The following is a 113,590-nucleotide window of genomic DNA, read 5'->3' on the forward strand; positions in this document are numbered from 1 at the left end:
GCGTTGACTTTTGGCACGCTGTTGAGTTCTCAAGGAACGGACGCTTCCTTTGTACTCACCCTCTCGGGCTTTCCTCCGGGCTTCCCTTCGGTGTCCCCGACTCTATCAGTGTTTTTCCGTCTCCCTGACCACTGTCCTACAGGCATGTAGAAAGTGATCCCGAGATAGGATCTGACGAGCTGGATTATTGCCGGGTGAGGACACTCGATCGCGTCCCTCATCCCCAAGCAGGGGTACCACCCTACACAGGGTCGCGGACCACGTGCAAATCGACTAGAGTGCGTGGTCTAGACCTCTCGTCTAGACCGCGATCAGGATCTGTCCCCCGGAACCGGTATGTCCCATGACATACCCTGCTGAACAGCGCGCCGGAGACAGACAGTGACGGCGCCCGTACAGATCTCCACCCCGGGAGGCTTCCCATGACCACCGTGACGTCCCCTCTTGCAGGACGGGCCATCGGACTGGCATCCGTACCCGACCCGGTCTTCTCCGGGGCCATGGTCGGCCCGGGTACCGCGATCGACCCGGTACGTGAGCCTTCCGAGGCCGTCTCCCCCGTCGACGGCGTCATCGTGTCCCTGCACCCGCACGCGTTCGTCGTCGTCGACGAGAACGGGCACGGTGTGCTCACCCACCTCGGTATCGACACCGTCCAGCTCAACGGCGAGGGCTTCGAGCTGCTCGTGAACAAGGGGGACACCGTCACGCGCGGGCAGAGCATCGTGCGCTGGGACCCGGCTGCCGTGGAGGCGTCCGGCAAGTCCCCCGTGTGCCCGGTCGTGGCGCTCGAGGCCACGGCGGACGCTCTCTCCGAGCTGCGTACGGACGGCGATGTGAAGGCCGGCGACCCTCTCTTCCTCTGGAAGTGAAGCGGCGCCGTCCGTGACGGCCACCAGGACAACCAACACGGCGGCTGGACCCGCCGCACTATCGGAGACGGGTGAGATGGAGACAACGCTGCGAGGCGTCGGTGTCAGCCACGGTGTGGCGATCGGCGAGGTCCGGCACATGGGTACGGCAGTGCTCGAGCCGCCGGCCAAGCAGGTCCCGGCGGAGGAGGCGGAGCGTGAACAGGGGCGCGCCCGCAAGGCCGTGGAGGCCGTGGCGGCCGATCTGACGGCCCGCGGCAATCTCGCCGGCGGCGAGGCCCAGGCGGTGCTCGAGGCCCAGGCCATGATGGCCCAGGACCCCGAGCTGATGGCCGACGTGGACCGGCGCATCGCCGTCGGCAGCACCGCCGAGCGTGCGGTGTACGACGCGTTCGCCGCGTACCGCGAGCTGCTGGCGAACGCCGGTGAGTACCTCGCGGGCCGGGTGGCCGACCTCGACGACGTGCGCAACCGCATCGTCGCGCGGCTGCTCGGGGTGCCGATGCCGGGCGTGCCGGACAGCGACGAGCCGTATGTTCTGGTGGCCCGTGACCTCGCGCCCGCGGACACGGCGCTGCTCGACCCGACGCTGGTCCTCGGTTTCGTGACCGAGGAAGGCGGGCCCACCAGTCACAGCGCGATCCTGGCCCGCGCCCTGGGCGTTCCGGCCGTGGTCGCCCTGCCGGGGGCCGGTGAACTCGCCGAGGGCACGCTGATAGCCGTGGACGGCAGCTCCGGCGAAATCTTCGTGAACCCGGGCGAGCAGAAGAAGTCGCAGCTGGAGGCGGCTGCCGCCGAGCGCAGGGCGGCGCTGGCGGCGTCGTCCGGACCCGGTGTGACCGCCGACGGTCACAAGGTGCCGCTGCTCGCCAACATCGGCGGACCGGCGGATGTGCCGGCCGCCGTCGAGGCGGGTGCCGAGGGCGTCGGTCTCTTCCGTACCGAGTTCCTGTTCCTGGACGACGACAAGAAGGCTCCTTCCGAGGAGAAGCAGGTCACGGCCTACCGACAGGTTCTCGAGGCGTTCCCCGAGGGCCGTGTCGTCGTACGCGTGCTGGACGCGGGTGCGGACAAGCCGCTGGGCTTCCTCACCCCGGCGGACGAGCCGAACCCCGCGCTGGGTGTGCGGGGTCTGCGGACGCTGCTGGACCACCCCGGTGTGCTGCGCACCCAGCTGACGGCGCTGGCGAGGGCCGCCGAGGGGCTGCCCGTCCACCTCGAGGTCATGGCCCCCATGGTGGCGGACCGGGCCGATGCCAGGGCCTTCGCGGACGCGTGCCGGGACGCGGGGCTGCGGGCCAAGTTCGGCGCCATGGTCGAGATCCCGTCGGCCGCCCTTCGGGCGCGCTCGGTCCTGCAGGAGGTGGAGTTCCTGTCACTGGGCACGAATGACCTCGCGCAGTACACGTTCGCCGCGGACCGGCAGGTGGGTGCCGTCTCCCGCCTGCAGGACCCGTGGCAGCCCGCGCTGCTCGACCTGGTGGCGCTGTCCGCCGAGGCGGCGAAGGCCGAGGGCAAGAGCTGCGGTGTCTGCGGTGAGGCCGCGTCCGACCCGCTGCTCGCGTGTGTGCTGACCGGTCTGGGTGTCACCTCCCTTTCCATGGGCGCGGCATCGATTCCGTATGTACGGGCCGCGCTGGCCAAGTTCACGCTGGCGCAGTGCGAGCGGGCCGCGGCGGCGGCCCGGGCGACGGACAGTGCCGCGGAGGCCCGTGACGCCGCTCAGGCGGTGCTGTCGGGCGAGTAGCCGGACCGGCCGGCCGGCGACCGGTTTCTCCGAGGGGTGCTCCACCTGTGGTGGGGCGCCCCTTTCACGCGCCCGCTCAGTGGTGGTGGCCCGGGCCCCGGCCCTCCTCCCCGAGGTCGGGCGGCGCGCAGTAGTCGACGTCGGACTCCGGTGGGATGAGGTCCCCGGTTTCGGCGTCGGTGCAGTAGGCGTCGAAGACCTCTCCCGCGGTGAGGGGTTCGAGTCCGAAGGCACGCAGTCGCCAGCCGTGGACCCGGTCGGGGGCGCCGGGCTCGCTGATCCGCATGACCAGTCCGCCGGGACTCGCGGTGGCGAGGCCGAGGGCCAGGACGGTGGTGAACTCGAGGGTCTCGGTCTCGTCCGGTTCCGTGCGGCCGGCGGTGTCGTCGGCGTGCAGGACGGCGACGAGCGTCTCGGACGGCCCGGAGACGCTGCACACGAGGTGCCGGTGGCCGGACGGTGCCGTACCGAGGATGCGGGCCAGGAGGTGCGAGGCACGGGCGAAGGCGGCGCGGCCCAGGTCCTCGCCGCACGAGGCGCAGGCACCGAGGCGGGCGAGGAGTGCGGTCGCGTACTCCCGGGTCGCCTGGCGGACGGCCTCGTCGACCAGGGTGGGCAGGAGGTCGGCCAGCGGCTGGCCCTCGTAGTGGACGGCCGGGCCGGTGGACGCGAGTTCGGCGGTGAACCTCGCGCGGCTGGTGTGGCTGTCGGGGTCGATGCCGGTCTTCGCACAGAACGCGGCGTAGTCCTCGGGGTCGAAGAGCGCCACCGTGGTGTGGCTGCCCTGCAGGGCGCGCATCCTGAGGACGGCTTCCACGTGTTTGAGGTAGGTGGTGTGGTCGTCGAAGGCGAAGCTGTCGTAGCGCCGCATGGTGCGGAAGTCGTGTTCGTCGGTCAGCAGGCCGATGGTGCCGGCGATCTCGCGGCGCAGGACGCGTCGCAGGGTCCGGTGGTCGGTGTACGCCATGTCTCCCCCTGTGCACGGTCGGTCAATGCTCACTCACAGTAACCGGCGGCACTGACAACGGGCGGAGGAGACGGTGGCGGCTCCGGAAGGGGACCGGAAGCGGGCTCAGGCGCGCTTGCGGGCGAGGTCCTCGTAGAAGGCGAGCAGGTCGAGGTCGTCGATGGATCCCGGGTTGACCGCCTTCTCCAGGGGGGTGCCCTGGAGGAGCCGCTTGACCGGGACCTCGATGCGCTTGCCGGTGAGGGTGTGCGGGACTCCGGGGACCTCGATGACCTCGTCGGGTACGTGGCGGGGCGACAGGTGCTCGCGAATGGTCCCCTTGATGCGGCCCAACAGCTCTTCGTCGAGGGTGGCTCCGGCTGCCAGGTGGACGAACAGGGGCATCCAGTAGCCGCCGTCGGGCTGTTCGACGCCGATGACGAGGGACTCCCTGATCTCGGGGAGGCGTTCCACGGCTTCGTAGATGTCGGCCGATCCCATGCGGACGCCCTGGCGGTTGAGTGTGGAGTCGGAGCGGCCGTGGATGACGACGGAGCCCCGGGAGGTGATGGTGATCCAGTCGCCGTGCCGCCAGACGCCGGGGTAGGTGTCGAAGTAGCTGTCGTGGTAGCGGGTGCCGTCGGGGTCGTTCCAGAAGCGGATCGGCATGGAGGGCATCGGGTTGGTGACCACGAGTTCGCCCACCTCGTCGGTCAGGGGCCTGCCGCTGGGGTCCCAGGCCTGCAGGTCGGTGCCCAGACCGGGCGCCTGGAGTTCGCCGACGTGGACCGGGAGGGTCGGTACGGCTCCGGCGAAGCAGGAGCAGACGTCCGTGCCGCCGCTGACGGAGGCGATCCACAGGTCGGCGCCGCTGCCGGCGAACTCGTCGTGCAGCCAGCGGAAGCCGTCGGGGGGCAGGGGGGAGCCGGTGGTGGCGACGCATTTGACGGCGGAGAGGTCGAAGTCGCGTGAGGGGTGCACGCCGGCCTTGCGGCAGGCCATGACGTAGGCGGCGGAGGTGCCGTAGAGGGTGGCGCCGGTGCGTTCGGCGATCCGCCACTGGGCGCCGGTGTCCGGGTAGCCGGGGCTGCCGTCGTACAGGACGATCGTCGTTCCGGTCAGGAGGCCGGAGACGAGGAAGTTCCACATCATCCAGCCGGTCGAGGTGTACCAGAAGAAGCGGTCCTCGGGGCCCAGGTCGCAGTGGAGTCCGAGCTGCTTGAGGTGTTCGACGAGGATGCCGCCCTGGGACTGGACGATCGCCTTGGGCAATCCGGTGGTGCCGGAGGAGTAGAGCACCCACAGGGGGTGGTCGAAGGGCACCTGTTCGAAGACCGGTTCGGTGTCCGCGCAGGTGAGGGCGGACCAGTCCAGTGCGCCGTCGGGGGCGTCGGTCCCCAGCAGGGGGATGTGCACGACGGCGCGCAGGGTGGGCAGTTCGCGGCGCAGTTCGGCGACGACGTCGCGGCGGTCGTGTTCCCTGCCGCCGTAGCGGTACCCGTCGACGGTGAACAGGACGACGGGCTCGACCTGCTGGAAGCGGTCGAGGACGCTGCGGGCCCCGAAGTCGGGTGCGCAGGACGTCCACACCCCGCCCACGGCCGCGGTGGCGAGGAGGGCGACGACGGCCTGCGGGATGTTCGGGAGGTAGCCGCTGACCCGGTCTCCGGGGCGTACGCCGAGGGAGCGCAGCTCGGCCGCGAGGGAGCCGACCTGACGGCGCAGCCCGGCCCAGGTGACGGGGCTCGGGTCATGGGTTTCGTCGACGTGCAGGAGAGCCGGTGCGTCCGGGCGGGACGCCGCCGCGCGCAGGGCGTGCTCGGCGTAGTTGAGGGTCGCGCCCGGGAACCAGGGGGCGCCGGGCATCGAGCGGTCGCCCAGCACGCGCGTGGGGGGCGTCGAGAAGCGGACGTCGAACCATTCCGTGACCGCTTGCCAGAAGGTTTCCAGCTCGTCCACGGACCAGCGGTGGAGTGCCGCGTAGCCGCCCTCCGCGGGGGCGCCGTGGTGTTCGGCGGCCCATGCCTGGAACTCGGTGATCCGGGCCCGGGCGATCTGCTCCGGATCCGGCTGCCAGAGCGGCTGGGGGTTCACGGTCGACATGGGGCGGCTCCCGGACTGTGCGCGTCGTGTGCGTCCTCCGCGCACGGGCTGGGGTGTGCGCGTGACGCGGCTGACAGGGACGATGCCATGTGACCGACTTCCGCACCAGGGCACCCCGCACACAGTCCGTGTCGTGAAGATGTGGTCCGATCATGGGTGAACGGCAGTTGAACGACACACGTGTGGGGCCCTGCGAGTGACAGGGTGAGCGTCATGGACGGTCGTGACCTGGTGCGTTCGGTGAAATCGGTCGGTGCGGTGAGAGCGGCTCGGGGGTTGCGTACCGTACGGGCGGCGTGGCGCAGGCGGCGGGCCGACGCCACCGGGCTGCCGCCGCGGGGGCCGGAGCGGGCGCGGGTGCCCGGGACGGTGCGGGAGGTGACGCCGGGGCTCGGCGGCGGGCTGATCCGGTTCGGCCGCTCGGAGCTGCGGATCTTCGTCGCGGTGAACGGGGCCGTCTTCTGGGGCTGGGACGGGGCGGCTCCGGAGCCGTCCTACGCGCTGGCCGGCCGCTGCCCCGATCCGGATCCGCGGGCCGCGCTGGAGCCCGACAAGGACGGCGGCTGGCGGGTGGTGGCCGAGCGTGTGACGGTCGTGGTCTCACGGCACGGTGCGGTGGAGGTGCTCACCCCCGGGGGTGTGACGCTGCGGCGCGATCTGCCGCCGCGCTGGTGGGAGCCGGCCGGCGGTGGCGCCGCGCGCTGGATGCTGCGGTCCGAGGTGCCGGCGGACGCCCGCTTCTTCGGACTCGGGGGGCGCGCGTCGGGTCCCCGGCTGAGGGACGGCACGTACCGGTTGTGGAACACCGACCCCGGTCGCGCCTGCGGGCCCGGCGACGATCCGCTGCACATCACGATGCCGGTACAGATGGTGGTGGCCGACGCGGGGACCCACCTGGCGTTCCACGACGGGTCGTGGGACGGCACCGTGACACTGCGGGAGGGCGAGGAGGGCGCCGGTTCCGGGCACGACCGGGCCGGGACGAGTGAGCTGCGGATGGACGGCGGCCCCCTGCGTTGCTGGGTGATGGTGGGCACTCCCGCGCGCGTGCTGCTCGCCTGGGCGTCGCTCACCGGTGCGCCGGCGCTGCCGCCCGCGTGGGCCCTCGGCCACCATCACGTGCCGGAGGGCACCGGCGGCGAGGAGGAGGTGCGCAGGGCCGTCGCGGGCCACCGCGAGCACGGGCTGCCGCTGGACGCCGTGCACCTGGACTCCGGCCACCTGGACGCCCACCAGGTGTTCACCGTCGACCAGGAGCGGTTCCCCAAGCTGCCGGCCCTGGCGGACGACCTGGGGCGCGAGGGGATCAGGCTGGTGTCGGTCGTCGGTCCGGCGGTCGGCGCGGCGCCCGGCACCGCCCTGTACGACGAGGGGGTGAGGCGGGACGCGTTCGTGCGGAACTCCTCCGGGGAGGTCGTGCGGGGGGTCGCCGGGCCCGGGGAGGCGGTGTTCCCCGACTTCACGCACGCGCGGGTGCGTGAGTGGTGGGGCGGGTTGTACGCGGAGCGGCTGTCCCAGGGGTTCGCCGGGTTCTGGCACACCCTGAACGAGCCGACGTCGTTCACGGCTTTCGGGGAGTCGACGCTGCCGCGGTCGGCCCGGCACGCTCTGGACGGGCGGGGCGGTGACCATCGCGAGGCGCACAACGTGTACGGGCTGTGCATGGCGGGGGCCGCGTACGAGGGGCTGCGCGAGCAGGCGCCCCGGGAGCGGCCGTTCGTGCTGTCGCGCTCGGGGTGGGCCGGTATGCAGCGGTACGGCGGGGCGTGGCCGGGCGCCGCGGTGACGGGGTGGGCCGGGTTGCGGGCGTCGCTGGCGCTGGTGCTGGGCCTCGGGTTGTGCGGGGTTCCCTACGCGGGTCCGGACGTCTGCGGCCCCGGCGGGGATTCGTCGCCCGAGCTGTATCTGCGCCGGCTCCAGCTGGGGGCGTATCTGCCGCTGTTGCGTACGGTCGCCGGTCCGCGTGCGGGACGGGACGGGCCGTGGGGACCGGGGGCGGAGGTGGTGGAGCACGCGCGCGCGGCGCTGGCCGAACGCGACCGCCTGCTGCCGTACTTCATGACGCTGGCGCACCTCGCCCGGCGTACCGGAGCACCGTATGTGCGTCCGCTGTGGTGGTCGGCGCCCGAGGAGCGCGCGTTACGCGACTGCGAGGACGCCTTCCTGCTCGGTGACTGTCTGCTGGTGGCACCGGTGCTCGGGCCGGGTGCGGACCGGAGGGCCGTCCGGCTGCCGCGCGGGCGGTGGTACGACACGGCGACGGAACGGGCGTACGAGGGCCCGGCTCAGGTACTGGTGGACGCGCCCCTCGGGCGGATACCGGTGTTCGCCCGCGCGGGCGCCGTTCTTGCGGTGCGGGGCGAGGACGGCGGTCCCGGCCTCGAGGTGTGGGCGCCCGCCCGGGGGCGGACCGGGGGCGGGCTGGTCGTGCCGGACGCCGGGGACGGCTGGGAGGAGCCGGAGACCGAGCGTTACACGGTCCGGTGGTCGGGCCCGCGGATCGTCGTCGAGCGGGAGTGCGGGGACGGCGTCGGCGAGCCGTCCTGCCCGGTGCGCGTCCGCGGGCTGGGCGCCGGCGGGGGTCAGATGTAGCGGCCCTCGAAGAAGGCCCGTACGGCGAGGGTGTGCAGGGGGAACGCGAGGTCCTCGGCGCGGCGCAACAGGTGCCGGCCCGCGGTCTCGTCGGTGGGGACGGAGGGCGGCAGGTCCTCCGCGGGGCGTTCCGGAAGGAGTCCGAACAGCAGCAGGTGCCCGTCGGGTGAGCTCATGGCGTCGGCGAGCCGTACGTCGCGGCTCGCCGCGTCGATGCCGGTCTCCTCCTTGAGTTCACGGACGACGGCCTGGCGCCAGTCCTCCCGGTCGTCGATGTAGCCGCCGGGCAGCGCCGTGCCCCCGCGTGCGGGCTCGACGGTCCGGGTGATGACGACCAGGGCGGTGCCCTGGGTGTCGTACACGGGCTGGAGGGCCACCGCGACCGGCAGCGGGTTGCGGTAGGCCACGGTGCCGCAGGCCGGGCAGGTGCGGGGCCGGCCGGAGACGTCCTCCCCGAAGGGCGCGCCGCAGCTCGAACAGTGTGAGTTCGGCGCGGAGTTGGGAACCAACGCATGAGTTTCGGACACGCGCGCGACTGTATCCGATCGTACGGGGGGCGTCTCCGGTAGGTCGTTCAGCGGTGGCCGGTGAGCGACGCGCGGGACACCGGGAAGTCGAAGTAGGTGTCCGGGTGGGGTTCGGGCTTGAAGGTGTAGTGCCACCATTCCTCGGCCAGGTTCACGTACCCGAGGTCCTCGAGGGTGGTCCTGAGCAGCAGCCGGTGGGCGCGTTGTGTGCCCTGGATCCGGGGGTCGAGGGTGTGGCTGAGGGGGTCGAAGCAGTCGTAGCCGGTTCCCATGTCGACGGAGTTGTCGGGGAACCGCTCGTCCTCGGGCGCGAAGCAGGGGGTGAGGGGCTGGCCGGGGCGGTACGGCCGGGTGGGCCTCGCGGGGAGTTCCACGAGGGTGAGGTCCACGGTCGAGCCACGGCTGTGGCCGGATCTCCCGGCGATGTAACCGTCGGCGAACAACCGGGTCTTGTCGACGTTCGGGTAGAACTCGGCCTTCATCTTCTGGTCGTCGGGGTCCTCGGCCCAGCGCACGAAGTGGTCCACCGCGCGCTGCGGCCGGTAGCAGTCGTACACCTTCAGCGAGTAGCCCCGGCGCAGCAGTTCGCGCTGCGCCGTGTGGAGGGCCCGGGCGGCGGGGCGGGTGAGGATGCACAGCGGCTGCCGGTAGCCGTCGATGCGTTCGCCGACGAAGTTGTGCGGGGTGAAGTAGCGGATCTCCTGGATGATCGTCGGGTCCACGCTGTCCAGCGCCACGAAGTCCTCGGGCGCCTTGGGCTCCGGCTCGGCCTGGGCGGGGGCGGACGCGGTGGCCGCGGTGAGCAGGGCCGCGACGGCGGTCACCAGAGCGCGTACCACGGTGGGGAGTCGTGTCATGTCTCCTGCGTCTATCAGGAGGGAGCTGCCCCGGGGAAGCCCCCGACCGCCGCGAGGGCGGCGGTCGGGGGCGTCGGGGCCGAGGGACGGCGCGCGGCCGCGTCGGCGGCCGGGGCCGACGCCACGGCCGGTGCGTGGGGCCGGGCGTTCACGAGGGAGCCGGTCCTCCTCGGCGCCGCGGCCCGTACTCCGGCCGGCGGCGGCACGGGCCGTGGGCCCGGCGCCTCAGGTGGTGACCGCGCGGCGTCGCTGTGCGGCCTCGGCCATGGCGTGCTGGACGACGCCGATGAGGACCTCCTTGACCGACTCCCGGTCCCGCGCGTCGCACATCAGCAGCGGTACGTGGTCGTCGAGGTCGAGGGCCCGGCGGACGTCCTCGGCCGGGTAACGCGCGGCTCCCTCGAAGCGGTTGACGCCGACGAGAAACGGTATGGAGCGCCGTTCGAAGTAGTCGATGGCCGCGAAGGAGTCCTCCAGCCGCCGGGTGTCGGCCAGGACGACCGCTCCGAGAGCGCCCTCGGACAGCTCGTCCCACATGAACCAGAACCGCTCCTGGCCGGGCGTGCCGAAGAGGTACAGCACCAGGTCCTCGCGGAGTGTGATGCGGCCGAAGTCCATGGCCACCGTGGTGGTGTTCTTCGCCTCCACGCCCCTGGTGTCGTCGACCGGACGCCCGGCCTCGGTGAGGAGTTCCTCGGTGCGCAGCGGCCTGATCTCGCTGACCGCGCCGACGAGCGTGGTCTTGCCCACGCCGAAGCCACCGGCCACCAGGATCTTGAACGTGACGGGCTCGACCGGGGGCTTGCCGCGCTCAGAGCGCCCGAAGATCATTGATCTCGTCTCCTGCTTGATGGGAATCGGGCGGCGGGCCATATCCCCCGCCGCCGGGGTTTCGATGACGAACACCTCGCCGGGGCCCACGTCCGCGCGGCCGCTTGCGCCGAGTGCCGTGACCGTTCCGACGGGCGATGCGCAGGGCGTCCCGAAAGCCGCGGGTGACGACCAGCGGGGTGCGCTCGCCCTTGCGCTCGAGGAGGGCGTCGGTGGCGACCGTGGTGCCCATGCGCACGGCGTCGACGGGTTCGTCCGGTCCGGCCGGCGGCCGGCGGGTTCCCGCGGCCGCCGCGCCGGTGCCGGCGTTGTCCCGGCTCGCGCCGGGCCGGGAGCGGTCCGGAACCGGACGGCCGGACAGCGCCTCGTGGGTGAGCAGCCGGCCGTCCGGGCGGCGGGCGACGATGTCGGTGAAGGTGCCGTCCCGGTCGACCCGGAACTGCCGGCCCCTCACGTCGGCACCCCGCTTCCGCACCGGGTCACAGCGCCCGGAGACCGTTGATCACGTCACGCAGCACACCCTCGTCCGGCAGTTCGGCCGGGGGCACGGGCCGGTTCACATGGACGAATTCACCGTCCACGAGGTCTCCGACGAGTACCCGGACGACTCCGATCGGCAGGTCGAGTCCGGCGGCGAGTTCGGCGACCGTCTGCGGGGTGTCACGGCACAGGCCGACGATGTCCACGTGCTCCGGGGAGAGTGTGGGATCCGACTCGGGATCGTCCGCGTGCGGCTCCGTGACGACCACCGCGATCACATCGAGGCGGTGCTGGACCGCACTGGTGGTGCGGCCCCGCGTCATGGCGTACGGGCGGACGACCGGTCCGGCCTCGTCGTCGAACCAGTGGCTTCTGCCCTGACCGTCAGCGCTCATGTCATCCCACTACCCGCCCGCGGGCAGATCGGTGCGCGGAGCGGCGCCCAGATGCACACCGACCCGCTTGACGAGCAGTGTCATCTCGTAGGCGACCTGCCCGACGTCGGAGTCGGCGTCCGCCAGGACGGCGAGGCAGCTGCCGTCGCCCGCGGCGGTGACGAACAGGAACGCCTCGTCCAGTTCGACGACGGTCTGGCGGACATCGCCGGCCTCGAAGTGCCGGCCCACACCCTTGGCGAGGCTGTGGAAACCGGAGGCGACGGCAGCCAGATGCTCGCTGTCCTCCCGGGTCAGGGCCTTCGAAGCACCCGTGGCCAGGCCGTCGCCGGAGAGCACGATCGCCTTGCGGATGCTGGCGACGCGGTCCACGAGGTCGTCGAGGAGCCAGTTCAGCTCTCCCTGGTCCGTCGTGCTGTGGCCGGTGGCCTTCGGTGCGGTCATCGACCGTCCCCCTTTGTCGTTCGTCGTGGTGCTGTGCCGCTGTCGGCGTCGTCGCCCGCGGCGTTCTCCTCGCGGCCACGCTGCCAGCCGCGCTGGAGCGAGGCCATCCGGCTGCGTACTTCGTCGGCGTCCCGTTCGACGGGCCGGCCCCTGTCCTCGTTCCTGCGTCCGGCATCGCGCTTGAGCTGCGGGGCGAGGCTGGCCTGCCGTACGCGCCGGGGCAGCGGTCCGTCACCGGGCCGGGCGGCACCGGTGTCCGTCCCGTCCGTGGCCGGCGGGGAGTCGTCGGAGCCGCTCCCCGTGATCGCGGGGCGGCGGACGCGCCGGGGAAGTCCGGCGGGCGGCTCGGACCGGTCGTCGTGCACGGGGCGGGCGGGTGCCGTGGCGTCGCTCCGCTCCCGGGCGCCGTTCCCCGGGCGGCCGGGATCCGCGTCGCGTCGGCGGGCGGGCAGGGGCGGGGGTGCCTCCCGGTCCCGGCGTTGGAGTTCGGCGCCGGCGGAGGGCCGGTCCACCCGGGGGGCGGGCAGCGGGGAGAGCGGCTCCGAGCCCGTACGGCCGGTGCCCCGGTGTCGCGCGGATTCTTCCCTGCGGCGGCGGGTCGGCAGCGCCGGTGCCGGCTCCGGCCCGGGATCCGGGGATGCGGTCGTATCGTCCTCGTCGGTCCGCTCCCCGCGCGTGCGCTGGTCGCGCACCGGGCGCCCATGGGAGCTGACGAGCTTGGGGGTCGCCCTGCGGGCCGGCGGCGCCGGGGCGCCCGTGCGGTCGTCGGCGTCCGGGTCCGTACCCCCGCCGGTGTCGGACCGGTGGGGGTCGCGGTCGCGGCCGGACCACTCGTCCTTGTGGCCGGTGCGGGAGCGGCGGTGGCGGAAGAGACCGCCGCGTTCACCGTCCTCGTCGCCCAGTGCTCCGGGGAAGCCGTCGAGGGCGTCCAGGTCGACCGGGGCCTCCAGCTCCACCGGTCCGTCCAGCAGCGAGGCGGGCAGCCGGGGCAGCGGTACGGACCCCTCGGAGAGCGCGGCGCGGCGGCTCTGCTCCGGTTCCCGGTCCTTGGCGCGCCGGGGACGGTCGAGGCGGAAGCCGACGCCGTTGGTGTCCGGAACGTCGTCCGTCAGCAGGGCGTCGGGGAGGAACACGACCGCCGTGGTGCCGCCGTACGGGGAGGGCTGCAGGGAGACCCGGACGTTCTGGCGCTGGGCGAGACGGCTGACGACGAACAGACCGAGGCGGTCGGTGTCGGAGAGTTCGAACTCCGGTGTCTCGGCGAGCCTGAGGTTGGCGTCCAGGAGCGCGTCGGCCGCCATGCCGAGCCCGCGGTCGTGGATCTCCAGGGTGAAGCCGTTGGCCACGCGCTCGCCGACGACCTGGACGGCGGTGTGCGGCGGGGAGAACACCGTGGCGTTCTCCAGCAGTTCGGCCACCAGATGGGTGAGGTCGGCGACGGCCGGTCCGGTGACGGCGACCCTCGGCAGCCGGCGGACCTCGATCCGCTCGTAGTCCTCGACCTCGGCGACGGCCGCGCGTACGACGTCCATGAGCTGGACCGGCTTGCGCCACTGCCGGGAGGGCGCGGCACCGGAGAGGATGACCAGGCCCTCGGCGTGCCGCCGCATGCGGGTGGTCAGGTGGTCCAGGCGGAACAGGTCGGCGAGTTCCTCGGTGTCCTCGGTCCTGCGCTCCATGGTGTCCAGCAGGGTGAGCTGCTTGTGCAGCAGGACCTGGCTGCGGCGGGCGAGATTGACGAACACCTCGGAGACGCCGGAGCGCAGTTCGGCCTGCTTGACGGCGGCCTCCACGGCGGCGCGCTGGAGGGTGTTGAGCGCCTGTCCCACCTCTCCCATCTCGTTCTTGTCGTATTCCAGACGCGGCACCTCGGTCTCCACGTCGACCTGTTCTCCGGCCGAGAGGCGGCGCATCACACTGGGCAGCCGCACACCGGACGCCTCGTGGGCGTCCAGGCGCAGTTGGAGCAGATCGCGGATGAGTCCGCGGCCGACGCGTACGGAGAGGAAGAGGGAGACGAGGAGGGCGATCAGCCCGAGGACGCCGGCGACGACGGCCTGGGCGATGACGCCCATGGCGACGGGCCGGACGCGGTCCTGGTAGCGGTCGGTGGCCTGGTCGTTGAGGGTGGCGAGTTCGGCCAGCACGTTGCCGGCGGCGGTGTCCCAGCTCTTCGCGGTGATCCCGCGGGGCGGCCCGGTGCCGGAGGAGACGGCGGCCTCCTCGCCCACGCGCAGCGGAGCGGAGGCGGCGTTCTTCCAGAAGGTCTCGTAGCGGTCGCGCTCCTCCGCGGGCAGCTGGGGCAGGCCGGCGTCGTACATCAGGGTGCGCTGGGCCACGAGGTCGGAGATGTCCCGCACTTCGGAACGGTTCAGCTCGCCGACGATGAGTGCGGAGCCGAGCAGGGCGTCCTCGCGGGAGAGCAGTTCACGGGCGCGGGCGAGGCCGACGAGTGCGCGGTACTGCTTGTCGAGCTCGACGTCCTCGACCACGTGGAGGTTGGCCAGCAGGACGTAGCACGGGTCGATCAGCCGGTTGTAGAGGTCGAGGGCCTGCGAGCGGTTGACGGTGCCGTCCTCGACGCTGCGGCGCAGGGATTCGATGCCGTCGAAGGAGTCCAGTACCGCGGTCAGGTCGCCGGAGTCACCGTGCATGGCCTCCCGCACATCCACGTTCGCCGCGTTCTCGCGGACGCCCGCGACGGCCTCGTCGGTGGCGGCGCGGCTGCGCCGCAGGGCCGCGAGCCCGTCGGAGGCGCGGGGGTCGGCGAGATGGACGAGGGTCTGCCGGCGCTCCTCCTGCAGGACGCGCACGGTGTCCTCGACGGGGTAGCCGACCTCCTCCATGACCGACGAGACGTCGAACAGATGGCTCGCCTCGCGGCCCGCGAGCACCGTGGTGTAGGCCCAGATCGTGGTCAGGGACACCAGCGGCACGAGAAGCAGCGCCACGATCTTCCGGCGGATGGACTTCCCGCGAAAGCGCATGGCCTCCCCCAGCTCGGCCCCCGGCAGCCGGGGGTACACATGTGCGTCAACAAACGGCGCGAGCCTACTACCGCGCCGGGACGAACCCTAAAGCCGTGCGGAACTTGCAGTTCCATGTCGGCGGTCCGAAACGGGGAGATATCAGGGCATCGCGGGAGATTGCCTCCCGTGATGCCGGGCGTCCCCCGACGGACGGTATCCCGTACGGGCGGTCGGTTGGCCGAAATCCCCTCTCCTCGGGAATCTTCGTGACGTTCCGTTCGTCCTTCTCCGCGGGAGACGGGGCGGAATCGGTCACGGGAGCCGTGTACCGCATCCGGGCGGCGTAGAACAGCGCAAGCCGGGCAGCCACTGGAGAACCGGGTCTTCGGACACGAGCGAGCGGTCTGCTGGCGGTGGGGAGTGACACGTTGATGGGCACGGCGGAGCGGCACGAGGCGTCCGGGGACGGCGCGGCGGCGCGGTCGGATGCCGGGGCGCGGGGGCGCGGCATATCCGCTGCCGGGCTCGGGACGGCGGGTGGACACGGCGCCGCGGCGACCGGTGACGGGGCGGCGCGCGAGAGGCGGGCCGCCGGTCCGCGGCGAGAGGTCACCGCGGATCCCGGCCGGTCCGGCGGTGCCCGCGCGGGCGCCCCCTACCGGCCCCTGTGGGTCGAGGCGCCGGCGCGGCGGCGGCGGCTGCCGGATCCGGTGCGGACGGCGGCCGTACGGGCGGTGCTCGTCATCGCCGTGACGCTGATCCAGGCCATGGTGGCCCTCCTGTGCACGCTGGCCGGGTCCTGGCTGGCGTTCCCCATGGTCATCAGCAGTGTCGTCAGCACCATCCTGGCCACCTGGGCGGCACTGGACGTGTGGGTGACCCGCCAGGTCTGGAAGCAGCGCCACGGGGTGGTGTCCACGCCCAGCAGCACCGCGCGGGCCCTGCGGCGCGAGCGGCGCCGTGCCCGCCGCCGGGAGCGCGCGGCCCAGCGGACACAGGCCCGGATACGCCGCCGGGACGGAGCCGGGCAGCTGTCGCACCCCTGACACCGGCCGGCATCCACCCGGCACTCGCTACGGTGATGTTCCGTGGAGCGCACCGGCTGGACGCGGACCGGCTGCCCGCATGGGGCAGCCGGGCGGCGACCGCGGCGGCCGAGCTGTCCCGCCGCATGGGCTTCGGCCTCTGGGCCGGGGAACGCAAGACGTCCCGTCAGCCACTCGCCGGGGCGGGCCGCTTGAACATGCGGGTCGCGGTGATCTCGCTGTGCGCCTCCTCGGCCGGGGCCTGCTGGGGAAGTCCCGGCCTCAGATGCTCCTCGACACTGATGTACTTCAGGCCGGCCCGCAGGTCGGCGTCGTTGCGCAGCCGGATGACCAGCGGGAACTCCGCGAGTGCCGTCGTGTCGAACAGACCGGTGGTGTACAGCAGCTGCACGCCGAGGGCGTCGGCGACCGCCCGCTGGAGTTCCAGCAGGTAGGTGGCGTTGGCGCGGCCGATGGGGTTGTCCAGGAACAGGGTCCCGGCGTGCCGGTGCCTGTCCCGGCCCCGGTCGTTGGAGCGCAGGGCGGCCATCGTGCAGTACAGGGCGATGGCCGCGGTGAGCAGCTGGCCGCCGGAGAACACGTCGCCCATCTGTCCGACGGGCACGCGCTCGGCGCGCAGCACCGCGTCGGGCTTCAGGATCTCGACGGCCACGCCCTTCGGCTGGAGGGCGGCCCCGACACCGCGCAGCAGCAGGGACATGCCGTCGCGCCGCAGGTCGGAGTTCTTCCTGACGGCCGCCCGGGTGGCCTCGTCGACGACCTCGCCCAGACGCTCGGTGAGGGTGGCCTGGTCGGGTTCCTCGAAGCGGATGCGCAGGAACTCCTGCCCGGACCACTCGCCGAGGCCTTCCGGCAGCCGGGACAGCCGCTGGGCCGAGCGGAGGGTGGCCAGGGCGGACTCGACCAGGCCCCGCAGCCGGTCCACGATCGAGTCGCGGTTGCGCTCCAGTTGCTCCAGCTCGTCGGTGAGCACCCGCAGCCGGGGCGCGAAGGCGTCCGCCCACTTGCGCGCGTGCTCCGGCAGCGCGGAGGCGGGCAGTTCGCGGATCTGCTGGCGCGCGGGGGTGCGGACCTGTTCGTAGCGGGTGGAGTTGGCGTGCCGGACGAGGACGTCGCTCGCCTCGCGCACGGCGGACTCGGCGGCGGACAGGTCGGCGGCGCAGCCGCGCAGCGAGCGGCGGGCCTCCGCGGCGGACTGCCGGGCCTCGTCCAGGCCGCCCGGGTAGGGCTCGGGCTGCTCCTGCTCCTCCTCGGGCGCGTGCTCGCGCAGCAGGTCGCGGAGCATGGCGGCGATCTCGTCGAAGCCGCCGGCCGCGTCCTCGGCGGCGCGGTGCGCGTCGAGCAGTTCGGCGTGGGCCTCCCGGGCCTGGTTCAACGCCTCGCTGCGGGAGGCCAGTTCGGTCGTGGCGGTGCGCAGCAGGGCCTGCGCGTGCTCGGCGTCGCGCGGCACCAGCTCCTCGGGGAGCCCGGTGTGCGCCCGGCCGTCCTCGGGTGCGAGCCGCTCGGTCTCGCCGCGCAGCCGCCCGAGCTGCTCGCTCGCGGTGGACATACGGGTCTCCAGGAGCTGCACCAGTTCCTCGGCGCGGGCGGCGGCGGCCTGCCGGCTGGGCCCGTCGGAGCCGTCGGGCGACTGGAGCAGCTGCTCCGCGCGGGTGCGGACCTTGTTGCTGAGCCGGTCCAGTTCCGCGCGGGCGGCGCTCTCGTCGCTCTCCGCGCGGGCCTGTTCGGCGCGCAGATCGGCGCCGACGCCGACCTTCTCGTACAGCTGGGACGCGGCGCGGTACGCCTCGCGCAGGGCGGGCAGGGACGTCTGCGGCGATCCGGTGCCGTCCTCGGGTACGTCGTCGGGGGCGCCCGCGATCTCGGAGCGCTCGGCGCGCAGCGCACGCGCGGTGCGCCGGGCGTCGTCGGCGGCGCGCTGGGCTCCGCGCCGGTCCTCGTCGGCGGCGCGCGCCCGTTCCAGGCAGACCTGGGCGCGTGCTTCCGCCTCGGTCGCGTCGTCGGCCAGTTCGCGCAGCCTGACCTGCCAGCCGGCCCGTTCGCGCAGCCGGAACGCGAGCCCGGCGAGGGCGTCGGCCGCGCGCCGGGCCTTCTGCGCGGCCTCCTGCCGCTCGTCACGGAGCACGGCGGCCTCGTGGGCGGCCTCCTCGGCCTCCGCCCGTACGGTGCGCGCCTCGGCCAGTTCGGCCTCGGACTCGTCGGCGAACGCCCGCGCCTGGTGCGCCGCCCCGGCCAGCTCCGCGAGCCGGCCGGCCGGACAACCGGCGCGCCAGGAGGCGAGCCGCGCGGACAGCTCCCGGTCCTTGCCGAGCCGGGCGGCGAGCGCGCGGATCTCCTCGTCCCGCGCGGTCGCCCGCGCGCGCAGTGCCCGGCGTTCCTCGTCGGCGGCGTGCTCGTCGTGCATGGCCGGGTTCGGCGGCACGAGGAACACGTCACCGCTGTCCGTGCCGGGTGCCGGGGTGGGGGCGAGCAGGGCGGCGGCCGTGCCGACGGCGACGGTGGACCGGGGCAGCAGGGCGGCCTCGCTCAGCGCCTCGCGGGCACGGAGGTGGGAGTCCGGGTCGGTGATGATGACGCCGTCGACCAGCTCGGGGCGGGCGGCCAGGACCCGCGCGTGGTCGGCGGGGTCGACGGCCTGCGCGAGGTAGCGCCATCCCGGGAGCGCCGGGATGCCGTGCTCGCCGAGGAACTCGACGGTCGCGAGCACGTCCGGGCCGGGCGGCAGCAGGCCGCCGTCACCGAGGGCACCGAGGATGCGGGCGTCGTCGGCCGCGGCGGTCCGCAGGTCGAACAGCTGCCGTTCGGCGGAGGAGACGGCGTCGTCGAGCAGTTCACGGAGGTCGTCGGCGAACCGGTCGAGGTCCTCGGCGGTCAGGGATCCGGCGTCGGGGGATCGGGGGTCCGCCGCGCCGTCGCCGTCGGCCGCCGCCGTGCGCCGACCGTCGGCCACGCGGTCCCCGCCCGTGCGGGGGCCCGGCACACCGGCCCGCGCTCCGCCGGGAGCTCCCGGCAGGCTCAGCAGCTCCGCCAGCCGCTCCTCGGCGGCGAGCGCCTCGGCGGTGCCGCGCTCGCCGTCGTGGGCCCGTGCGGCCGCCGCGGCCGCGTCCGCCGCGCGGGCCGCGGTGAGTTCCGCGCGGCTCTCGGCGGCGGCCGCCTCACGCGCGTGCTCGGTGGCCCGGCGGGACGCCTCGAGGGCGGAGTCCCAGGCGGCGACCGCCGTCTTCTCCGCGTCGCTGGCCGCGAGGGCGGCCCGGGCGGGGTCGGCGTCGGGGGCGCTGTCGTCGAGCCAGCCGGCCCGCACCGCCTCGGCGGTCTCCTGTTCGACCTCGGTGAGCCGCTGCCGCAGATGCCCGATCTCGCTGCGGGCCCGCTGTGCCTCGGTGGCGGCGGCCGTGGAGTCGCGGTAGGCGGTGTCGCTGACCTCCCGGAGGGCGTCGGAGCGCTCCTCCTCCTCGTTGGCGAGGTTCTCGGCGTTCCGCGCGGCCGCGTGCAGGGCGCGTACGAGGTCGACGGCGGCCTCGGCGCGTGCGGCCAGTGCGGGCGCCGCGTCCCGCTCGGCCTCCCGGATCGCGGCGGACACCCGCGCGACCCGGTCGGCGGCGGCGCGGTGGCGCAGCGCGGACTCGGCGGCCTGCCAGGCCGAGTACAGCGTGCGGGCGTCGGCGAGTTCGCGTTTCTGGGCGGCGGCGGACTTCTCCGCGGCGGCGAGCGCCAGGGAGGCGTGCCGGTAGGCGAGTTCGGCGGAGATCAGCGCGCTGTGCTCACGGGCCGACTCGGCATGGGTGACGGCGTACGCGGCGGCGGTGACCCGTTGCGCCAGGTCGGCCGCGCGGACCCGTTCCCGCGTACCGCGCGCGGAGAGCCGGCGGGCCAGGGTGCGGGTGCGGCGCTCGGCGGCGGTGTGGATCTCCCGCGCGCGGGAGCGGGCCTCGGCGGCCTCGACGATCCGGCCCAGCAGGTCGACCGAGCCGGCGGTGAAGTCCCGTTCGGCGATCAGCTCGGCGCGCCGGCCCAGCTTGTTGCCGAAGCCGCCGACCAGGTCGGCGAGTCCGTCGGTGTCCCGGGTGTCGGTGACGGCGCGCAGCAGCAGGTCGGTGAAGTCGGAGTCCTTCTTGACCGCGAAGAGGCCGGCGGCTTCGCCCTCGTCCGCGTTCATCTCCCGCTGGTAGCGGAACAGTTCCGGGTCGAGTCCGAGCTCGCCGAGGTGTTCGGTCCAGCGCTCGTGGGTCTCCTCCCAGTGCACCTCGAGGTGGGGGTAGGTCTTGCCCGCATCGGTGAGGGCGTCCCGGAAGCCCTTCATGGTGCGGCGGCGTCCCCGTGCGCCCGACTGCCCCTCGGCGGGGGGCCGTACGGCCGTGGACTCGGCGACGGGGAGGTTGTCCAGGCCGAGGCCGGGGCCGGGCCGGAAGGAGTACCAGGCCTCGGCGAACTTCCTGGGGTCGTTGGAGACCTGGCGGCCCCGCCACTCGCTGGCCTTGCCGACGACGACGCACTCGCCGGTCTGCACGTGCTGCCACTCGAGCGCCACATGGCCGCAGTCGTCGGCGAGCAGGAACTTGCGCAGCACGCCGGAGCTGGCGCCGCCGAGGGTGTTGCGGTGGCCCGGGAGCATCACGGAGAAGATCAGCTTCAGCAGGACCGACTTGCCGCCGCCGTTCTCCAGGAAGAGCACCCCGGCGGGCGCCGGCCGGCGCGGCGGGCCGACGGGCTCCTCCTGGAAGAACTCCGCCTGCGTGGGGGCGGGGTCGGGCACGGTCCCGCCCACGCCGCGCAGATCGAGCACGGTGTCGGCGTAGCGCGCACCGGCCGGCCCGATGGAGTAGAGGCGGACCCGGGACAGCTCGTACATGGCGGACTCTCGTGAGGCTTCGTGAGGTGGGGGGTCAGGCGGAGTGGAACGGCAGGCCGGCGTCGGCGACCAGCTCCAGGTCGTCGGAGTCCTCGGGCGGCAGCAGGGTGGGCGTGCCGTCGGTGACGGGGACGACGCCCAGCTCCAGCAGTTCGGTCAGGGCGGCGCTGCCCGCCAGGTCGCGCACCTGGAGCTGGTAGCGGGCCGTGGTGCGGTAGGTGCCGCCGTTGTCGTCGCCGGTGCGCTGCAGGAAGCCGGATTCGGTGAGGAAGGTGACGGCCTTGGCGACGATGCCGGTGGTGGAGCCGGCGAGCCGGCGGGCGTCCTTGGTGGCGCCGGTCGCGCTGCGTCTGGCCCAGATCCGCCAGGCGGCCTCCAGGCCGGGCGCGTCGCTGGCCGGGTCGGTGTTCTCGCCCTGCTCGGCGGCCCGCTGCTCGAGACGGTTGCAGGCCTGCCGGACGAAGGCGTCGACGCCGTTGACCGTGACGCGCCCGATGTAGCCGTCGTCGGCGAGGTCCTCGGGCCGGGGGAAGGCCATGGCGGCGACGGCGAGATGGGCGAGTCCGTGCAGGAACCGGTCGCCGCCGTCGGCGGAGGTGCGGCGCGCGTAGTCGCCCATGCGGACCGCGAAGACGGAGTCCTCGGCGGCGGTGACGGCCATGCCGGCGCGCGGGGACACCTCCAGCACGATCAGTCCGAGGCCGCCGGCGACGGCGTCGGCGAGCCGCGCGAACGGCGGGTCCTCGCGGTAGCGGCGCAGCAGGTCCGCGTACTCCTGGTCGCGGGCGGGCTGGAGTTTGGGCTGGAGGCCGAAGGCGACGAGCCGCGCCGCGTCGGCGGCGTCGGCGGGTGTGACGGCGGCGCTCGCCGGTGCGGCCGCGGCCTCCGGCTCACTCCACTCGACGTGCTCGGTCACGGTGGGGGCTCCTTGCTCTGGGAAACGTCGGTGGGGACGGCGCGTTCCGTCATGCCGCCTCCGTCCGGTCCGCGGCCATGCCCGCCGCGTCCAGCAGGGCCGTGCCGACGATGAGGTCGGCCCCGCCGAACTCGGGGTCGTCGAGTTCGGTGCCGTCGTCCACGGCGAACAGCAGCGTCCGCTCGCCCTGGCGGTAGGCGGTGCCGACCGGCGGGCTGGCGGCGTGGATGGCCAGCAGGGCGACCAGATACGGCAGTTCGGGGTCCTGGCGGCGGGCGTCGGCGAGCAGCCCGGAGAGCCGGCGCGGCGCGTCGGCCGGCAGGTTCAGCAGTGCCTTCGCGGCCGCCAGCTGCTCCTCGCTGAAGCGGCTGTCGTCGGGCGTGGCGATCAGGTCGGGCTCCGGCATCTCCGCGCCGAGGTGTTCCCGCTCCACGGGCGGCGTCAGCAGTATCCCGACCAGATCGGCGACCCGGACGGACACCGGGGTGCGCAGTCCGGTGCCGTGGGCGAAGAAGGCGTCGGTGACCCGGGCCGCCCGCTCCACGGGCAGCGGCAGCAGGGGTGCCAGGAGGTGGCCGTAGAGGTCCGTGCCCGAGGTCGACGCGGGGGTGGCGAAGGCCTGCCGGTCCTGTTCGGCCCGGAACAGCGGGCCGGCCTCCAGCAGCCGGGACTGCAACTGTGTGTGGCGCCTGATGCAGTCCTTGACGATGTCCACCAGTTCGGCCGCCCGGCGCTTGTGCTCGGGGTCCTCGGACTCGTCGCGGGCCTTGCGGATGTTGGTGAGGATCGCGTTCTCGTGGCGGTAGCGGTCCGCCACGTGCTCCAGGGCCTCGGCGATCATGTCGGGCACGGCGCTCAGCCAGTCCACCGCGCGTACGTTGCGGCGGGTGGCCTCCAGTGCCCGCCGCAGGGTCTCGGAGTACTGCACGGTCCGGTAGCGGGCCTGTTCCGCGGCGAGCTGGGCGTCGGCGAGCCTGCCCCGGCTGATCAGCACCTCCAGCTTGACCTCGGCGGCGATCTGCGCGCTGGTGACATCGGTGTCCAGGGCGCCGACCAGGACGTTGACCGCTTCGTCCGTGGTGCGCAGGTACACCGTGCCGCCGGGGCCGGGGACCTCCTCGATCAGCTTGAAGTCGTAGTCGCGGCGCACATAGGTGCCGTCCGCGCCGAAGACGCCGTACACCGCGCGGAAGCCGCGGTCGACGCTGCCGACGTTGATCAGGTTCTCCAGTACCCAGCGGGCCACCCGCTCGTGCTCGGCGGCGGAACGGGCCGGGGCCTGGGCGGCGATGCGCGGGACGAGCCGGGTGACGATCTGGTCGTGGTCCGCGCCCGTGTCGAAGTCCATGTTCAGCGTGACCAGGTCGATGGCCGCGAGGGCGATCTCCGCCATGCCGTACACCGAGTACGCACCCGCCAGGTTGGCCTTGCGCGCGTCGAGGTCGTGCAGCGGCGCGGTGCACGCGAGCGCGCGCAGCCGCCGCGCCAGGCCCTCGTCGGCGGCCGGGCCCGGCGCGGACCGCGGCCCCGCGCTGAGCTGGGGCGGAACGCTGTCCGTCGATGCAGGCGAAGTCACGGTGCACAGACTAGGTCCTCGGTCCGACAACCTCCCAAACGAGGCAGATGCGACCCGGCGCCGCGGTCGCCGCAGCGGCACCGCACCGTGCGCCGCGGTGGTTCAGCCGCGCTGCCCGTCCTCCCCGACCCGGCGCCGGTAGACCTCCACCACCCGTTCCAGGGAGACGTCGAGGTAGTCCGCGAGCAGTTCCCCGGCCCGCTCCCGGTCGCCGGCCTGCAGGGCCTGGAGGATCGCGGCATTTCGCGCGATGTACGGTTCGTGCAGTGCTCGGGGCTCGTCCACCACGTGGAAGGCGAGCCGCAGTTCGGCGAAGACGCTGCGCATCAGTTCGTCGGTCCGCTCGCTGGCGGCGAGGGCCACCAGCTCCCGGTGGAAGTGGATGTTGGCCGTACCCACGCCTTTCCAGTCGCCTTCGCGCGCCGCCGCGCGTCCCTGCTCCACCACCGCGGCGAGCGGCCCGACCGCGTAGGGCGGGTCGCCGAGACCGTGCACGACGGCGCACTCGACGAGCCGGCGGGTGCGGTAGATGTCCTCGACGTCCTCGACGGTCAGCACCCGGACGAACACGCCCCGGTTCAGCTCGTGCACGAGCAGGCGCTCATGGGTGAGCAGCCGGAACGCCTCGCGCAGCGTGTTGCGGGAGACGCCCAGCGCGCCGCCGATGCCGTCCTCCGCCAGCCGTGTCCCGGGCGGGAAGAACCCCTCGGCGATCCGGCTCCTGAGGATGTCCGCGACGCGCTCGGCGGTGCTGGTGCGGCCCAACAGGGCACGGTCGTCGGCCAGTCCGCTCAGCTGCTCTGCCATGCCCGGAATTCAATCGCACGCGCGAGGACGGGACAACAGAGGTATTGAAGGATCGTTCAACGATCCCCTACCGTGCTGCACACGGCACGGCTCACCTCCTCCCGCACCCTTCGTCCTCCCTCTGCGAGGTGCCCATGAGCACGACCCCTCCACCGCAGGCCCCGGCCGGCACCCCGCGCCCCGCGCCGTCCGGACACGCGCCCGACGACGGGGCGTTCGGCTGGCTGCGCGCGCTGGGACCGCGCGGCCGGCGCGCCTTCGGCGGCGCGTTCGGCGGCTACGCCCTGGACTCGTACGACTACTTCACGCTGCCGCTGACCATGGTCACGCTGTCCGCCTACTTCGGCCTGAACAGCGGCCAGACCGGCCTGCTCACCACCGTCACCCTGGTGGTCTCCGCGGTCGGCGGCGCGCTCGCCGGCGTGCTGGCGGACCGCATCGGCCGGGTGAGGGCGCTGCTGCTGACGGTGATCACCTACGCGGTGTTCACCGTGGCCTGCGGCTTCGCGCCCGACTACGAGACCCTGCTGGTGTTCCGCGCGCTCCAGGGCCTCGGCTTCGGCGGCGAGTGGGCGGTCGGCGCGATCCTGGTCGCCGAGTACGCGAGCGCCGGGCACCGGGGCCGTACCCTCGGCGCGGTCCAGAGTTCCTGGGCCGTGGGCTGGGCGCTGGCCGTGATCGTGTACACGGCGGTCTTCTCGTGGGTCGACGACGACCTGGCCTGGCGGGTGATGTTCTGGACCGGCGCGCTGCCGGCGCTGCTCGTGGTGTGGGTGCGGCGCAGTGTGCGGGACGCGCCCGAGGCGGCCGCCGCGCGGGAGAAGAGCGCCCGGAAGGGCTCGTTCGCGGTGATCTTCCGGCCGGACCGGGCGGGATCGCCGGGGCTGCTGCGCACCACGCTCTTCGCCGTGCTGCTCTCCACCGGCGTCCAGGGCGGCTACTACACGCTCGCCACCTGGGTCCCGACGTATCTGAAGACGGAGCGCGGCCTGTCGGTCGTCGGCACCGGCGGCTATCTGGCGTTCCTGATCTCGGGTGCCTTCCTCGGCTATCTGACCGGGGGCTATCTCACCGACCGGCTGGGCCGCCGGCGCAACATCTGGCTGTTCGCCCTGCTGTCCGCGGTCTGCATCCTGGCGTACACGAACATCCCGGGCGGCGCCGGCACCCTGGTCCTGGTGCTCGGGTTCCCGCTGGGGTTCTGCATGTCGGCGATCTTCAGCGGCTTCGGCTCCTATCTGAGCGAGCTGTACCCGACAGCGGTGCGCGGCACGGGCCAGGGCTTCACGTACAACACCGGACGTGCCGTGGGTGCCGTCTTCCCCACGACGGTCGGCTTCCTGGCCGACGGCTGGGGCGTGGGCGGGGCGCTGGTCTTCGGCGCGCTCGGCTACGGCCTCGCGGCACTGGCGCTGCTGGGACTGCCCGAGACACGCGGCAAGGAGCTGGAGTGAGGCACGCCGACGGCCGTGCGCCCACCGCCCCGGACGACCGTCCTGTGACCGTCGCCGACGAGCACGCGCGTGCGTGGAGCCCCCGGACGGTCCGGCACGTGGAGCAGGGCCGCGACGTACCCGTGTACGTGACGAGTCGGCAGTGCCGTCCGGCGGGGCGGCCGCGCGGGCCGATGGTGGTGTCGATGCGGCCGGTGCCGCCCGGGCACCTCTCCGCGGCGATCCGGGAGAGCGGCCTGCCGCCGGCGGTGCACGGCGGGCCGGTGCACCGCGGCGGCCCCTCCGCGCCGGACATCGACGGCCGCGGCCGCCCGGACTTCGGTGACGCGGTGGACGTCGGGACGGACGACGTCGCGGTCCTCCGGGCCTGCGGTGTGACCCCGCGGGCCGCGGTCATGGCCTCCCGTCCGCCGTTCGCCGTCACGCACGCACCGGGGCGGATGTTCCCGGGCGGCGCCCGCGGCGAGCAGTTCCGGGTGGCCCGACAGAGGTGTCCGGCACGAGCAGGAGGGACGATGGACCCATGACGCCGATCGATCTGAACGCCGACCTCGGCGAGGGTTTCGGCCGCTGGCGGCTCACCGACGACGAACGGCTGCTGACCGTCGTCACCAGCGCCAACGTGGCCTGCGGCTTCCATGCCGGGGACGCGGTCACCATGCGCCGGGTGTGCGAGCTCGCGGCCGGGCGCGGGGTACGGATCGGCGCCCAGGTCTCCTACCGGGACCTGGCGGGGTTCGGGCGGCGCGCGATGGACGTGCCGCCCGCCGAACTGGCGGCCGAGGTGGCCTACCAGATCGGCGCCCTGGAGGTGTTCGCCCGTGCGGCGGGCGCCCGCGTGGCGTACGTCAAACCGCACGGCGCGCTGTACAACCGTGTCGTGCGCGACGCGGAGCAGGCCGCCGCGGTCGTCGACGGGGTGCTCCTCGCGGACGCCGCGCTGCCGGTGCTCGGCCTGCCCGGCTCGTGCCTGCTGGAACTGGCCCGGAAGGCGGGTCTGCCGGTGGTCACCGAGGCGTTCGCCGACCGGGCGTACACCGACGAGGGGACGCTGGTGCCACGCCGTCAGGAGGGCGCGGTGGTCACCGACCCGGAGTCCGTCGTGACGCGCTCGGTGGACCTGGCGCGCCACGGGCGGGTCGCCGCGCTGTCGGGGCGGCGTATCGGGGTGCGGGCGCGTTCCCTGTGTCTGCACGGCGACACGCCCGGCGCGGTGGATCTGGCGCGACGGGTACGGGACGCCCTGGTGGCGTCCGGCGTCCGGGTGGAGGCCTTCGCATGAGGGCGCTGCCCGTCGGCGAGGACGCCCTGCTCGTCGAGGTCTCCTCGGGCGACGAGGCCCAGGCCCTCCACGCCGAGCTGCTGCGGCGCCGCGCGGAGGGCTCCCTGCCGGTCGGTGAGATCGTCCCCGCGGCGCGCACGGTCCTGCTCGACGGCCTGTCCGATCCCGCCCGGCTGGCCGCCGAACTGACCGCGCGCGAACTGCCGCCCGTGCCCCCGCCCGCGGGGGATACGGTCGAGATCCCGGTGCGCTACGACGGCCCGGACCTCGCCGATGTCGCCGCCCACTGGGGCGTTCCCGTGCGGGAGGTGGCCCGCGTCCACGCGGGCGCCTGGTTCCGGGTCGCGTTCTGCGGCTTCGCGCCCGGGTTCGGCTACCTCACGGGGCTGCCGTCGCGCTACGAGGTGCCCCGCAGACCGACTCCGCGCACGGCCGTCCCGGCCGGCTCGGTGGCCCTCGCGGGGCCGTACACGGGCGTGTACCCGCGCTCCTCGCCGGGCGGCTGGCAGCTGATCGGGACGACCGACCTCGTGCTGTGGGACCACGCGCGCGTGCCGGCGGCGTTGCTCTCCCCCGGCACGCGCGTGCGCTTCGTACCGGTGACATCGACGGGGGCGGCGGCATGACGGACCGCGCGCTCGCCGTCGTACGGGCGGGAGCCCTGACCACCGTGCAGGACCGCGGCCGTCCCGGGCACGCGCACCTCGGCGTGCCGCGCTCGGGGGCTCTGGACGGGCCCGCGGCGGCGCTCGCCAACCGGCTGGCCGGCAACGCGCCGGACGCCGCCGTGCTGGAGACGACCCTCGACGGCTGCTCGGTGCGCCCCCGTTCGACGGTCACCGTGGCCGTCACCGGGGCCCCCTGCCCGGTCACCGTGGACGGCCGCCCGGTCGCCTGGGGCGCGCCGGTGCGCGTGCGCGCCGGGTCCGTTCTGGACGTCGGGGCGGCGGCCCGCGGGGTACGCGCCTATCTGGCCGTCTCCGGCGGGGTTGCCGTCGAACCGGTGCTCGGCAGCCGCTCCACGGACCTGCTCTCCGGCCTCGGCCCGGTCCCCCTCACGGACGGTGCGGTGCTCCCCCTCGGGACGGCGCGCGAGGGCCACGCGCGCGTGGACGTCGCCCCGCAGCCGGCGCCCCCGGACGAACTCGTACTGCGGGTGACCCCCGGCCCGCGCGACGACTGGTTCACCCCCGCCGCGGTACGGACCCTCACGTCCCGCGCGTACCGGGTCTCCCCCGCGAGCAACCGCATCGGGCTGCGCACCACCGGACCGGCCCTGGAGCGGGCCAGGCCGGGGGAGCTCCCCAGCGAGGGCATGGTGCTGGGCGCGGTCCAGGTGCCGCCCGACGGCACCCCGGTGGTCTTCCTCGCCGACCATCCGACCACCGGGGGCTACCCGGTGATCGCGGTGGTGCGCCCCGCCGACCTCCCGGCCGCCGCCCAGGCGAGGCCCGGCACCCCGCTCCGCTTCCTCGCCGTGCGGCGCCGCTGAACCCCGCGCGGGCCGGCGGGCCTCAGGCGGCGCCCGGGCGCTGTTCCCCCGTGGACAGGGCCGCCAGTGCCGCGGAGACGGCGGCGGACGCGCGCAGGTCCAGGCGGACGCTCGTGCCCCGCGCACGGTGCCGCGTCTCGTCGACGGCGAGGGAGAGCAGCTGCGGCAGCAGGTCGGTGCACCGGCGGGCCACCCAGCCGGTGCCGGCGGTGGCCAGCCACCACAGGCTCGCCCGCGCGGTGGGCGCCGGGGACTCGGGCTCCGCCGAGGGGGCGGGGCCGGTCGCGATGCCGCGTGCGGCCAGGAGTTCGTGGAAGCGCAGGGCCAGTTGCCGGTGTCCCGGTTCGCCGGGGTGCAGCCGGTCCGCGCTCCACATCGCGCGGTCGGTGATCCAGTCGCCCTCGCAGGCGTGCAGGTGCACCGCGCCGTACCGCTCGGACAGGGCGTGCACCACGGCGTTCACCGCCCGCTGCCGCCGGGCGAGCGGGCGGGCCAGCACCCCGGGCAGTCCCAGCACGGCGCCGGGGTCGGGCAGGCAGGCGGTGAGCAGCACGGCGCCCCGTGCCGTACAGGCCGCGTACACCCGGTCCAGCCGTGCCGTCACCTCGTGGATGTCGAAGGTGCGGCGCAGGGTGTCGTTGCCGCCGACGACGACGGAGACGAGCCCGGGCCGCAGCTCCAGTGCGGCGGGCAGCTGCCGTTCGAGCACGTCCCGGGTCTGCGCCCCGCTCACGGCGAGGTTGGTGAACCGCACCGGCTCCGCGCCCAGCGACGGCGCGAGCAGGGCGGCCCAGCCCCGCCATCCGCCGCCGGCCCGGTCCCCGACCCCCTCGGTCAGCGAGTCCCCGAGGGCCACGAACCGCGGGGGTCTCACGGGAACCCCCCGGACACGACCGGCCGCACCGGGGCCGTGCCCCGGTCGGCGGGGGCCGCCTCCGCCCGCACCGGGACCGGCGCGTCGTGGGCCGCGAGGAACGCCGCCACCGCCGTGCCCCACCCGAAGCGCTCCGCACGCGCGCGTGCCGCCTCGCGCCGGTCCGTCCGCGCCCGTTCCAGGAGCAGCTCGACGGCCTCCGCGAAGGCCTCCCCCCGGTCCTCCGCGACCGCGCCCGCCGGGCCGATCACCTCCGGAAGCGCCGACGACGCGCTCGCCACCACGGGCGTGCCGCACGCCATCGCCTCCAGTGCGGCGAGTCCGAAGGTCTCGGCGGGCCCGGGTGCCAGGCAGACGTCGGCGGACGCCTGGAGCGCGCCCAGCAGTCCCCGGTCGCGCACGTGGCCCAGGAAGGTCACCGGCAGGTCCCGCCGCCGCGCGCGCTGTTCGAGCCGGGCCCGCAGCGGCCCGTCCCCGGCCACCACCAGCACCGCCCGCCGGCCGCGCCGCCGCAGCGCCTCCAGCGCGTCCAGCGCGGTCCCCGGCCGCTTCTCCAGCGACAGCCGGGAGCACATGACGAGCAGTGTCTCCCCCTCACCCGCGTACCGGGCGCGCAGCCCGGGGTCGCGCAGCGCGGGGTGCCGCTCCACCAGGTCGACGCCCAGCGGGGCCCGTACGACGTTGCGGGCGCCGATGCGGACGAACTCCCGTTCCGCGAACCCGGTGGTGCACACCACGCGCGCGTAGGTGTGGGCGGTGCGGATGTTGAGGGCGTCGGCGGTGCGCCGGGCGGCCGGCTCCGGCAGCCCCCAGGTGCGCAGCACCCCGTCGGCGGTCTCGTGGGAGACCATGACCGCCGGCACCCGGGCCCGCCGGGCCCATCTGCCGGTCCAGCGCAGGGTCGTGCGGTCGGACACCTCGAGGCGGTCGGGGGCCAGTTCGTGCAGCAGGGCGGCGATCCGCCGTCTGTCGGTGAGGACGCGGTAGCCGCCGGTGCCGGGCAGCAGCGGGCCCGGCAGGGTGATCACCCGTCCCTGCTCGGTGTCGTGGTCGCTCTCCCGTTCCCCGGGGACGACCAGCACCGGCCGGTGTCCCGCCGCCAGGTAGCCCTTGCCGAGTTCCCGCAGGGCGGTGCGCAGCCCGCCGGAGGCGGGTGCGACGAAGTTGGCCAGCCGCACGATCCGCAGCGACGCGTTCATGCCGCCACCGCCGTCCTGCGCCCGGCGAGCACATCCGCGTAGTGCCCGATGAGCTGGTCCCCGACGGCCGCCCAGGTGCGCCCCTCGACCATCGCGCGCCCGGCTGTCCCGTACGCGGCCCGCAGCCCGGGGTCGGCGGCCAGGGACCACACCGCGTCGCGTACGGCGGCGGCGTCACGCGGCGGGACGAGGATCCCGGTGCGCCCGTGCGCGACCAGGTCCAGCGGACCGCCCGCCGCGGGCGCGACCACCGGCACGCCGCTCGCCATCGCCTCCTGCACGGTCTGGCAGAAGGTCTCGAACGGTCCGGTGTGCACGAAGACGTCCAGCGAGGCGAAGATCCGGGCGAGTTCGTCGCCGGTGCGGCGGCCGAGGAACACCGCGCCGGGCAGCGCCTGCTCCAGTCCCGGCCTGCTGGGCCCGTCGCCCACGACCACGACCCGCACGCCGGGCAGGGCGCACGCCCCGGCGAGCAGCTCGACCTGCTTCTCCGGGGCGAGCCGGCCGACGTAGCCGATGACGGTCTCGCCGTTCGGGGCGAGGGCGCGGCGCAGTCGCTCGTCGCGGGCGCCGGGCCGGAAGCGGACGGTGTCGACACCGCGCGGCCACAGTCTGACCCTGGGCACGCCGTGCTCCCGCAGGTCGCGCAGGGCGGCGCCGGAGGGGGCCAGGGTGAGGTCGGCGGCCGCGTGCACGGAACGGATGCGCCGCCAGGCCGCCGCCTCGCCCGCGCCCATGTAGGTACGCGCGTATCCGGCGAGGTCGGTCTGGTAGACGGCGACGGCGGGCAGTCCGCTGCGGGCGGCGGCGGCCATCCCGCGCACGCCGAGCACGAAGGGGCTGGCCAGGTGGACGACATCGGCCCGGTGGGCGGCGATCGCGGCGGTGAGGCGCCGGCTGGGGAGGGCGACGCGGACCTGGGGGTAGCCGGGGAGGGGAAGGGAGGGGACGCGGACGACGGGGCACGGTGCTCCGGCGTCGGGCTCGTCGCCCGCGGTGGCGGGGGCGACGACGACGGGGTCGTGGCCGCGTTCGACGAGGTGCCGGGCGGTCTGGAGCGCGCAGTGGGCCACGCCGTTCACGTCGGGGGGAAAGGACTCGGTCACGATGACGACACGCATACCGGTGTTGTCGCCGCACCGGACGTGGTCACGACAACGTGGATCTTTCCGGGCGGGGAACGTGCCGTGAGCGTTGTGTTCCGCGCCCGGGCAGGTCGGACGCCATCCACGCGCGCCCGGCCCGCGGGTCGTCCCCCGTTCACACCGCGCGTGGGCGAGCGGGTCACACGGCGGTCTCCCCGGGACCGATACGGCTGCGTACGGCGGTCTGCACCTCGGCCTCCTCGGCCGGGTCCGCGGCGAGCCGGCGCAGACGCTCCACGACCCGGGTGTCCCCGGTCTCGGCGTGCCGGGCGGCGACCTCCCGGGTGGACTCCTCGCAGTCCCACAGGCACTCGACGGCGAAGCCGGTGGCGAAGGAGGGGTCGGTCGCGGCGAGGGCCCGGGCGGCCCGGCCCCGCAGATGGGAGGAGGCGGTCTCCCGGTAGACGTGGCGCAGCACGGGGGCGGCGCAGGCGATGCCGAGACGTCCGGCGCCGTCGACGAGGGTCCACAGGGTGGGCGCGTCGGGGCCCTCGCCCCGTACCGCCTCCCGGAGCGCCGCGAGGACCAGGTCGCGGTCCTGTGCGCCGCCCCGGCAGGCGAGAACGCGGCCGGCGGCGTCGCCCAGCGGGTCGGGCCGGCGGGCCCAGCCGCGCGCCCGGTCGACGGCGACGGGGCCGCGCATGCGTTCGAAGGCGTCGACGGCGGCCTCCACGACGGCCGCCGAGCCGGTGGCCACGGCGCCCTCGATCAGCGCGAGGGCGTCGGGATCGTTGCCGTCGGCGAGGTACCGCAGGGCGGTGCACCGGGCTCCCTCGGTGCCGTCCTGCGCGGCCCGGACGATCTCGGGCCGGTCCTCGGGTCCCGCCACGGCGGTGAGGCAGCGGGCTGCCGGGACGTGGAGCGCGACGCCGCGTTCGATGCCTTGCTGAGCCCACTCGAACACGGCCTGGACGCTCCAGCCGGGGCGGGGCCCGGTGGGGCTCATCTGCCGCTGCCAGCGGTCGAAACAGCCCGTCTCGTGGGCGGTACGCACGCGGGTGGCGACGGAGGGCCGTGGATCGTCGGCCCACAGGCGCCAGGGCCGGGGCTCGAAGGCGTCGCGGACGGTGGCGGCCAGTTCCGCTTCGCCCTCGGCGTCGGTGGCGAACCGCGCGAGGACCGGGGCGGCGAGGGCGCGCAGGCCCGCGTCGTCGTCCCGCAGGGCGAGCTCGTCCAGGGCCCAGGCCCAGTTGGTGCCCTGGGCGGCGTACCTGCGCAACAGATGCAGGGCGTCCCGCCTGCCGTAGGACGCGAGGTGCCCGAGGACCGCGAGGGCGAGTCCGGTGCGTGACTCCTCGGTGTCCAGGACGTCCTCGGGGGCGAAGAGGTGGGCCTCGACCGCGTCGAGGCCGCCGTGCAGATCGAGGTAGAGGCGGGCGTAGTAGAGGGAGCGGTTCTCCACCTGCCAGTCGTGGCGCGGGTCGCGCAGCACACAGTGGTTCAGCGCCGCGAGCGCCTCGGGGCGCGGGGCGGTGAGCGCGTGCAGCGTGCCGTCGCCGCGGCCCCGCTGGAGCAGGCCGAGCAGCGTACCGCTGGGCGCTATGACCGGATCGAACATGGGAAACAGCCTCACATCAAGCGTCGACGCAACCGGGGACGTGCATTACCTGGCCGCGTGACAACGCGTCGGGGCGCCCGCCGTTTCCTGCTTGCTGTAGACCATCTCTCTGCCTCTCGTCGGTGGCCCGTGCGGACCGATCACGGCCCGCGCGGTGCGGCAACACCTGCCCAGCCTTCGCGTCCGTGCATCACTTCGTCATGATGACCCGGCGGTCACATCTCCCGCGACCGAAATTTCGGCGGCCCTGTACCGCCTCCCCCGTTTTCCGCGTCGTCACCGGTCAGAGCGTGTCGCTCAGTGCTCGCCGAACAGCTCGAGCAGTTCCGTACGCCCGAACATCCTGGCCGTGTCGACGGCCGAGGGGGTGCCGGCGGACGGGTCGGCGCCGCCCCTCAGAAGCGCTTCGATCACCTCGGTCTCGCCCTTGAAGACCGCCCCCGCGAGGGGGGTCTGGCCCCGGTCGTTGACGCGGTCGGCGTCGGCGCCGCGCTCCAGCAGCGCGCGCACCGCATCGGCGTGGCCGTGATAGGCGGCGAGCATCACGAGCGAGTCGCCCCGGTCGTTGGTGAGTTCGGCCGGCACGCCCGCGTCGACGTAGGCCACGAGCTCGTCGGTCCGGCCGCGCCGGGCCAGATCGAAGATCTTGGTCGCCAGCTCCACGACCTCGGGGTCGGGGGCTTCGGTCATCGGCCGTACCGCCTCTCACTACAGCTGCACGTGTCACGTGCGTCGGGGGACAGGGCGTACGTCTGCGAGCGGTGCAGAGCCGTACGGGTGAATCGCCAGCGTACTGGCTCGCGCGGCACATGACCCGATGTGCCCGAGGTAAAGATCACAGCGGATCCGTCCGGGAGTAAAAGCCCAGAAAGCACCCAGTTGCACCTTTTATCGTATAGATACATCCTGTGATCCTGGAAGCACTCATGGTGACTGCCCCCGCGAACCAGGAGAACTCACATGATCGTCTCGATCTCATGCGTGGTGCTGCTCGGCATCGTCGTCTTCATCTTCCTGCGCAAGGACGGGCTGAAGACGTCGCACGCCCTGGTGGCGATGCTGTTCGGCTTCTATCTGGCCAGCACGGCCATCGCGCCCAGCATCAAGGCGGGCGGCGAGAGCCTGGCCGGCCTCCTGGGCGGATTCAGGTTCTGACCCGCCCGACCACGCCCCGCCCGCCCGTACGCACCCCCTGGAGACCGCAGTGGCCCGGCCCCCACTCCCCCGCATCCTGAGCAACGGCAGCGCGCAGCTCGCCCGGAGCCGGGAGCTGGCCAGGACGGCGGCCGACGGCGCCACGGACGTGCTCCACCCGCTGATCACCATCACGCGCGGGCTGCGCCGGCTGGCCTCGGCCGGGCGGCGCAGGTGGGCCGCCACGCCCAAGGACCGGCGCGGCGGGCTGCTCTTCCTGATGGCGTCGGCCGTGCTGGTCGTGGCGCTGGCACCGTACGGCCCGCTGCTCGCCGTCGTCACCCTGATGGCGGCGGCGGCCTGGCAGGGCCGGGACCGCACCCGTTCGGCACCCGGCGAGCCCGACGCGTCGCAGGCCCAGCGCCTGAGGTCGCTGTACGCGGCCCTGGTGCCGTACTTCTCGGCCGCCGGGGACCCCGCCCCCCTCTACGTCCACGGCGGCGACTGGAGGAAGGCCTTCCCCGAGTACGAGTTCGACGGCACGGGCCGTATCGCGCACCTGGTGATCCGCTACCCCGCCCACTTCACCGACGGCGAGCCGGAGTCCCGGACGCGGATCGAGCATCTGCTCGGCGCCAAGTCGGGGCGCGGCCGCGAATACCGGTTCGCCTGGGACGAGGAGGGCAACCAGCTCTCGGTCCGGGTCCTCGCGCCCCTGCCCACCGACATCGCCGCCCAGCCCTTCGTCACCGCCCCCGGCGAGACGGTCCTCGGCTTCACCGATCCCACCCTGGTGCAGCGGACCCTGCCGCTGGCCCACGGCCCCCACGGCGAGGAGCGGCGCGACGTCCCCCCCGTGGTGTGGCGCACCGGCGTCCGCTCCACCGAGCCCCATCTGCTCGCGGTCGGGCAGCCGGGCAGCGGCACCTCGACGCTGCTGCGCTCCATCGCCCTGCAGGCCCTGCACCACGGCGACGTGGTGATCCTCGACGGCGGCGGCACCGGCGAGTACGCCTGTCTGACCGGCCGGGACGGCGTGCTCGCCGTCGAGTGCGGGCCGGCGGGGGCGCTGACCAGCCTGGAGTGGGCCGCGCACGAGACGGAACGACGGCTGATCGCCGCCGGCCGCGCCCACCAGGCGGGTGATCCGCCGCCCGAGGACACCAGGCGTCCCCTGTGGCTGCTGCTGGACCGGCCCACCGCGTTCACGCACCTGGCCGCCGCGGACGGCCGCAAGGACCCCCAGTCGCTGCTCCAGGTACCGCTGCGGCACGGCCGCCCGGCGAACGTCACCGTGGTGGTCGCCGAGCAGTTCGACAGCCTGGAGGCCCTCGGCGAGCCGGTGCGGCAGCACACCCGCGCGCGCGTCGTCCTCGGTCCCGCGACGGCGCAGCAGCTGACGGCCGTCCTGGGGGCGCCCCCGCACACCACGCCCGTCGACCAGGTCCCGCCGGGGCGCGGGTACGCCCGCCTGGGCACGGGGCCGGTCCACCGCCTCCAGGTGCCGGCGACGCCGGACCCGTACGACGACGCGACCAGTGACGCCCACCGCCAGGCGGTCCTGGAACTGCTGCCGCCGCGGACGGCACCGGTGGAGGGAGCGGACCGGGAGGAGCCCGGCGCGCGGACCACCCGCCCGGTCGCGGTGCCGGCCGGGTCCGTCTCCCTGGACAAGGTGCCCATGGACGCCGTGCTGCTGGAGGAGGTTCCGGTCGAGAAGACTCCCCTGGAACTCGAGAAGCCACCGGTGGAGCAGCCGCCGGCGGCACAGGTGCCCGCCGGGGTCGGGGCGCCGGAGGCGGCCGCCGGGGACGGCGTTCCCGCCGAGGCGGCGGTCGCGGAGTCCTCATAGCCCCTCGCGCGCCCTCACCGGTCGTGTCACCCGGGGCTCCGCGCGTCCCGCCGGAGTGCCACCGGCCCCCTGCCGCGCCGGGACGGGCACCGCCCACCGCCCGTCCCGTCCGCTACGCCACGAACGTGCGCGGTGCCTCCGCCCCCGAGGTGCCGCCGGCCTCGACCACCCGCGCGGCCGCGGCCAGCCGGGCCGCCGCCTCCTCGGCCACGGCGCCGCCCACCGTGAACGGCAGCCGTACGTATCCCTCGAAGGCCCCGTCGACCCCGAAGCGGGGTCCGGACGGCACCCGCACCCCGACCCGCTCGCCCGCCTCGGCGAGCCGCGAGCCGGAGAGTCCTCCGGTGCGCACCCACAGCGTGAGCCCGCCCCGCGGCACCTCGAACTCCCAGTCGGGCAGCTCCCGCCGCACCGCGACCACCAGCTCGTCCCGGTTCCGCCGCGCCTGGGCGCGCCGTATCTCCACCGCCTGTTCCCAGCCGCCGGTGCCGAACAGCCAGTTCACGGCCAGCTGCTCCAGTACGGGCGTGCCCAGGTCGGCGTACGCGCGTGCGGCGACGAGACTGCGGATCACATCCGGTGCCGCGCGCACCCAGCCGATGCGCATCCCGGCCCAGAACGCCTTGCTCGCCGAGCCGACCGTGATCACCGTGGACCCGGCCGGGTCGAAGGCGCACACCGGGCGCGGCATCTCCACCCCGGGGTCGAGCCACAGCTCGCTCATCGTCTCGTCGGCGACCAGCACCGTCCCCGCCGAGCGCGCCGCGTCCACCAGGCGGCGCCGCTGGTCCTCGTCGGCGAGGGCACCGGTCGGGTTGTGGAAGTCGGCCACGACGTAGGCGATACGGGGTGCCGCCTCCCGCAGCACCTGCCGCCAGCGGTCCACGTCCCAGCCGGTCAGGCCCTCGGCCATGGCCACGGGGACGAGCCGGGCCCCGGCCTCCCGCATCAGCTGGAGGATGTTGGCATAGGACGGCGACTCCACGGCGATGCGTTCGCCCCGTCCGGCGAAGAGGTGGCAGATCGCGTCGATGGCGCCCATCGCGCCCGTCGTCACCATGATCTGTTCGGGCATCGTCGGGATGCCCCGCGCGGTGTAGCGGTCGGCGATCATCGAGCGCAGCGCGGGCAGCCCGGCGGGGTAGTCGCCATGGGTGTGGGCGTACGGCGGAAGCTCCTCCAGGGCGCCCTGGACGGCCCGGGTGAGCCACGGCTCGGGTGCGGGCAGGGCGGCGCAGCCGAGGTCGATCATCGAGCCCAGGGTCTCGGGCGGCAGCGGTTCCAGTCCCCGCGCGGGAAGCGGATTGCCGGCCGGGACCGCCGTCCAGCTGCCCGCCCCGCGCCGCGACCCCAGGAACCCCTCGGTGCGCAGCGCCTCGTAGGCGGCGGCGACGGTGGTGCGGCTCACGGACAGGGCGAGGGCCAGCTCCCGCTCCGCGGGCAGACGCGCGGCCACCGGTACGCGCCCCTCCAGCACCAGCAGGCGGATGCCGTCGGCGAGCGCGCGGTAGGCGGGCGGCCGGCGGGCTCCGGGCCCGGCCGGCCGGTCCTGCTGGGACGTGAGCAGCCGGGCGAGCTGTGCCGCGCCCACCACGGAGGTCCACTGCGCCATGAGAATCAGTCCACCTTCCCGTGATTGGCCATGGATGAAGTCACCGGCCAAGCCACAGGGTGACATGCGTCGGTCCACTTCCACCACGGGGGGCACGTCTTGGCCAGGTACTCGTCCCGGCACGGGCATCTCACACGGCGGCTGTTCCAGCTGTACGCCGGGCTGGCGCTGTACGGCGCGAGTTCGGCACTGCTGGTGCGGTCGGGGCTCGGTCTCGAACCGTGGAACGTGCTGCACCAGGGCCTGTCCGAGCGGACGAGCCTCTCCATGGGCGTGGTGCTGACGGTCCTGGGTGCGGCGATCCTGCTGCTGTGGATCCCGCTGCGCCAGCGGCCGGGCCTGGGCACGGTCTCCAACGTGCTGGTGATCGGCGCGGCGATGGACGCGACGCTGGCCGTGACGCCCGACGCGCACACCCTGTCCGTCCGCGTTCCGCTGATGGCGGCCGGCATCGTGCTGAACGGCGCGGCGACCGGACTGTACATCGCGGCGCGCTTCGGCGCGGGCCCGCGCGACGGCCTGATGACGGGACTGCACCGGCGTACGGGCGTGTCGATCCGCCTGGTCCGCACGGCCATCGAGATCACGGTGGTGGCGACCGGTTTCGTCCTCGGCGGCACGGTGGGCGTCGGCACGCTGCTGTACGCGGTGACGATCGGTCCGCTCGCCCAGGTGTTCCTGCGCGCGTTCGCCGTCCCCTCGGCATCCGACGGCAGCGCGGTCGTTGCCACCGGTCAACCGCGGCGGGCCATACTGCGTCCGTGACCCCGCGGATACGCCATCCCTACCTCGACCATCCCGGCCCGATCGCCTTCGCCCACCGGGGCGGGGCGGCGGACGGCCTGGAGAACACCGTCCGGCAGTTCCGGTGCGCCGTCGAGGCGGGCTACCGCTACATCGAGACGGACGTCCACGCCACGCGCGACGGCCGGCTGGTCGCCTTCCACGACGCGACCCTGGACCGGGTGACGGACGGCGCGGGCCGGATCGCCGACCTGCCGTGGCGCGACGTGGCGCGGGCGCGCGTGGCGGGCCGGGAACCCGTCCCCCTGTTCGAGGAGCTCCTGGAGACCTTTCCCGAGGTGCGCTGGAACGTCGACGTGAAGGCCGAGGCGGCCCTGCTGCCCTTCCTGGACCTCCTCGAGCGCACCGGCTCCTGGGACCGGGTCTGCCTCGGCTCGTTCTCCGAGGCCCGCGCGGTGCGCGCACAGCGGCTGGCCGGCCCCCGGCTGGCCACCTCGTACGGCACCCGGGGCGTGCTGAACCTGCGGCTGCGGTCGTGGGGACTGCCGGCCTCGGTGCGCCGGTCGGCCGTCGCCGCCCAGGTCCCCGAGGAGCAGTCGGGCATCCAGGTGGTGGACCAGCGCTTCGTGCGCACCGCCCACGCGCGCGGGCTGCAGGTACACGTGTGGACGGTCAACGAGGCCGAGCGGATGCACCGGCTCCTGGACCTCGGGGTGGATGGCATCATGACCGATCACATCGACACACTGCGCGAGGTCATGGAGGACCGCGGCATCTGGGTCTGACGCCCCGTGCCCGGGTGCCTCCGTGCGCTCGCGGGGAAGCGAGGGCACGGGTGGACACCGACACCGTGCGGTCACCGGCCGGGGACGAGGCCGCCGAACGGCGGCGCGAGCAGCGCGGCTGGTACGTCTACGACTGGGCGTGCTCCGTGTACTCCACGAGCGTGCTCACCGTGTTCATCGGGCCCTATCTGACGTCGGTCGCCAAGGCGGCGGCGGACGCGGACGGGTTCGTCCACCCGCTGGGCATACCGGTGCGCGCGGGTTCCTTCTTCGCCTACTCGGTGTCCCTCTCCGTGATCCTCGCGGTGCTGGTGATGCCGCTGGTGGGCGCCGCCGCCGACCGCACCGGCCGCAAGAAGCCGCTGCTCGCGGCCGCCGCCTACACCGGGGCCGCGGCGACGGCGGGCATGTTCTTCCTGAGCGGCGAGCGCTATCTGCTGGGCGGGGCGCTGCTGGTCGTGGCCAACGCGGCGCAGTCCGTGGCGATGATGCTCTACAACTCGTACCTGCCGCAGATCGCCCCGCCCGAGGAGCGCGACGCGGTCTCCTCGCGCGGATGGGCCTTCGGGTACGCGGCCGGGGCCCTGGTCCTGGTCGCGAACCTCGTCCTCTACACCGGCCACGACGGCTTCGGCATCTCCGAGGGCATGGCGGTGCGCATCTGTCTGGCGTCGGCCGGCCTGTGGTGGGGTGCCTTCGCGCTGGTGCCGCTGCGCCGGCTGCGCGACCGCCGCGCCCCGGCGCGGGAGGCCGCCCCGCCGGGCTTCCGGCAGCTCGCGGCGACCGTCCGGGACATGCGCAGGCATCCGCTGACGCTCGCCTTCCTGCTGGCCTACCTGGTGTACAACGACGGCATCCAGACGGTGATCTCCCAGGCCTCGGTCTACGGCTCGGAGGAACTGGGGCTGGAGCAGTCGACGCTCATCGTCGCCGTGCTGCTGGTGCAGGTCCTGGCGGTGGCGGGCGCGCTGGCCCTGGGCCGGCTGGCCCGGCGGTACGGGGCCAAGCGCGCCATCCTCGGTTCCCTCGTGGCCTGGACCGTGACCCTGGCCGCCGGATACTTCCTGCCCGCCGGGGCACCGGTGTGGTTCTTCGTGCTGGCCGGCGGGATCGGCCTGGTCCTCGGCGGCAGCCAGGCCCTGTCCCGCTCGCTCTTCTCCCATCTCGTCCCGCCCGGCAAGGAGGCCGAGTACTTCTCGGCGTACGAGCTGAGCGACCGCGGGATGAGCTGGCTCGGACCGCTGCTGTTCGGCCTCACCTATCAGGTGACGGGCAGCTACCGGGACGCGATCATCTCTTTGGTGGGCTTCTTCGTCCTGGGATTCGCCCTGCTCGCGCGGGTGCCGGTACGGCGGGCCGTCGCCGCCGCGGGCAACCCGGTTCCCGAAAGGATTTAGCGCTCGGCGCGAAAGGGCTGTAGTGTACGCGTTTGGCCTGCCAGGCGTACCGTTACTGCGCGTCAAAGATGCCGAAACGCTGTGTGACATCTGCTGGTAGATGTGACAAACCAGGCGACGGTGGGTACTGCACTGGTTGACAAGGCTACGGCTACGACGGCGTGCATGACCCGGAACGGGACTCGGAACGGGAATCTTTACCGCCGACCGGACGTTGACCGGATGACGACGACAGCGACACCTGTCCTGTGGGCGACAAGCCCGGGAGGCACGATTCATGAGTGAGCGAGCTCTTCGCGGCACGCGCCTCGTGGTGACCAGCTACGAGACGGACCGCGGCATCGACCTGGCCCCCCGCCAGGCCGTGGAGTACGCATGCGAGAAGGGGCACCGCTTCGAGATGCCCTTCTCGGTCGAGGCGGAGATCCCGCCGGAGTGGGAGTGCAAGGTCTGCGGTGCCCAGGCACTCCTGGTGGACGGTGACGGCCCCGAGGAGAAGAAGGCCAAGCCCGCGCGTACGCACTGGGACATGCTGATGGAGCGGCGTACCCGAGAGGAACTCGAAGAGGTCCTCGAGGAGCGTCTCGCCGTTCTGCGCTCCGGTGCGATGAACATCGCGATTCACCCCCGGGACAGCCGAAAGTCGGCTTGATCCCGGCGGGGAATCCGGGCAGAGAGCCACAACACGCACAGTGGTACAGGACCGCGGGCGCCGTACATCCGAGTACGGCGCCCGCGGTCCTGTCCGCGTTCCCCGGCGCTCTCGCGTGTTCCTCCGCGCCGTCGCGTTCCTCCGCGGCGTGGCGTTCGCCCGTCCGGTCCCGGCCGCTTCACCGGGTCAGCGGCGGGCGGGGACCCGGCGAGGCGTCCCCCGGAACGCTCCCGGACCCGTCCCGTACGACCTCGCCCGGGACGACCTTGCCGTCGGGCCGGTGGATACGGGCCTGCTGGAAGACGTCCCCGAAGGAGCCCTGCGCGGCCTGGCGGAGCTTGCGCTCGAAGGTCCGCTCGGCATAACGGCCCACGGCCCTTTGCAGCGGCGGCACCAGCAGCGCCAGCCCGAGCACGTCCGAGACGAGACCCGGGACGATCAGCATCAGTCCGCCCAGCATCATCAGGCCGTTGCCCTCGCTGTTCGGCCCGGGTGCCGGAGCCGATCCGCCCTGCTGCTGTTGCAGGGTCTCGGTGAGGCTCCGGAAGGCCCGTCGGCCGGCCCGCTTGACGACGACCGTGCCGAGGACCGCGCCGGCCACCAGGATCAGGAAGACCACCGGTCCGTTCGACACCCCGGCGACCATCGCGAGGAGTGAGATCTCCAGCAGGAGCCACCCGGCGAGACCCAGCGGCAGGAAGGTGCGCAGCCGGGAGCGCCGGGGCCGGGCGGGGGAAGGGGGCTGAGCGCCAGTCGTCATGCTCCCAGTGTGCCTGGGCCCGGCTCAGCGCGGGATAAGGGTGCCCCGGCGGCTACGCCTCGGTCCGTTTGTCGTCGCCGCGCCCCAGGACCTTGCCGACCCGCTCCCCCACGCCCCACGCGGTGACCCGCCACAGCGCCTCGACGAGGATGTCGCGGCTCATCTTGGAGTCGCCGAGTTCACGCTCGACGAAGGTGATGGGCACCTCGACGACGTGGTATCCGGCCTTCACCGCGCGGCGGGCCAGGTCGACCTGGAAGCAGTAGCCCTGGGAGGCCACGTCCTCGAGGCCGAGGCCCTCCAGGGTCTCGCGGCGGAAGGCGCGGAAGCCGCCGGTGATGTCGCGCAGCGGCAGATCGAGCGCCACGCGCGAGTAGAGGCTGCCGCCGCGTGAGATGACCTCACGGGACTTCGGCCAGTTCACCACCCGGCCGCCCGGCACCCAGCGCGAACCGAGCACCAGATCGGCGCCCTTGAGGGCGGTGAGCAGACGGGGCAGTTCCTCGGGCTGGTGGGAGCCGTCGGCGTCCATCTCGATCAGTACGCCGTAGCCGTGCTCCATGCCCCAGCGGAAGCCCGCGAGATAGGCCGCGCCCAGGCCCTCCTTGCCCTTGCGGTGCAGCACCTGGACGTGGTCGTCCTCGGCGGCCAGTTCGTCGGCGAGCTTGCCGGTGCCGTCGGGGCTGTTGTCGTCGGCCACGAGAACGTGCGCCTCGGGAACGGCCTCGCGCACCCGGCCGACGACCGCCTTGATGTTCTCCGCCTCGTTGTAGGTCGGGATGATCACCAGAGCCGTGCCGAGCGGGCCGAAGTTCCTTCCCTGGGATCCTGCCGCGAGGGTCCCGTCGCCGTCGTTCACTGCTGCCCCTTCATGTCCTGTGCGCAGGGTCCCACCATAATGGTCGGGGCCTGCGATGACGTGACATGACGTTCGTATGGTGGTGTCGTTCCCCGAGGATCGGGTAGGTATACCCTCTTTCGGCACGTGGCGGGAAACGGGCCGCGGCGGATGGGGGCCCGGCGCCCTTCGGGCCGGCCCGGGATCCGCCGGCTGCGGATCGGCCTGGGCCGTTGTCTACTGAGCGCCCGGGCCCCACCCGGGGTCGCACCTCCCCGGCCGGCTGGAACCTCCCCCGGTACCGCGCGGGCGCTGAGCCTGGCTCCCAGTGGCGGTGCCCCGGTGCGGCACACCGTCCTGACCCAGCGGCGCTGACACCAGTGGCCGGAAGATCGCCGGTCGGGCGTCCGGTGGTGGACCCGGCCGAACCTACCGGCCGTCGGCGGCCGCCTGTCAACAGTCGTTTGACCTGCGTAATGTGGTGCGAACGCCTGGTCGGCGGGGAGGACGCGCAGGTCGCGGGAGGGGGGCGCGGCACATGATCGTCGCCGCGCCGCCCTGCTGGATCACTCGCCCGGCCCTACGAAGACCGTGCGCCCCCCGACCACGGTGCGCAGGCAGACGGGCAGATCACGGCCCGGTATGAGGTCGGGCAGGCCGGGGGTGCCGGAGCGGGGGTCGGTGGACCAGCGCGCCACCCGGTCGTCGGGGGCCTGGACGACGAGTTCGCCGGTGCGCCAGACGGCGTAGTCGGCCGGTGCGCCGGGCACCAGGACACCGGCGTCGTCGCGTCCGACCGCCCGCCAGCCGCCGCGCGTGTGCGCGGTGAACGCGGCACGCACGGAGACGCGGTGCTCCGGGGTGCGGTGGAAGGCGGCGGCCCGGACCGTGCCCCAGGGGTCGAGGGGGGTGACCGGGCTGTCGGAGCCGAAGGCGAGCGGGACCCCGGCACGCAGCAGCGCGGCGAACGGGTTCAGGGAGCGGGCGCGCTCCGCGCCCAGGCGACGGGCGTACATGCCCTCCTCACCGCCCCACAGGGCGTCGAAGGCCGGCTGGACGGAGGCCGTCAGGCCGAGTTCGGCGAAGGCGGCCACGGTCTCGGGGGTGAGCATCTCGGCGTGTTCGACGCGGTGCCGCGCGGCGCGGACGCGGGCGAGGCCGAGGGTGTCGGCGGCGGCCCGCACCCCGTCGACGACGGTGCTCACGGCGGCGTCGCCGATGGCGTGGAAGCCCGCCTGGAGACCGGCCTCGGTGCAGGCGACGACATGGGCGGCCACGGCGGCCGCGTCCAGGTGGGCGGTGCCGGTGTGCTCCGCGTCGGCGTACGGCTCGTGCAGACAGGCGGTGTGCGAGCCGAGGGCGCCGTCGGCGAACAGGTCCCCCGCGGCGCCGGCCGCGCCCAGTTCCCGTGCCTTGGCGACGTCCTGTTCGGCCCAGTAGCCGACGACGCGCGGGCCGGCCCCCTCGCCCGCGAGCCGCAGCAGACCGGTGAAGTCGTCCTCGGAGGAGATCTCCGGGCCACCGCACTCGTGGACCGTGCCGATGCCGAGGGAGGCGGCGTGGGCGAGGGCGGCGCGCTGGGCCTCGGCGCGCTGGGCGGGCGTCACGGCGGCCAGGGCGGCGGCGCGCACGGTGTGGTGGGCGTCCCCGGTGAGCGGGCCGTCCCCGCGGTCGCCCCGGTCCCCGACGAGGTCGAGCAGCGCGGTGGTGACGACCGCGGAATGGACGTCGATCCGGCTGAGGTAGAGGGGACGGCCGCCGGTCGCCCCGTCGAGTTCGGCCCGGGTCGGGGGACGGCCGCCGGGCCAGCGGGAGGCGTCCCAGCCGTGCCCGAGCAGGACCCGGTCGCCGGGGCGCTCGGCGGCGAACTCCCGGACGCGGGCCAGCGCGGCCTCGAGCGACGGGGCACCGGACAGGTCGAGGCCGGTGAGAGCGAGGCCCGTGGCCGTGGTGTGCACGTGCGCGTCCGTGAAGGCCGGGGTGACCAGCGCCCCGTCGAGGTCGATCACCTCGTCGGCACCGTCCGCGAAGGCGTCGGCCGCGCCCTCCGAGCCGACCCAGGCGACCTGGCCGCGTTCGACCACCATCGCGGTCGCGAAGGGGTCGGCGGGGCTGTGGACCTCCCCGCGGCGAAGCAGGACGGTGTGCGGCGGGACGGTGCGTTCACTCATGCGTCACAGTCTCGCGCGCCGTCCGGCCCGCCCCGCACCCAGGTCCGCCTCCGGCGGGGCCCCCGCGTCAGATGCGCGGCGGACGGGACTCGTACGGCGTGGACAGGACCACCGTCGTGCGGGTCGAGACGCCGGCCAGGGAGCGCACCCGGGCGAGCAGTTCCTCCAGTTCGTGCGGTGTGGACACGCGCACCTTGAGGATGTAGTTCTCGTCGCCCGCGACGCTGTGGCAGGCCTCGATCTCGGGGACGTCGGCGAGGCGGTCCGCGATGTCGTCGGGGGCGCTGGGGTCGAACGGTTTGACCGAGATGAAGGCGGTCATGGGCAGGCCGACGGCCTCCGGGTCGACGACCGCCGCATAGCCGCGGATGACGCCGCGCTGCTCCAGCCGGCGCACCCGCTGGTGCACGGCCGACGTGGACAGGCCCGTGGCCTTGCCCAGGTCTGTGTAGCTCATCCGCCCGTCCTTGACGAGCAGCTGCACGATCTGTCGGTCCAGCTCCTCCATGACGCAAGAACCTACAGTGCGCCTGATCTCCTCGGACACCACGGCCGCCCAGGTCGTTCCCGGTTCGTGGAGTGCCGGTCCACCGTGCGCGGCCCGCGGGCGGAGCCGTCGCACCGGGCCCCTGCGAGCGGCATGTGACGAACACCACACCCTTCGGACGCTCTCCGTGATGTTCTCGTGATTACCCCCGACGGGGGGCGGGAAGTGCTTGCTGTGGTCGAGGCCGCAGCGCCTTCACGGCCCAGCCCGAGGGGGAGAACCCGATGCAGAGTCTTAAGCGCCCTGGTCGTACCACGTCCAAGCGGCAGCAGCCCGTCGTCGAGCCCGTACCGGACTACGTCGAACCCGACGCCCCGGACGACGAACTCGACGCGTACGACACCTTCGAGATGTACCGGGTCGTGTGCCCGGACTGCGCGCAGCCCATCGCCCTGCTGGCGGACGAGGACGTCCTGCCCGAGCACGCGCTGTGCGCCTCGCCGTGGAACCCGTTCGGACTCACGGTCTGCGCCGGCACCGGCCGCCGGGCCGCCGAGGCACGGCCGGCGGACGAGTCCTTCACGCCCCAGGAGCAGGACACCGCCCTGCTGTTGACGCTCCCCCAGGGACTCGACTGGCGTACCCAGCCCTTCTCTCACGTCGGCGGTCCGGGCTCGCGTCCGATCCGGGTCCCGGCGATGCGGCGGCACGCCGCCTGAGCGGCCGGGGCGGGCCGGTGACGGGGGCGTCCTCGTGCGCCGCCTCCGCCGGCGGCCGCCTCGCTCCGCCCTACGGGGCGGCCGCGAACGCACGTCCTGTTCCCGTGGTCGGTGACCCGCCCGCCGGATCCCGCGTTGCCCAGGCATGACGACCCCCACGTACTCGACGACCGGGCGTCAACGCCGCGTCCTCGTGCCGCCGCCCGCGGACGTGGCCGTCCCCGCGCCGCCCGCGCTCCCCGATCCGCCCATCTACCGCGACCTGATGCGGACGTGGGCCGACCGGGGGCGCACCCTGCCCGGCCGCCACGACCCGGAGTGGACCCGGCTCGCGGCGCCGTGGCGAGGGCTCGGTCAGTTCAGCGTGCCTCCGGCCCCGCGAGGTGGCGGGCGATGACCATGCGCTGGATCTGATTGGTGCCCTCGACGATCTGCAGCACCTTGGCCTCGCGCATGAAGCGCTCGGCGGGGAAGTCCGCGGTGTAGCCGTAGCCGCCGAGGATCTGCACGGCGTCGGTGGTGACCCGCATCGCGGTGTCGGTGCAGTGCAGCTTGGCCATGGCTGCCTGCCGGGCGAACGGCCGCCCCGCGTCGCGCAGCCGGGCCGCCGCGAGGTACAGCGCGCGCCCCGCCTCGATCTGCGTGGCCATGTCGGCGAGCATGAAGCGCAGCCCCTGGAAGTCGGCGATCGGCCTGCCGAACTGCCGCCGCTCGACCGCGTAGGCGAGTGCTTCGTCGAGCGCCGCCTGGGCCAGGCCGATGGCGCAGGCGGCGATGCCGAGCCGGCCGCCGTCCAGGGCCGACAGGGCGATCGCGAAGCCCGTCCCCTCCTCGCCGATGCGCCGCGCGTCGGGGACCCGGACGCCGTCGAAATGGATCTGGGCGGTGGGCGAGCCCTTCATCCCCATCTTCTTCTCCGGCGGAGCGGCGCTCAGCCCCTCGGCGTCCCCGGGCACCAGGAACGCGGTGATGCCGCGCGGTCCCTCCTCGCCGGTGCGGGCCATCACGGTGTAGAAGTCGGCGATGCCGCCGTGGGTGATCCACGCCTTGGTGCCGGTGATCACCCAGTCCCCGCCGTCGCGTACCGCCCTGGTGCGCAGGGAGGCGGCGTCCGAGCCCGAGGCGGGCTCGGACAGGCAGTAGGCGCCGAGCAGGCCGCCGCCGAGCATCGCGGGCAGATGCTCGGCCCGCTGCTCCTTGGCGCCGTAGGCGGCCAGCGCGTACGAGGCCAGGGTGTGCACGCTGACGCCGAGGCCGACGGTGAGGCGGGCCATGGCCAGCTCTTCGAGGACCTGGAGGTAGACCTCGTAGGGCTGGTCGCCGCCGCCGTACTCGAAGTCGTAGGGCAGGCCCAGCAGGCCTGATTCGGAGAGGAGGGTGAACACCTCGCGCGGGAAGCGTCCCGCGTCCTCCTCCTCGACCGCCTTGGGGGCGATCTCGCGCTGCGCGATGTCGCGGACGAGCGAGATCAGGTCCCGGGCCTCGTCCGTGGGCAGTTGCCGGTCCACCGGCTGCGGGGCTCGCTCGGGCATGGCGACGCTCTCCTCCCTGTTCGGGCACATCGGCGTGCGCCTTGGGTGGGGGCGGCTCCGCCGGGGTCGTATCGATGCCTGGCCGAATGCTCGCACTCCCGGGTCTCGGAAGCTGCTGACCAGCGGCTGTGCGCTGTGAGTATGCCCGATCGGGGGCACCGAGTCACCAGTTAACGACCGCTTACCTCAAGAAACCCGCCGCCCCCGCCCGCCGCCGGACCGGTCCGCACCATTGACCAACTGGTCCAGTCCTCCTGATCTTTCGCTCCACCGGGGGACGCCGCCGGCCCGACCGCTCCGCACTCGGCGCCGACCTCGTACGACGGCATCCCGAAGGCGGACCTCCACTCCTCGGCGACCAACGCCGGGCTCAAGGGCCCCGGCATCCCGGCCGAGAAGCTGCTGCTCGGCATCGGCTTCTACGGCCGCGGCTGGACCGGCGTCACGCAGTCGGCGCCCGGCGGCACCGCGACCGGCCCCGCGGCGGGCACGTACGAGCAGGGCATCGACGACTGCAAGGTGCTCGAGGTCACGTGCCCGGCGACCGGCACGGTGGGCGGCACGGCCTACGCCAGGTGCGGCAACGACTGGTGGAGCTACGACACCCCGGCCACCATCGCGGCCAGGATGACCTACGAGGACGAGCAGGGCCTGGGCGGCACCTTCTTCTGGGAACTGAGCGGCGACACCGCCGACGGCGAGCTGATCAAGGCGATCCGCTGACCCTTCCGGGCACGCGGGGGGGGGCGGGGTTCCACGGGGGGACCTCCGCCCCCCGTCGCCGTCCCGGTCCGGGCCGGCGGCCGCCCGCGGGCGGCGGAACGCTGCCCCGGAGTGCGGCGGGCCGACCGGAGGGCCGGTTCACCACGGCCCGGGGGCCCCGGTCAGAACAGTCCCAGCTGGGTCACGAACATCGCCACGACCACGACGAGGGTCCATCCCATGACGTGCTCGAAGATCTTCGGGCCGTCCTCCTGGGGGCCGCCGGTTCGGACACGGGTGACGGTGGCTGCGTTCGCGCTCATGGCTTCTCGCTGGTCTCGGCGGTGCGGTGGACTCCACCGCGGTTCCGTCCACCTTGCCACCGTCGGCGGCTCGTGCGACCGAGACGTTGGTCACACGCGAAAGCGGGCCCCGGTCGGCCGGGGCCCGCCGTCCAGGCGGCTCAGCGCACCCCCACCGCCGCGAGCGCCCTGCGCTGACGCGGGGTCGGACGCGCCGGGAAGTAGAGGTAGCAGACCCCTCCGGTGCCGGAGACCACCTTGCCGGAGGCGTTGTACCGCTTGGTACGGAGCCAGATGTTCTCCCATTCGCGCCGCTCGTAGACCCGGCGCACGGCCTCGTTGTCGTCCGAGGCGGGGTCGTTGGCGATCACGTCGCCGTCGGCGGTGAAGCCGATCACCGTCATCAGATGCCCGGCGGTGCCGTAACCGGCTCCGGTCAGCTCCTTCTCGAGGAAGGACTGGGACGTGATGGCCGGGATGCCGGCCGCGATCAGCGTCTCCAGGTCGGTGAGGGAGCCGAGGCGGGTGACCACGCCCTGCAGGCCCTGGAACGTCGCCGCGTAGGCGGCGTTGAAGGGCCAGTTGCCGCAGCCGGCGTACTGGTGGTCGTAGGTGTACCGGGCCGCGTGGCACACCTGCGGGTCGGCGTAGGAAGGATCGACCCAGGACAGCTGCTCCTCGGTGAGCCGGCCGCCCCAGTACTCGATGACCATCTGCGAGGAGGTCGGACTGCACCAGGCCTCGCCGCCGTTGTCGTACTCCGGGTACTGGCCCTTGTGGATCTCCTGCGAGTAGCGCGGGACGGCCAGTTCCCGGGCCAGGCGCGGCGTGGAGGCGGGCACGGTGAACCGGTCGGGGACGTCGGAGCCCATCGCACCGAGCCGCCACACGGTCGGGGTGAGGTCCGTGCCGGGGCGCCGGTAGAGGGTGAGCCGCAGCCGGTACGACACGACACGCAGGCCCGAGGCCGCGTCGTCGACGGCCAGGGTGTCCGTCCAGACACTGCTCCTGCCGTCGCCCTGGCCGTCCACCGAGGTGCGCCGGATGTCCTGGTCGCCGGCCGCCCAGCGGCCCATGACGTACCAGGGTGTGTCCGTGCCGTCGGAGTAGGTGGCCCTCAGCTCGACCTGGAGCCAGGTACCGGCGGGGGTGTGCGCGTTCCAGGAGGCGATCGCCTCCGTCGCCGGGACGCCGAGGCGGTGGACGGGCGAGGTCCAGGTCGCGTACTCCCAGGCGGCCGTGCGGCCGGTGTGCGGATCGGTGTAGTCGGTGCTGCCGGCGGCGCGCGCGATCACCAGGCCGGGGCGGGCGCCGGCGACGGCGCGCGTCCCGTCGGCCGTGCCGCCGCGCCAGTCGGCGTACGAGGTCCAGGCCCGGTTGTCGACGGCGCGGGCGGTGGCCCGGCCGGCGCCCGGGGTGGCCGTGGCGGCGCCGGTCGCGGTGCCGGCGGACGCCGGGCCCGCGCTCCCGGCGACGGCGGCGACGACCGCGGCGGCCAGGAGGGTTCTGCGGGAGGGCAGTTCGGCTCTGCTCATGGGTGGAGGACCCCCAGGTGTCGGAGTCGGGACAGGACCGGTGCACGCCCGGCCGGACGGCGTGCGTCCGCCGGACGGAGCGGGTGTGCGCCAACTATGGACGCAGCCGGGCGCTTCCTGCCAGCACCCGGGCCGTGCCGCGCCGACCGACATGGGACTCGACCAATGGCGGCACCCGCCGCCTAGAGTGCTTCCGTCAGCCCCTCCACTCCCCCGGAACCAGCCATTCACGATCTCGCCGCCCAGATCCGCCGGCTCGGCCCCTCCTGCGGCCCGGTCCGGCTCGTCGGCGTCGACGGGCACGCCGGCTCCGGGAAGTCGACGTTCGCCGGGCGGCTGGCGCGGGCGCTGGACGACGCCCCCGTGGTGCGGCTCGACGACATCGCCAGTCACGAGGAGCCGTTCTCCTGGACCGGACGGCTGCTGAACCAGGTGATCGAACCGCTCGGCCGCGGCGGGACGGCGCACTACTCGCCTTACGACTGGTCCACCCGCCGCTTCGGACCGCCCCGCCCGCTGCCGCCTGCCCCCGTGATCGTCGTCGAGGGCGTCGGGGCGGGACGGCGGGCGCTGCGCCCGTATCTGGCGCTGCTGCTGTGGATGGACCTGCCCCGGGAGGAGTCCTGGTCGCGGGGCCGGGCGCGGGACGGGGACGAGCAGCGGGAGTTCTGGGACGGATGGGTCCGCGCGGAGCGCGCGCACTTCGCCGGTGACCCCTCGCGCCCCTTCGCCGACCTTCTGGTGCGGCAGTGCAGCGCGGGGTACGAGGTGGTCACCGGGCCTGCCGGGGCGGGTGGGACACCTCCTTCGCTCACACTGGGTGACGAGCCATCCGCAAGGTGGTGATCCTGTGAAGAGCGGTCTCGGACAAGTTGCCGGAGTCCTCCAACTCGGCTTGACCGGGGGCCCGTACAGGTCTTACGTTCTCAATGTGCGGCTCTTCGGAGTCGCCCGCAGACGCGAAGCCCCCGGTTGTTCCCCCGTGATCGGGGGCTTCGTTCTGCCCTCCTCACGTTTTCCGGCCGCTCTGCGGCACACGGCGATCACCCTGGGTCACCGCCCGTGGTCCGCCCTCTCCCGTTCCCGTCCCGCCCTTCGGCCTGTGCGGCACCCTACGGACGTGACGCCGCCGCAGGTACGATGCCTTCGGTGCGGCCTGCGGACACGGCTCGCGCACCTTGCAACTCCGGTCCGCGGCACGGCGGTTCGACCAAAGGGAGCCGACGGGCGGGACCGGCCGGCACACCGACGGGGGCACGGTTCGTGGGGGACGTGATGGACTTCGGCACGCAGGGCCCGCAGGCCCCGGCCGACCTCGCCTGGCTGCGGGGTGTGGACGCCTACACGATGGGTGCCTATCCGCAGGCCGAGGAGGAGTTCCGCTCCGCGGTGCGGATCGACCCGGGGATGGCCGACGGCTGGCTCGGGCTGCACGCGCTGCGGGTCGACACGACGACCGCGCTGCTCAGGATGTTCCGGCACCGGGAACGCTTCGGCGAGCAGCGCACCCGGCACCGCCGGACCCTCAATTCCTGGTACTGGCTGGGCTGGTGGGTGCAGCCGGTGCTGGAGAGCCCCCGCGATCTGCTGCTGGCGCACGCCTCCCACTGGCTGGACAGCCGCCATGTCCCCGAGCTGGACCAGGCGCTCGCCGGGCTGCCCCCGGTGGACACCGATCCTCAGGTCCGCTTCCTGCACGCCTGCCGTGCCTACCTGGTGAAGGACTGGGAGCAGCTGGTCCGGCACACCGACTCCCTGGTCGACGATCCGATGCTGGGCATCGAGGCGGGCCTGTTCGGCGGCATGGCCCGAGTGCGGCTGGAGATGTACGGACAGGCCGAGCCCCTGCTGTCGGCCGCGCTGATGCGGTGCCGCAGCGAACAGCCGCAGCGCAAGGAGCTGCGCTACTGGCTGGCGCGCGCCCACGAGGGAACCGGCCGCAGTGCCGCCGCGCTCCCCCTGTACCGGGCCGTGCACCGGGTCGATCCGGCCTTCATGGACACCTCCGCGCGGCTCGCCGCGATCGCCGAGGGCGACGGGTACGACGACTCCACCGATCTCGCCGCGATCGCCCTCACCGGTGTCGGACAGGACATGATGGACGGCCCCGACACGCTCGACCCGCTCTTCGGCACCGAGGGCCGCGACCTGAGGCTGCCCGGGTCCGAGCCGCCGCCGTCGTCCCTCCCCCCGGCCGGTGCTCCGTCCGTGCGCGAGCGGGCGGGAGCCGCGGCGTCGCCGCTGCCCACCGGGCCCACCGATCCCGCGTTACTGGAGGAGGCGCTCGCCGAACTGGAGCGCATGGTCGGCTTGGAGCCGGTGAAGCGCCAGGTCAAGGCGTTGTCGGCACAGCTGAACATGGCCCGGCTGCGCTCCGGCCAGGGGCTCCCGGTGCAGCCGCCGAAACGCCACTTCGTCTTCTCCGGCCCCTCCGGCACCGGCAAGACCACCGTGGCCCGCATCCTCGGCCGGGTCTTCTACGCCCTCGGACTGCTCGGCGGCGACCACCTGGTGGAGGCCCAGCGGGCGGATCTGGTCGGCGAGTACCTCGGGCAGACCGCCGTGAAGGCCAACGAGCTGATCGACTCCGCGCTCGGCGGGGTCCTGTTCGTGGACGAGGCCTACTCGCTCTCCAACTCCGGTTACGGCAAGGGCGACGCGTACGGCGACGAGGCGCTCCAGGTGCTGCTGAAGCGGGCCGAGGACAACCGTGACCATCTGGTGGTGATCCTGGCCGGCTACCCGGAGGGCATGGACCGGCTGCTGGCCGCGAATCCCGGGCTGTCCTCCCGGTTCACCTCACGCGTGGACTTTCCCTCGTACCGGCCGCTGGAGCTGACCGCGATCGGTGAGGTGCTGGCCGCCGAGAACGGGGACGTGTGGGACGAGGAGGCCCTGGACGAGCTGCGGTCGATCGCCGGACACGTGGTGGACCAGGGGTGGATCGACGAGCTGGGCAACGGGCGGTTCCTGCGGACACTGTACGAGAAGAGCTGCGCGTACCGGGATCTGCGGCTGTCGGTGTACAGCGGGGCGCTGACGCGGGACGACCTGGCCACGTTGCGGTTGCCGGACCTGATGCAGGCCTACGGTGAGGTGCTCTCGGGGCGGGGGCCGCAGGATCCGTCGCCGATGTGAGGCACCGGCGCCCGGGCCGGTGCCTCCCCCGTCGCCCGCCCGTGCCGCCCCGGGGCACCTCCCAGGCCGTGGGTACCGGGCGGAGGCACGTGGGCCCGCGGCTACGCAGGCACCTCCTCCGGTGTTCCGCCGGCCCTCTGGGTCGTCACCGTCACCTGCCGGTGGGCCGGGTCGCGGACCTCGCCGACCAGGAGTTCCAGTACGTCCTCCAGGGCGACCAGGCCGAGGACCCTGCCGGACGCGTCGGCCACCTGGGCGAGGTGCGTCGCGGCGCGGCGCATCACCGTGAGGGCGTCGTCCAGCGGGAGTTCGGGCCGCAGGGTCGTCATCGGGCGCCAGAGGTGCTGCGGGACGGCGCGGTCGGAGTCCTCCAGGTCCAGTACGTCCTTCACATGCAGGTAGCCCATGAAGGCTCCGCCGCCGGCGGCCACCGGGAAGCGGGAGTACCCGGTGCGGGCGGTGAGCCCCACGATCTCCCCCGGGGTGACCGCGGGCGTGACCGTCACCAGCGACCCGCGGTCCAGCAGGACGTCCGTCACCGGGCGGGAGCCCAGCTCCAGGGCGTCCTCCAGGCGCTCGGCCTCCTCCGGGTCGAGGAGACCTGCCTGGCCCGCGTCCTCCACCAGCCGGTTCAGCTGCTCGCTGGTGAAGACGGCCTCGATCTCGTCCTTCGGCTCGACCCGGAAGAGCCTGAGGACGGCCCGGGCGCAGGCGCCGAGGGCGATCGTGACCGGCTTGCACAGCCGGGCGAACCAGACCAGGCCCGGGCTCAGCCACAGTGCGGCCTTCTCGGGCGCCGCCATCGCCAGGTTCTTCGGGACCATCTCGCCGATGACGAGGTGGAAGAAGACCACCGCGGCGAGCGCGATGACGTAGCCGAGCGGGTGGATCACGCCGTGCGGCAGGTGCATCCACTCGAAGACCGGCTCCAGCAGATGGGCGACCGTCGGTTCGGCGACCGCGCCGAGCGTCAGCGAGCAGACGGTGATGCCGAACTGGGCCGCCGCCATCATCTGCGGCAGATGCTCCAGGCCGTACAGGACCTGGCGGGCGCGGGTGCTGCCGAGCGGTTCGATCTGGCTGCGGCGGACCGACACGAGCGCGAACTCGGCGCCGACGAAGAAGCCGTTGGCGAGCACGAGCAGCGCCGCGAGGAGGAGTTGCAGCACGCTCACCGGGCCGCCTCCACGAGCGGCAGCGGGGCCGTCCTGACCAGGCGGATCCGTTCGGCGCGGTAGTGGCCGACACGGCGCACCGACAGCCGCCAGCCGGGCAGTTCCGCGCGGTCGCCGACGGCCGGGATGCGTCCGAGCAGATCGGCGACCAGGCCGGCCGCCGTCTCGTACGGGCCCTCGGGCACCTCCAGGCCGATGCCCCGCAGCACGTCGACGCGGACGCCGCCGTCGACGTCCCAGGCCGGCTTGCCGTCCTCGGGCGGGACCGCGGCGAGTTCGGGGACGTCCTGTCCGTCGTGCTCGTCGCGCACCTCGCCGACGAGCTCCTCGACGATGTCCTCCAGCGTGACGACCCCGGCCGTGCCGCCGTACTCGTCGACGACGACCGCGATGGGCTGCTCGCTGCGCAGCCGCGTGAGCAGCGGCCGCACGGGGAGGGTCTCGGGGACCAGCAGTGCCGGGCGGGCGATGCGGCCCACGGGGGTGCGCAGCCGGTCGGGAGCGGGCACCGCGAGGGCATCCTTGAGGTGCACCATGCCGACGATCTCGTCGATCCGCTCCCGGTAGACGGGGAAGCGGGACAGACCGGTGGCCCGGGTCAGGTTGACCACGTCCTCGGCGGTCGCCGAGGACTGCAGGGCGCTGACCTTCACGCGCGGGGTCATGACGTGCTGCGCGGTCAGCCCGCCCAGGGACAGCGTGCGGACGAAGAGGTCCGCCGTGTCCTGTTCCAGGGCGCCGGCCCGAGCGGAGTGCCGGGCCAGGGAGACGAGTTCGCCGGGGGTGCGGGCGGAGGCCAGCTCTTCGGCGGGCTCGAAGCCCAGGGCCCGCACCAGGCGGTTGGCCACGGCGTTCAGCCCGGCGATGACCGGGCGGAACAGGCCGGCGAACGCGTGCTGCGGGCCGGCGACGAAGCGCGCGACCTGCAGGGGGCGGGAGACCGCCCAGTTCTTGGGCACGAGTTCGCCGATCACCATCTGCACGGCGGAGGCCAGCAGCATGCCGACGACGACGGCGACCCCCGGGGCCGCGCCCCCGGGTATGCCGATGCCGGTGAACGGGCCGTGCAGCAGTGCGGCGAGCGCGGGCTCGGCCAGCATGCCGACGACGAGGGAGGTGATGGTGATGCCGAGCTGGGTGCCGGAGAGCTGGAAGGACAGTTCCCTCAGCGACTCGACGACCCGGCGGGCGCGTCGGTCGCCGCCCGCTGCGGCCTGTTCGGCGTCCGGACGCTCCACGGTGACCAGGCCGAACTCGGCGGCCACGAAGAATCCGTTGGCGAGAATCAGCAGGAAAGCGGCTGCGAGAAGCAGCACAGGGGTGGTCATGGTGCCGCCGCCTCCGCATGCGCGCGGACCGGGTGGAACCGGTCCGAGCTCTGTGGGCAGGGGGCGGCGCAGGTACTGCAGGACGATCCGTCCATCGCCGGAGAGGGTCACTCCTCGGATAGCAGGAACCCCTGTGCACCGGGCGGGGCGGCAGGGGCGACAGGCGCTGTCGTCGCGCCTGTCGCCCACCAGATTAATCAAGACATGGGCGACTGCGGCAGACGGACGTCCCCGACGGATCCCGGACGCGTCCCCCGGCCGGTCCCGGAAGACGGGTGCGGGATCAGTCCCGGGGTGTGCCGGGGCCGGCGGCGGACCGTGCCTCGGCGAGCGCCCGCAGGGCCCGTGCGTCGGCGATGGCCCGCTGCCTGGCGATGCCCGGCTGGATGCCGAGCGCGGGCATGCTGGTGCCGTCGCTGAGGTCGAGGAAGACCCAGGGATCACCGGGACGGAGGTTCACCCGAAGGATCTCCGCCCACTCCAGGCGGCGCCGGCTCACGATGTTGACGACGGTGACGCCGTCCTCGTCGGCGACGACCTTCGGCCGGGCCAGCAGGAACAGCACACCGGCCAGCAGCGCGGCGGTGAACACGAAGCTGAGCCGCTCCCCCGGGCCGAGCTGCTCCAGCAGCACGCCGATGAGGGTGACGACCACGAACAGCGCGACGCCGGTGGTGACCAGCACCGCGCGGGTGCGGCCCGGCCGGAAGGTGACGGGCAGCGCGGGCGGTTGCCCGGGGGTGACGTCCGACATGGTGTCGCTCCGGGACCGGTCAGAGGCGGCAGGCGTGGATGGCCGTGGTGAGGATGGCGCGGGCGCCGATGTCGTACAGGTCGTCCATGATGCGCTGCGCCTCCTTGGACGGGACCATCGCGCGGACGGCGACCCAGCCCTCGTTGTGCAGCGGGGACACGGTCGGGGACTCCAGGCCGGGGGTCAGCGCGACGGCCTTCTCCAGCTGCTCGACCCGGCAGTCGTAGTCCATCATCACGTACGTGCGGGCGACGAGGACGCCCTGGAGGCGGCGCAGGAACTGCTGCACCTTGGGCTCGACGGTCTCGTCGGGCTCGGCGGAGGCGCCGGTGCGGCGGATGACGACCGCCTCGGACTTCATGATCGGCTCGCCGATGACCTCGAGGCCCGCGTTGCGCAGGGAGGTGCCGGTCTCCACGACGTCGGCGATGACCTCGGCGACGCCGAGTTCGACGGCGGTCTCGACGGCGCCGTCGAGGTGGACGACGGAGGCGTCGATGCCGTGGTCGGCGAGGTGCTTCGCGACGATGCCCTCGTAGGAGGTGGCCACCGTCATGCCGCTGAGGTCCGCCACCGAGGTCGCCGTGCCGGGCTTGGTGGCGTAGCGGAAGGTGGAGCGGGCGAAGCCGAGCGGCAGGATCTCCTCGGCCTTGGCGCCGGAGTCGACGAGCAGGTCGCGGCCGGTGATGCCGATGTCGAGGCGGCCCGAGGAGACGTAGATCGCGATGTCGCGGGGGCGGAGGTAGAAGAACTCGACCTCGTTGACCGGGTCGACGATCCGCAGTTCCTTGGATTCGCGGCGCTGCTGGTAGCCGGCCTCATGCAGCATCTCCGCCGCAGGGCCGGACAGTGAACCCTTGTTGGGGACGGCGATGCGCAGCATGAGGTCGGCTTCCTTTGTGTCGAAGGGGTGTGTCGCGGACGTCGGTCCTACAGGTGGGCGTAGACGTCGTCGAGGGAGATGCCGCGGGCGACCATCATCACCTGGACGTGGTACAGCAGCTGCGAGATCTCCTCGGCGGCCGCTTCCTTGCCCTCGTACTCGGCGGCCATCCAGACCTCGGCGGCCTCCTCGACGACCTTCTTGCCGATGGCATGGACGCCCTTGTCGACCAGCTCGGCGGTGCGGGAGGTGGCGGGATCGCCGTGGGCGGCCTTGTGCTGGAGCTCGGCGAAGAGCTCCTCGAACGTCTTCTTGGACATGGTGGTCCACACCCTACGCGGTGACGGGGACTGCTCACCGCCAGGGTTCGGATACCGAACGCAGCGTGGCCGCGGTCGCCACGGCCGCGGTGACCGCCTCGTGCCCCTTGTCCTCGCTGGAGCCGGGCAGTCCGGCGCGGTCCAGGGCCTGCTCCTCGGTGTCGCAGGTGAGCAGCCCGAAGCCGACGGGCACACCGGTGTCGACCGAGACCTGGGTGAGGCCCTGGGTGACGCCCTGGCACACGTAGTCGAAGTGGGGCGTGCCGCCCCGGACGACGACGCCGAGGGCGACGACCGCGTCGTAGCCCCGGCCGGCCAGGACCTTGGCGACGACCGGGAGCTCCCAGCTGCCGGGGACCCTGAGCAGGGTCGGCTCGTCGATGCCGAGGTCGTGCAGGGCGCGCAGGGCGCCGTCCACCAGTCCGTCCATCACCTTCTCGTGCCACTGCGCCGCGATGACGGCGACCCGCAGGTCCCCCACGTCGCGTACGGACAGTTCCGGTGCGCCCTTGCCGCTCACGTCTCTCCTCGGTGGTTCTGTTACTGGTTGCCGCAGGCGGGCACGGTCGGCGTGTCCAGCCAGGGCAGGTCGTGGCCCATCCGGTCCCGCTTGGTGCGCAGGTACCGGAGGTTGTGCTCGCTCGCGGTGACGGGCATCGGTTCGCGTCCGGTGACCTCGATGCCGTGGCGGACGAGCGCGTCGGACTTGTCGGGGTTGTTGGTCAGCAGGCGGACGCCGCGGACGCCGAGGTCGGCGAGGATCTGCGCGCCGGCGCCGTAGTCACGGGCGTCGGCGGGCAGGCCGAGTTCGAGGTTGGCGTCGAGGGTGTCCCGGCCGCGCTCCTGGAGTTCGTAGGCGCGCAGCTTGGACATCAGGCCGATGCCGCGTCCCTCGTGTCCGCGCAGGTAGACCACCACGCCGCGGCCCTCGGCCTGGATGCGGTCCAGGGAGGCGTCCAGCTGGGGGCCGCAGTCGCACCGCCGGGAACCGAAGACGTCGCCGGTGAGGCATTCGGAGTGGACGCGGACGAGGACGTCCTCGCCGTCGCCGATCTCGCCGTGGACGAGGGCGACGTGCTCGACGCCGTCGACGGTGGAGCGGTAGCCGTACGCGGTGAAGGTGCCGTGGGAGGTGGGCAGATGGACCTCTGCCTCGCGGCGGACGGTGGGTTCGGCCGAGCGGCGGTAGGCGATCAGGTCCTCGATGGAGATGATCGTCAGGCCGTGCTTGCGGGCGAAGGGGATCAGCTCGGGCAGCCGGAGCATGCGGCCGTCCTCGCCGGCGATCTCGACGATGGTGCCGGCCGGGCGCAGCCCCGCGAGGCGGGCGAGGTCGACGGCGGCCTCGGTGTGGCCGTTGCGCACCAGCACACCGCCGGCGCGGGCGCGCAACGGGAAGACGTGCCCGGGCCGGACGAAGTCGGCCGGTTCGGCGGTGCCGCTCGCCAGCAGCCGGAGCGTGGTGGCGCGGTCGGCGGCGGAGATGCCGGTGCTCACGCCGTGGGCGGCGGAGGCGTCGACGGAGACGGTGAACGCGGTCTTCATCGACTCGGTGTTGTCGTCGACCATCTGCGGGAGCCGCAGCCGGTCCAGTTCCCCGCCTTCCATGGGGGCGCAGATCAGGCCGCGGCACTCGCTCATCATGAAGGCGATGATCTCCTCGGTCACCTTCTCCGCGGCGATGACGAGGTCGCCCTCGTTCTCCCGGTTCTCGTCGTCGACGACCACGACCGGGCGGCCGGCCGCCATGTCGGCGACGGCCTGCCGGACCGGGTCGAGCGCGAAGTCCTCGAAGTCGCCGGTGCCGTACGGGGCGGGCGGGACGGGGAGGGCGGCGCGACGGGGGTCCCCCCAGGCCCCGTGCTCCGGGGGAGCCTCGTCCGGGGTGGTGGCGGGAGACGGGTGGGCGCTCATGCCGGCGCTCCTTCCAGGGCGGGCCGCGCGTCGCGGGACCGCAGCCACCAGTCGCGCAGTCCCCACAGGACCAGCGCGCCGTAGACGACGTAGACGAAGCCGGAGAAGGCGAATCCGTTGGCGAAGTTCAGCGGGACGCCGACCAGGTCGACGAGCAGCCAGGCGAACCAGAACTCGACCATGCCGCGGGCCTGGGCGTACATGGCGACGATCGTGCCGACGAAGATGTAGGCGTCCGGCCAGGGGTCCCAGGACAGCGACGGGTAGAGGGTGAACAGGCCGCCGACCGCCAGGGTGCCCACCGCCGCGGTGCCCGCCAGGAGGGCGCGCTCGCGCCAGGTGGCGAACCGTACGGCGACGGATCCGTCCTGTGCCCGCTGCCGGCCGCGTCGCCACTGCCCGAAGCCCCAGGCGGCGACGAGCATCACGACGATCTGCTTGCCGGCGCTGCCGGAGAGGTGGGCGGTGGCGAAGGCCGCGAAGAGGATCAGACCGGAGACGAACTGGGCGGGCCAGGTCCAGATGGAGCGGCGCCAGCCGAGGGCGAGGGCGAGGAGACCGACCACGTTGCCGATCATGTCCGACCACTTGATGTGCTGGTCGAAGAGGGTGAACGCCTCGGAGTTGAGCCAGGTCACCGGGCAGCCCCCTCACCGATGGCGCGGTCGCCGAGCATCCGCTCGACGTATTTGGCGATGACGTCCACCTCGAGGTTGACCGGGTCGCCGGGCTGCTTGATGCCCAGTGTGGTCAGGGCGAGGGTGGTGGGGATCAGGCTGACCGTGAAGTGGTCGCTCCCGGCGTCGACGACGGTGAGGCTGATGCCGTCGACGGTGATGGAACCCTTCTCCACGACGTAGCGGGAGAGGTCCGTGGGGAGCGAGATCCTCACGATCTCCCAGTTCTCCGACGGCCGGCGTTCGAGGATCTCGCCGGTTCCGTCGACATGGCCCTGCACGATGTGGCCGCCGAGGCGCCCGCCCACGGCCATCGGGCGTTCGAGGTTGACGCGCGAGCCCACGGTGAGTGCGCCGAGGCTGGACCGGTCGAGGGTCTCCGCCATGACGTCGGCGGTGAACTCGTCGCCTTCGTGCTCGACGACGGTGAGACAGACGCCGTTGACGGCGATGGAGTCGCCGTGCTGGGCACCCTGGGTGACGGCGGGGCCGCGCAGTCGGAAACGACAGGCGTCGTCGAGGGTTTCGACGGCGGTGATCTCGCCCAGCTCTTCGACGATTCCGGTGAACACTTCCCGGGTCCTCCTGCCTCTTCGGGCACGGACTCCGGGGCTGTCGATGACGACGACACGTACGGGTGAGGACACCGGGAACGACGCCGGACAGAGCTCGCCGCAGGGGCGAACCGGTACGGCGGCGCGCATGGATGCTCGCCCGCCGCGCACTGCCTCCCATCCGGACTTTAACCGTCGGTCCAGGAATTTCACCTGGTCAACCGGTCGCTGGAGGCGACCGGGTCGCGGACTGTAACCGCCGGTTCGGACTTTCACCGACCCCGGAGTGCGCTGCTACTGGTACAGGGCCAGTTTGCCACGACCGGCCGTCGTCCATGCGGGCGAGGGGTGTGCGGTGTCTCACAGGCCGTCACCCGAGGGCCGCCGGGCGCCGGACGGGGCTCACGTCCCTTCCCGCGGCCCGCCCTTGCCACCCCTGCCGCCCCCGCCGCCCTCCAATTGGTCCGTACCTATTGACGTCGTGGTCTAGTCCTCTTAGGGTCTGCGCCATCCTCCCCGCAGGGGAACCCCCACCGTGCCGTCCCCCTCACGCCCCGGGGCGAGACCCACTCCGCCCACCCGTACGCCTCGGCCGCGTACGGCGGGGGCGGCGTGGTGTCCCGCGAGCGGCACGTGCGGAAGGAGCGGTGGTGGACGCGGGGCGAGGAGCCCTGCACCACCGGGGAACGGGGAGTGCGGCGGGACCGGGGAGCCTGCCGCCCCCTCCTGGAACGGCCCGGCGGCGGTGACGACGGCCCTTGCCCGCCGCCGGGCCTCACCAAGCGCGGGTGCGGGACGGACCGCGGCCGGAGGAGCCGGACCCCCTACGGCGCCGGCCGGCGCGGGAGGGGCGGCCCCGGGACCGATGTCACATCCGACGGCGGCCGGGCCGGGCCGGGGCGCTCCGGCGGGCCGCGTCGACGGCCCGGTTCGGCGGGGCGGCGCGTCGGTGAAGTCGGTGGACTAGTGGTCCGGGGCTCCGAAGAGCTCGTCCTGGGCCTGGTCACGGGCGGTCAGCAGGGCGCCGCGCAGCACCGCGCCGCCGCCCAGGGTGCTGGGACGCACTTCGGCGGGCAGCGGTGAGAGGACGGCCAGGCGGTCCCGGACCCGGGCGGCGAGTGCCTCACCACCGGCCTGACCGACCTCTCCGCCCAGCACCACGCATCCGGGATCCAGCAGCGCGACCACCGACGCGACGCCCACCGCGATCCGGTCGGCCAGGGTGTCGAGGAAACGTGCCGGCGCGGACGCCGGTCCGGCCGCCGCGACCGCCGCCCGTACCGCACCCGCCGCCTCGGGTCCGGCTCCGGGCTCCGCCGTCACGCCGCACTCCCCCGCGAGCCGTGCGACCGCCGCCTCCCCCACCAGGGAGTGGAAGCCGCCCGCGCAGTCGGTGGCCGACGGCAGGCCGCTGGTGCCCGGGACCGGCAGGAAGCCGATCTCGCCGGTGCCGCCGGAGGCGCCCCTGCGCAGGGCGCCGTCGAGGATCACGGCCGCGCCGGTGCCGTGGCCCAGCCACAGCAGGACGAAGGTGTCCCGGTCGCGGGCCGCCCCGTCGCGCTGCTCGGCCAGCGCGGCGAGGTTGGTCTCGTTCTCCACGCTGACGCGCGCCTCGGGCAGCCGCTCCTGGAGCGTGGCGACCAGGCGGCGGTGCCACTCGGGCAGGCCGGTGGAGTCGCGCAGTTCGCCGCTCGCGGGGTCGATCAGCCCGGGCGCGCCGATCCCGACGGTGTGCAGCCGGTCGGCGCCCGCCTCCTTCGCCGTCCGCTCGACCAGCGCCACGGCCTGCTCCACCGCCGGACCCGTTCCCGTGTCCCCGGTGATGGGCGCGGAGGCCTCGGCCAGCACCTCGCCGACGAGGTCCGACACGACCACGGTGACACCCTCGGTGCGGACGTCCAGGGCGGCCAGATGCGCCCGGCCCGCGACGATCCCGTACAGCTTGGCGTTGGGCCCGCGCCGCTGCTCGCCCGCCTCTCCGACCACCGCGACGAGACCGGCCGCGGTGAGACGCTCCACCAGGTCGGCGACGGTCGGCCGGGACAGGCCGGTCAGCTGCTTCAGCTGCCCTGCGGTCAGCGGGCCTCCCTGCTGGAGCAGGCGCAGGGCGAGCCGGTCGTTGATGGCTCTGGCGGTGCTCGGGGATGCGGCCATGCCGGGATCCTTCCAGATCGACGGGACCGGTCGGCACGAGGACCGGAGGCACGGAACGGGCGCGGTACGAGCGTGGAGCGGGCGCGGGGTGCTCCGTGAGCCCCTTATCTTTCAGGCAGGGTTCCTGATAGTTTACGGCGGCGCGTACGGCGGCGGACCACCGGGAGGGGCGGGGCGATGAGTGCAGTGGTGTACGGACAGCGGGACGTGAGGCGGGCGCGGTACGCCGTGGGCGCCGTGTTCGCGGTGCACGGCGCCGTCACCGGATCGTTCGCCACCCGGGTCCCGTGGATCCAGGACCACGCCGGAGTGAGCGCGGGCCAGCTCGGGCTCGCGCTCGCCTTCCCCGCGCTCGGCGCCTCCCTCGCGATGCCGCTGGCGGGGAGCATCAGCCACCGCTTCGGCGCCCGGACCGCGCTGCGGGGCCTGATCGCCCTGTGGACGCTCGCCCTCGTCCTGCCGTCGGCCGCCCCGAACCTGCTCACCCTCTGCCTGGCCCTGTTCGTCTACGGCGCCACGGCGGGCATGTCGGACGTGGCGATGAACGCCCTGGGCGTGGAGGTGGAGAACCGCCTCGACAAGTCGATCATGTCCGGGCTGCACGGCATGTGGAGCGCCGGCGCGCTGATCGGTTCGGCGGCCGGCACACTCGCCGCCCACCTCGGCTCGGACGCCCGGCTGCACCACGCGCTCGCGGCCGCCGCCCTGACGGTGGCGGGCGTCACCGCCTGCGCCTGGGTGCTCGATCTGCAGCCCGCCGAGGACGAGGAGCCGCCGCCGCGGTTCGCGCTGCCGCCGCGTTCCGCGCTGCTCATCGGCGCGATCGGTTTCTGCGCGGTGTTCGCGGAGGGCGCGAGCCTGGACTGGTCGGCGGTCTATCTGCGCGACCAGCTGGGGACCTCGGCCGGTCTCGCGGCGGCCTGTACCACCGGTTTCACCCTCACCATGGCGATCGCCCGGATCGCCGGGGACCGCGTGGTGGACCGCTACGGCGCGGTGCGCACGGTCCGGGCGAGCGGGGTCGTCGCCGTCCTCGGCGCACTGCTGATCGTCCTCGCGGAGCACCCCGCGACGGCCATGGGCGGCTTCGCGCTGATGGGGCTCGGCATCGCGGTGGTGGTGCCGCTGTGCTTCGCCGCCGCCGGGCGCAGCGGCGCCAATCCGAGCCTGGCCATCGCGGGCGTCGCGACCATCACCTACACCTCGGGGCTCATCGCCCCGAGCGCCATCGGCCTGCTGGCCCAGGCGACCAGCCTGGTGGTGTCGTTCGTCCTGGTCACCGTGTTGTCGTGCGGGATCGCCGGCTTCGCGGGCGTGCTGCGCGCGGGGGACCGTACGAAGATCACCCGGCCGGAGGCAGCAGTTCCCGGCCCGCGGCCCTGAACGCCTCGCTCCAGGGCGCCGGGCGCAGCGTGGCGGCGTCCAGCCGCACCAGCACCCGGCTGCCCCGCGCGTAGGTCACCGCCCCGTCCGCCGAGCAGAAGCGGAAGCCGTAGGTGAGCCCGGTCCTGCCCAGCCGGTCCAGCCAGAGGTGGACGGCGTAGGCACCCGGCCGGGTCACCGGCGCCTCGTACCCGATCCGCAGTTCCCGCACCGCGTTGCAGGCGTCACCGGCCGCGGCCCAGTCGCCGTCGAAGCGGACGCCCTTGCCCTGCCACAGCTGCGTCCACGCCCGCTCGACCAGCAGCGGATAGCGGGCGTTGTGCAGCAGGCCCAGCGCGTCGAGGTCGTCGAAGTGGACGGTCACGGGGATCAGCCGGCCGTACGTCGGTGCGGGGGCGGGCGGGGCTTCGGCGGTCACGGGCGGGACTCCTGGGGCGTACGGAACGAGTGCCGCATACATCGGTCTGCGGCGCGCCCACATCCTAAGCAGACGCTCAGCCGGGGCGGCCTCCGGTACGGAGCACCGCTGCCCAGCCGCCACAATGGTCCGGACACGCTGCACAGACGAACGAAAGCGACAGCCCATGGATCTCGGCGTCAGGTGGACACTCCACGGGGACGGCCGCACCCCGGCCCCCGGTGCGGTGGTCCGCCCCGACGAACGGCTCTCCTGGCCCCGCACCGCGGGCCTGGGCGCCCAGCACGTGGTGGCGATGTTCGGGGCGTCCTTCGTCGCCCCGGTGCTGATGGGTCTGGACCCCAACCTGGCGATCATGATGTCGGGCGTCGCGACCGCCGTCTTCCTGCTGGCCACGCGCGGCCGGGTGCCCAGCTACCTGGGCTGCTCGCTCTCCTTCGTCGGCGTCGCCGCGGTCATCCGGGCCCAGGGCGGGTCCAGCGCCACCGTCACCGGCGCGGTGCTGGTGGTCGGTGCGGCGCTGTTCCTGGTGGGTCTCGCGGTACGGCGCTTCGGGGCGCGGATCATCCACGCCGCGATGCCGCCGATCGTCACCGGCGCGGTGGTGATGCTGATCGGCTTCAACCTGGCGCCGGTCACCGCCGCCACCTACTGGCCGCAGGACCAGTGGACGGCGCTGTCCGTGATGCTGTTCACCGGACTGGCCGTGGTCTGCCTGCGCGGCTTCTGGTCCCGGATCGCGATCTTCCTCGGACTGCTCTTCGGATACGCGCTGTCCTGGGCGCTGGACCGGGTTCTCGGCAGGATCCACTCGGCGGACGCGACCGGCAAGGTCACCGACCACTGGCGCCTGGACCTCTCGGGCGTGGGCCGGGCCGACTGGATCGGCCTGCCGGACCTGCACGGCCCGTCCTTCGAGTGGTCGGCGGTCCTGGTCGCCCTCCCGGTGGTCATCGCGCTGATCGCGGAGAACGCCGGGCACGTCAAGGCGGTCGGCGAGATGACCGGCGACGACCTCGACGACAAGCTCGGCACGGCCATCTCCGCCGACGGCGTCGGCTCCATGCTGTCCACCGCCGTCGGCGGCCCGCCCAACACCACCTACTCCGAGAACATCGGCGTGATGGCCGCGACCCGCGTCTACTCCACGGCCGCGTACTGGGCGGCCGCCGGCTTCGCCCTGCTGTTCGGCCTCTGCCCCAAGTTCGGCGCGGTCGTGGCCGCCGTCCCGGGCGGTGTGCTCGGCGGGATCACCGTCATCCTGTACGGCATGATCGGCCTGCTCGGAGCGCAGATCTGGATCAACGCCAAGGTGGACCTGCGCAATCCGCTGAACCTGGTACCGGCCGCCGCGGGCATCATCATCGGCGTCGGCAACGTCACGATGGAGTTCACCGACACGTTCTCCCTGAGCGGCATCGCGCTGGGCACGCTGGTCGTCATCACCGGCTACCACGCGCTGCGCGCCTTCGCGCCCGCCCACCTCAAGACGCAGGAACCGCTGCTCGACGAGGGCACCTCCTCCTACGACACCGGTGCCACCGAGAGTGATCAGCGCGCCAGGTCGTAGGCGCAGGACGGGCCGAAGGCGCCCGGCGCTCCCCTGCATCCGTCCGACTCCCCCGGCAGCCCGACCCACAGGCAGGCGTCGATGCCGGTCTCGCCGGTGCCGGGCGTCGGGGCCCGGCCGAGCCTGCGGCCTGCCGGGCCGCACCACGCGCCGTCGGACGGGGCGCCGGCGCCGGGCACGTGAGCCCGACACGGTGCTGCTCCCCCTCCCTCACGGCGGGAGCGTTCCCCCGTTCCGGGGAAGCTCCGGGCCCGCCGCCACGCGTACGAGCCCAGAGGTGCGACTCTGCGCTCATGGCGCGATGCGAACAGGTCCTCACGTCCGTGGACGGGGTCATCTCCCGTATGCGCGACCTCGACGCGGTGCTGCCCGCGCGGGACGGGGTCGCGGTGTTCAACCGCGTCTACCTCACGGTCACCGAGGCCGTGGACCGGCACATCGACGCGGGCCGTTTCCCGGACGCGCGGGCGGCGATCACGCTGGATGTGCGGTTCGCGGAGCGCTATCTCGCCGCGGTCGACGCGGCGTCGCGGGGGCGGCGGCCACCGGCCTGCTGGCGTCCGCTGTTCCAGTACCGCCGCCACCCCGGGGTACGCCCGCTGCAGTTCGCGCTGGCGGGCGTCAACGCGCACATCGGCCACGATCTGGCGCTCGCCGTCGTGGACAGCTGCCGTACGCTCGCCTGCGAACCCGCCGATCTGGAGGACGAGTTCGACGGCGTGGGCGAACTCCTCGTTTCGCTGGAGGAACGCATCCGCGAGGAGCTGATGCCGGGACCCGACGTGCTGCGGATCACCGACCCGCTGACCCATCTCCTCGGCGCGTGGAGCCTGGAGCGCGCCCGGGACGCCGCCTGGACGGCGGCCCGCGCCCTGTGGGCGCTGCGCCGGCTGCCGGACGTCGCCGGGGAGTTCGCCGACAGCCTGGACACGACGGTGGGCTTCGCGGGCCGCATGCTGCTCACCCCGCTGCGGGACTGAGCCGGGCCCTCAGTCCTCGGGGAGTTCCACGGGAGCGATCTCGTCGTAGACGTCGCCGGGGCCCGGATTGGTCGGGTCGGTCTCGCCGCCGAAGTGACGCATGACGCCCCAGACCGCGTTCAGCGCGGTCTGGACGGCGCCCTCGGCCCAGCCGGCCGTCCAGGAGATGTCGTCGCCGGCGAGGAAGATCCCCCGCTTGTCCTCGGGCAGCTCCTCCTGCATGAAGTGGGTGAACAGGCGCCGCTGGTAGCGGTAGTGGCCGGGCAGGTTGGCCTTGAACGCGCCCATGAAGTAGGGCTCGTTCTCCCAGGAGACGGTCACCGGGTTGCCGATGATGTGCTTCCTGATGTCGACGCCGGGGTAGATCTCGCCGAGCGACTTGAGCATGACCTCCATCCGCTCGTTCGCGGACAGCGGCAGCCACTTCAGGGCGTCGTCGCACCAGGTGTAGGAGAGGCAGATGACGGCGGGTTTGTCCGGTCCGTCGTCGAGGAGGTAGGTGCCGCGGGTCATGCGGTCGGTGAGCGTCATCGACATGACGTCCCGGCCGGTCGGGTTCCCCTTGTCGTCGAGGGCCTCGTCCAGCCAGAACGGCCGGTCGACGGGCACGAAGAGCTTGCTGGACTCCATGTAGTGGGTGCGCTCGATGGCGGTCCAGTGGTCGATCGGGAAGAGCGAGTCGTCACAGGCGATCTTCGACAGCAGCATCCAGGACTGGGCGGTGAAGACCGCCGCCCGGTACGTACGGATGTCCCCGTCGGCGTCGGTCACGGTGATCCGGTTGCCGGCCGTGCGGTGCAGCCGCGTCACCGCCGGGCGTGGTTCGCCGTCCACGTGCAGGGACTTCAGCGAGGTGCCGTACGGCCAGTGGACGATCTTCTCCGGCTCGCGCTCCCACAGGCGCAGCGGCAGCTGCTGGGAGCCGCCGACGATGCCGCGGTGGTGGTCGTCGGCCTCGGTGTAGACGACGCGGAGGATCTCCAGGATCGAGTTGGGGAAGTCGGTGTCCCAGCCGCCGGTGCCGAAGCCGACCTGGCCGAAGATCTCGCGGTGCCGGAAGGACTTGAAGGCCTCGGAGTCGCAGAGGAAGCCGTAGAAGGTCTGGTTGTCGAGCTTCTCGACGAGCCTCGCCCAGATCTCGCGGATGCGCGGCACGTCCCGCTCGCGCAGGGCGCGGTTCATGTCGGAGAAGTCCGCGCCCTCCTCCAGGCACCGGGCCCAGGCGGCGGCCACGTCCCGGTACACCTGGGGCAGGTCGTCCAGGGTCTCGGCGTAGTGCGACTCGCCCTTGAGGTCGACGACGGTGGAAGGGGTGGCCTCGGCGAGCGGGTTGGGGAACGGGCGGGTCTCGAGACCCACCAGGTCGATGTAGTGCTGCAGCGCCGTGGAGGAGGGCGGGAAGCGCATCGCGCCCATCTCCGCGGTCAGGGACGGGTCGCAGCCCTCGAAGCCCACCGTCCGCAGCCGGCCGCCGATCCGGTCGGCCTCGTACACGACGGGCTTGAGGCCCATCTTCATCAGCTCGTAGGCGGCGACGACGCCGGACAGGCCGCCGCCGATGACGGCGACCTCGGCGCCGTGCTCGGTCGCGGGCACCTGGCCGAGGCCCGCCGGGTGGGCGAGGAAGTCGTCGTACGCGTACGGGAAGTCCGGACCGAACATGGTGATCGGCGGCTGCTGCTCGTCTGCGTGCTCGATCGCGTTGGGCACGGTGGACGTCATGGGGTACGGACTCCTCGCACAGGAAACACTGGGGGGGACGGACTGCGGACTTCAGACGAGGGACCCGTAGAGGCAGGGACGGCGGTCCCTCAGGTACGGGTTGTCCTCGCGGGAGGCGGCGAGGAACACGGGGTCGGCGTCGGCGAGGACGAGTTCCTCCGCGCGGCCGGCCCGGGTGCGGGCGACCCCGTCGGGTCCGGCGAGGGTGGACAGGCCGACGAACTCGAACCCGTCCTCCCGGCCGACCCGGTTGACGTACGCGACGTACATCTGGTTCTCGAAGGCCCGCACCGGCACGACCGACTCGGCGACGAACTGGAAGGGGTGCATCTGGGCCGTGGGCACCAGGAGCAGGTCGGTGCCGGCCAGCGCGTGGGCGCGGACGTTCTCCGGGAACTCCACGTCGTAGCAGATCATCAGGCCGACGGTGAGGCCGTTCAGTCCGGCCTGCACGACCTGCCGGTCGCCCGGTGTGAAGTGGTCGCGCTCGAAGCAGCCGAAGAGGTGGGTCTTGCGGTAGTTCGCGAGGCGCGTGCCGTCGGCGGAGACGAGCTGGACGGAGTTGAACACCGTGTCGCCGTCGCGCTCCGGGTAGGCGTACGCGATCGCGAGGCCGTGCCGGGTGGCGGTGTCGGCGACCGCGTCGGCCGCCTCGCCGTCTGCGGGCTCGGCGAGCCGGGCGATGTCGTCGCCGATCGCGTACCCGGTCAGGAACATCTCCGGGGTGACGAGCAGCCCGGCGCCCGCGGCGGCGGCCCGGCCGGCGGCCTCGTCGAGGACCTTGAGGTTCCCGGCGACGGATCCGGGCCGTCCGGAGCTTTGGAGCAGGGCGGTGCGCATGCGTGTTCCTCACCGGTACACGGGGGTTTGGGGGGCCTGATAGACGGTACGGTCGGCCGGCTCGGGCGGACAAGGAGGAGCCGTTGCGCGCCGCTGAGCGGTTCGTTGCGCAGGGGGAGGCATCGGCGGCGATTCGTTGCGCGCCCCCTCCCCCGGCGGCAAGGGCGACCGGGCTGAGGCGGGGACCCGGGAGGGGTGGGACCGGGCTGAGGCGGGGACCGGGAGAGGGGAAGGGGCGCGGGCGACGTCACGGCCGCGCCTTGGCAGCCCGGCCTCGGAGCCCCGCGAGCAGCAGCGCCGCCGTCGCCAGGTACGGCACCGCGAACACCGCGAAGGCGGTGCCGTGGGCGTTCCCCGAGGCGACGGCCGCGTAGCCGCCGAAGACCGCGATCGTCGCCAGTTCTGTGCCCAGTCCCGCGACCGAGGTCAGGGTGGCCCGGCCGGTGTCCTCGATGCTCCGCTGGAGCCGGGCGTCGGCCAGCACCGTGGCCGCCTGGAAACCGCCGAAGGCGAGGGCGACGAGGACCAGTCCCGCCGGGGTGCCGTCGACCGCGCCGACGGCCAGGGCCAGGCCGGCGCCGGCCAGCAGGGCGGCCAGTCCGGCCGTGCCGAGCCGCTCGCCCTCCCCGGCCAGCAGGCTTCCGGCGGTGGCGCCGGCCCAGATCAGCAGGAGCAGGTGGGGCACCGTGGTGTCGGCGACGCCCGTGGCGCGGACCAGCAGCGGCGTGTACTCGTCGAGGGCGCCCCACACGGCGCTCACCGCCGGGACCAGCAGCAGCGCCCCGCGCACGGACCGGTCGGCGCGTGCCTCGGCGAGCCCGGCGCGCAGGGTCGCCGTCCAGCGGTCGTGCCCGGCGGCCGGGGCCCGGTGCTCGGGGAACCGGCTGGCGGTGACCGCGGCGAGCAGGCAGACCAGTACGCTGGCGGCGCCGACGGCGGCGTGGCCGCCCCGGGCGAGCACGGGCCCGGCGAGCCCCATCGCCGCCATCACGGCGACCAGTCCGGCCGCACGGGCCCGGCCCATGACCCGGGCGTAGCGGTCGGCCGCGTCGAGCCGCTCCAGTTCGTCGTAGACCAGCGCCTCCAGCGCACCGGAGCCCAGTGCCCCGCCCACCCCCCACAGCACGAAGCCGAGGGCGAAGGCGCCGTACGACGGGACGATCACCCACAGGGCGAAGCCGGCGGCGGTGAACAGCGGGCCGAGCCAGAGCAGCAGCCGGCGGGAGACGGCGTCGGCCCAGACGCCGGAGGGAACCTCCAGCAGCACGCCGGTGACGGACCAGAGGGCGAACAGGGAGGAGATCTGCCGGACGGTGAGGCCGGTGTCGCTGAACAGCAGCGCGTACACCGGGTAGAGCAGGACGAAGTCCTCGAGGAACGCGTAGCCGTACAACGTGGTGGTCAGCCGTCGCACGCGGGCGTCGGGCACACGTGTGGGCGTGGAAGTCATGAGGCCTTCCCATGAGGGCGGTTCGGACACCGGACGTGGAGGACGTACGGCGCCCGGGGCGGCCCTCGGGAGGCGCGACTGGTGGATCAATGTCGCCAGGTCATGACTGTCATGTTAGAAGGCCGGAGCGGATCCGGCCCGTCGTTTTCGAAAGACGCGGCACTAGGCGGGCGAGCCCGACGAGAACCGCCGCAGCAGCGGTGACAGCACCAGCACGGACTTGGTCCGCTCGACGAACGGCTCGCCCGCGATGCGTTCCAGAACCCGCTCGAAGTGGCGCATGTCGGAGGCGAAGACCTGGGCGACCGCGTCGGCGTCCCCAGTGACGGTGGAGGCGGCCACGACCTCCTGGTAGCGCTCCAGTCCCCGCTGGATGGTCTCCGGGGAGGTGTTGCCGCGGCAGTAGATCTCGACGAACCCCTCGGTCTGCCAGCCGAGGGCGGCGGGATCCACCCGGACGGTGAATCCGGTGATGGCCCCGGTGGCGCGCAGCCGGTCCACCCGGCGTTTCACGGCGGGCGCGGACAGGCCGACCAGCTGGCCGATGTCCGCGTAGGAGCGGCGGGCGTCCTCGGCGAGGGCGTGCACGATGCGTTCGTCGAGATCGTTCAGCACAGCGGGTGGTTCACTTCGCTTCCGAGGGGGCCGGGCCGGCGAGCCGGGAGCGGCGGTGGCCGTACACGAAGTAGAACACGAGCCCGACGGCCATCCAGACGCCGAAGACCCCCCAGGTGACGGCGGACAGGCTGCCCATCATCCACAGGCAGAAGGCGAAGCCGAGGGCGGGCAGGAACGGCGACAGCGGCACCCGGAAGGTGCGGGGCATGTCCGGACGCCTGCGGCGCAGCACCACGACGGCCACGTTCACCAGCGCGAAGGCGAACAGGGTGCCGATGCTGGTGGCGTCGGCGAGCCGGCCGAGCGGGACGGCGGCGGCGAGCACTCCGCAGAAGAGGGAGACGATCAGGGTGTTGGTGCGGGGCGTGCCGGTCTTCGGGTGGACCCTGGCGAACGCCTTGGGCACGAGTCCGTCACGGGACATGGCGAACAGGATGCGGGTCTGGCCGTAGAGCACGGTCAGGACGACGCTGGCGATGGCGATGACGGCGCAGAACGCCAGCAGGGTGCCCCAGAAGGTCTGGCCGGTGACCTCGCGCATGATCTGGGCGAGCGCGGCCTCGGAGTCGGTGAAGTGCTGCCAGGGCTTGGCGCCGACGGCGACGGCGGCGACGAGGACGTACAGCACGGTGATGATGACGAGCGACAGCAGGATGGCGCGGGGCAGGTCGCGCTGGGCGTCCTTGGCCTCCTCACCGGCGGTGGAGGCGGCGTCGAAGCCGATGTAGGAGAAGAACAGGGTCGCCCCGGCGGCGCTGACGCCGGCCATGCCGAGCGGCATGAAGTCCTCGTAGTTGCCGGAGCGGAAGCCCTGCACGCCGATGGCGCAGAACAGCACCAGCGCGGCGATCTTCACCACGACCATGACCGTGTTGGCGCGGGCCGACTCGCGGGCGCCGCCCATCAGGAACGCCATGGCGAGCAGGACGACGATCAGCGCGGGCAGGTTGAACACGCCGCCGTCGCCGGGCGGGGCGGACAGCGCGGCCGGGACGGTGACGCCGATGGTGCCGTCGAGCAGCTCGTTGAGGTACTCGCCCCAGCCGACGGCGACGGCGGCGACCGACACGCCGTACTCCAGCACTAGGCACCAGCCGCAGACCCAGGCGACGAGCTCGCCCATCGTTGCGTACGCATACGAGTAGGAGGAGCCGGAGACGGGGATGGTGCCCGCCAGCTCGGCGTAGGAGAGGGCGGAGAAGAGCGCCGTCAGACCGGCTATGACGAAGGACAGCGTGACCGCCGGACCGGCCTTGGGGACGGCCTCTCCGAGGACCACGAAGATGCCGGTGCCGAGGGTGGCACCGATACTGATCATCGTGAGCTGCCACAGTCCGAGGGAGCGGCGCAAGGAGCCTCCCTCGCCCTGGCCACCCTCGGCGACCAGGCGTTCCACGGGCTTGCGGCGCATCAGGCGCGCACCGGGACCCGGGGGCTTCGGGGCGGCGGAACTGCCGTCGTGCGGGGGTGCGCCTTGGTCGAGCACGCGCTGACTCCTTCGTCGCTGCCGGTCCTCCGCGGCAGGGACCGACGGCGCCCCGCGACAGCCGGGACCCGTCGGGCGGGATCCGAGCCGCACCACGTACAGCGCGTAACCCTACGAGGTCGGGCGTTGCCGCTGAAATGCAGCAACCTTGCGCGTCTCCGCAAGATCGTTGCGTTCCTCGCGGTGGAACGGGGGTTCGTTGCGCCGGACCTGTCGTCCGGTGCGCCCCGGTCCGTGGGGCCGACGCGTCGGTCCGGCGCGGGTGCGGCCGGCTCCGCGGGCGCGGGCAGACCGCGGCCCCCGTCCCTCCCGGCGGGCGGGACGGCCGGGGGCCGTGCGACGGGCGGCTGCGGTCAGTTCCAGCTGGCGTGCAGCGCCTTGCCCTCGGCGTAGCCGGCGGCGCTCTGGATCCCGACGACGGCCTTCTCGGCGAACTCCCCGAGCGAGCCGGCACCGGCGTAGGTGCAGGAGGAGCGGACGCCCGCGATGATCGAGTCGATCAGGTCCTCGACGCCGGGGCGGGCGGGGTCGAGGAACATGCGGGAGGTGGAGATGCCCTCCTCGAACAGGCCCTTGCGGGCGCGGTCGTAGGCGGACTCCTCCGAGGTGCGGTTGCGCACGGCACGCGCGGAGGCCATGCCGAAGGACTCCTTGTAGGGGCGGCCGTCCGCGTCGTGCTGGAGGTCGCCCGGGGACTCGTAGGTCCCGGCGAACCAGGAGCCGACCATCACGTTGGACGCGCCCGCCGCGAGCGCCATCGCCACGTCGCGCGGGTGGCGGACACCGCCGTCCGCCCACACGTGCTTGCCGTACTTCCCGGCCTCGGCCGCGCACTCCAGGACCGCGGAGAACTGCGGCCGGCCGACGCCCGTCATCATGCGGGTGGTGCACATCGCGCCGGGGCCGACGCCGACCTTCACGATGTCCGCGCCGGCCTCGATGAGATCGCGCACGCCCGCGGCGGCGACGACGTTGCCCGCGACGACCGGGACCCGCGGGCCGAGGTCGCGGACCAGCTTCAGCGCGCTGATCATCGACTCCTGGTGGCCGTGCGCCGTGTCGATGACGAGCGTGTCGACGCCCGCGTCCAGCAGCTGCTGGGCCTTGCCGGCCACGTCGCCGTTGATGCCCACGGCGGCGGCGATCCGCAGCCGGCCCAGGTCGTCGGTGGCCGGCGTGTACAGGGTGGCGCGCAGGGCGCCCTTGCGGGTGAGGATGCCGGCCAGGCGGCCGTCCTCGTCCACGGCGGGGGCGTAGCGCCGGTTGGCGTGGTCGAGGGTGTTGAAGGCCTGCCGCGGGTCCAGGCCGGCGTCGATGAGGAGCAGGTCCCGGGACATGACCTCGGTGAGCTGGGTGAAGCGGTCCACGCCGGACAGGTCGGTGTCGGTGACCACGCCGACCGGCCGGTGTTCGTCGTCGACGACGACGCCCGCGTTGTGCGCGCGCTTGGGCAGCAGGGCGAGCGCGTCGGCGACGGTCTGGTGCGGGGCCAGCACGATCGGGGTGTCCAGGACGTGGTGGCGGCCCTTGACCCAGGTGACGACCTCGGTGACGACCTCGATCGGGATGTCCTGCGGGATGACCACGAGGCCGCCGCGACGGGCGACGGTCTCGGCCATGCGGCGCCCGGCGATGGCGGTCATGTTGGCGACGACGAGCGGGATGGTGGTGCCCGTGCCGTCCGGGGAGCTGAGGTCCACGCTCTGCCGCGAGCCGACCGCGGAGCGGCTGGGCACCATGAAGACGTCGTCGTACGTCAGGTCGTACGCGGGCCGGATGTCGTTGAGGAAACGCACGTGCTGCACATCCCGGTGGATCAGAGGTGGCCCCCGGACAGGTCAGCCAGGGGGAAGAGCACGTACCTCATTGTCCCATGCCGACCGTCATGCCCTGCCCGGGCGGATCATCCAGGCTGGTCAGAGCCCTGCCCGGAGGATCCTCCAAGGGCCAGCGCCACGGTGAGCGAAGCGGTCCGGTCCGCCGCCTCGGCGAACACCTGCCGAGCCGTCGCCCACTCCCCGGCGCGCGCCGCCGCGTACGGTCGCCAGCCCGTCACGACGACCAGCAGCCCCCGTTCCACGGCCCCCTCGGGCCAGACGGTGTGGTCGGCGAGGCTGTCCACGAGCGCGTCCCAGTTCCGGCCGAACCAGCCGGGCAGCCCCAGGGCGCGGGCGCAGCGGTCCATCAGGCCCGCCTTGTCGGTGACCCCGTCGAGGTCCAGCGTGACCACGAGCCGGTCCGCCATGTCGTACGTCATCTCGGTACCGCCGTGAACGATGCGTGGTGGTCGTCGGTGCAGTGGGGCTCGCCGGCCCGCCCGGTGACGGCGCGCCGGGCGAGCGGGCGGGCCGGGAGGCGGAGCCCGTCGCAGCGGCACGCGGCCGGCGCTCGCGGGTCCGCCCCGTCTCACCCGCCGTCAGGGGCCGTCCGGGTCCGCCCGGTTGAGGGCCGGCCTCGGGGCGGGTCCCGCCGTCATCAGGTAGTCCGCGGCCGACGTGTCCGTCACCAGGCTGGTGACCAGACCGGAGCGCAGCACGGCGTCGATCGCGGGGCCCTTGCGCTGTCCGCCCGCGATCGCGACGACCTCGGGGACCCGGCGGAGCTGGTCGGTCTTGACCGTGATGCACCGCTCCCCGAGGTCCCGGCCGACCCGGCGCCCGTCGGAGTCGAAGAGGTGCGCGGACATCTCCGCGGCCACGCCCAGGGAGGCGTAGTGCGCCCGTTCCTCGTCGCTGAGCATGTCGTGCACCGTGGAGATGCCCGGCTCCCAGGAGCCGATGGAGACACAGGCGACCGTGACCTTGTCGAAGTACTCGAAGGCCCGCGCGATGCCGGTCTGGTGGCGCAGTGCCGCCGCGGTGGCCGTGTCCGGCAGCAGCATCGGCGCGTAGATGGGGTGGGCGTCGCCGCCCGCCACCTGCGCGGCGCGGCGTACCGCCTCCACCGAGCCGCGTTCGGCGGTCCCGGCGTCGTACACACCCGTCAGCTGCACGACCGTGCAGGGCGGCAGCCGGTCCAGGGCCGCCGCCATGTGGATCGTGGACCGGCCCCAGGCCAGGCCCAGTACATCCCCTTCGTTGACCAGTTCGCCGAGCAGGTCGGCGGCCACCTCTCCCAGGTTCTCGGGGTCGGGTGTCTCCGCGGCCTCGGCCGGGGACTCGACCACGACGGCGTGCCTGAGGCCGTAGCGGGCGCGGAGCGCGTCGGAGCGCTCGGCGTCCAGCTCGGCCGGCACGCGGATCTCGATCCGCACGAGATCCCGTTCGAGGGCGGTCTCCAGGACCCGGGCCACCTTGAAGCGGCTGACGCCGAACTCCTCGGCGATCTGGATCTTGGATTTCCCCTCGAGGTAGAAGCGGCGGGCCATGGCCGCCGCCTGCACCAGCTCAGCGGGTCCCATCCGCATGGCTGACCGGCCCGCCGACATACCCGACACGGCGATCTCCTCACTGCTGTTCACACTCTGGATTCGCCGTTCATCCTCGCAGATGTGGCGCGATCGATCAGCCCTGACCGGGAGCCGTTCATGTTCCTGATGCTCAGTGGTCGCATGCCCAGGACGCCTTGCCCGTGGCGGCCTCGGCCTGATGGCGCAACGCGCGTACCGCCTCGGCCGGGTCCGACGCCCCGTACACGGCGGAACCCGCGACGAAGACGTCGGCGCCGGCGTCGGCGCAGCGCTCGATGGTGGACGCCGATACCCCGCCGTCGACCTGGAGCCAGAGCTCCAGACCGTGCTTGGCGATCAGCTCCCGGGTGCGGCGGATCTTGGGAAGCATGATGTCGAGGAACGCCTGTCCCCCGAAGCCCGGCTCGACCGTCATGATCAGCAGCATGTCGAGTTCGGGGAGCAGGTCCTCGTACGGCTCGACGGGCGTCGCCGGGCGGAGCGCCATGGAGGCGCGGGCGCCCTTGGCGCGGATCTCCCGCGCGAGTCGCACCGGCGCGGTGGCCGCCTCGGCGTGGAAGGTGACGGACCCGGCCCCCGCCTCCACGTACTGGGGCGCCCACCGGTCGGGGGCCTCGATCATCAGATGGCAGTCCAGCGGGGTGTCCGTCGCGCGGGCGAGCGACTCCACGACCGGCACGCCGAGCGTGAGGTTGGGGACGAAATGGTTGTCCATGACGTCGACGTGGAGCCAGTCGGCTCCCTCGACCGCCTTCGCCTCGTCCGCGAGACGGGCGAAGTCGGCGGACAGGATGCTGGGGTTGATCTGCACGGCCATGCCCCAAGACTGCCATGCGCCGCGCCGCGCTTGAACGGTCGGGCCCCGGCGGCCGGCGGCCGGATACGGCCGCGGGCCGTACGCGGCCGCCCGGCGGTGACCCGCGCCCCCGCTCCGGCGCCCCCGCCGGGCGGCGGATCCGGAACCGGAGGCGCGCCGGCCGGTCCCGCCGGGCCGGAAGCGGGGGCGGGAGCCGGCCGGTCCGGCCGAGCCGGAAGCGGGCGTCAGCCGGTGCGGCGGATCAGCGCCAGGTACATCGCGTCGGTCCCGTGCAGATGCGGCCACAGCTGTACGTCGGGCCCCTCGCCCAGATCCGGTACGCCCGGCAGCAGCGGGCGGGCGTCGATCAGGTCGGCGTCCGGGAACTGCTTGAGGAGGTCGGCGACCACGGCCCGGGTCTCCGCGAGGTGCGGCGAGCAGGTGGCGTAGCCGACGACACCGCCGACCCGCACGGACTCCAGGGCGGTGCGCAGCAGCCCGCGCTGGAGGGGCGCGAAGCCCTCCAGGTCCTCGGGACGGCGCCGCCAGCGCGCCTCGGGCCGTCGGCGCAGGGCACCCAGCCCGGTGCAGGGCACGTCGACCAGCACCCGGTCGAAGCTGCCGGGCCGCCACGGCGGACGGGTGCCGTCGGCGGCGATCACCTGGTACGGCCCCGGGTTTCCGGCCAGCGCGTTCGCCACCAGTCCGGCCCGGTGCGGCTGCTTCTCCGAGGCGAGCAGGACGGCGCCCCGTTCGGCGGCGAGCGCCCCGAGCAGCGCGGCCTTGCCGCCGGGGCCGGCGCAGCCGTCCAGCCACAGCCGGTCACGGCCCTCGACCGGCGCGCCCGCGAGGGCGAGGGCGACGAGCTGGCTGCCCTCGTCCTGTACGCCTGCCCGGCCCTCGGCGACCGCCGGGACGGCACCCGGCTCACCGCCCTCGCTCAGCCGCACGGCGTAGGGCGACCAGCGCCCCGGCACGGCCGCCTCCTCGTCGAGCAGTTCGCCGGTGGTGGACCGGCCGGGGCGGGCGACCAGCGTGACCTCGGGACGCTCGTTGTCGGCGCGCAGCAGGTCCTCGATCCCGGCGCGGCCGCCGCCGAGGGAGTCCCAGAGCGCGGAGACGACCCAGCGCGGGTGCGAGTGCACGACGGAGAGGTGGTCCTCGGGGTCCTCGTCGTAGGGCGGCGCGACCCGCTCCAGCCAGCCGTCGAGATCGTCCTGCGCGATCTTCCGCAGCACGGCGTTGACGAACTTGGCCCGACCGTCGCCGAGCACCACCCGGGCCAGCTCGACGGAGGCGGACACGGCGGCGTGCGTCGGAATACGGGTTCCCAGCAGCTGGTGCGCGCCGAGGCTCAGCACGTCCAGCACCGGCGGGTCCACCTCGCGCAGCGGCCGGTCGACGCAGGCCGCGACGACCGCGTCGTACGTGCCCTGGCGGCGCAGTGTGCCGTACACCAGCTCGGTGGCCAGCGCCGCGTCCCGCGCGTCGAAGTCCCCGTTCTCGCGCGCCTTGCGCAGCAGCGGGGGCAGGACGAGGTTGGCGTACGCGTCCCGCTCGTCCACGGCCCGCAGCGCCTCGAAGGCGAGGAAGCGGACCGGGTCCTTCTTGGGCCGGCGGTAGGGCTTGGCCGGCGTGCGGGGCCGACGGGGCTGGTCGCTCACGAAAAAGGTGCTCCGGAGGTGGGGTGGGGTGCGCGCCCAAGCCTACGTCGTCGGGCGGGCGCCGGCTCCGGCCCGTCAGGCTCCGACGCTCTCCCCCGCGGCGATCCGCACCCCGCGCGCCCAGTCCGCCGCCCGCATCGGCTTCTTGCCCTGGGGCTGCACCCACAGCAGCTCCACGGCGTACGAACCGGTGCCCACATACACGTTGTTCTTCCCGGCGGACAGCTGCCCGGGCGCGAGACCGGTCAGCTCCGGTACCGGGGCGGCCTGGACGATCTTGAGCCGCTCGCCCCGGAAGGTGGTCCAGGCGCCGGGCGCGGGGGTGCAGCCGCGCACCACGCGGTCGACGCGCAGCGCGGGGGCGCTCCAGTCGAGGCGCGCGTCCTCGACAGTGACCTTGGGGGCGAGGCTGACGCCGTCGGCGGGCTGCGGTACGGCCGTCAGGGTGCCGTCCTCGATGCCGTCCATGGTCGCGGCGAGCAGTCCGGCGCCGGCGAGGGCGAGCCGGGTGAGCAGGTCGCCGCTGGTGTCGGTGGGGCGGACGGCCTCGGTGACGGTGCCGTAGACGGGGCCCGAGTCGAGGCCCTCCTCGATCAGGAAGGTGGCGGCGCCGGTGATCTCGTCGCCGGCCATGACGGCGTGCTGCACGGGCGCCGCGCCGCGCCAGGCGGGCAGCAGCGAGAAGTGCAGGTTGACCCAGCCCCGGGCGGGGATGCCGAGGGCCGCCTTGGGCAGCAGGGCCCCGTAGGCGACGACCGGACAGCAGTCCGGAGCGATCTCCGCGAGCCGCTCCAGGAACCCGGGGTCCCTGGGCGTGGCCGGCTTCAGCACCTCGATCCCGGCCTCCTCGGCCCGCTCGGCGACCGGGGAGGCGGCCAGCCTGCGCCCCCGCCCGGCGGGCGCGTCGGGCCGGGTGACGACGGCGGCCACCTCGTGCCGCCCGGAGGCGAGAAGAGCGTCCAGTGCGGGAACGGCGACCTCGGGGGTACCTGCGAAGACGAGCTTCATGGAGTGCTTCGGGCCTCTCGGGCGGGGGCGGTGGGGCGACGTACAAGTGTAGGGGGGCCCGGCCGGCGCCGGCGGGACGAGGCGCGGGGCCTCACCCGGGGGCGTACGCACATGCCGCCGCGCCCCCACCCCGTGACCCGCGGGGCGGATCCGCGTTGGTCAAGAAAGAGTTGACCACGGGCCCCAGGCGGGCCCATTCCTTGCAACGCCGGTTCGAGAGGCTTGTTCATGGCCGACCACGCAACCCACGACGCCCAGGCTCGGGCCAGCCTGCACTTGCTGGTGCGGGACATCGAGCGGGTCCGCCGGCAGGTGGACGCGCTGCGCACGCTCACCGCCCAGTTGGGCAACGTCTACCGCCCGCGCCGCTCGGGCCCCTCCACGGGCTTCGTCGTCTACGGACGCGCCCCCGCCCCGACGGTCCGTCTCGCCCAGGAACTGCGGGACAGTGTCGAGACACTGGTGACGGCGGCGGTGGACTTCGACCGCTCACTCGGCTTCTCGTGGGACGCGGTGGGCTCCGCGCTCGGAGTCACCAAGCAGGCGGTCCACCGCCGTTACGGCGCCCGCCGGGCCGCCGCGCAGGCGTCGGCGGCCGCGGAGGCCGAGCTCGGCGCGGAGTCGCAGGGCACCCGCCCGGTCAATGTCGGCGCCGCCGTCTCCGCGGTACCGACGGTTCCTGCGGCCCGCTCCATGCCGACGCAGCCCACGGCCGGCAGCTCGTCCCTCCGTGAGGAACCCCGTCCCACGGCCTTCCCCGCTCCGCGCAACGGCTGAGCCTCCGCCCGTGCGGACGGCCGTGCCCTCCCTGGCGGGTGCGCAGGGGGGCACGGCCGTCCGTCTCGGCACTCGTTGCCTCGTCGGCGCACCCCGTGGGCTCCCATCGGCCGGTCCCGCCGTGTCCGCCGGTCCGCCCGTGGTCCGGCGGAGTGGACGGCGGATCCCGCTGCCGCCCCTTCCGGGGGAGGGAGGCCCGGCGCCGGTCCGGCGTACCACCGCGCATGCCCGCCGCGGTGGCGGGTACGACCCCTCCCGTACGGGAGCGGCGCGGAGGCGGCCGAAGAACGAGGGGTGTCGGAAGTGATTCGAAAGCTGCAGGCGGTCGCGCTGGACTGCGCCGACCCGGTACGGCTCGCGCAGTTCTACGCGGAACTGCTCGGTGGCCGGGTGGTCGCGGACCCGGACGACGCCGACTGGGTGGAGGTGCGGGGGTTCGAGGGGACGCCGCTGGCCTGTCAGCGGGTGGACGGCTACCGACCGCCCGAATGGCCCGGCCAGGAGCGCCCGCAGCAGCTCCACCTGGACTTCGACGTGGACGATCTCGATGGAGAGGAAAAGCGGGCGCTCGCCCTCGGTGCGACCGTGCTGGAACGGACGGACCAGCTCCGCCCCGGGGCCAACTGGCGGGTCTACGCGGACCCGGCCGGCCATCCGTTCTGCCTCTGCCTCCACTGAGTCCACCGGGCCCGCCGCCCTGGCACAACGGCTGCCGCCGTCCGCACCGGCGCCACGGGCGCGGGAGCCGGGCGCTTCCCGGCCTTCGGCGGCATCGCCGGCGCCCTCGTCCGCTCCCGCCTGCGCACCGATCGGGCCGGTCTCCTCTTCGTCTGCCGCGGGGCCCCGGCCGCCCGGCCTGCCCCGGGCGTGTTCCGCGGCCCTCAGCGCCGTCCGGCAGTTCCCAGCCCCGCTCGGCGCCGTCCGGCAACCCCCGGTCCCGCTCAGCGGCCCTCAGCTGTTCCCAGCCGACGTCCGGCGATCGTCAGCCGATGTCCGGCGGGTCGATGCGGATCCACACCGTGTCGTCCGAGCCCCGGGCCATCCGGGCCGCCTGGGCGGCCTTCAGCGCCCCGGCCAGGGCGGCGCCGGTACCCGGGGGCACCCGGATCAGGGCCCGTTCCCACTGCTCGCCCGGAGGCGGGGCCCCCGGTCGCCGGGGGCGGCCCGGCAGGGTGACCGGCAGGGGGACGGGCCCCAGCACCTCCGCCCGAGCGGGCAGTCCCACCGCCCCGAGGAACGCGGCCACCGCCCCGCCCGGCCCGGACACCGACGCCATCCGCGACACCGGCGGGAACCCCAGTTCGCCGCGCTCCCCCAGCTCCCGCACCGCGTGCCCGACCGGGTCCCACCGCACCAGCGCCTGCACCGGCCGCAGCGTCGGTTCGGCGACCACCACCACCGTGCCGCCCGCCTGTTGCGGGCGGACCAGGGCCGCCGCGCCGATCCAGCGGCGCAACGCGTCCTCCCCGGCCCGCAGATCGGGCCGGCCCAGCATGGCCCACCCGTCGAGCAGCAGCGCCGCCGCGTAACCGCCCTCGGCCACCGGTTCCGCCCCCGGTGTGCTCACCACCAGCGCGGGCGCCCCCGGCACCGTGTCCAGTACGTGTTCGCGCCCCGAGGTCCGCACCGGAACCGCCGGGAACGCCCGGCCCAGCTCCTCGGCGGTGCGCCGGGCCCCCACCACCTGGGCCCGCAGCCGGAACCCGCCGCACTCGGGGCAGTGCCAGCCGTTCTCCTCGCGCCCGCACCACCCGCACCGCAGATCGTCGGAGCCGCGTGCCTCGAGCGGCCCGGAACAGTGCGGGCACCGCGCCGCGGTCCGGCAGCTCGCGCACGCCATCCGCGGCACATAGCCCCGGCGGGGCACCTGCACGAGCACCGGTCCGTGGCGCAGTCCTTCCCTGACGGCCTGCCAGGCGAGCGTCGGCAGCCGCGCGGCACGGGCGGCCTCGTCCCGCGCGAGGTCCCCGTCCCCCACGGTCCGCACCAGCGGTGCGGCGGTCCGCACCCGCTCCCTCGTGGCGACCAGGGGTCTGGCCCAGCCGGTGTCCACGAGCTGGGCTGCCTCCACAGTGCAGCTCCAACCGCCCAGCAGGAAGCCGCACTTGTCCTGCGCCGCCCTCAGCAGCAGCACTTCACGGGCGTGCGGCTGCGGGGCGTGCTGCTCACTGTGACTGTCGTCGCCGTCGTCCCAGACGGCCACCAGCCCCAGGTCCCGCACCGGCGCGAACATCGCCGCCCGCGTCCCGATGACGGCCCGTACGGAGCCGCGCCGCACGGCGAGCCACTGCGCGTACCGCTTCTCGGGGCCCGCGTCGGCGGTGAGCACCGCGTGCCGCCCCTGGCCCAGCAGTTCGGTGAGGGCCGCGTCGAGGCGGGCGACCGTCCGTCCGTCCGGCAGGACGACGAGCGCGCCCCGCCCCGAGGCCAGGGCCGCCGCGACGGCCCGGGCCAGCTCCTCGCTCCAGCGCGGCCCCGGCAGCGCGTTCCACACGGCCCGTGGGGCGCCTCCCGAGGCCAGCGACTCCAGGAACGCGGGCCCCTGCTCGTAGCGGTCCCAGGAGCCTGGTACGGGCGCCGCGGGCGGCGGCAGCGGGGCGGGCGAGGGACGCCGCTCGGCCCGGGCGTTGCGCGGCGGCACGGCGAGCTGGAGGACGTCGGCGAGACTGCCCGCGTACCGGTCGGCGACCGCTCGGGCGAGCCCGAGCAGCTCCTCGTCGAGCACCCGCTCGGGTGAGACGACCTGGGCCAGCGCCGCCAGGGGGCCCGCGTAGTCGGACTCGGCGCGCCGCTCGACGAGGAACCCGTCGATCAGCCCGCCGCCCTCGCGCCGCCCCTCGCGCACCCGGTGCCGCCCGGCCCCGAAGCGCACGCGCACCCGCACTCCCGGCTGCGCGTCGGCGTCCAGCTCCTCGGGCACGGCGTAGTCGAAGTAGCGGTCGAGGTGGAGCACTCCCTTGTCGACGAGGACCCGGGCGACGGGCAGTTCCCCGGCGAGGGCGGCGCCCCGCCAGGTACGCGGTTTGGCCCGGGGCACCCCGGCCTTGCGCACGCTCTCCCGGATGAGCGCGAGCTGCTCCGGCGGCGCGCCCTCCGCGCCGGCGTCCGGCTGTCCGTTCTCGCTGCTCACGCTTGCATTCTTACCAAACGCGACTGACAGCGGCGCCGTCCTGGGGCCGGCCCGGGTGCGGCCGCCCGCCGGCCGCGCTCGTACGGGGTGCGCCCGTCGGGGCCCCGGAGGCGGTCTCGGACGCACCGTGGCCCGGCGCCCCCTCGTAGGGGCGCCGGGCCACGGCAGGGAGCGGGGTGAGGCCTACAGGCCCGCCGCCTTGCGCAGCGCGTCCACGCGGTCGGCGCGCTCCCAGGTGAAGTCGGGCAGCTCGCGGCCGAAGTGGCCGTAGGCGGCGGTCTGGGCGTAGATCGGGCGCAGCAGGTCGAGGTCGCGGATGATGGCGGCGGGACGCAGGTCGAAGACCTCGTCGATGGCCTTCTCGATCCGCTCGGCCTCGATCTTCGCGGTGCCGAAGGTCTCCACGAACAGACCGACCGGCTCGGCCTTGCCGATGGCGTAGGCGACCTGGACCTCGCAGCGGGAGGCGAGTCCGGCCGCGACGACGTTCTTGGCGACCCAGCGCATCGCGTACGCCGCCGAGCGGTCCACCTTGGACGGGTCCTTGCCGGAGAAGGCGCCGCCGCCGTGGCGGGCCATGCCGCCGTAGGTGTCGATGATGATCTTGCGGCCGGTCAGACCGGCGTCGCCCATGGGTCCGCCGATCTCGAACCGGCCGGTGGGGTTCACCAGGAGTCGGTAGTTCTCGGTGTCCAGCTTGATGCCCTCGTCGAGCAGTGCCTTCAGCTCCGGCTCCACGACGAACTCGCGGATGTCGGGGGCGAGCAGCGACTCCAGGTCGATGTCGGAGGCGTGCTGGGAGGAGACGACGACCGTGTCCAGACGGACCGCCTTGTCGCCGTCGTACTCGATGGTGACCTGGGTCTTGCCGTCCGGGCGCAGGTAGGGGATGGTGCCGTTCTTGCGCACGTCGGACAGGCGCTTGGCCAGGCGGTGCGCCAGGAAGACCGGCAGCGGCATCAGCGTCGGGGTCTCGTCCGTCGCGTAGCCGAACATCAGGCCCTGGTCGCCGGCGCCCTGCCGGTCCAGTTCGTCGTCGTCGCCCTCGACCCGGGCCTCGTAGGCGGCGTCGACACCCTGCGCGATGTCCGGGGACTGCGCGCCGATCGACACCGAGACGCCGCAGGAGGCGCCGTCGAAGCCCTTCTTGGAGGAGTCGTAGCCGATCTCGAGGATCTTGCCACGGACCAGGGTCGCGATGTCCGCGTAGGTCTTGGTGGTGACCTCGCCGGCCACGTGCACCAGGCCGGTGGTGATCAGGGTCTCGACGGCGACCCGGGAGGTCGGGTCCTCGCGGAGCAGTGCGTCGAGGATGGTGTCGCTGATCTGGTCAGCGATCTTGTCGGGGTGACCTTCGGTCACGGACTCCGAGGTGAACAGACGACGGGACACAACGCTCCCTGGGGTTGCAGCGGCTGCTGGCTGATCATTGGTGGACGGCGGGGGCTGCACCCGACGCCGTCCGTGGAACAGTTTATCGGTCGCGCCTCACCACAGGTCCCTCTGTCTCGTCTCGCGAGAGCGCTGTGACCTGCGGCACTGGCATTCTGCCCATGCGGGGCGAGCTTGGCCAGGGGTGCCACGCCCCGGAGAGCGGGGTTTCGGGATGGTCGGACGGCGACTGAACCACTCATCCGAGGCGTTCGGCCACCAGGTCCCACACGGTTTCGGCCAGGGCTTCCTTCGGGCCGTGCGCGACGGGCCTCTCGCTGCCGTCGGCGCCCAGCACCACCGCCTCGTTCTCCTCGGAACCGAAGGTTCTGTGCTCCCCGACCTCGTTCACCACCAGCAGATCGCATCCCTTGCGCTTCAGCTTGGCGCGGCCGTTGGCCAGCACGTCGTCGGTCTCGGCGGCGAAGCCGACGATCACCTGTCCGACGCGCGGCCGGCTGCCGGAGATCTCGGCGAGAATGTCTGGATTCCGCACCAGGACGATGGGGTCGGGCTCCTGGCCGTCCTTCTTCTTGATCTTCCCGGCCGCGTAGACCGAGGGGCGGAAGTCGGCCACGGCGGCGGCCATGACCACCGCGTCCGCGTCGGCCGCGGCGGAGAGGACGGCCTCGCGCAGTTCCACGGCGGTCCCCACTTGAACGACGTCCACGCCGGCCGGGTCGGCCAGCGCGGTGTTGGCCGCGATCAGGGTGACGCGGGCCCCCCGCGCGGCGGCGGTGCGGGCGAGGGCGTAGCCCTGCTTGCCGGAGGAGCGGTTGCCGAGGAAGCGGACGGGGTCGAGGGGCTCGCGGGTGCCTCCGGCGCTGACGACGACGTGCCGGCCCCCGAGGTCGGGCCCGGTGACACCGCGGGCCAGCACCCGGCGGCAGACCTCGAAGATCTCAGCCGGGTCCGGCAGCCGGCCCTTGCCGGTGTCGACGCCGGTGAGACGTCCGACCGCCGGTTCGACGACGACGGCGCCGCGGCGGCGCAGCGTCGCCACGTTCTCCTGGGTGGCCGGGTGCTCCCACATCTCGGTGTGCATGGCGGGGGCGAAGACCACCGGGCAGCGGGCGGTGAGCAGGGTGTTGGTGAGGAGGTCGTCGGCCAGGCCGTGGGCCGCCTTCGCCAGCGTGTCCGCGGTGGCGGGGGCGACGACCACCAGGTCGGCGTGCTGCCCGATCCGGACGTGCGGCACCTCGTGGACGTCGTCCCAGACCTCGGTGGAGACGGGGTTGCCGGAGAGCGCGGACCAGGTGGCGGCGCCGACGAAGTGCAGTGCGGAGGCGGTGGGGACGACACGGACCTCGTGCCCCGACTCCGTCAGCCGCCTGAGCAGCTCACATGCCTTGTACGCGGCGATGCCGCCGCTGACCCCCAGAACGACCTTCGGCTTGTCCACCGGCTCTCCCCGGACCTCGGAAAACGTGCGACCACCCCCATGCAACACCACAGGCCCGGCAGACGTGCTGCCGGGCCTGTGGAAAAGTCAGCTGCAAGCTGCTGACACGACTTACTGGCCGGGGCCGTCGACGGCCTCGGAGGTCAGCAGCCCCGCGTTGATCTCGCGCAGGGCGATCGAGAGCGGCTTCTCGTGGACGTGGGTGTCCACCAGGGGACCGACGTACTCGAGCAGACCCTCGCCGAGCTGCGAGTAGTACGCGTTGATCTGGCGGGCCCGCTTGGCCGCGTAGATCACGAGGCTGTACTTCGAGTCCGTGGCCTCGAGGAGCTCGTCGATCGGCGGGTTGATGATGCCCTCGGGCGCGGAGATGGAAGAGGACACGCTCTACCTTCCGATGGATGGGAAAGAACCGGTCCGGATGATCGCTGAACGATGGCTCACGATCACACGACGTTCATCAAGGCTAGCAGCTCGCGGGCCACGTCCTCGACGGAGGTGTTGACCAGGGTGGTGTCGAACTCCGGTTCGGCCGCCAGCTCGGTCTTCGCGGCCTCCAGCCGGCGCTCGATGACCTGGGGCGACTCCGTGCCCCGGCCCGTGAGCCTGCGCACCAGCTCCTCCCAGGAGGGCGGAGCCAGGAACACCAGCTGGGCCTCGGCCATGGACTCGCGGACCTGCCGCGCGCCCTGGAGGTCGATCTCCAGCAGCACGGGCACACCGGCCTCCAGGTGCTCCAGCACCGCCGCGCGGGGCGTGCCGTACCGGTTGCCGGCGAACTCGGCCCACTCCAGCAGCTCGCCGTTGGCGATCAGCTTGTCCATCTCGTCGTCGGTGACGAAGAAGTAGTGGACCCCGTGCTGCTCCCCCGGGCGCGGCTTGCGGGTCGTCGCCGACACCGAGAGCCAGACCTCGGGGTGTTCCTTGCGCATATGGGCGACGACCGTGCTCTTGCCAACCCCGGAGGGGCCGGAGAGCACGGTCAGCCGCGGACGTACGTCCGGGGGTACGGGGGTCGTCCCCCGGGGTGTTGCAGCCATGCGGCGATTATTCCAGCAATCCCGGCGTGCCCGGGACGTCGGTCCCGGGCCGCCCGGACCTCAGGAGCCGGTGCTGCCGAACTCGCGCTCCAGGGAGGCGATCTGGTTGGAACCGAGACCGCGCACGCGGCGGCTCTCGGAGATGCCCAGTCGCTCCATGATCTGCTTGGCGCGGACCTTGCCCACGCCCGGCAGGGACTCGAGCAGGGCGGAGACCTTCATCTTGCCGATGACGTCGTTCTCCTGGCCCTGCTTGATGACCTCCTGCAGGGAGGCGCCGGAGTGCTTGAGTCGATTCTTGACCTCGGCCCGCTCCCGGCGAGCCGCGGCGGCCTTTTCGAGCGCGGCTGCGCGCTGTTCAGGGGTAAGGGGCGGAAGAGCCACGCCTACGTCACCTCGGATGTCGAACTGTCGGATACGGACCGGTGAGGAACCTAATCGCCCCACACCTGGAGAGCCACGAGCAACACGCCTGCCCGTTCTCCCCCCACTGCCTTGAGGGCGTGGGAGGCACCCCCACTCGTCGGAGACTAGCGCCCAACTCCGCCGGAGTCAGCGAGAACAGCGGAAAAGTCCTGGTCAGCCTCTGCCAGGCTGGACATTTAAGACATAATGCCCTGGATTTGAGGATGTATCCAGAGTCCGGCGACCTCGGAATCTCCCGTCGGCCGGTTCAGGCCGGCGTCACGGCGGCCCTGATCTCCTCCGCGATCCGCTCCGCGGCATCACGCAGAGCGACCACGTCGGAACCGTGGCGCAACACACCCCGGCTGACGTTCGGCACCACGTTGCGCACCGCGCCGCCGAAGACCGCCGGCAGATCGGCCGCCGTGGCACCCTGCGCGCCGATCCCGGGCGCGAGGATGGGGCCGCCCATGTCCAGGTCGTACGAGGACAGGTCGCCGAGCGTCGCGCCGACCACGGCGCCGAACGACCCCAGGGGCTCCTCGCCGGCGTTCTCGAGGGCCAGGTGCCCGAGCACGGTGGCCCCGATGGTGCGCCCGTCGGCGCGGACCGCGTGCTGCACCTCGCCGCCCTCCGGGTTGGACGTCAGCGCGAGCACGAACAGTCCGGTGCCGCTCTCCCTGGCCAGCGCGACGGCCGGGCTCAGCGAGCCGTAGCCGAGGTACGGCGAGACGGTGAGCGCGTCGGAGAACAGGGGCGCGTCCCGGTGCAGGAACGCCTCGGCGTAGGCGGCCATGGTGGAGCCGATGTCACCGCGTTTGGCGTCCATGACGACCAGGGCCCCGGCCGCCCGCGCCTCCCGGACCGTCCGCTCCAGTACGGCGACGCCGCGCGAGCCGAACCGCTCGAAGAAGGCGCTCTGCGGCTTGAGCACGGCGATCCGGTCGGCCACCGCCTCGACGACGGTGCGGCTGAACCGCTCCAGGCCGCGCACGTCGTCGTCCAGGCCCCACTCGGCGAGCAGGGAGGCGTGCGGGTCGATGCCCACGCACAGCGGGCCCCGCTCGTCCATCGCCCGGCGCAGACGCGCGCCGAAGGGTTCCAGAGCGGTCATGCCGTCTTCCTCACGTCGGCGCCCACCGCGTCGGCGAGCGTGGCGTACGGGCTGGTGCGCAGCCGCGCGGCCAGCCCCTCGTGCATGGCACGGCCCCAGAAGGGGCCCTCGTAGATGAACGCGCTGTAGCCCTGGACCAGCGTGGCACCGGCCAGGATGCGCTGCCAGGCGTCCTCGGCGTTCCCGATGCCACCGACGCCGACCAGGGTGATCCGGTCGCCCACGCGCGCGTACAGGCGGCGCAGGACCTCCAGGGAGCGTGCCTTCAGGGGCGCGCCGGACAGGCCGCCGGTCTCCTTGGCGAGGGCCGGGTCGCAGCGCAGACCGAGTCCCTCGCGCGCGATGGTGGTGTTCGTCGCGATGATGCCGTCCAGGCCGAGTTCCACGGCCAGGTCGGCGACCGCGTCGACGTCCTCGTCGGCGAGGTCGGGCGCGATCTTCACCAGCAGCGGCACCCGGCGGGCGGGCACCGTGCGGTCGGCGGCCTCGCGGACGGCGGCGAGCAGCGGGCGCAGGTGGTCCACGGCCTGCAGGTCGCGCAGTCCGGGCGTGTTCGGGGAGGAGACGTTGACCACCAGGTAGTCCGCGTACGGCGCGAGCCGCTCGGCGGACTTCACGTAGTCCGCGACGGCCTCGCTCTCCGGTACGGCCTTGGTCTTGCCGATGTTGACGCCGACGACCGTCCTGAAGACGGGGGTGCGGGAGGCCAGCCGTGAAGCGACGGCCAGCGACCCCTCGTTGTTGAAGCCCATGCGGTTGATCAGGGCCCGGTCCGCGACCAGACGGAACAGCCGCTTCCCGGGGTTGCCGGGCTGCGGCTCCCCGGTCACGGTGCCGATCTCGACGTGGTCGAAGCCGAGCATGGCCATGCCGTCGATGCCGACGGCGTTCTTGTCGAAGCCGGCGGCGAGGCCGAAGGGGCTGTGCAGGCGCAGGCCGAGGGCCTCGGTGCGCAGCTCCTTGTGGCGGGGGGCGAGCACGGCGGCGGCGAAGGTGCGCAAGCCGGGCACGCGCGCGACGAGACGGATGAGGCGGAAGGCGAGGTGGTGGGCCCGTTCCGGGTCCATCCGCCGGAAGAGCAGGGTGAAGAGAATCGTGTACATGGTGTCCTCATGAAGAGGGGGACACCGTTTCCGGTGTCCCCCTCGTGGGCTGCTAGTCGCGGGCCGCGGTCAGACGTTCCGCGTGTTCCTGCAGTGAACGCACGCTCACCTCACCGCGGTTGAGGGCGTCGATGCCCTGGACCGCCGCGGCGAGCGCCTGGACGGTCGTCAGGCACGGCACGGACCGGGCCACGGCGGCCGTACGGATGTCGTAGCCGTCGAGGCGGCCGCCGGTGCCGTACGGGGTGTTGACGATGAGGTCGACCTCGCCGTCGTGGATGAGCTGGACGACGGTCTTCTCGCCGTTCGGGCCGGTGCCCTCGGACTGCTTGCGCACCACGGTGGCGTTGATGCCGTTGCGCTTGAGGACCTCGGCGGTGCCGGAGGTGGCGAGCAGTTCGAAGCCGTGCGCCACGAGCTCACGCGCCGGGAAGATCATCGAGCGCTTGTCCCGGTTGGCGACCGAGATGAAGGCGCGCCCCTTGGTCGGCAGCGGGCCGTAGGCGCCCGCCTGCGACTTGGCGTAGGCCGTGCCGAAGACGGAGTCGATGCCCATGACCTCGCCGGTGGAGCGCATCTCCGGGCCGAGGACGGTGTCGACGCCGCGGCCGTGGATGTCACGGAAGCGCGACCACGGCATGACGGCCTCCTTGACGGAGATCGGCGCGTCCAGCGGCAGCTCGCCGCCGTCGCCCGTCGCCGGGAGCAGCCCCTCGGCACGCAGTTCGGCGACGGTGGCGCCCAGCGAGATCCGCGCGGCGGCCTTCGCCAGCGGCACCGCGGTCGCCTTCGAGGTGAAGGGGACGGTGCGCGAGGCGCGCGGGTTGGCCTCCAGCACGTAGAGGATGTCACCGGCCAGCGCGAACTGGATGTTGATCAGACCGCGCACCCCGACACCGCGCGCGATGGCCTCCGTGGAGGCGCGCAGCCGCTTGATGTCGAAACCGCCGAGGGTGATCGGGGGCAGGGCGCACGCCGAGTCGCCGGAGTGGATGCCGGCCTCCTCGATGTGCTCCATCACGCCGCCGAGGTAGAGCTCCTCGCCGTCGTACAGCGCGTCGACGTCGATCTCTATGGCGTCGTCGAGGAAGCGGTCGACCAGGACCGGCCGGGAGGGGCTGATCTCGGTGGACTCGGCGATGTACGACTCCAGCCGGGTCTCGTCGTAGACGATCTCCATGCCGCGTCCGCCGAGCACGTAGGACGGCCGGACGAGGACCGGGTAGCCGATCTCGTCGGCGATGGCCTTGGCCTCGGCGAAGGTGGTGGCGGTGCCGTGCTTGGGGGCGGGCAGGCCGGCCTCCTTGAGGACCTGGCCGAAGGCGCCGCGGTCCTCTGCGGCATGGATGGCCTCCGGGGAGGTGCCGACGATCGGTACGCCGTTGTCCTTCAGCGCCTGCGACAGGCCGAGCGGGGTCTGCCCGCCGAGCTGGACGACGACGCCCGCGACCGGTCCGGCCTGCCGCTCGGCGTGGACGATCTCCAGGACGTCCTCCAGGGTGAGCGGCTCGAAGTACAGCCGGTCGGAGGTGTCGTAGTCGGTGGAGACGGTCTCCGGGTTGCAGTTGACCATCACGGTCTCGTACCCGGCGTCGCTGAGCGCGAAGGAGGCGTGGACGCAGGAGTAGTCGAACTCGATGCCCTGGCCGATGCGGTTCGGGCCGGAGCCCAGGATGATGACGGCCGGCTTGGTCCGCGGCGCGACCTCGGTCTCCTCGTCGTAGGAGGAGTAGAAGTACGGCGTCTTCGCGGCGAACTCGGCGGCGCAGGTGTCGACCGTCTTGTAGACCGGGCGGATGCCGAGCGCGTGCCGCACCTCGCGGACCACGTCCTCGCGCAGGCCGCGGATCTCCGCGATCTGCTGGTCGGAGAAGCCGTGCCGCTTGGCCTCGCCGAGCAGGTCGGCGGTCAGCTCGGGCGCCGCGGACAGCTCGTCGGCGATCTCCTTGATCAGGAAGAGCTGGTCGACGAACCAGGGGTCGATCTTCGTGTACGCGAAGACCTCCTCGGGGGTGGCGCCCGCGCGGATGGCCTGCATGACGGTGTTGATCCGGCCGTCGGTCGGGCGGACCGCCTCGCGCAGCAGCTCCTCCTTGTCGCCGGGCTCGCCGACGAAGGTGAACTGGCTGCCCTTCTTCTCCAGCGAGCGCAGCGCCTTCTGGAACGCCTCGGTGAAGTTGCGGCCGATCGCCATGGCCTCGCCGACCGACTTCATGGTGGTGGTCAGCGTGGAGTCGGCGGAGGGGAACTTCTCGAAGGCGAACCGGGGCGCCTTGACGACGACGTAGTCGAGCGTCGGCTCGAAGGAGGCCGGGGTCTCCTGGGTGATGTCGTTCGGGATCTCGTCGAGGGTGTAGCCGACGGCGAGCTTGGCGGCGATCTTGGCGATCGGGAAACCGGTCGCCTTGGAGGCGAGCGCCGAGGAACGCGACACGCGCGGGTTCATCTCGATGACGATCACGCGGCCGTCCTCGGGGTTCACCGCGAACTGGATGTTGCAGCCGCCCGTGTCGACCCCGACCTCGCGGATGACGGCGATGCCGACGTCGCGCAGGACCTGGTACTCGCGGTCGGTCAGCGTCATCGCGGGCGCCACGGTGATCGAGTCTCCGGTGTGCACGCCCATCGGGTCGAAGTTCTCGATGGAGCAGACGACCACGACGTTGTCGTGCTTGTCGCGCATCAGCTCCAGCTCGTACTCCTTCCAGCCGAGGATGGACTCCTCCAGGAGCACCTCGGTGGTCGGCGAGAGGGTGAGGCCCTGGCCGGCGATGCGGCGCAGTTCGTCCTCGTCGTGGGCGAAGCCGGAGCCGGCGCCGCCCATGGTGAAGGAGGGGCGGACGACGACCGGGTAGCCGCCCAGCTCGCCGACGCCGGCGAGGACGTCCTCCATGGAGTGGCAGATGACCGAGCGGGCGGACTCGCCGTGCCCGATCTTCTTGCGGACCTCCTCGACGACCAGCTTGAACTGGTCGCGGTCCTCGCCCTTGTGGATGGCCTCCACGTTGGCGCCGATCAGCTCGACGCCGTACTTGTCGAGGACGCCGTTCTCGTGCAGCGAGATCGCGGTGTTGAGGGCCGTCTGGCCGCCCAGGGTGGGCAGCAGCGCGTCGGGCCGCTCCTTGGCGATGATCTTCTCGACGAACTCGGGGGTGATCGGCTCGACGTAGGTGGCGTCGGCGATCTCCGGGTCGGTCATGATCGTCGCCGGGTTGGAGTTGACCAGGACGACGCGCAGCCCCTCGGCCTTGAGGACGCGGCACGCCTGGGTGCCGGAGTAGTCGAACTCGGCGGCCTGGCCGATGACGATCGGGCCGGAGCCGATGACCAGGACGGACTGGATATCGGTGCGCTTAGGCACGCTGGCCCTCCATCAGGGAGACGAAGCGGTCGAACAGGTAGGCGGCGTCGTGCGGGCCCGCTGCCGCTTCGGGGTGGTACTGGACGCTGAAGGCCGGCCGGTCGAGCAGCCGGAGGCCCTCCACCACGTCGTCGTTCAGACACACGTGGGACACCTCGGCGCGGCCGAACGGGGTGTCGGAGACCTCGTCCAGGGGGGCGTCGACGGCGAAGCCGTGGTTGTGCGCGGTCACCTCGACCTTGCCGGTGGTGCGGTCCTGCACCGGCTGGTTGATGCCGCGGTGGCCGTACTTGAGCTTGAAGGTGCCGAAGCCGAGGGCGCGCCCGAGGATCTGGTTGCCGAAGCAGATCCCGAACAGGGGGGTGCCCCGCTCCAGCACGCCCCGCATCACGGAGACGGGGTGGTCGGCGGTGGCGGGGTCGCCGGGGCCGTTGGAGAAGAACACGCCGTCCGGGTCGACGGCGTAGACGTCCTCGACCGTCGCGGTCGCGGGCAGGACGTGCACCTCGATGCCGCGCTCGGCCATGCGCTGCGGGGTCATGCCCTTGATGCCGAGGTCCACGGCGGCGACGGTGAACTTCCGCTCGCCGATCGCGGGGACGACGTACGGCTCGGTGGTGGCGACCTCGGCGGACAGGTCGGCGCCCGTCATCCGGGGGGCCTCCTGGACGCGGGCCAGCAGAGCGGCGTCGTCGCGCACGGCGTCGCCGCTGAAGACGCCGACGCGCATGGCGCCGCGCTCGCGCAGGTGCCGGGTGAGGGCCCGGGTGTCGATGCCGCTGATGCCGACGACGCCCTGCGCGGCGAGCTCCTCGTCCAGCGAGCGCCGGGAGCGCCAGTTGGACGGCGTGCGCGCGGGGTCGCGCACGACGTAGCCGGCCACCCAGATGCGCCGGGATTCGGCGTCCTCGTCGTTGACGCCGGTGTTGCCGACGTGCGGGGCGGTCATCACCACGACCTGGCGGTGGTACGACGGGTCGGTGAGGGTCTCCTGGTAGCCGGTCATGCCGGTGGAGAACACCGCTTCGCCGAAGGTCTCCCCCACCGCCCCGTAGGCGCGGCCGCGGAAGATCCGGCCGTCCTCCAGGACGAGTACGGCGGGAACCCTGGTGGCTCCCCTGGTGGAGGTTGTCATCGTGCGCCTTCCGTCTTGTCGGTCATCTGGTTCAGGGTCTCGGTCCATTCGTTGTGCTCGGCCGCGTGGTCGGAGCGGAAGCCGGAGTCGATCAGCCGCTCGCCGTGGGCCCAGGTGACGACCAGCAGGCCGCCCTCGGTGAGGACCTTGCCGGCGATGCCCTTGTCGAGCCGCGCCCCGCGCAGTGCGTCCGCCGGGACGAAGAAGTCGTTCGCGCCGGGGCGTACGACGTCCAGTCCCGCGTCGGTCAGGGTCAGCTCGACCCGGCTGCGGGTGCCCAGGCCGTGCGCGACGATGCGGTCGAGCCACTGACCGGCGGTGGTGGAGCCGTGGTAGCGGCCGCTCAGGGTCAGCTTCACCGGGCCGGGGTCCTCCGGCGCGCCGTGCAGCTCGGGCAGGTCGCCCTGGAGCGTGCCGCGCCACTTCCAGCCCTCGCGCATCAGCCAGTAGACGAGCGCGACGAAGAGGGCGAGTCCGACGACCCAGCCGATCCGGGCGGCCCAGTCGGTCACTTGCGCCGATTCCTTCTCGGCGGCCAGCAGGATTACAGGTGTCACGTGAGCTTCCCGTCGACGAGCGTGGCCCTGCCCCGCAGCCAGGTGTGCGTGACACGGCCCGGCAGCTCGCGGCCCTCGTAGGGCGTGTTGCGGCTGCGGGAGGCGAAGGCCGCGGGGTCCACGGGGCCACGGTATGCCGTGTCGACGAGGGTGAGGTTGGCGGGCTCACCTGCCGAGACGGGGCGGCCGTGGCCCTCGGCCCGTCCGATGCGGGCGGGCGCGAAGGACATGCGGTCGGCGACGCCGGCCCAGTCCAGCAGACCCGTGTCGACCATGGTCTCCTGCACCACCGACAGCGCGGTCTCCAGGCCGACCATGCCCATGGCTGCGGCGGCCCACTCGCAGTCCTTGTCCTCGTGCGGGTGCGGGGCGTGGTCGGTGGCGACGATGTCGATCGTGCCGTCGGCGAGCGCCTCGCGCAGCGCCCTCACGTCCCGCTCGGTGCGCAGCGGGGGGTTCACCTTGTAGACCGGGTCGTAGGAGCGGACCAGTTCGTCGGTGAGGAGCAGGTGGTGCGGGGTGACCTCGGCGGTGACCCGGATGCCGCGGGACTTGGCCCAGCGGACGATCTCGACGCTGCCCGCCGTCGACAGGTGGCAGATGTGGACGCGGGAGCCCACGTGCTCGGCGAGCAGCACGTCGCGCGCGATGATCGACTCCTCGGCGACGGCCGGCCAGCCCCCGAGGCCCAGCTCGGCGGAGACGACGCCCTCGTTCATCTGGGCGCCCTCGGTCAGCCGGGGCTCCTGTGCGTGCTGGGCGACGACGCCGTCGAAGGCCTTCACGTACTCCAGGGCGCGGCGCATGATCACGGCGTCGTGGACGCACTTGCCGTCGTCGGAGAAGACGGTGACGCCGGCCGCGGACTCGTGCATGGCGCCCAGTTCGGCGAGCTTGCTCCCCTCCAGGCCGACGGTGACGGCGCCGACGGGCTGCACGTCGCAGTAGCCGTGTTCCAGTCCCAGCCGGTGGACCTGCTCGACCACGCCGGCGGTGTCGGCGACCGGGAAGGTGTTGGCCATGGCGAACACGGCGGTGTAGCCGCCGCCGGCGGCCGCGCGGGTGCCGGTGAGGACGGTCTCGGAGTCCTCGCGGCCGGGCTCGCGCAGATGGGTGTGCAGGTCGACCAGGCCCGGCAGCAGGATCTTGCCGGCGGCCTCCACGACCTCCGCGCCGTCGGCGGACAGGCCCCGGCCCACCGCCTCGACGACGGAGCCGTCGATCAGGACGTCCTGCGGCTGTCCGCCCAGTACCTTCGCACCGCGGATCAGGATCTTGCTCATGGTTCTTACTTCTCCTCGGTGGTGCGGGCGTGGGTGGCGGCGGGCGCGTTCCTCGCGGTGAACTCGGCGCCGCCCAGCAGCAGGTACAGGACGGCCATGCGGATGGAGACGCCGTTGGCGACCTGTTCGATCACGGTGCAGCGGCCGGAGTCCGCGACCTCGGCGGTGATCTCCATGCCGCGCACCATCGGGCCGGGGTGCATCACGATGGCGTGTTCGGGCATGCGCGCCATGCGGTCGCCGTCGAGGCCGTAGCGCCGTGAGTACTCGCGCTCGGTGGGGAAGAACGCGGCGTTCATCCGCTCGCGCTGGACGCGCAGCATCATCACGGCGTCGGACTTGGCCAGCGTCGAGTCGAGGTCGTACGACACCTCGCAGGGCCAGGCACCGATGCCGACCGGCAGCAGGGTCGGCGGGGCGACGAGGGTGACCTCGGCGCCGAGGGTGTGCAGCAGGTCGACGTTGGAGCGGGCGACCCGGCTGTGCAGGATGTCGCCGACGATGGTGATGCGCCGGCCGGAGAGGTCCTGGCCGATGCCGGCGTCCCGGCCGACGAGCCGGCGCCGCATGGTGAAGGCGTCGAGCAGCGCCTGGGTGGGGTGCTGGTGGGTGCCGTCCCCGGCGTTGATGACGTGGGCGTCGATCCAGCCGGAGGTGGCCAGGCGGTAGGGAGCGCCGGAGGCGCCGTGCCGGATGACCACGGCGTCCACGCCCATGGCCTCCAGGGTCTGTGCGGTGTCCTTCAGGGACTCGCCCTTGGAGACGCTGGAGCCCTTGGCGGAGAAGTTGATGACGTCCGCGGACAGCCGCTTCTCGGCGGCCTCGAAGGAGATCCGGGTCCTGGTCGAGTCCTCGAAGAAGAGGTTGACGACGGTCCGGCCGCGCAGGGTCGGGAGTTTCTTGATCGGCCGGTCCGCGACCCGGGCCATCTCCTCGGCGGTGTCGAGGATCAGGACGGCGTCGTCGCGGGTGAGGTCGGCGGCCGAGATGAGATGACGCTGCATCTGTCAGGCTCCGTAGGGCAGTTCATTGAGGCGAAAGCGGGCAGACGGGGACGCGCGAGGGCGTGCCGAGCCGGCGCACGCCGCCGGCGTGCGCCCGAAGTGCTACGGGGCGGTCCGCTTCGCGCCGAGCAGCACGGTGTCGCGACCGTCCTCCTCGGCGAGCAGGACCTTGACCGTCTCCCGCAACGACGTGGGGAGGTTCTTGCCGACGTAGTCGGCACGGATGGGCAGTTCGCGGTGACCGCGGTCGACGAGGACGGCGAGCTGCACCGCGCGGGGGCGCCCGATGTCGTTCAGCGCGTCGAGGGCGGCGCGGATGGTGCGGCCGGAGAAGAGCACGTCGTCGACGAGGACGACGAGGCGGCCGTCGATGCCGTCACCGGGGATGTCGGTGCGGGCCAGCGCACGCGGCGGCTGCAGTCTCAGGTCGTCGCGGTACATCGTGATGTCGAGCGAGCCGACCGGGACCTTGCGCTCGGTGATCTGCTCGAGCTTGGCGGCCAGCCGCTGGGCGAGGAAGACGCCCCGGGTCGGAATGCCGAGGAGCACCACGTCGTCGGCGCCCTTGGCGCGTTCGACGACCTCGTGGGCGATGCGGGTCAGTACCCGCGCGATGTCGGGACCCTCGAGGACGGGCCGCGCACCGGACCGCGTGTCCTGCGAATCCTGTGTGCCGTGCGTGTCGTGCGTGTCCATATGAAACGGACCTCCTTCTCCGCCTCACGGGACGGACCTTAAAGGACGTCGGATTGCGTCGTTCAGGCTATCAGGCCGGCACCGGACCGGAACGGCACCCCCGGTCACTCCAATGGAGCAGCCGGGCCTCGCCACCACGGAAGCGCCGGTGTGGACCATTCGGCTTGACGCATGAGAGTAACGCTGCGTAACCTCACAGTGAGTTACCAGCCGCGCGGCATGGAAACCAGCCAGCCGCGTCGACACAGTGCCGGGGAGCTATATGTCCAGCGAATACGCCAAACAGCTCGGGGCCAAGCTCCGGGCGATCCGCACCCAGCAGGGCCTTTCCCTCCACGGTGTCGAGGAGAAGTCCCAGGGCCGCTGGAAGGCGGTCGTGGTCGGTTCGTACGAGCGCGGCGACCGCGCCGTGACCGTACAGCGCCTCGCGGAGCTGGCGGACTTCTACGGCGTTCCGGTGCAGGAGCTGCTGCCGGGTACCACCCCGGGCGGCGCCGCCGAGCCGCCGCCGAAGCTGGTCCTGGACCTGGAGCGGCTGGCCACGGTGCCGGCCGAGAAGGCGGGCCCGCTGCAGCGCTACGCGGCGACGATCCAGTCCCAGCGCGGTGACTACAACGGCAAGGTGCTCTCGATCCGCCAGGACGACCTGCGCACCCTCGCCGTCATCTACGACCAGTCGCCCTCGGTCCTCACCGAGCAGCTGATCAGCTGGGGCGTCCTGGACGCGGACGCGCGTCGCGCGGTGGCCTCGCACGAGGAGGTCTGAGCGCCCCGCGGGCGTCACGAAAAGCGCGAGGCGACGAAGAAACGTACCGCCGGGGTGGCCGGAACTGTGAGGTTCCGGCCACCCCGGCGGTTTTCCGTACCGTGAGGGGCAGCGCCCGTCAGGTGCCGGCTAGCGACGCAGTGACGGCTTGAGCTCCTTGAACCGGCCGAGCAGTCCGTTGACGAACGAGGGCGACTCGTCCGTGGAGAACTCCTTCGCCAGCTGCACCATCTCGTCGAGGACGACGGCGTCCGGGGTCTCGTCGACCCAGATCAGCTCATAGGCGCCCAGACGCAGGATGCTGCGGTCGACGACCGGCATCCGGTCGAGCGTCCAGCCGACCGAGTACTGGGCGATCAGCTCGTCGATGCGCTGTGCGTGTTCCGCGTAGCCCTCGACCAGCTGCATCGTGTACTCGCTCACCGGCGGCTGCCGCGTGTCGGTCCGGGAGTGCCGGATCCAGTCCGCGAGGACCGTCAGGACGTCGGCGTCGCGCTGATCGCCCTCGAAGATGATCTGGAAGGCGCGTTTGCGGGCCGTGTTGCGGGCAGCCACGGTTAGCTGTTCACCCGGCCGAGGTAGTCGCTGGTGCGGGTGTCGACCTTGATCTTCTCACCGGTGGTGATGAAGAGCGGGACCTGGATCTGGTGACCGGTCTCCAGGGTGGCGGGCTTGGTGCCGCCGGTGGAGCGGTCGCCCTGGACGCCCGGCTCGGTCTCCTGGATGGTCAGCTCGACGGCGGCCGGGAGCTCGACGAAGAGCACCTCGCCCTCGTGCTGGGCGACGGTGGCCGTGAAACCCTCGATGAGGAAGTGGGCGGCGTCGCCCACGGCCTTGCGGTCGACCATCAGCTGGTCGTACGTCTCCATGTCCATGAAGACGAAGTAGTCGCCGTCCATGTAGGAGAACTGCATGTCGCGCTTGTCGACGGTGGCCGTTTCGACCTTGACGCCGGCGTTGAAGGTCTTGTCGACGACCTTGCCGGAGAGCACGTTCTTGAGCTTGGTGCGCACGAAGGCCGGGCCCTTGCCGGGCTTGACGTGCTGGAACTCGACGACGGACCAGAGCTGGCCGCCTTCGAGCTTGAGCACCATGCCGTTCTTGAGGTCGTTCGTGGAAGCCACGGTTGCGGAATCTCCTGGACTGGACTGACGTGGACGACGGCGGGGCGGGCGCACAGCACGGGGCTAGAGCGCGAGCAGCTCCTTGGTCGTGATGGTGAGTAGCTCGGGTCCGCCGTCCGCCTCGGGGCGTACGACGAGCGTGTCATCGATCCGGACTCCGCCCCGGCCCGGGAGGTGGACCCCCGGTTCGACGGTGACCGGCACGCAAGCGTCCAGTTTACCCATGGCCGCGGGTGTCAATTGAGGGTCCTCGTCGATTTCGAGTCCGACGCCGTGCCCGGTGAGCACCGGGAGGGCTCCGGCGTACCCGGCGGAGTCCAGCACCTGACGGGCGGCGCGGTCGACGTCGCAGCATGCGGCGCCGGGGAGGAGGGACTCGCGTCCGGCGCGCTGGGCGGAGAAGACGAGGTCGTACAGCTCGATCTGCCAGTCCGCGGGAACCGTGCCGATGACGAAGGTACGGCCGATCTCGCAGCGGTAGCCGCGGTAGGTGGCGCCGAGGCAGACGGAGAGGAAGTCGCCCTCCTCGACGCGCCGGTCGGTGGGCCGGTGACCGGGGCGCCCGGCGTTCGGGCCGGTGGCGACGGAGGTGGCGAAGGCGGGACCGTCGGCGCCGTGGTCGACCAGGCGGCGGTCGAGTTCGAGGGCGAGGTGGCGTTCGGTGCGGCCGACGAGGATGGACTCCAGCAGCTCGCCGAGGGCCTGGTCGGCGATTTCCGCGCCGATGCGGAGACAGGAGATCTCCTCCTCGTCCTTGACCACCCGCAGCTGTTCGACCGCGCCCGCGATGCCGGCCAGGCGCAGCCGGGGGACGGCCGAACGGATCTCGCGGTGCCGGGTCACGGTGAGGTGGTGCTCCTCGACGGCGAGGGACTCCACGTCCTGGGCCGCGGCGAGACGGGCGGCTTCCACGGCGGGATCGCCGCTGAGGCCGGGCACGACGTGCAGGCGCAGCGTCTCGTCCGGGCGGCCCTGCGGTGACCGGTCGTCGGGCGGGCCGGGACACACCAGCAGGTCCTCGGTCCTGCCGAGCAGCAGCACGGCGCCCTCGGGGGCGGGGCCGGCGAGGTAGCGCACATTGGCGGGCCGGGACACCAGCGCCGCCGCGCCGCCGCCCGCGCTGCAGCATTCCCGTAGCCGCGTCCGGCGGACCGCGTAGACCTCTGACATGGTTCGAGCCTAGGAGCGGCGGGGGGATGTCGCCGGTCGAGAGGGGCCGAGTGGGGGCACGACGGGCGGCGCGGGCGGTTGTCGTGCGGGGCGGGGGCGTGAGGGTGCGGCGAGCCCGCCGCGGCCGGGCCCCTCCCGCGCTGCCGCAGCGGGCGTGGGCGGTGACCGGGTGAGCGGCGGGCACCGCCGCGCCACACGCCGCGCTCCGGTACGTCGGCGACCGCGGGAGCGTCGCGGGAGCAGCCGGTCGGCCGGCTGCGGGCAAGCAGTCGTGCCTCCCCCGTGCCTCAGGGCCTGGGAGGTGCCCCCGGGGCGGTACGGGTGGGCGCGGCGGCGCGCCGCCGGCGCGGGCCGGTGGTACCCGGCCCCGGGTGCCACCGGCTCCGGTGCGGTGCGCACTCCGGTCGGGTGCGCGGGCCCGCGATCACCACTGCGGGGGGCTCGCTATGGAGCGGGCCAGGACGTCGTCCAGGATGCGGGCCGTCTCCGGTATGCCGAGCTGGGAGTTGTCGATGATGGGCAGGCCCGAGCCGTACCAGCCGGCCATACGGCCGTGGATGCGGGCGACCTCCTCGTCGCTGAGGCGGCGGTTGCCGGAGCGCTCCGCGTTGCGCTCCAGCACGATGTCCAGGCCCGGCAGGAGGACCACCGGCAGCAGGCCGGGGCCCACGTGCCGCTTCCAGCCGCCGAGGCCGACGACGGGCCGGTCGGGGAAGACCGCGTCGTCGAGGACGCACGAGATGCCGTTGGCGAGGAAGTTGCGCGCCGCGAAGCCGCAGGTGCGGCGGGCCAGGCGGTACTGCGCCTCGGAGTTGTCGTTCCACCCGGACTGCGGGTCGGCGAAACCGGAGCGGACCCACTCGCGGACGTCGTCGAGGCTGATGTGGGCGGTCGGGACCCGGCGGTGGTCCGCCCAGTACTTGGCCACGCTCGTCTTGCCGGCGCCGGCGGGTCCTATGAGCAGCACGGCGAGGGTCGTGCCGGCCGGGCCGGGGGGCGCGGCGGCCCGGGGGGCGCTGGGCATGGCGACGGGGCCGCCGGGCGGCAGCCGGACGTGGCCGGTGGTGTCCGGCGGCGGGGGCATCGAGGCGTGCTGCGGGCCGGCGGGAGGCCCGGCGGACCCGGGCGGCGGCGGTGCGGGACAGCCCGGTGCCGGAGGAGGCGCGGGCGCCGGGGCGGGGCCCTGTTGCGCTCCGGGATGCTGGCCCGGGTGGTGTGCGGGCGCGGGCACCGGGGCGGGGCCCTGTTGCGCTCCCGGGTGCTGGCCCGGGTGGTGTGCGGCCGGTGACCAGCCGACGGCCGGTCCGTGCCCCGGCTGATGGGGCGGCGGCAGCGGAGAACCCACTGCGTGCTGCATCCGGTGCCACTCCGTCTCGTACAGGCGATGGGGCGCTGACTGCGGGAGGGTGCCCCGCGTGCTACCGAACGGTACCGCCCCCTGCCGTCGTTGTGTGAACGGCCGGGGGCGGTGATGAGTGCCCGTCACGGCAGGCCGGGTGCGGCTACTCGCCCACCTCGCCGTACGCGGCGAGCAGCACGGCCGGGTCCGGCCCCTCCAGCACGGTGGGCCTGGCCAGGCCGTCCAGGACGATGAAGCGCAGCAGGTCGCCGCGGGACTTCTTGTCGACCTTCATGGTCTCCAGCAGCTTGGGCCACTGGTCGTGGCGGTAGTGCAGCGGCAGGCCGACCGATTCGAGGATCGTGCGGTGGCGGTCGGCGGTGGCGTCGTCGAGCCGGCCCGCGAGACGGCCCAGTTCGGCGGCGAAGTGCATGCCCACCGACACCGCCGCACCGTGGCGCCATGTGTAGCGCTCGTTCTTCTCGATGGCGTGGCCGAGCGTGTGGCCGTAGTTGAGGATCTCCCGCAGGCCCGACTCCTTCAGGTCGGACGACACGACATCGGCCTTGACCCGGATCGAGCGCTCGATCAGCTCCGCGGTGTGCGGGCCGGCCGGGCTGCGGGCGGCCTGCGGGTCGGACTCGATGAGGTCCAGGATCGCCGGGTCGGCGATGAAGCCGGCCTTGATGACCTCCGCGAGCCCCGAGACGTAGTCGTTGACCGCCAGGGAGTCCAGCGCGGCGAGGTCGCACAGCACGCCGGCGGGCGGGTGGAAGGCTCCCACCAGGTTCTTGCCCTCGGCGGTGTTGATGCCGGTCTTGCCGCCGACGGCGGCGTCCACCATGGCCAGCACGGTGGTCGGGACCGCGATCCAGCGCACCCCGCGCAGCCAGGTCGCGGCGACGAAGCCGGCCAGGTCGGTGGTGGCCCCGCCGCCCACGCCGACGATGACGTCGGTGCGGGTGAACCCGGACCGTCCGAGCGCCTTCCAGCAGTAGGCGGCGACCTCGGCGGTCTTGGCCTCCTCCGCGTTGGGCACCTGGACGGCGATCACCTCGTAGCCCTGCCCGGCCAGGTCGGCGCGGAGCGCGTCGCCGGTCTCGGCGAGTGCCTCGGGGTGCACGATCGCGACCCGCTTGGCCCTGTCGCCGATCAGCCCGCCGAGCTCACCGAGGAGCCGGCGGCCCACCAGGACCTCGTACGGGTCGGTGCCCGCCGTGCCGCCGACGGCGATCCGCGTCACTGCCTCGCTGCTCATGCTTCTTTCAACTCCAGTGCGTTCAAGGCGGCCTCGGTGACCTCTTCGGGCGTACGGCCGTCGGTCGGCACGACGACCGTGGCGGCCTCCTCGTACAGGTGCCGACGGGCCTCCATCAGCTCGCGCCACTGCTTGCGCGGGTTGACCGCGAGCAGCGGACGGGCGGCGTTGAGACCGGTGCGCCTGACCGCCTCCTCGACGTCCATCGACAGGTAGACGACCCGCTGCCCGGCGAGCAGCGCGCGGGTGCCGGAGTCGAGGACCGCGCCGCCGCCGAGCGCCAGGACGCCGTCGTGCCCGGTGAGCGCGGCGCGCACCGCGCGCTTCTCGATCGCGCGGAAGGCGTCCTCGCCCTCGTCGACGAAGATGTCGGCGATGCTGCGCCCCTCGACGGCGACGATGTCGTCGTCGGTGTCCCGGTAGCCGACGCCGAGCCGCTCGGCCAGCAGCCGCCCCACGGTGGACTTGCCCACCCCCATCGGGCCGACGAGCACGATCACCGGTGAGCTCATCGGATGGCCAGGTGGTCGAGGTACGACGTCACGTTGCGGCGGGTCTCGGTGACGGAGTCACCGCCGAACTTCTCGGCGACCGCGTCCGCGAGGACCAGCGCGACCATGGCCTCGGCGACGATCCCGGCGGCCGGGACGGCGCACACGTCCGAGCGCTGGTGGTGGGCCGCCGTCTCCTCGCCGGTGACGACGTCCACGGTCCTCAGGGCCCGCGGCACGGTCGCGATCGGCTTCATCGCCGCCCGGACGCGCAGCAGCTCACCCGTGGTCAGTCCGCCCTCGGTGCCGCCGGAGCGGCCGGAGGCACGCCTGATGCCCTGGTCGGTGGCGACGATCTCGTCGTGCGCCTTCGAACCGGGCACGCGCGCCAGGTCGAAGCCGTCGCCGACCTCGACGCCCTTGATCGCCTGGATGCCCATGAGCGCGGCCGCCAGGCGCGCGTCGAGACGCCGGTCCCAGTGGACGTGCGAGCCGAGTCCCACCGGCACGCCGTACGCCAGCACCTCGACCACACCGCCGAGGGTGTCGCCGTCCTTGTGGGCCTGGTCGATCTCCGCGACCATCGCCTTCGACGCGTCCGCGTCCAGGCAGCGCACCGGATCGGCGTCCAGCCTCTCCACGTCGGCGGGGGTCGGGTGGACGCCGTACGGCGCCCTGGCGGCGGCCAGTTCGACGACGTGGCTGACGATCTCGATGCCGGCCGTCTCCTTCAGGTACGACCGCGCCACCGCGCCCAGCGCCACACGCGCCGCGGTCTCCCGCGCGGAGGCCCGCTCCAGGATCGGCCGGGCCTCGTCGAAGCCGTACTTCTGCATCCCGGCGAGGTCGGCGTGACCGGGACGGGGACGCGTCAGCGGGGCGTTGCGCGCCAGGCCGGCCAGCACGTCCGGGTCGACCGGGTCGGCCGCCATGACCTGCTCCCACTTCGGCCACTCGGTGTTCCCCACCATGACCGCGACGGGGGAGCCGAGGGTCAGGCCGTGCCGGACACCGCCGAGGAAGGTGACCTCGTCCCGTTCGAACTTCATCCGCGCGCCGCGACCGTAGCCCAGCCGCCGCCTCGCGAGGTGATCCGCCACCATGTCCGTGGTGATGGGCACGCCGGCGGGAAGGCCCTCCAGCGTCGCGACGAGTGCGGGGCCGTGGGACTCCCCCGCGGTCAGCCAGCGCAACCTGCTCAACGGTGCTCCTCCGTGCTCGCGCCCCGGTACTGCCCTGCGTACGCGCCTCTTCACGTACGTCTGCGGCGTGACGGGGTGCGCGGCCCCGGTCCGCCACCTCCGATCCTCCCACGTCCCGGAGAGGGATCCGGCTGCCGGTCCATCAGGCGGACGGGCCCGGTCACGGGCCGGGCGGCGGAGGAGCCGGGCGGAACCCCCGCCCCGACGCCGCCGGGGCGCGCGGGTGCCGAGGAAGTCGGCCCCGCTGCCCTGCCGGCTGCGGGGCGCAGGGGCCCGGGTGGTCCGCGCCGCTCCCCCGTCCGTACCGGGCGGCCGCGTGGACCGGCTGCCCGGTACGGACGGCGCGACGGCGCGCGATCCCGCGCCGGAGCTCGACGGCCCAGGACGGGAGGACGGCGAGCGCGGTCAGGACCGGTACCGTGATCTGCACCCGCTCGGGCGGGAGGTCCGGCGCGGAGTCGGATGTCCGGGCCTTCGCCGATGCCGGTGGCGCGCCTGCTGGCACGAGACCGCGTTCCCCTGCCGTTCCCGCCCCCTGCGGAACCGCAGAGGGGTGTCAGCGGCCGGTGAGGGCCCGCTCCCCCGCTTTCCGCATGGCGTCCAGCGGCGCCGGGGAGCGTCCTGTCATCTGCTCGACCTGGAGGACCGCCTGGTGCACCAGCAGATCGAGGCCGCTGATCACCGCGCCGCCGCAGGCGGACCAGCGGGCGGCGAGGACCGTCGGCCACGGGTCGTAGAGCACGTCGAAGAGGACCGCCGGGCGTTGCGGGACGGCCCGGGCGAGCGCGTCCGTGACACCGGCCGGGGTGGTGCTGAGGACCAGCGGGGCGTTCAGGGCCTGCCCGGCGTCGTCCCAGTCGGCGATGCGCACCGTCACGTCCAGCCGCTCCGCCCACTGCCGCATCTCGGCGGCACGGGCCTCGCTGCGGACGTGGACGACGATCTCGCCCGAGCAGATCCTGGCCAGCGCGGCCAGCGCGGACGAGGCGGTGGCGCCCGCGCCGAGGACGGCGGCGGACTCCACCTCGTCGATGCCGTGCTCGCGCAGGGCGGCGACGATGCCGGGGATGTCGGTGTTGTCGCCGGTACGGCGGCCGTCCTCGGTGAGGACGACGGTGTTCACCGCGTCCACGGAGGCCGCCGTTTCGCTGATCCCGTCGAGCAGCGGGATGACCGCCCGCTTGAGCGGCATGGTCAGCGACAGCCCCGCCCACTGCGGCCCCAGCGTCTCGAAGAAGCCCGGCAGCGCCTTCTCGTCGACCTCGAAGCGGCCGTACGTCCAGCCCTCGAGGCCCAGCTCCGCGTACGCGGTGCGGTGCAGCACCGGGGAGAGGGAGTGGGCGATCGGGGAGCCGAGCACGGCGGCGCGGCGGGGTGCTGCCATCAGTCGTTCCTCGAGGCGTTCCACTTGTCGACCAGCTTCTGGTGGTCGGCGTTGGTCCTGGTGAACTCGCTCGTCCTGCCGTCGAGCGAGATGAAGTAGAACCAGCCGCCGTCCGTCGGGTTGAGCGCGCCCTTGATCGCTTCCTCACCGGGGTTGCTGATCGGGCCGGGCGGCAGACCCTTGTAGTAGTACGTGTTGTACGGGTTGTCGTAGTTCCTGAGCTCGCTGAGCGTCAGGTCGATCTTGCTCTGGTTCTTGACGTAGTTGTACGTCGAGTCGAACTCCAGCATGCCGTTGGTCTCGGTGTTGCCGGGTTCGAGACGGTTGTAGATGACCTCGGCCATCTTGCGGAAGTCGCTGTGGCTGGTGCCCTCGGCCTGGACGAGACTGGCCACGGTGATCAGCTGCCAGGGGTTGTCGAGGCCGAAGCTCTCGGCCTTCTGCTCGACGCCGAGCTTCTCGTAGGTCTCGGTGGCCTGCGCCACCATGCGCTTGAGGACCTCCTCGGGCTTCTGTCCCTCGGACACGCCGTAACTGGACGGGAAGAGGAAGCCTTCCAACGGGTCCTTGACGTCCTCGTGGCCCTGTGCCCACTCCGGCAGGCCGAGCTTCTCCCAGTCCTGTTCGGCGACCTCGGCCGTGGTGCCTTCCTCGACCCCGAGCCGTTTGTCGATGAGCTCGTAGATGTCGGCGTTGCGCCTGCCCTCGGCGATGATCAGGTTGTTGCGGCTCTTGGGGCTGAGCATGAGCTCGACCGCGCTCGCCGCCGACATCTCCTTCTGCAGGGTGTAGACACCGTCCTGGATGGTCTTGCCCTGCGGATTGGCGGCCTGGGCCGCGACGAAGGCGTCGACGCTCTTCACCACGCCGTTCTCCTTGAGCACCTGCCCGATCTTGTAACCGAGCGCGCCCTTGGGGATCTCGACGGAGACCTGCTGCCCGTTGCCCCCGCCCGCGAAGTCCGGGGCGCTGCCGAAACGATCCTGGTAGAACTGGTACCCGAAGTACCCGATACCGGCGATACCACCGCCGAACACCAGGACGACCACGAGGCAGGCCACGCCGGTGCGCCGCTTCCTCTCCTTGCCGCCGCGGCCCCGGCGCTCACCGCGTCCGCGCCGGCCGCCCTGCTCGTCACCGGGGTCGTCACCGTCGCCGCCCGCGAAGAAGGCGTGCTCCCCCTTGTCGGGACCCGGGTCCCAGTCGGTCTCCGGCTCCGGCTCCGGTTCGGCGCGGCGGCGGCCGGGCGGCTCGGGCGGCGGGTAGGCCTCGGGAGCCGCGTAGTAGTCGGCGTGCTCCCCGCCGTAGTTCCCGGTCTGCTGCCCGTACGCATCCGGCGGGGCGGCGGCGTACGGGTCCTGCGGGTGGGTGCCGGTGGGCCAGCCGTTCTGGTCGTACTGCGGCTGGTGCTGCTCGGGCGCGTACTGCTGGTCGTACTGCGGCGGGTGCTGCTGCTGCCCGTCGTACCCGTTCTGCTCGGCGGTCGCCCAGGCGCCGTACTGCTGCTGCGTCTGCGGCTGCTGCGGGTAGGGCTGCGGCTGGCCGTCGTAGGGGGACTGCTCACCCTGGTGGGTCTGCTGTCCTCTCCATCCGCCGTCCCCGTACAACGGGTCGTCCGGATGCCACGGTTCGGAGCCTTGACCCCGGCCATACTCAGTCATCGATCCCCTAGAGCCGCGAGGCGGCGGTCGCCCGGCAACCCAAGACCACGGCTCCCGTTCCGCCTCTCTCCGTGCGTCGGCTGTTCGAACACCGTCCGCATCGCGCGGAACGTTACCGTACCGCGATCAGACAACCACTTCGACGCCCTCACCGGGCGGGCTGCCTGACACCCGTTCGGATTCCAGCGCCTGCTGGAGGATGATCACCGCGGCCGCCTGGTCGATGACGGAGCGGCCCTTCCTGGACTTCACGCCGGAGGCGCGCAGCCCCTGGCTCGCCGTCACCGTGGTCATGCGTTCGTCGAGGAGTCTCACCGGAACCGGCGCGATCATGCGGGCCAGTTCCGACGCGAAACCGCGGACCTTGACGGCGGCGGGGCCCTCGCCCCCCTTGAGGGAGCGAGGGAGACCGACGACGACCTCGATCGGCTCGTACTCCTCGACCAGTTGCCGCAGCCTGCGGTGCGCGGCCGGGACGTCCCGGCCGGGGACGGTCTCGACCGGGGTGGCGAGGATCCCGTCGGGGTCGCACGAGGCGACCCCGATGCGGGCGTCCCCGACGTCGATCGCGAGCCGGCGGCCCCGGCGCATCACCGGGCCGTCCTGCTCGTTCGCCGGGCCGTTCACTTGGCCGTGTCCGCCACGAGCCGCTCGACGGCGTCGACGGCGTCGCCCACGGCGGCCGGGTTCTGCCCGCCGCCCTGGGCGACGTCCGGCTTGCCGCCGCCGCCCCCGCCGAGGGTCTTGGCGGCCGTGCGGACCAGGTCACCGGCCTTGAGGCCGCGCTCGCGGGCGGCCTCGTTGGTGGCGATGACCGTCAGCGGCTTGCCGTTGTTCACCGCGAACAGGGCGACCACGGCGGCCCGGCCGCCCTGGATGCGGCCGCGCACGTCGAGGACCAGCTTGCGCAGGTCGTCGGCGGTGGTGCCGTCCGGGACCTGACCGGTGACCAGGGCGATGCCGTGGACGTCCTTGGCGGACCCGGCGAGACCGGCGGCGGCCTGCAGCACCTTCTCGGCGCGGAACCTCTCGATCTCCTTCTCGGCGTCCTTCAGCTTGCCGAGCATGGCGGAGACCTTCTCCGGCAGCTCCTCCGAGCGTCCCTTGAGCAGCTCGGTGAGCTGGTTGACGACCGTGTGCTCGCGGGCGAGGAAGGTGTAGGCGTCCACGCCGACCAGGGCCTCGATACGGCGCACGCCGGAGCCGATGGAGGACTCGCCGAGCAGCTTCACCAGGCCCAGCTGGGCGGTGTTGTGCACGTGGGTGCCGCCGCACAGCTCCTTGGAGAAGTCGCCGATGGTGACCACGCGGACGCGCTCGCCGTACTTCTCGCCGAACTCGGCGATGGCGCCCTGCTTGCGGGCCTCGTCGATGCCCATGACGTCGGCGCGCACGTCCAGGTCGCGGGCGAGCACCTCGTTGATCTTCTGCTCGACGTCGGTCATCACGGCCGTCGGCACGGCGGACGGCGAACCGAAGTCGAAGCGGAACCGCCCCGGCTGGTTCTCGGAGCCGGCCTGGGCGGCCGTCGGGCCGAGGGCGTCGCGCAGGGCCTGGTGGGTGAGGTGGGTGGCCGAGTGGGCACGGGCGATGGCCTTGCGGCGGCGGTCGTCGATGGAGGCATGGGCCTTGGCCCCGACGGTGACCTCGCCGACCTGGACGACGCCCTTGTGGACGTACACACCCGGCACCGGCTTCTGGCAGTCGCGGATCTCGATGACGGCGCCGGTGTCGGCCCTGATCCGGCCGGTGTCGCCGATCTGGCCGCCGCCCTCGGCGTAGAACGGGGTGCGGTCGAGGACGATCTCGACCTCGTCGCCCTCGGTGGCGGCCGGGGAGGAGGCGCCGTCGACGAGGATGCCGACGATCGTGGACTCGCTCTCGGTGTCGGTGTAGCCGACGAAGTCGGTGGCACCGGCCTTGTCGGCGATCTCGCGGTAGGCGCCGACGCCGGCGTGGCCGGTCTTCTTGGCCCGGGCGTCGGCCTTGGCGCGCTCCCGCTGCTCCTTCATCAGGCGGCGGAAGCCCTCCTCGTCCACGGAGAGCCCCTGCTCGGCGGCCATCTCCAGGGTGAGGTCGATCGGGAAGCCCCAGGTGTCGTGGAGCAGGAAGGCCTTGTCACCGGCCAGGACGCTGCCCCCGGCGGCCTTGGTGTCGCTCACCGCGGTGTCGAGGATGTTGGTGCCGGCCTTCAGCGTCTTGAGGAAGGCGTTCTCCTCGGCGAGGGCGACCTTCTCGATCCGCTCGCGGTCGGTGATGAGCTCGGGGTACTGCTGCCCCATCATCCCGATGACGACGTCGATCAGGTCCTTGACCACCGGACCGGTGGCGCCGAGCAGGCGCATGTTGCGGATGGCGCGGCGCATGATGCGGCGCAGCACGTAGCCGCGGCCCTCGTTGCCGGGGGTGACGCCGTCGCCGATGAGCATGACGGAGGTGCGCATGTGGTCGGTGACCACGCGCAGGGAGACGTCCGAGGCGTGGGCGTCGCCGTAGGCCACGCCGGTCAGCTCGGTGGCCTTCTTGATGACGGCCATGGAGGTGTCGATCTCGTACATGTTCTGCACGCCCTGCAGAATCATGGCGAGCCGCTCCAGGCCGAGGCCCGTGTCGATGTTCTGGCTCGGCAGGTCACCGAGGATCGGGTAGTCCTTGCCCGGCCCCTCGCCCCGCTCGTACTGCATGAAGACGAGGTTCCAGATCTCCACGTACCGCTCGTCGTTGACGGCCGGGCCGCCCTCGGTGCCGAACTCGGGACCGCGGTCGTAGTTGATCTCGGAGCAGGGGCCGCAGGGACCGGGGACGCCCATGTCCCAGTAGTTGTCCTTCTTGCCCAGGCGCTGGATGCGCTCGGACGGGACACCGACGACGTCGTGCCAGATGCGCTCGGCCTCGTCGTCGTCCTTGTAGACGGTGATCCACAGGCGCTCGGGGTCGAGGCCGTAACCGCCCTTGTCCTGAGGGCTGGTGAGCAGCTCCCAGGCGAGCTTGATGGCGCCTTCCTTGAAGTAGTCACCGAAGGAGAAGTTGCCGCACATCTGGAAGAACGTGCCGTGCCGGGTGGTCTTGCCGACCTCTTCGATGTCCGGCGTGCGCACGCACTTCTGCACGCTGGTGGCGCGGTCGAAGGGCGGCTTGACCTCGCCCAGGAAGTAGGGTTTGAAGGGCACCATGCCGGCCGGGACCAGCAGCAGAGTCGGGTCGTCCGCGATGAGCGACGCCGACGGGACGACGGTGTGCCCGCGCTCCTCGAAGAAGCTCAGCCAGCGGCGGCGGATCTCGGCCGACTCCATCAGTGGTCCTCATTCCGGTTGTACGGGTACGTCGGGTACGTCGACTCGGGCGTCGGCCCCTCGACGTGTTCGGGGCTGTCGCGGTTCTCGATGACGGTGTGGCTCCGGGACGGCGGGAGTTCACGGCCGACGGGGGTGGTGAGCCCGAGCGCGTCGCCCAGTTCGGCCTCCCGCCGGGCCATGTGGTCGCGGACCTCGAGCGCGAAGTCCACCGTGCGGTCCCTGAGCCGGCCGCCGGCCTCGATCGCCTTGTTCGCCGCGGCCACGGCGAGGTGCTCGGGCGTCAGCTGCTTGAGCTTGCGGTTGACCTTGGTGGTGGCCCACACGCCGGCGGCGACGCCGGTGGTGAACCAGAACGTTCGGCGGAACATCGCTGGGTCAGTCCTTCTTTCCCCGGGTCCGCTTCTCCCGCCGCGCGCCCGGGACGGTACGGCCGACGATCACGGTACGCCCCTGCCCCTTGGCGGGGGCGTCCTCCTTGCGGCCGCTGACGGCCCGGCGCACGCCGTAGCCGAAGGCGGCGACCTTGACGAGGGGTCCGCCGAAGGTCGAGGCCACGGTGGTCGACAGCGCGGAGGCGTTGGACGTGACCTCCTGGACGTCGGAGGCGATCGCGTCGACCCGTTCGATCTGGGTCTGGGCGGAACGCACCGCCGTGGAGGCCTCGGCCAGCAGCGGGACGGCCTGCTCGGTCACGTCCGCCACCAGCTCGGTGGTCGCCCTGAGCGTCTGGGCCAGCCTCGCCAGCGCGACGGCGAGGAAGGAGACCAGGATCGCCCAGAAGACGGCCACCAGGATTCCGGCCACCTCACCACCGGACACTGTGTGCACCCGCTCCCTTGAAACGCGCCTGAACATCGAGAAAGTCGTGTGACCGAGCCTATCGCGCCGGTGACACGACCCCGTACCGGATTACCGTCCGCCGCGGGCGCGGGGTGCGAACGAGCCCGCCGCCTCGCCCGCCCGGAGGGGGCGGGGAGACGGCGGGCTCGGATACCGCGCGCCTGCCTGGGTCAGCGGGCGTAGTACTCGACGACGAG

100 protein-coding genes, 3 pseudogenes and 1 riboswitch (1 of these 104 cut by a window edge) are annotated in these 113,590 nt (G+C 73.2%); of the genes and pseudogenes, 26 read left to right on the forward strand and 77 right to left on the reverse strand.

Annotated elements, in window-relative coordinates; all coding sequences use genetic code 11:
- The first annotated feature begins 422 nt into the window (after positions 1–422).
- Positions 423–872: a PTS glucose transporter subunit IIA gene (locus ACF07S_RS17770; RefSeq protein WP_391974555.1), complete on the forward strand. Its 450-nt coding sequence runs from the start codon at positions 423–425 to the stop codon at positions 870–872.
- Positions 873–948: 76 nt separating this feature from the next.
- Positions 949–2,619 carry a phosphoenolpyruvate--protein phosphotransferase gene (ptsP, locus tag ACF07S_RS17775; RefSeq protein ID WP_391974556.1) on the forward strand — a complete coding sequence of 557 codons (1,671 nt, stop codon included), beginning with the start codon at positions 949–951 and terminating at the stop codon, positions 2,617–2,619.
- Between the two features lie 76 nt (positions 2,620–2,695).
- Here the strand turns inward: ptsP and ACF07S_RS17780 are convergent, their stop codons facing one another.
- Both ACF07S_RS17780 and ACF07S_RS17785 read right to left on the reverse strand, forming a co-directional pair.
- A complete protein-coding gene (locus ACF07S_RS17780) occupies positions 2,696–3,586 on the reverse strand; it encodes a hypothetical protein (protein ID WP_391964349.1) in 891 nt (296 codons plus the stop codon).
- Between the two features lie 105 nt (positions 3,587–3,691).
- On the reverse strand, positions 3,692–5,668 hold the full coding sequence (locus ACF07S_RS17785) for an acetoacetate--CoA ligase (protein WP_391974557.1): 1,977 nt from the start codon (positions 5,666–5,668) through the stop codon (positions 3,692–3,694).
- A gap of 213 nt (positions 5,669–5,881) precedes the next feature.
- Between ACF07S_RS17785 and ACF07S_RS17790 the strand changes: the two genes are divergently transcribed.
- Positions 5,882–8,260, forward strand: a complete 2,379-nt coding sequence (locus ACF07S_RS17790) for a glycoside hydrolase family 31 protein (protein ID WP_391964351.1) — start codon at positions 5,882–5,884, stop codon at positions 8,258–8,260.
- On the opposite strand, the gene ACF07S_RS17795 is transcribed toward ACF07S_RS17790, so the two are convergent.
- The 7 genes and pseudogenes from ACF07S_RS17795 to ACF07S_RS17825 all read right to left on the reverse strand — a co-directional run bounded on the left by ACF07S_RS17795 (position 8,251) and on the right by ACF07S_RS17825 (position 14,781).
- Positions 8,251–8,787, reverse strand: coding sequence for an NUDIX domain-containing protein (locus ACF07S_RS17795; RefSeq protein ID WP_391964352.1), 537 nt, complete (start codon positions 8,785–8,787; stop codon positions 8,251–8,253). The genes ACF07S_RS17790 and ACF07S_RS17795 overlap by 10 nt on opposite strands.
- 47 nt (positions 8,788–8,834) lie before the next feature.
- A complete protein-coding gene (locus ACF07S_RS17800) occupies positions 8,835–9,644 on the reverse strand; it encodes a M15 family metallopeptidase (RefSeq protein ID WP_391974558.1) in 810 nt (269 codons plus the stop codon).
- Positions 9,645–9,869: 225 nt separating this feature from the next.
- Entirely contained in the window at positions 9,870–10,475 is a 606-nt protein-coding gene (locus ACF07S_RS17805; RefSeq protein ID WP_391964354.1) for an ATP/GTP-binding protein, read from the reverse strand.
- A 124-nt stretch (positions 10,476–10,599) separates the two neighbouring features.
- Positions 10,600–10,929 (reverse strand): annotated as a pseudogene (locus tag ACF07S_RS17810) (hydantoinase/oxoprolinase N-terminal domain-containing protein); the annotation flags it as partial.
- Positions 10,930–10,954: 25 nt separating this feature from the next.
- On the reverse strand, positions 10,955–11,350 hold the full coding sequence (locus tag ACF07S_RS17815) for a DUF742 domain-containing protein (protein WP_391964355.1): 396 nt from the start codon (positions 11,348–11,350) through the stop codon (positions 10,955–10,957).
- Positions 11,351–11,359: 9 nt separating this feature from the next.
- Complete coding sequence (locus ACF07S_RS17820; RefSeq protein ID WP_391964356.1) at positions 11,360–11,794, reverse strand: roadblock/LC7 domain-containing protein; 435 nt, start codon at positions 11,792–11,794, stop codon at positions 11,360–11,362.
- Positions 11,791–14,781: a nitrate- and nitrite sensing domain-containing protein gene (locus ACF07S_RS17825; protein WP_391974559.1), complete on the reverse strand. Its 2,991-nt coding sequence runs from the start codon at positions 14,779–14,781 to the stop codon at positions 11,791–11,793. Before ACF07S_RS17825 ends, ACF07S_RS17820 begins: the two co-directional genes overlap by 4 nt.
- Before the next feature lie 413 nt (positions 14,782–15,194).
- On the opposite strand from ACF07S_RS17825, the gene ACF07S_RS17830 reads away from it, so the two are divergent.
- Positions 15,195–15,809 carry a hypothetical protein gene (locus ACF07S_RS17830; protein WP_391974560.1) on the forward strand — a complete coding sequence of 205 codons (615 nt, stop codon included), beginning with the start codon at positions 15,195–15,197 and terminating at the stop codon, positions 15,807–15,809.
- Between the two features lie 166 nt (positions 15,810–15,975).
- On the opposite strand, the gene ACF07S_RS17835 is transcribed toward ACF07S_RS17830, so the two are convergent.
- The 4 genes from ACF07S_RS17835 to ACF07S_RS17850 form a co-directional block, all read right to left on the reverse strand.
- Positions 15,976–20,658 (reverse strand): hypothetical protein, encoded by a 4,683-nt coding sequence (locus ACF07S_RS17835; RefSeq protein ID WP_391974561.1) that lies wholly within the window; start codon positions 20,656–20,658, stop codon positions 15,976–15,978.
- Positions 20,659–20,692: 34 nt separating this feature from the next.
- Positions 20,693–21,574 carry a hypothetical protein gene (locus ACF07S_RS17840; protein ID WP_391974562.1) on the reverse strand — a complete coding sequence of 294 codons (882 nt, stop codon included), beginning with the start codon at positions 21,572–21,574 and terminating at the stop codon, positions 20,693–20,695.
- A 49-nt stretch (positions 21,575–21,623) separates the two neighbouring features.
- Positions 21,624–23,150: a hypothetical protein gene (locus ACF07S_RS17845; protein ID WP_391974563.1), complete on the reverse strand. Its 1,527-nt coding sequence runs from the start codon at positions 23,148–23,150 to the stop codon at positions 21,624–21,626.
- A 102-nt stretch (positions 23,151–23,252) separates the two neighbouring features.
- Entirely contained in the window at positions 23,253–23,957 is a 705-nt protein-coding gene (locus ACF07S_RS17850; RefSeq protein WP_391964362.1) for a GntR family transcriptional regulator, read from the reverse strand.
- A gap of 134 nt (positions 23,958–24,091) precedes the next feature.
- Between ACF07S_RS17850 and ACF07S_RS17855 the strand changes: the two genes are divergently transcribed.
- The 5 genes and pseudogenes from ACF07S_RS17855 (at position 24,092) to ACF07S_RS17875 (ending at position 28,185) form a co-directional block, all read left to right on the forward strand.
- Positions 24,092–25,411 (forward strand): MFS transporter, encoded by a 1,320-nt coding sequence (locus ACF07S_RS17855; RefSeq protein ID WP_391974564.1) that lies wholly within the window; start codon positions 24,092–24,094, stop codon positions 25,409–25,411.
- A gap of 59 nt (positions 25,412–25,470) precedes the next feature.
- Positions 25,471–25,938: pseudogene (locus tag ACF07S_RS17860) on the forward strand (D-glutamate cyclase family protein); the annotation flags it as partial.
- Positions 25,935–26,693, forward strand: coding sequence for a LamB/YcsF family protein (locus ACF07S_RS17865; RefSeq protein WP_391964364.1), 759 nt, complete (start codon positions 25,935–25,937; stop codon positions 26,691–26,693). The pseudogene ACF07S_RS17860 and the gene ACF07S_RS17865, both read left to right, overlap by 4 nt.
- Positions 26,690–27,319, forward strand: a complete 630-nt coding sequence (locus tag ACF07S_RS17870) for an allophanate hydrolase subunit 1 (protein ID WP_391964365.1) — start codon at positions 26,690–26,692, stop codon at positions 27,317–27,319. Before ACF07S_RS17865 ends, ACF07S_RS17870 begins: the two co-directional genes overlap by 4 nt.
- Complete coding sequence (locus ACF07S_RS17875) at positions 27,316–28,185, forward strand: biotin-dependent carboxyltransferase family protein (protein WP_391974565.1); 870 nt, start codon at positions 27,316–27,318, stop codon at positions 28,183–28,185. Before ACF07S_RS17870 ends, ACF07S_RS17875 begins: the two co-directional genes overlap by 4 nt.
- Before the next feature lie 22 nt (positions 28,186–28,207).
- On the opposite strand, the gene ACF07S_RS17880 is transcribed toward ACF07S_RS17875, so the two are convergent.
- From ACF07S_RS17880 to ACF07S_RS17900, 5 genes are all read right to left on the reverse strand, one after another.
- Positions 28,208–29,059 (reverse strand): SGNH/GDSL hydrolase family protein, encoded by an 852-nt coding sequence (locus tag ACF07S_RS17880; RefSeq protein WP_391974566.1) that lies wholly within the window; start codon positions 29,057–29,059, stop codon positions 28,208–28,210.
- Positions 29,056–30,258, reverse strand: coding sequence for a glycosyltransferase (locus tag ACF07S_RS17885; protein ID WP_391974567.1), 1,203 nt, complete (start codon positions 30,256–30,258; stop codon positions 29,056–29,058). Before ACF07S_RS17885 ends, ACF07S_RS17880 begins: the two co-directional genes overlap by 4 nt.
- On the reverse strand, positions 30,255–31,379 hold the full coding sequence (locus tag ACF07S_RS17890; RefSeq protein WP_391964369.1) for a glycosyltransferase family 4 protein: 1,125 nt from the start codon (positions 31,377–31,379) through the stop codon (positions 30,255–30,257). The genes ACF07S_RS17885 and ACF07S_RS17890 overlap by 4 nt, the downstream gene beginning before the upstream one ends.
- A 163-nt stretch (positions 31,380–31,542) precedes the next feature.
- Entirely contained in the window at positions 31,543–32,961 is a 1,419-nt protein-coding gene (locus ACF07S_RS17895) for a HEAT repeat domain-containing protein (RefSeq protein WP_391974568.1), read from the reverse strand.
- Positions 32,962–33,258: 297 nt separating this feature from the next.
- Positions 33,259–33,651: an ankyrin repeat domain-containing protein gene (locus ACF07S_RS17900; RefSeq protein ID WP_391974569.1), complete on the reverse strand. Its 393-nt coding sequence runs from the start codon at positions 33,649–33,651 to the stop codon at positions 33,259–33,261.
- 270 nt (positions 33,652–33,921) lie between these two features.
- On the opposite strand from ACF07S_RS17900, the gene ACF07S_RS17905 reads away from it, so the two are divergent.
- Both ACF07S_RS17905 and ACF07S_RS17910 read left to right on the forward strand, forming a co-directional pair.
- Complete coding sequence (locus ACF07S_RS17905) at positions 33,922–34,116, forward strand: hypothetical protein (RefSeq protein ID WP_391964372.1); 195 nt, start codon at positions 33,922–33,924, stop codon at positions 34,114–34,116.
- A gap of 49 nt (positions 34,117–34,165) precedes the next feature.
- Positions 34,166–35,947: a hypothetical protein gene (locus ACF07S_RS17910; protein WP_391974570.1), complete on the forward strand. Its 1,782-nt coding sequence runs from the start codon at positions 34,166–34,168 to the stop codon at positions 35,945–35,947.
- A 112-nt stretch (positions 35,948–36,059) separates the two neighbouring features.
- Here ACF07S_RS17910 and ACF07S_RS17915 read toward each other — a convergent pair whose 3' ends face one another.
- On the reverse strand, positions 36,060–37,559 hold the full coding sequence (locus ACF07S_RS17915) for a PLP-dependent aminotransferase family protein (protein WP_391964374.1): 1,500 nt from the start codon (positions 37,557–37,559) through the stop codon (positions 36,060–36,062).
- A gap of 99 nt (positions 37,560–37,658) precedes the next feature.
- Between ACF07S_RS17915 and ACF07S_RS17920 the strand changes: the two genes are divergently transcribed.
- From ACF07S_RS17920 to ACF07S_RS17935, 4 genes are all read left to right on the forward strand, one after another.
- Positions 37,659–38,324 (forward strand): YitT family protein, encoded by a 666-nt coding sequence (locus ACF07S_RS17920; RefSeq protein ID WP_391974571.1) that lies wholly within the window; start codon positions 37,659–37,661, stop codon positions 38,322–38,324.
- Entirely contained in the window at positions 38,321–39,088 is a 768-nt protein-coding gene (locus ACF07S_RS17925) for a glycerophosphodiester phosphodiesterase (RefSeq protein ID WP_391964376.1), read from the forward strand. Before ACF07S_RS17920 ends, ACF07S_RS17925 begins: the two co-directional genes overlap by 4 nt.
- A gap of 50 nt (positions 39,089–39,138) precedes the next feature.
- Positions 39,139–40,485 (forward strand): MFS transporter, encoded by a 1,347-nt coding sequence (locus ACF07S_RS17930; protein ID WP_391964377.1) that lies wholly within the window; start codon positions 39,139–39,141, stop codon positions 40,483–40,485.
- A gap of 277 nt (positions 40,486–40,762) precedes the next feature.
- Complete coding sequence (locus ACF07S_RS17935) at positions 40,763–41,137, forward strand: RNA polymerase-binding protein RbpA (RefSeq protein WP_010046329.1); 375 nt, start codon at positions 40,763–40,765, stop codon at positions 41,135–41,137.
- A gap of 178 nt (positions 41,138–41,315) precedes the next feature.
- On the opposite strand, the gene fxsA is transcribed toward ACF07S_RS17935, so the two are convergent.
- From fxsA to ACF07S_RS17955, 4 genes are all read right to left on the reverse strand, one after another.
- Positions 41,316–41,897, reverse strand: a complete 582-nt coding sequence (gene fxsA / locus ACF07S_RS17940) for an FxsA family membrane protein (RefSeq protein WP_391974572.1) — start codon at positions 41,895–41,897, stop codon at positions 41,316–41,318.
- A gap of 52 nt (positions 41,898–41,949) precedes the next feature.
- Positions 41,950–42,756 (reverse strand): polyprenol monophosphomannose synthase, encoded by an 807-nt coding sequence (locus tag ACF07S_RS17945; protein ID WP_391964379.1) that lies wholly within the window; start codon positions 42,754–42,756, stop codon positions 41,950–41,952.
- 545 nt (positions 42,757–43,301) lie between these two features.
- On the reverse strand, positions 43,302–44,906 hold the full coding sequence (locus tag ACF07S_RS17950; RefSeq protein ID WP_391974573.1) for an amidohydrolase: 1,605 nt from the start codon (positions 44,904–44,906) through the stop codon (positions 43,302–43,304).
- A gap of 67 nt (positions 44,907–44,973) precedes the next feature.
- Positions 44,974–45,414, reverse strand: coding sequence for an Lrp/AsnC family transcriptional regulator (locus tag ACF07S_RS17955; RefSeq protein WP_391964381.1), 441 nt, complete (start codon positions 45,412–45,414; stop codon positions 44,974–44,976).
- Positions 45,415–45,677: 263 nt separating this feature from the next.
- Between ACF07S_RS17955 and ACF07S_RS17960 the strand changes: the two genes are divergently transcribed.
- Positions 45,678–46,112, forward strand: a complete 435-nt coding sequence (locus tag ACF07S_RS17960; protein ID WP_391974574.1) for a hypothetical protein — start codon at positions 45,678–45,680, stop codon at positions 46,110–46,112.
- A 145-nt stretch (positions 46,113–46,257) separates the two neighbouring features.
- Entirely contained in the window at positions 46,258–46,509 is a 252-nt protein-coding gene (locus ACF07S_RS17965) for a hypothetical protein (protein WP_391964383.1), read from the forward strand.
- On the opposite strand, the gene ACF07S_RS17970 is transcribed toward ACF07S_RS17965, so the two are convergent.
- Complete coding sequence (locus ACF07S_RS17970) at positions 46,472–47,644, reverse strand: acyl-CoA dehydrogenase family protein (RefSeq protein ID WP_391964384.1); 1,173 nt, start codon at positions 47,642–47,644, stop codon at positions 46,472–46,474. The genes ACF07S_RS17965 and ACF07S_RS17970 overlap by 38 nt on opposite strands.
- A gap of 276 nt (positions 47,645–47,920) precedes the next feature.
- Between ACF07S_RS17970 and ACF07S_RS17975 the strand changes: the two are divergent.
- A pseudogene (locus ACF07S_RS17975) lies at positions 47,921–48,367 on the forward strand (glycosyl hydrolase family 18 protein); the annotation flags it as partial.
- 161 nt (positions 48,368–48,528) lie between these two features.
- Here ACF07S_RS17975 and ACF07S_RS17980 read toward each other — a convergent pair.
- Both ACF07S_RS17980 and ACF07S_RS17985 read right to left on the reverse strand, forming a co-directional pair.
- Positions 48,529–48,669 (reverse strand): SCO1431 family membrane protein, encoded by a 141-nt coding sequence (locus ACF07S_RS17980; RefSeq protein ID WP_391964385.1) that lies wholly within the window; start codon positions 48,667–48,669, stop codon positions 48,529–48,531.
- Positions 48,670–48,809: 140 nt separating this feature from the next.
- On the reverse strand, positions 48,810–50,183 hold the full coding sequence (locus ACF07S_RS17985; RefSeq protein ID WP_391964386.1) for a peptidase C39 family protein: 1,374 nt from the start codon (positions 50,181–50,183) through the stop codon (positions 48,810–48,812).
- A gap of 225 nt (positions 50,184–50,408) precedes the next feature.
- Between ACF07S_RS17985 and ACF07S_RS17990 the strand changes: the two genes are divergently transcribed.
- Entirely contained in the window at positions 50,409–51,029 is a 621-nt protein-coding gene (locus tag ACF07S_RS17990) for a uridine kinase (protein ID WP_391964681.1), read from the forward strand.
- Positions 51,030–51,458: 429 nt separating this feature from the next.
- Complete coding sequence (locus tag ACF07S_RS17995) at positions 51,459–53,321, forward strand: AAA family ATPase (RefSeq protein ID WP_391974666.1); 1,863 nt, start codon at positions 51,459–51,461, stop codon at positions 53,319–53,321.
- A gap of 101 nt (positions 53,322–53,422) precedes the next feature.
- Here the strand turns inward: ACF07S_RS17995 and ACF07S_RS18000 are convergent, their stop codons facing one another.
- The 10 genes from ACF07S_RS18000 to ACF07S_RS18045 form a co-directional block, all read right to left on the reverse strand.
- Positions 53,423–54,496: a hemolysin family protein gene (locus ACF07S_RS18000; RefSeq protein ID WP_391964387.1), complete on the reverse strand. Its 1,074-nt coding sequence runs from the start codon at positions 54,494–54,496 to the stop codon at positions 53,423–53,425.
- Positions 54,493–55,824, reverse strand: coding sequence for a hemolysin family protein (locus tag ACF07S_RS18005; RefSeq protein WP_391964388.1), 1,332 nt, complete (start codon positions 55,822–55,824; stop codon positions 54,493–54,495). The genes ACF07S_RS18000 and ACF07S_RS18005 overlap by 4 nt, the downstream gene beginning before the upstream one ends.
- Positions 55,825–56,107: 283 nt before the next feature.
- On the reverse strand, positions 56,108–56,578 hold the full coding sequence (locus ACF07S_RS18010; RefSeq protein ID WP_391964389.1) for a PH domain-containing protein: 471 nt from the start codon (positions 56,576–56,578) through the stop codon (positions 56,108–56,110).
- 19 nt (positions 56,579–56,597) lie between these two features.
- Positions 56,598–57,461 carry an ATP phosphoribosyltransferase gene (gene hisG, locus ACF07S_RS18015; protein ID WP_391964390.1) on the reverse strand — a complete coding sequence of 288 codons (864 nt, stop codon included), beginning with the start codon at positions 57,459–57,461 and terminating at the stop codon, positions 56,598–56,600.
- 47 nt (positions 57,462–57,508) lie between these two features.
- Positions 57,509–57,781 carry a phosphoribosyl-ATP diphosphatase gene (locus ACF07S_RS18020; protein ID WP_030420890.1) on the reverse strand — a complete coding sequence of 91 codons (273 nt, stop codon included), beginning with the start codon at positions 57,779–57,781 and terminating at the stop codon, positions 57,509–57,511.
- 34 nt (positions 57,782–57,815) lie between these two features.
- Positions 57,816–58,301, reverse strand: coding sequence for a 6,7-dimethyl-8-ribityllumazine synthase (gene ribH, locus ACF07S_RS18025; RefSeq protein WP_391964391.1), 486 nt, complete (start codon positions 58,299–58,301; stop codon positions 57,816–57,818).
- 20 nt (positions 58,302–58,321) lie between these two features.
- Positions 58,322–59,695 carry a bifunctional 3,4-dihydroxy-2-butanone-4-phosphate synthase/GTP cyclohydrolase II gene (locus tag ACF07S_RS18030; RefSeq protein ID WP_391974575.1) on the reverse strand — a complete coding sequence of 458 codons (1,374 nt, stop codon included), beginning with the start codon at positions 59,693–59,695 and terminating at the stop codon, positions 58,322–58,324.
- Positions 59,692–60,333 carry a nicotinamide riboside transporter PnuC gene (locus ACF07S_RS18035; protein WP_391964393.1) on the reverse strand — a complete coding sequence of 214 codons (642 nt, stop codon included), beginning with the start codon at positions 60,331–60,333 and terminating at the stop codon, positions 59,692–59,694. Before ACF07S_RS18035 ends, ACF07S_RS18030 begins: the two co-directional genes overlap by 4 nt.
- Positions 60,330–60,944 carry a riboflavin synthase gene (locus ACF07S_RS18040; protein WP_391974576.1) on the reverse strand — a complete coding sequence of 205 codons (615 nt, stop codon included), beginning with the start codon at positions 60,942–60,944 and terminating at the stop codon, positions 60,330–60,332. Before ACF07S_RS18040 ends, ACF07S_RS18035 begins: the two co-directional genes overlap by 4 nt.
- 145 nt (positions 60,945–61,089) lie before the next feature.
- A riboswitch (FMN riboswitch) is annotated at positions 61,090–61,220 on the reverse strand.
- 669 nt (positions 61,221–61,889) lie between these two features.
- Entirely contained in the window at positions 61,890–63,080 is a 1,191-nt protein-coding gene (locus tag ACF07S_RS18045; protein WP_391974577.1) for an ROK family transcriptional regulator, read from the reverse strand.
- A 177-nt stretch (positions 63,081–63,257) separates the two neighbouring features.
- Between ACF07S_RS18045 and ACF07S_RS18050 the strand changes: the two genes are divergently transcribed.
- Positions 63,258–64,463: an MFS transporter gene (locus tag ACF07S_RS18050; protein ID WP_391964396.1), complete on the forward strand. Its 1,206-nt coding sequence runs from the start codon at positions 63,258–63,260 to the stop codon at positions 64,461–64,463.
- Here ACF07S_RS18050 and ACF07S_RS18055 read toward each other — a convergent pair.
- Positions 64,423–64,881, reverse strand: a complete 459-nt coding sequence (locus ACF07S_RS18055) for an acyl-CoA thioesterase (RefSeq protein WP_391964397.1) — start codon at positions 64,879–64,881, stop codon at positions 64,423–64,425. The two genes, ACF07S_RS18050 and ACF07S_RS18055, sit on opposite strands and share 41 nt — an antisense overlap.
- Before the next feature lie 166 nt (positions 64,882–65,047).
- Between ACF07S_RS18055 and ACF07S_RS18060 the strand changes: the two genes are divergently transcribed.
- A complete protein-coding gene (locus ACF07S_RS18060) occupies positions 65,048–66,451 on the forward strand; it encodes a uracil-xanthine permease family protein (protein ID WP_391974578.1) in 1,404 nt (467 codons plus the stop codon).
- On the opposite strand, the gene ACF07S_RS18065 is transcribed toward ACF07S_RS18060, so the two are convergent.
- A complete protein-coding gene (locus ACF07S_RS18065; protein WP_391974579.1) occupies positions 66,433–66,630 on the reverse strand; it encodes a glycoside hydrolase family 6 protein in 198 nt (65 codons plus the stop codon). The genes ACF07S_RS18060 and ACF07S_RS18065 overlap by 19 nt on opposite strands.
- Before the next feature lie 114 nt (positions 66,631–66,744).
- Here ACF07S_RS18065 and ACF07S_RS18070 point away from each other — a divergent pair, with 114 nt between their 5' ends.
- Complete coding sequence (locus tag ACF07S_RS18070) at positions 66,745–67,431, forward strand: DUF5995 family protein (protein WP_391964399.1); 687 nt, start codon at positions 66,745–66,747, stop codon at positions 67,429–67,431.
- Between the two features lie 9 nt (positions 67,432–67,440).
- On the opposite strand, the gene ACF07S_RS18075 is transcribed toward ACF07S_RS18070, so the two are convergent.
- From ACF07S_RS18075 to fmt, 11 genes are all read right to left on the reverse strand, one after another.
- Entirely contained in the window at positions 67,441–69,153 is a 1,713-nt protein-coding gene (locus ACF07S_RS18075; protein WP_391964400.1) for a flavin monoamine oxidase family protein, read from the reverse strand.
- 51 nt (positions 69,154–69,204) lie between these two features.
- On the reverse strand, positions 69,205–69,993 hold the full coding sequence (locus ACF07S_RS18080; RefSeq protein WP_391974580.1) for a carbon-nitrogen hydrolase family protein: 789 nt from the start codon (positions 69,991–69,993) through the stop codon (positions 69,205–69,207).
- 247 nt (positions 69,994–70,240) lie between these two features.
- Positions 70,241–71,443 carry an MFS transporter gene (locus tag ACF07S_RS18085; RefSeq protein WP_391964402.1) on the reverse strand — a complete coding sequence of 401 codons (1,203 nt, stop codon included), beginning with the start codon at positions 71,441–71,443 and terminating at the stop codon, positions 70,241–70,243.
- Between the two features lie 162 nt (positions 71,444–71,605).
- Positions 71,606–72,058, reverse strand: a complete 453-nt coding sequence (locus ACF07S_RS18090) for an Lrp/AsnC family transcriptional regulator (RefSeq protein ID WP_215206123.1) — start codon at positions 72,056–72,058, stop codon at positions 71,606–71,608.
- 10 nt (positions 72,059–72,068) lie between these two features.
- On the reverse strand, positions 72,069–73,547 hold the full coding sequence (locus ACF07S_RS18095) for an amino acid permease (protein ID WP_391974581.1): 1,479 nt from the start codon (positions 73,545–73,547) through the stop codon (positions 72,069–72,071).
- Between the two features lie 353 nt (positions 73,548–73,900).
- Positions 73,901–75,343, reverse strand: a complete 1,443-nt coding sequence (locus ACF07S_RS18100) for a GuaB1 family IMP dehydrogenase-related protein (RefSeq protein WP_391964683.1) — start codon at positions 75,341–75,343, stop codon at positions 73,901–73,903.
- A 107-nt stretch (positions 75,344–75,450) separates the two neighbouring features.
- On the reverse strand, positions 75,451–75,804 hold the full coding sequence (locus ACF07S_RS18105) for a barstar family protein (RefSeq protein ID WP_391964404.1): 354 nt from the start codon (positions 75,802–75,804) through the stop codon (positions 75,451–75,453).
- 159 nt (positions 75,805–75,963) lie between these two features.
- Positions 75,964–77,007: a sugar-binding transcriptional regulator gene (locus ACF07S_RS18110; RefSeq protein ID WP_391974582.1), complete on the reverse strand. Its 1,044-nt coding sequence runs from the start codon at positions 77,005–77,007 to the stop codon at positions 75,964–75,966.
- A gap of 79 nt (positions 77,008–77,086) precedes the next feature.
- Positions 77,087–77,773 carry a ribulose-phosphate 3-epimerase gene (gene rpe / locus ACF07S_RS18115; protein WP_391964406.1) on the reverse strand — a complete coding sequence of 229 codons (687 nt, stop codon included), beginning with the start codon at positions 77,771–77,773 and terminating at the stop codon, positions 77,087–77,089.
- A gap of 224 nt (positions 77,774–77,997) precedes the next feature.
- Positions 77,998–79,416: an RsmB/NOP family class I SAM-dependent RNA methyltransferase gene (locus tag ACF07S_RS18120; protein ID WP_391974583.1), complete on the reverse strand. Its 1,419-nt coding sequence runs from the start codon at positions 79,414–79,416 to the stop codon at positions 77,998–78,000.
- A gap of 75 nt (positions 79,417–79,491) precedes the next feature.
- Positions 79,492–80,424, reverse strand: coding sequence for a methionyl-tRNA formyltransferase (gene fmt, locus ACF07S_RS18125; RefSeq protein WP_391964408.1), 933 nt, complete (start codon positions 80,422–80,424; stop codon positions 79,492–79,494).
- Positions 80,425–80,652: 228 nt separating this feature from the next.
- Here fmt and ACF07S_RS18130 point away from each other — a divergent pair, with 228 nt between their 5' ends.
- Both ACF07S_RS18130 and ACF07S_RS18135 read left to right on the forward strand, forming a co-directional pair.
- The gene (locus tag ACF07S_RS18130) at positions 80,653–81,201 is read left to right on the forward strand and encodes a hypothetical protein (protein ID WP_391964409.1); all 549 of its coding nucleotides are present in this window, start codon (positions 80,653–80,655) and stop codon (positions 81,199–81,201) included.
- Positions 81,202–81,504: 303 nt separating this feature from the next.
- A complete protein-coding gene (locus ACF07S_RS18135; RefSeq protein WP_391964410.1) occupies positions 81,505–81,879 on the forward strand; it encodes a VOC family protein in 375 nt (124 codons plus the stop codon).
- A gap of 304 nt (positions 81,880–82,183) precedes the next feature.
- Here ACF07S_RS18135 and ACF07S_RS18140 read toward each other — a convergent pair whose 3' ends face one another.
- From ACF07S_RS18140 to pyrR, 14 genes are all read right to left on the reverse strand, one after another.
- A complete protein-coding gene (locus tag ACF07S_RS18140; RefSeq protein ID WP_391974584.1) occupies positions 82,184–84,331 on the reverse strand; it encodes a primosomal protein N' in 2,148 nt (715 codons plus the stop codon).
- A gap of 183 nt (positions 84,332–84,514) precedes the next feature.
- Positions 84,515–85,723: a methionine adenosyltransferase gene (gene metK, locus ACF07S_RS18145; RefSeq protein WP_391964412.1), complete on the reverse strand. Its 1,209-nt coding sequence runs from the start codon at positions 85,721–85,723 to the stop codon at positions 84,515–84,517.
- Between the two features lie 238 nt (positions 85,724–85,961).
- The gene (coaBC, locus tag ACF07S_RS18150) at positions 85,962–87,164 is read right to left on the reverse strand and encodes a bifunctional phosphopantothenoylcysteine decarboxylase/phosphopantothenate--cysteine ligase CoaBC (RefSeq protein WP_391964413.1); all 1,203 of its coding nucleotides are present in this window, start codon (positions 87,162–87,164) and stop codon (positions 85,962–85,964) included.
- 111 nt (positions 87,165–87,275) lie between these two features.
- Entirely contained in the window at positions 87,276–87,548 is a 273-nt protein-coding gene (rpoZ, locus tag ACF07S_RS18155; RefSeq protein ID WP_086728298.1) for a DNA-directed RNA polymerase subunit omega, read from the reverse strand.
- Between the two features lie 62 nt (positions 87,549–87,610).
- On the reverse strand, positions 87,611–88,204 hold the full coding sequence (gene gmk / locus ACF07S_RS18160) for a guanylate kinase (protein ID WP_391964414.1): 594 nt from the start codon (positions 88,202–88,204) through the stop codon (positions 87,611–87,613).
- Positions 88,205–88,264: 60 nt separating this feature from the next.
- Positions 88,265–88,588 (reverse strand): integration host factor, actinobacterial type, encoded by a 324-nt coding sequence (locus ACF07S_RS18165; protein WP_234766072.1) that lies wholly within the window; start codon positions 88,586–88,588, stop codon positions 88,265–88,267.
- Positions 88,589–88,877: 289 nt separating this feature from the next.
- Positions 88,878–89,723, reverse strand: a complete 846-nt coding sequence (gene pyrF / locus ACF07S_RS18170) for an orotidine-5'-phosphate decarboxylase (RefSeq protein WP_391964415.1) — start codon at positions 89,721–89,723, stop codon at positions 88,878–88,880.
- Positions 89,720–90,826 carry a quinone-dependent dihydroorotate dehydrogenase gene (locus tag ACF07S_RS18175; protein ID WP_391974585.1) on the reverse strand — a complete coding sequence of 369 codons (1,107 nt, stop codon included), beginning with the start codon at positions 90,824–90,826 and terminating at the stop codon, positions 89,720–89,722. The genes pyrF and ACF07S_RS18175 overlap by 4 nt, the downstream gene beginning before the upstream one ends.
- A gap of 52 nt (positions 90,827–90,878) precedes the next feature.
- Complete coding sequence (carB, locus tag ACF07S_RS18180) at positions 90,879–94,187, reverse strand: carbamoyl-phosphate synthase large subunit (RefSeq protein ID WP_391964417.1); 3,309 nt, start codon at positions 94,185–94,187, stop codon at positions 90,879–90,881.
- Positions 94,180–95,322, reverse strand: a complete 1,143-nt coding sequence (gene carA, locus ACF07S_RS18185) for a glutamine-hydrolyzing carbamoyl-phosphate synthase small subunit (protein WP_391964418.1) — start codon at positions 95,320–95,322, stop codon at positions 94,180–94,182. The genes carB and carA overlap by 8 nt, the downstream gene beginning before the upstream one ends.
- Entirely contained in the window at positions 95,319–95,879 is a 561-nt protein-coding gene (locus tag ACF07S_RS18190; protein WP_391964419.1) for a hypothetical protein, read from the reverse strand. The genes carA and ACF07S_RS18190 overlap by 4 nt, the downstream gene beginning before the upstream one ends.
- The gene (locus tag ACF07S_RS18195) at positions 95,876–97,162 is read right to left on the reverse strand and encodes a dihydroorotase (protein WP_391964420.1); all 1,287 of its coding nucleotides are present in this window, start codon (positions 97,160–97,162) and stop codon (positions 95,876–95,878) included. Before ACF07S_RS18195 ends, ACF07S_RS18190 begins: the two co-directional genes overlap by 4 nt.
- 5 nt (positions 97,163–97,167) lie before the next feature.
- Positions 97,168–98,166 carry an aspartate carbamoyltransferase catalytic subunit gene (locus ACF07S_RS18200; protein ID WP_391964421.1) on the reverse strand — a complete coding sequence of 333 codons (999 nt, stop codon included), beginning with the start codon at positions 98,164–98,166 and terminating at the stop codon, positions 97,168–97,170.
- 102 nt (positions 98,167–98,268) lie between these two features.
- Complete coding sequence (gene pyrR, locus ACF07S_RS18205) at positions 98,269–98,862, reverse strand: bifunctional pyr operon transcriptional regulator/uracil phosphoribosyltransferase PyrR (protein WP_391974586.1); 594 nt, start codon at positions 98,860–98,862, stop codon at positions 98,269–98,271.
- Positions 98,863–99,124: 262 nt separating this feature from the next.
- Between pyrR and bldD the strand changes: the two genes are divergently transcribed.
- The gene (gene bldD, locus ACF07S_RS18210; RefSeq protein WP_190206437.1) at positions 99,125–99,628 is read left to right on the forward strand and encodes a transcriptional regulator BldD; all 504 of its coding nucleotides are present in this window, start codon (positions 99,125–99,127) and stop codon (positions 99,626–99,628) included.
- A gap of 129 nt (positions 99,629–99,757) precedes the next feature.
- On the opposite strand, the gene nusB is transcribed toward bldD, so the two are convergent.
- From nusB to rpsD, 14 genes are all read right to left on the reverse strand, one after another.
- On the reverse strand, positions 99,758–100,183 hold the full coding sequence (gene nusB, locus ACF07S_RS18215) for a transcription antitermination factor NusB (RefSeq protein ID WP_391964423.1): 426 nt from the start codon (positions 100,181–100,183) through the stop codon (positions 99,758–99,760).
- Positions 100,184–100,185: 2 nt separating this feature from the next.
- Positions 100,186–100,752 carry an elongation factor P gene (efp, locus tag ACF07S_RS18220; RefSeq protein ID WP_391964424.1) on the reverse strand — a complete coding sequence of 189 codons (567 nt, stop codon included), beginning with the start codon at positions 100,750–100,752 and terminating at the stop codon, positions 100,186–100,188.
- Positions 100,753–100,815: 63 nt separating this feature from the next.
- Positions 100,816–101,922, reverse strand: coding sequence for an aminopeptidase P family protein (locus tag ACF07S_RS18225; RefSeq protein WP_391974587.1), 1,107 nt, complete (start codon positions 101,920–101,922; stop codon positions 100,816–100,818).
- Positions 101,923–102,346: 424 nt separating this feature from the next.
- On the reverse strand, positions 102,347–103,279 hold the full coding sequence (locus ACF07S_RS18230) for a Pro-rich N-terminal domain-containing protein (protein WP_391974588.1): 933 nt from the start codon (positions 103,277–103,279) through the stop codon (positions 102,347–102,349).
- 145 nt (positions 103,280–103,424) lie between these two features.
- Positions 103,425–104,519, reverse strand: a complete 1,095-nt coding sequence (gene aroB / locus ACF07S_RS18235; RefSeq protein ID WP_391964427.1) for a 3-dehydroquinate synthase — start codon at positions 104,517–104,519, stop codon at positions 103,425–103,427.
- Positions 104,516–105,031, reverse strand: a complete 516-nt coding sequence (locus ACF07S_RS18240; protein WP_391964428.1) for a shikimate kinase — start codon at positions 105,029–105,031, stop codon at positions 104,516–104,518. Before ACF07S_RS18240 ends, aroB begins: the two co-directional genes overlap by 4 nt.
- Positions 105,028–106,212: a chorismate synthase gene (gene aroC, locus ACF07S_RS18245; RefSeq protein WP_391964429.1), complete on the reverse strand. Its 1,185-nt coding sequence runs from the start codon at positions 106,210–106,212 to the stop codon at positions 105,028–105,030. Before aroC ends, ACF07S_RS18240 begins: the two co-directional genes overlap by 4 nt.
- Before the next feature lie 556 nt (positions 106,213–106,768).
- Positions 106,769–107,596: a shikimate dehydrogenase gene (locus tag ACF07S_RS18250; RefSeq protein ID WP_391964430.1), complete on the reverse strand. Its 828-nt coding sequence runs from the start codon at positions 107,594–107,596 to the stop codon at positions 106,769–106,771.
- Positions 107,596–109,257, reverse strand: coding sequence for an endolytic transglycosylase MltG (gene mltG, locus ACF07S_RS18255; RefSeq protein ID WP_391974589.1), 1,662 nt, complete (start codon positions 109,255–109,257; stop codon positions 107,596–107,598). Before mltG ends, ACF07S_RS18250 begins: the two co-directional genes overlap by 1 nt.
- A gap of 126 nt (positions 109,258–109,383) precedes the next feature.
- Positions 109,384–109,848, reverse strand: a complete 465-nt coding sequence (gene ruvX, locus ACF07S_RS18260) for a Holliday junction resolvase RuvX (RefSeq protein WP_391964684.1) — start codon at positions 109,846–109,848, stop codon at positions 109,384–109,386.
- A 32-nt stretch (positions 109,849–109,880) separates the two neighbouring features.
- Positions 109,881–112,550, reverse strand: a complete 2,670-nt coding sequence (gene alaS, locus ACF07S_RS18265) for an alanine--tRNA ligase (protein WP_391974590.1) — start codon at positions 112,548–112,550, stop codon at positions 109,881–109,883.
- A complete protein-coding gene (locus ACF07S_RS18270) occupies positions 112,550–112,921 on the reverse strand; it encodes a hypothetical protein (RefSeq protein ID WP_391964433.1) in 372 nt (123 codons plus the stop codon). Before ACF07S_RS18270 ends, alaS begins: the two co-directional genes overlap by 1 nt.
- 7 nt (positions 112,922–112,928) lie before the next feature.
- Positions 112,929–113,381, reverse strand: coding sequence for a DUF948 domain-containing protein (locus tag ACF07S_RS18275; protein WP_391964434.1), 453 nt, complete (start codon positions 113,379–113,381; stop codon positions 112,929–112,931).
- Between the two features lie 182 nt (positions 113,382–113,563).
- On the reverse strand, positions 113,564–113,590 hold the end of the coding sequence (rpsD, locus tag ACF07S_RS18280) for a 30S ribosomal protein S4 (protein WP_391964435.1). The gene runs 588 nt beyond the window's last position; the window shows 27 of its 615 coding nt (coding positions 589–615); its start codon lies beyond the right edge, outside the window — the gene reads right to left on this strand; the stop codon is at positions 113,564–113,566.

The organism is Streptomyces sp. NPDC016640, assembly GCF_043076215.1.
Classification (GTDB): Bacteria; Actinomycetota; Actinomycetes; order Streptomycetales; family Streptomycetaceae; genus Streptomyces.

What these genes read in the sequence shown, in the direction of transcription:
- ACF07S_RS17770 (WP_391974555.1), top strand. Translation starts at nt 423, where the DNA reads ATGACCACCGTGACGTCCCCTCTTGCAGGACGGGCCATCGGACTGGCA.
- ptsP (WP_391974556.1), top strand. Translation starts at nt 949, where the DNA reads ATGGAGACAACGCTGCGAGGCGTCGGTGTCAGCCACGGTGTGGCGATC.
- ACF07S_RS17780 (WP_391964349.1), bottom strand. Translation starts at nt 3,586, where the DNA reads ATGGCGTACACCGACCACCGGACCCTGCGACGCGTCCTGCGCCGCGAG.
- ACF07S_RS17785 (WP_391974557.1), bottom strand. Translation starts at nt 5,668, where the DNA reads ATGTCGACCGTGAACCCCCAGCCGCTCTGGCAGCCGGATCCGGAGCAG.
- ACF07S_RS17790 (WP_391964351.1), top strand. Translation starts at nt 5,882, where the DNA reads ATGGACGGTCGTGACCTGGTGCGTTCGGTGAAATCGGTCGGTGCGGTG.
- ACF07S_RS17800 (WP_391974558.1), bottom strand. Translation starts at nt 9,644, where the DNA reads ATGACACGACTCCCCACCGTGGTACGCGCTCTGGTGACCGCCGTCGCG.
- ACF07S_RS17805 (WP_391964354.1), bottom strand. Translation starts at nt 10,475, where the DNA reads ATGATCTTCGGGCGCTCTGAGCGCGGCAAGCCCCCGGTCGAGCCCGTC.
- ACF07S_RS17815 (WP_391964355.1), bottom strand. Translation starts at nt 11,350, where the DNA reads ATGAGCGCTGACGGTCAGGGCAGAAGCCACTGGTTCGACGACGAGGCC.
- ACF07S_RS17820 (WP_391964356.1), bottom strand. Translation starts at nt 11,794, where the DNA reads ATGACCGCACCGAAGGCCACCGGCCACAGCACGACGGACCAGGGAGAG.
- ACF07S_RS17825 (WP_391974559.1), bottom strand. Translation starts at nt 14,781, where the DNA reads ATGCGCTTTCGCGGGAAGTCCATCCGCCGGAAGATCGTGGCGCTGCTT.
- ACF07S_RS17830 (WP_391974560.1), top strand. Translation starts at nt 15,195, where the DNA reads ATGGGCACGGCGGAGCGGCACGAGGCGTCCGGGGACGGCGCGGCGGCG.
- ACF07S_RS17835 (WP_391974561.1), bottom strand. Translation starts at nt 20,658, where the DNA reads ATGTACGAGCTGTCCCGGGTCCGCCTCTACTCCATCGGGCCGGCCGGT.
- ACF07S_RS17850 (WP_391964362.1), bottom strand. Translation starts at nt 23,957, where the DNA reads ATGGCAGAGCAGCTGAGCGGACTGGCCGACGACCGTGCCCTGTTGGGC.
- ACF07S_RS17855 (WP_391974564.1), top strand. Translation starts at nt 24,092, where the DNA reads ATGAGCACGACCCCTCCACCGCAGGCCCCGGCCGGCACCCCGCGCCCC.
- ACF07S_RS17865 (WP_391964364.1), top strand. Translation starts at nt 25,935, where the DNA reads ATGACGCCGATCGATCTGAACGCCGACCTCGGCGAGGGTTTCGGCCGC.
- ACF07S_RS17870 (WP_391964365.1), top strand. Translation starts at nt 26,690, where the DNA reads ATGAGGGCGCTGCCCGTCGGCGAGGACGCCCTGCTCGTCGAGGTCTCC.
- ACF07S_RS17875 (WP_391974565.1), top strand. Translation starts at nt 27,316, where the DNA reads ATGACGGACCGCGCGCTCGCCGTCGTACGGGCGGGAGCCCTGACCACC.
- ACF07S_RS17885 (WP_391974567.1), bottom strand. Translation starts at nt 30,258, where the DNA reads ATGAACGCGTCGCTGCGGATCGTGCGGCTGGCCAACTTCGTCGCACCC.
- ACF07S_RS17890 (WP_391964369.1), bottom strand. Translation starts at nt 31,379, where the DNA reads ATGCGTGTCGTCATCGTGACCGAGTCCTTTCCCCCCGACGTGAACGGC.
- ACF07S_RS17895 (WP_391974568.1), bottom strand. Translation starts at nt 32,961, where the DNA reads ATGTTCGATCCGGTCATAGCGCCCAGCGGTACGCTGCTCGGCCTGCTC.
- ACF07S_RS17900 (WP_391974569.1), bottom strand. Translation starts at nt 33,651, where the DNA reads ATGACCGAAGCCCCCGACCCCGAGGTCGTGGAGCTGGCGACCAAGATC.
- ACF07S_RS17905 (WP_391964372.1), top strand. Translation starts at nt 33,922, where the DNA reads ATGATCGTCTCGATCTCATGCGTGGTGCTGCTCGGCATCGTCGTCTTC.
- ACF07S_RS17915 (WP_391964374.1), bottom strand. Translation starts at nt 37,559, where the DNA reads ATGGCGCAGTGGACCTCCGTGGTGGGCGCGGCACAGCTCGCCCGGCTG.
- ACF07S_RS17935 (WP_010046329.1), top strand. Translation starts at nt 40,763, where the DNA reads ATGAGTGAGCGAGCTCTTCGCGGCACGCGCCTCGTGGTGACCAGCTAC.
- fxsA (WP_391974572.1), bottom strand. Translation starts at nt 41,897, where the DNA reads ATGACGACTGGCGCTCAGCCCCCTTCCCCCGCCCGGCCCCGGCGCTCC.
- ACF07S_RS17950 (WP_391974573.1), bottom strand. Translation starts at nt 44,906, where the DNA reads ATGAGTGAACGCACCGTCCCGCCGCACACCGTCCTGCTTCGCCGCGGG.
- ACF07S_RS17955 (WP_391964381.1), bottom strand. Translation starts at nt 45,414, where the DNA reads ATGGAGGAGCTGGACCGACAGATCGTGCAGCTGCTCGTCAAGGACGGG.
- ACF07S_RS17960 (WP_391974574.1), top strand. Translation starts at nt 45,678, where the DNA reads ATGCAGAGTCTTAAGCGCCCTGGTCGTACCACGTCCAAGCGGCAGCAG.
- ACF07S_RS17965 (WP_391964383.1), top strand. Translation starts at nt 46,258, where the DNA reads ATGACGACCCCCACGTACTCGACGACCGGGCGTCAACGCCGCGTCCTC.
- ACF07S_RS17970 (WP_391964384.1), bottom strand. Translation starts at nt 47,644, where the DNA reads ATGCCCGAGCGAGCCCCGCAGCCGGTGGACCGGCAACTGCCCACGGAC.
- ACF07S_RS17980 (WP_391964385.1), bottom strand. Translation starts at nt 48,669, where the DNA reads ATGAGCGCGAACGCAGCCACCGTCACCCGTGTCCGAACCGGCGGCCCC.
- ACF07S_RS17985 (WP_391964386.1), bottom strand. Translation starts at nt 50,183, where the DNA reads ATGAGCAGAGCCGAACTGCCCTCCCGCAGAACCCTCCTGGCCGCCGCG.
- ACF07S_RS17995 (WP_391974666.1), top strand. Translation starts at nt 51,459, where the DNA reads ATGGACTTCGGCACGCAGGGCCCGCAGGCCCCGGCCGACCTCGCCTGG.
- ACF07S_RS18005 (WP_391964388.1), bottom strand. Translation starts at nt 55,824, where the DNA reads ATGACCACCCCTGTGCTGCTTCTCGCAGCCGCTTTCCTGCTGATTCTC.
- ACF07S_RS18010 (WP_391964389.1), bottom strand. Translation starts at nt 56,578, where the DNA reads ATGTCGGACGTCACCCCCGGGCAACCGCCCGCGCTGCCCGTCACCTTC.
- hisG (WP_391964390.1), bottom strand. Translation starts at nt 57,461, where the DNA reads ATGCTGCGCATCGCCGTCCCCAACAAGGGTTCACTGTCCGGCCCTGCG.
- ACF07S_RS18020 (WP_030420890.1), bottom strand. Translation starts at nt 57,781, where the DNA reads ATGTCCAAGAAGACGTTCGAGGAGCTCTTCGCCGAGCTCCAGCACAAG.
- ACF07S_RS18030 (WP_391974575.1), bottom strand. Translation starts at nt 59,695, where the DNA reads ATGAGCGCCCACCCGTCTCCCGCCACCACCCCGGACGAGGCTCCCCCG.
- ACF07S_RS18045 (WP_391974577.1), bottom strand. Translation starts at nt 63,080, where the DNA reads ATGGCCGCATCCCCGAGCACCGCCAGAGCCATCAACGACCGGCTCGCC.
- ACF07S_RS18050 (WP_391964396.1), top strand. Translation starts at nt 63,258, where the DNA reads ATGAGTGCAGTGGTGTACGGACAGCGGGACGTGAGGCGGGCGCGGTAC.
- ACF07S_RS18060 (WP_391974578.1), top strand. Translation starts at nt 65,048, where the DNA reads ATGGATCTCGGCGTCAGGTGGACACTCCACGGGGACGGCCGCACCCCG.
- ACF07S_RS18070 (WP_391964399.1), top strand. Translation starts at nt 66,745, where the DNA reads ATGGCGCGATGCGAACAGGTCCTCACGTCCGTGGACGGGGTCATCTCC.
- ACF07S_RS18075 (WP_391964400.1), bottom strand. Translation starts at nt 69,153, where the DNA reads ATGACGTCCACCGTGCCCAACGCGATCGAGCACGCAGACGAGCAGCAG.
- ACF07S_RS18080 (WP_391974580.1), bottom strand. Translation starts at nt 69,993, where the DNA reads ATGCGCACCGCCCTGCTCCAAAGCTCCGGACGGCCCGGATCCGTCGCC.
- ACF07S_RS18085 (WP_391964402.1), bottom strand. Translation starts at nt 71,443, where the DNA reads ATGACTTCCACGCCCACACGTGTGCCCGACGCCCGCGTGCGACGGCTG.
- ACF07S_RS18105 (WP_391964404.1), bottom strand. Translation starts at nt 75,804, where the DNA reads ATGACGTACGACATGGCGGACCGGCTCGTGGTCACGCTGGACCTCGAC.
- rpe (WP_391964406.1), bottom strand. Translation starts at nt 77,773, where the DNA reads ATGGCCGTGCAGATCAACCCCAGCATCCTGTCCGCCGACTTCGCCCGT.
- fmt (WP_391964408.1), bottom strand. Translation starts at nt 80,424, where the DNA reads ATGAAGCTCGTCTTCGCAGGTACCCCCGAGGTCGCCGTTCCCGCACTG.
- ACF07S_RS18130 (WP_391964409.1), top strand. Translation starts at nt 80,653, where the DNA reads ATGGCCGACCACGCAACCCACGACGCCCAGGCTCGGGCCAGCCTGCAC.
- gmk (WP_391964414.1), bottom strand. Translation starts at nt 88,204, where the DNA reads ATGGCTGCAACACCCCGGGGGACGACCCCCGTACCCCCGGACGTACGT.
- pyrF (WP_391964415.1), bottom strand. Translation starts at nt 89,723, where the DNA reads ATGACCGCTCTGGAACCCTTCGGCGCGCGTCTGCGCCGGGCGATGGAC.
- ACF07S_RS18175 (WP_391974585.1), bottom strand. Translation starts at nt 90,826, where the DNA reads ATGTACACGATTCTCTTCACCCTGCTCTTCCGGCGGATGGACCCGGAA.
- carA (WP_391964418.1), bottom strand. Translation starts at nt 95,322, where the DNA reads ATGACAACCTCCACCAGGGGAGCCACCAGGGTTCCCGCCGTACTCGTC.
- ACF07S_RS18195 (WP_391964420.1), bottom strand. Translation starts at nt 97,162, where the DNA reads ATGAGCAAGATCCTGATCCGCGGTGCGAAGGTACTGGGCGGACAGCCG.
- ACF07S_RS18200 (WP_391964421.1), bottom strand. Translation starts at nt 98,166, where the DNA reads ATGCAGCGTCATCTCATCTCGGCCGCCGACCTCACCCGCGACGACGCC.
- pyrR (WP_391974586.1), bottom strand. Translation starts at nt 98,862, where the DNA reads ATGGACACGCACGACACGCACGGCACACAGGATTCGCAGGACACGCGG.
- bldD (WP_190206437.1), top strand. Translation starts at nt 99,125, where the DNA reads ATGTCCAGCGAATACGCCAAACAGCTCGGGGCCAAGCTCCGGGCGATC.
- ACF07S_RS18225 (WP_391974587.1), bottom strand. Translation starts at nt 101,922, where the DNA reads ATGTCAGAGGTCTACGCGGTCCGCCGGACGCGGCTACGGGAATGCTGC.
- ACF07S_RS18230 (WP_391974588.1), bottom strand. Translation starts at nt 103,279, where the DNA reads ATGCAGCACGCAGTGGGTTCTCCGCTGCCGCCGCCCCATCAGCCGGGG.
- aroB (WP_391964427.1), bottom strand. Translation starts at nt 104,519, where the DNA reads ATGAGCAGCGAGGCAGTGACGCGGATCGCCGTCGGCGGCACGGCGGGC.
- ACF07S_RS18240 (WP_391964428.1), bottom strand. Translation starts at nt 105,031, where the DNA reads ATGAGCTCACCGGTGATCGTGCTCGTCGGCCCGATGGGGGTGGGCAAG.
- ACF07S_RS18250 (WP_391964430.1), bottom strand. Translation starts at nt 107,596, where the DNA reads ATGGCAGCACCCCGCCGCGCCGCCGTGCTCGGCTCCCCGATCGCCCAC.
- mltG (WP_391974589.1), bottom strand. Translation starts at nt 109,257, where the DNA reads ATGACTGAGTATGGCCGGGGTCAAGGCTCCGAACCGTGGCATCCGGAC.
- ruvX (WP_391964684.1), bottom strand. Translation starts at nt 109,848, where the DNA reads ATGCGCCGGGGCCGCCGGCTCGCGATCGACGTCGGGGACGCCCGCATC.
- alaS (WP_391974590.1), bottom strand. Translation starts at nt 112,550, where the DNA reads ATGGAGTCGGCCGAGATCCGCCGCCGCTGGCTGAGCTTCTTCGAGGAG.
- ACF07S_RS18270 (WP_391964433.1), bottom strand. Translation starts at nt 112,921, where the DNA reads ATGTTCCGCCGAACGTTCTGGTTCACCACCGGCGTCGCCGCCGGCGTG.